This window comes from Roseateles flavus (genome assembly GCF_039872765.1).
GTDB classification, from domain to species: Bacteria; Pseudomonadota; Gammaproteobacteria; order Burkholderiales; family Burkholderiaceae_C; genus Roseateles_B; species Roseateles_B flavus.
Genome location: NZ_JBDPZC010000008.1, coordinates 1 through 112,593 on the forward strand (window position 1 = coordinate 1; position 112,593 = coordinate 112,593).

95 protein-coding genes (1 of these 95 only partly in view) are annotated in these 112,593 nt (G+C 69.6%); 57 read left to right on the forward strand and 38 right to left on the reverse strand.

Translation table 11 applies throughout. The features are described from left to right. A partial coding sequence (locus tag ABDJ40_RS16735; RefSeq protein WP_347611723.1) for an integrase core domain-containing protein occupies positions 1 to 135 on the forward strand: 135 nt, incomplete at its 5' end. 10 nt (positions 136 to 145) lie between these two features. Beyond that, on the forward strand, positions 146 to 1,879 hold the full coding sequence (locus ABDJ40_RS16740; RefSeq protein WP_347611515.1) for a PglL family O-oligosaccharyltransferase: 1,734 nt from the start codon (positions 146 to 148) through the stop codon (positions 1,877 to 1,879). 15 nt (positions 1,880 to 1,894) lie between these two features. Here the strand turns inward: ABDJ40_RS16740 and moaC are convergent, their stop codons facing one another. Beyond that, positions 1,895 to 2,377, reverse strand: coding sequence for a cyclic pyranopterin monophosphate synthase MoaC (moaC, locus tag ABDJ40_RS16745; RefSeq protein WP_347611516.1), 483 nt, complete (start codon positions 2,375 to 2,377; stop codon positions 1,895 to 1,897). A 115-nt stretch (positions 2,378 to 2,492) separates the two neighbouring features. Between moaC and ABDJ40_RS16750 the strand changes: the two genes are divergently transcribed. Next, positions 2,493 to 4,079 (forward strand): M48 family metalloprotease, encoded by a 1,587-nt coding sequence (locus tag ABDJ40_RS16750; protein ID WP_347611724.1) that lies wholly within the window; start codon positions 2,493 to 2,495, stop codon positions 4,077 to 4,079. Positions 4,080 to 4,098: 19 nt separating this feature from the next. Here the strand turns inward: ABDJ40_RS16750 and ABDJ40_RS16755 are convergent, their stop codons facing one another. Further along, positions 4,099 to 4,458, reverse strand: a complete 360-nt coding sequence (locus ABDJ40_RS16755) for a phage holin family protein (protein WP_269630834.1) — start codon at positions 4,456 to 4,458, stop codon at positions 4,099 to 4,101. A gap of 327 nt (positions 4,459 to 4,785) precedes the next feature. Here ABDJ40_RS16755 and ABDJ40_RS16760 point away from each other — a divergent pair, with 327 nt between their 5' ends. Further along, the gene (locus ABDJ40_RS16760) at positions 4,786 to 5,748 is read left to right on the forward strand and encodes a TerC family protein (protein WP_347611517.1); all 963 of its coding nucleotides are present in this window, start codon (positions 4,786 to 4,788) and stop codon (positions 5,746 to 5,748) included. Positions 5,749 to 5,822: 74 nt separating this feature from the next. Here ABDJ40_RS16760 and ABDJ40_RS16765 read toward each other — a convergent pair whose 3' ends face one another. Next, positions 5,823 to 6,476 (reverse strand): acyl-homoserine-lactone synthase, encoded by a 654-nt coding sequence (locus ABDJ40_RS16765; RefSeq protein ID WP_347611518.1) that lies wholly within the window; start codon positions 6,474 to 6,476, stop codon positions 5,823 to 5,825. A gap of 298 nt (positions 6,477 to 6,774) precedes the next feature. Between ABDJ40_RS16765 and ABDJ40_RS16770 the strand changes: the two genes are divergently transcribed. The 13 genes from ABDJ40_RS16770 to ABDJ40_RS16830 all read left to right on the forward strand — a co-directional run bounded on the left by ABDJ40_RS16770 (position 6,775) and on the right by ABDJ40_RS16830 (position 19,565). After that, complete coding sequence (locus ABDJ40_RS16770) at positions 6,775 to 7,176, forward strand: DUF4902 domain-containing protein (RefSeq protein WP_347611519.1); 402 nt, start codon at positions 6,775 to 6,777, stop codon at positions 7,174 to 7,176. 111 nt (positions 7,177 to 7,287) lie between these two features. Further along, positions 7,288 to 8,001, forward strand: a complete 714-nt coding sequence (locus ABDJ40_RS16775; protein ID WP_347611520.1) for an autoinducer binding domain-containing protein — start codon at positions 7,288 to 7,290, stop codon at positions 7,999 to 8,001. Between the two features lie 293 nt (positions 8,002 to 8,294). Continuing rightward, a complete protein-coding gene (locus ABDJ40_RS16780) occupies positions 8,295 to 9,065 on the forward strand; it encodes an energy transducer TonB (RefSeq protein ID WP_347611521.1) in 771 nt (256 codons plus the stop codon). Beyond that, a complete protein-coding gene (locus ABDJ40_RS16785) occupies positions 9,062 to 10,150 on the forward strand; it encodes an alpha-hydroxy acid oxidase (RefSeq protein WP_347611522.1) in 1,089 nt (362 codons plus the stop codon). The genes ABDJ40_RS16780 and ABDJ40_RS16785 overlap by 4 nt, the downstream gene beginning before the upstream one ends. Before the next feature lie 185 nt (positions 10,151 to 10,335). After that, the gene (locus ABDJ40_RS16790) at positions 10,336 to 12,666 is read left to right on the forward strand and encodes a TonB-dependent receptor domain-containing protein (RefSeq protein WP_347611523.1); all 2,331 of its coding nucleotides are present in this window, start codon (positions 10,336 to 10,338) and stop codon (positions 12,664 to 12,666) included. A gap of 38 nt (positions 12,667 to 12,704) precedes the next feature. After that, positions 12,705 to 13,382: a Fe2+-dependent dioxygenase gene (locus ABDJ40_RS16795; RefSeq protein ID WP_269630842.1), complete on the forward strand. Its 678-nt coding sequence runs from the start codon at positions 12,705 to 12,707 to the stop codon at positions 13,380 to 13,382. Then, positions 13,379 to 14,017: a PepSY-associated TM helix domain-containing protein gene (locus ABDJ40_RS16800; protein ID WP_347611524.1), complete on the forward strand. Its 639-nt coding sequence runs from the start codon at positions 13,379 to 13,381 to the stop codon at positions 14,015 to 14,017. Before ABDJ40_RS16795 ends, ABDJ40_RS16800 begins: the two co-directional genes overlap by 4 nt. Before the next feature lie 27 nt (positions 14,018 to 14,044). Beyond that, positions 14,045 to 14,575 (forward strand): DUF2271 domain-containing protein, encoded by a 531-nt coding sequence (locus ABDJ40_RS16805; protein WP_347611525.1) that lies wholly within the window; start codon positions 14,045 to 14,047, stop codon positions 14,573 to 14,575. Positions 14,576 to 14,586: 11 nt separating this feature from the next. Then, the gene (locus ABDJ40_RS16810) at positions 14,587 to 15,405 is read left to right on the forward strand and encodes a DUF4198 domain-containing protein (protein ID WP_347611526.1); all 819 of its coding nucleotides are present in this window, start codon (positions 14,587 to 14,589) and stop codon (positions 15,403 to 15,405) included. A 3-nt stretch (positions 15,406 to 15,408) separates the two neighbouring features. Next, the gene (locus ABDJ40_RS16815; RefSeq protein WP_347611527.1) at positions 15,409 to 16,437 is read left to right on the forward strand and encodes an FAD:protein FMN transferase; all 1,029 of its coding nucleotides are present in this window, start codon (positions 15,409 to 15,411) and stop codon (positions 16,435 to 16,437) included. Next, positions 16,434 to 17,837, forward strand: coding sequence for a sulfite reductase subunit alpha (locus ABDJ40_RS16820; RefSeq protein WP_347611528.1), 1,404 nt, complete (start codon positions 16,434 to 16,436; stop codon positions 17,835 to 17,837). Before ABDJ40_RS16815 ends, ABDJ40_RS16820 begins: the two co-directional genes overlap by 4 nt. 271 nt (positions 17,838 to 18,108) lie before the next feature. Next, positions 18,109 to 18,531: an SWIB/MDM2 domain-containing protein gene (locus ABDJ40_RS16825; RefSeq protein ID WP_269630848.1), complete on the forward strand. Its 423-nt coding sequence runs from the start codon at positions 18,109 to 18,111 to the stop codon at positions 18,529 to 18,531. A gap of 311 nt (positions 18,532 to 18,842) precedes the next feature. After that, positions 18,843 to 19,565, forward strand: coding sequence for an MHFG family PEP-CTERM protein (locus ABDJ40_RS16830; protein ID WP_347611529.1), 723 nt, complete (start codon positions 18,843 to 18,845; stop codon positions 19,563 to 19,565). Between the two features lie 62 nt (positions 19,566 to 19,627). On the opposite strand, the gene uvrA is transcribed toward ABDJ40_RS16830, so the two are convergent. Further along, positions 19,628 to 22,546: an excinuclease ABC subunit UvrA gene (gene uvrA, locus ABDJ40_RS16835; RefSeq protein WP_347611530.1), complete on the reverse strand. Its 2,919-nt coding sequence runs from the start codon at positions 22,544 to 22,546 to the stop codon at positions 19,628 to 19,630. Between the two features lie 181 nt (positions 22,547 to 22,727). Here uvrA and ABDJ40_RS16840 point away from each other — a divergent pair, with 181 nt between their 5' ends. The 3 genes from ABDJ40_RS16840 to ABDJ40_RS16850 all read left to right on the forward strand — a co-directional run bounded on the left by ABDJ40_RS16840 (position 22,728) and on the right by ABDJ40_RS16850 (position 26,902). Continuing rightward, positions 22,728 to 23,951 carry a hypothetical protein gene (locus ABDJ40_RS16840; protein ID WP_347611531.1) on the forward strand — a complete coding sequence of 408 codons (1,224 nt, stop codon included), beginning with the start codon at positions 22,728 to 22,730 and terminating at the stop codon, positions 23,949 to 23,951. 175 nt (positions 23,952 to 24,126) lie between these two features. Then, positions 24,127 to 26,106: a hypothetical protein gene (locus ABDJ40_RS16845; RefSeq protein WP_347611532.1), complete on the forward strand. Its 1,980-nt coding sequence runs from the start codon at positions 24,127 to 24,129 to the stop codon at positions 26,104 to 26,106. Positions 26,107 to 26,167: 61 nt separating this feature from the next. Further along, positions 26,168 to 26,902 carry a substrate-binding periplasmic protein gene (locus ABDJ40_RS16850; RefSeq protein WP_347611533.1) on the forward strand — a complete coding sequence of 245 codons (735 nt, stop codon included), beginning with the start codon at positions 26,168 to 26,170 and terminating at the stop codon, positions 26,900 to 26,902. Positions 26,903 to 26,947: 45 nt separating this feature from the next. Here the strand turns inward: ABDJ40_RS16850 and ABDJ40_RS16855 are convergent, their stop codons facing one another. Both ABDJ40_RS16855 and ABDJ40_RS16860 read right to left on the reverse strand, forming a co-directional pair. Beyond that, the gene (locus tag ABDJ40_RS16855; RefSeq protein WP_347611534.1) at positions 26,948 to 28,735 is read right to left on the reverse strand and encodes a TonB-dependent receptor domain-containing protein; all 1,788 of its coding nucleotides are present in this window, start codon (positions 28,733 to 28,735) and stop codon (positions 26,948 to 26,950) included. A gap of 143 nt (positions 28,736 to 28,878) precedes the next feature. Further along, positions 28,879 to 29,667: a TonB-dependent receptor plug domain-containing protein gene (locus ABDJ40_RS16860; protein WP_347611535.1), complete on the reverse strand. Its 789-nt coding sequence runs from the start codon at positions 29,665 to 29,667 to the stop codon at positions 28,879 to 28,881. 251 nt (positions 29,668 to 29,918) lie between these two features. Here ABDJ40_RS16860 and ABDJ40_RS16865 point away from each other — a divergent pair, with 251 nt between their 5' ends. Next, positions 29,919 to 31,382, forward strand: a complete 1,464-nt coding sequence (locus ABDJ40_RS16865) for a cyanophycinase (RefSeq protein ID WP_269630855.1) — start codon at positions 29,919 to 29,921, stop codon at positions 31,380 to 31,382. Positions 31,383 to 31,515: 133 nt separating this feature from the next. After that, on the forward strand, positions 31,516 to 33,591 hold the full coding sequence (locus ABDJ40_RS16870) for a S46 family peptidase (protein WP_347611536.1): 2,076 nt from the start codon (positions 31,516 to 31,518) through the stop codon (positions 33,589 to 33,591). Positions 33,592 to 33,667: 76 nt separating this feature from the next. Here the strand turns inward: ABDJ40_RS16870 and ABDJ40_RS16875 are convergent, their stop codons facing one another. The 3 genes from ABDJ40_RS16875 to ABDJ40_RS16885 form a co-directional block, all read right to left on the reverse strand. Next, on the reverse strand, positions 33,668 to 34,252 hold the full coding sequence (locus ABDJ40_RS16875; RefSeq protein WP_347611537.1) for a hypothetical protein: 585 nt from the start codon (positions 34,250 to 34,252) through the stop codon (positions 33,668 to 33,670). A 28-nt stretch (positions 34,253 to 34,280) separates the two neighbouring features. After that, positions 34,281 to 34,847, reverse strand: a complete 567-nt coding sequence (locus ABDJ40_RS16880) for a hypothetical protein (protein WP_347611538.1) — start codon at positions 34,845 to 34,847, stop codon at positions 34,281 to 34,283. Between the two features lie 104 nt (positions 34,848 to 34,951). Next, a complete protein-coding gene (locus ABDJ40_RS16885) occupies positions 34,952 to 36,664 on the reverse strand; it encodes a DUF885 domain-containing protein (RefSeq protein ID WP_347611539.1) in 1,713 nt (570 codons plus the stop codon). A gap of 177 nt (positions 36,665 to 36,841) precedes the next feature. Here ABDJ40_RS16885 and ABDJ40_RS16890 point away from each other — a divergent pair, with 177 nt between their 5' ends. Next, positions 36,842 to 37,072, forward strand: a complete 231-nt coding sequence (locus ABDJ40_RS16890; protein WP_269630860.1) for a hypothetical protein — start codon at positions 36,842 to 36,844, stop codon at positions 37,070 to 37,072. Between the two features lie 273 nt (positions 37,073 to 37,345). Continuing rightward, on the forward strand, positions 37,346 to 37,492 hold the full coding sequence (locus tag ABDJ40_RS16895; protein WP_269630861.1) for a hypothetical protein: 147 nt from the start codon (positions 37,346 to 37,348) through the stop codon (positions 37,490 to 37,492). Here ABDJ40_RS16895 and recQ read toward each other — a convergent pair. After that, positions 37,453 to 39,348, reverse strand: coding sequence for a DNA helicase RecQ (gene recQ / locus ABDJ40_RS16900; protein ID WP_347611540.1), 1,896 nt, complete (start codon positions 39,346 to 39,348; stop codon positions 37,453 to 37,455). The genes ABDJ40_RS16895 and recQ overlap by 40 nt on opposite strands. Positions 39,349 to 39,509: 161 nt before the next feature. Between recQ and ABDJ40_RS16905 the strand changes: the two genes are divergently transcribed. After that, complete coding sequence (locus ABDJ40_RS16905; RefSeq protein WP_347611541.1) at positions 39,510 to 40,025, forward strand: cupin domain-containing protein; 516 nt, start codon at positions 39,510 to 39,512, stop codon at positions 40,023 to 40,025. A 27-nt stretch (positions 40,026 to 40,052) separates the two neighbouring features. On the opposite strand, the gene ABDJ40_RS16910 is transcribed toward ABDJ40_RS16905, so the two are convergent. The 3 genes from ABDJ40_RS16910 to ABDJ40_RS16920 are packed head-to-tail and all read right to left on the reverse strand — an operon-like array spanning position 40,053 to position 42,678. Then, complete coding sequence (locus ABDJ40_RS16910) at positions 40,053 to 40,808, reverse strand: head GIN domain-containing protein (RefSeq protein ID WP_347611542.1); 756 nt, start codon at positions 40,806 to 40,808, stop codon at positions 40,053 to 40,055. Continuing rightward, complete coding sequence (locus ABDJ40_RS16915; RefSeq protein WP_183105551.1) at positions 40,805 to 41,572, reverse strand: LytR/AlgR family response regulator transcription factor; 768 nt, start codon at positions 41,570 to 41,572, stop codon at positions 40,805 to 40,807. The genes ABDJ40_RS16910 and ABDJ40_RS16915 overlap by 4 nt, the downstream gene beginning before the upstream one ends. Next, entirely contained in the window at positions 41,569 to 42,678 is a 1,110-nt protein-coding gene (locus ABDJ40_RS16920) for a sensor histidine kinase (protein WP_347611543.1), read from the reverse strand. The genes ABDJ40_RS16915 and ABDJ40_RS16920 overlap by 4 nt, the downstream gene beginning before the upstream one ends. A gap of 310 nt (positions 42,679 to 42,988) precedes the next feature. On the opposite strand from ABDJ40_RS16920, the gene ssb reads away from it, so the two are divergent. Next, positions 42,989 to 43,531 (forward strand): single-stranded DNA-binding protein, encoded by a 543-nt coding sequence (gene ssb / locus ABDJ40_RS16925; protein WP_347611544.1) that lies wholly within the window; start codon positions 42,989 to 42,991, stop codon positions 43,529 to 43,531. A gap of 137 nt (positions 43,532 to 43,668) precedes the next feature. On the opposite strand, the gene ABDJ40_RS16930 is transcribed toward ssb, so the two are convergent. After that, positions 43,669 to 43,929 (reverse strand): VF530 family protein, encoded by a 261-nt coding sequence (locus ABDJ40_RS16930; RefSeq protein ID WP_347611545.1) that lies wholly within the window; start codon positions 43,927 to 43,929, stop codon positions 43,669 to 43,671. Positions 43,930 to 44,361: 432 nt separating this feature from the next. Between ABDJ40_RS16930 and ABDJ40_RS16935 the strand changes: the two genes are divergently transcribed. Beyond that, the gene (locus ABDJ40_RS16935) at positions 44,362 to 44,820 is read left to right on the forward strand and encodes a TerB family tellurite resistance protein (protein ID WP_347611546.1); all 459 of its coding nucleotides are present in this window, start codon (positions 44,362 to 44,364) and stop codon (positions 44,818 to 44,820) included. Between the two features lie 15 nt (positions 44,821 to 44,835). On the opposite strand, the gene ABDJ40_RS16940 is transcribed toward ABDJ40_RS16935, so the two are convergent. Next, positions 44,836 to 45,729, reverse strand: a complete 894-nt coding sequence (locus ABDJ40_RS16940; protein WP_347611547.1) for a LysR family transcriptional regulator — start codon at positions 45,727 to 45,729, stop codon at positions 44,836 to 44,838. 109 nt (positions 45,730 to 45,838) lie between these two features. Between ABDJ40_RS16940 and ABDJ40_RS16945 the strand changes: the two genes are divergently transcribed. Further along, positions 45,839 to 46,282, forward strand: coding sequence for a hypothetical protein (locus ABDJ40_RS16945; protein ID WP_347611548.1), 444 nt, complete (start codon positions 45,839 to 45,841; stop codon positions 46,280 to 46,282). Between the two features lie 89 nt (positions 46,283 to 46,371). Then, positions 46,372 to 46,545: a hypothetical protein gene (locus tag ABDJ40_RS16950; RefSeq protein ID WP_269630872.1), complete on the forward strand. Its 174-nt coding sequence runs from the start codon at positions 46,372 to 46,374 to the stop codon at positions 46,543 to 46,545. A 17-nt stretch (positions 46,546 to 46,562) separates the two neighbouring features. Here ABDJ40_RS16950 and ABDJ40_RS16955 read toward each other — a convergent pair whose 3' ends face one another. The 7 genes from ABDJ40_RS16955 to ABDJ40_RS16985 all read right to left on the reverse strand — a co-directional run bounded on the left by ABDJ40_RS16955 (position 46,563) and on the right by ABDJ40_RS16985 (position 54,631). Further along, positions 46,563 to 47,927, reverse strand: a complete 1,365-nt coding sequence (locus ABDJ40_RS16955) for a cyanophycinase (RefSeq protein WP_347611549.1) — start codon at positions 47,925 to 47,927, stop codon at positions 46,563 to 46,565. Between the two features lie 175 nt (positions 47,928 to 48,102). Beyond that, the gene (locus ABDJ40_RS16960; protein ID WP_347611550.1) at positions 48,103 to 48,762 is read right to left on the reverse strand and encodes an arginine N-succinyltransferase; all 660 of its coding nucleotides are present in this window, start codon (positions 48,760 to 48,762) and stop codon (positions 48,103 to 48,105) included. Then, on the reverse strand, positions 48,762 to 49,808 hold the full coding sequence (locus ABDJ40_RS16965; RefSeq protein WP_347611551.1) for an arginine N-succinyltransferase: 1,047 nt from the start codon (positions 49,806 to 49,808) through the stop codon (positions 48,762 to 48,764). Before ABDJ40_RS16965 ends, ABDJ40_RS16960 begins: the two co-directional genes overlap by 1 nt. Further along, positions 49,805 to 50,788 carry a GlxA family transcriptional regulator gene (locus tag ABDJ40_RS16970; RefSeq protein ID WP_347611552.1) on the reverse strand — a complete coding sequence of 328 codons (984 nt, stop codon included), beginning with the start codon at positions 50,786 to 50,788 and terminating at the stop codon, positions 49,805 to 49,807. The genes ABDJ40_RS16965 and ABDJ40_RS16970 overlap by 4 nt, the downstream gene beginning before the upstream one ends. Positions 50,789 to 50,801: 13 nt before the next feature. Next, positions 50,802 to 52,190: a YfcC family protein gene (locus ABDJ40_RS16975; protein WP_347611553.1), complete on the reverse strand. Its 1,389-nt coding sequence runs from the start codon at positions 52,188 to 52,190 to the stop codon at positions 50,802 to 50,804. 8 nt (positions 52,191 to 52,198) lie between these two features. Beyond that, positions 52,199 to 53,317, reverse strand: coding sequence for a succinylglutamate desuccinylase/aspartoacylase family protein (locus ABDJ40_RS16980; protein ID WP_347611554.1), 1,119 nt, complete (start codon positions 53,315 to 53,317; stop codon positions 52,199 to 52,201). A gap of 57 nt (positions 53,318 to 53,374) precedes the next feature. Then, positions 53,375 to 54,631, reverse strand: coding sequence for a cyanophycinase (locus ABDJ40_RS16985; RefSeq protein WP_347611555.1), 1,257 nt, complete (start codon positions 54,629 to 54,631; stop codon positions 53,375 to 53,377). Between the two features lie 273 nt (positions 54,632 to 54,904). Here ABDJ40_RS16985 and ABDJ40_RS16990 point away from each other — a divergent pair, with 273 nt between their 5' ends. Beyond that, positions 54,905 to 57,601 (forward strand): TonB-dependent receptor, encoded by a 2,697-nt coding sequence (locus ABDJ40_RS16990; protein ID WP_347611556.1) that lies wholly within the window; start codon positions 54,905 to 54,907, stop codon positions 57,599 to 57,601. 82 nt (positions 57,602 to 57,683) lie between these two features. Here the strand turns inward: ABDJ40_RS16990 and ABDJ40_RS16995 are convergent, their stop codons facing one another. Beyond that, positions 57,684 to 59,756: a TonB family protein gene (locus ABDJ40_RS16995; protein WP_347611557.1), complete on the reverse strand. Its 2,073-nt coding sequence runs from the start codon at positions 59,754 to 59,756 to the stop codon at positions 57,684 to 57,686. Positions 59,757 to 59,996: 240 nt separating this feature from the next. On the opposite strand from ABDJ40_RS16995, the gene ABDJ40_RS17000 reads away from it, so the two are divergent. The 15 genes from ABDJ40_RS17000 to ABDJ40_RS17070 all read left to right on the forward strand — a co-directional run bounded on the left by ABDJ40_RS17000 (position 59,997) and on the right by ABDJ40_RS17070 (position 77,683). Further along, entirely contained in the window at positions 59,997 to 64,787 is a 4,791-nt protein-coding gene (locus ABDJ40_RS17000) for an RHS repeat domain-containing protein (protein ID WP_347611558.1), read from the forward strand. A 10-nt stretch (positions 64,788 to 64,797) separates the two neighbouring features. After that, complete coding sequence (locus ABDJ40_RS17005) at positions 64,798 to 65,487, forward strand: hypothetical protein (RefSeq protein WP_347611559.1); 690 nt, start codon at positions 64,798 to 64,800, stop codon at positions 65,485 to 65,487. 96 nt (positions 65,488 to 65,583) lie between these two features. Next, positions 65,584 to 67,032 carry an RHS repeat-associated core domain-containing protein gene (locus ABDJ40_RS17010; protein ID WP_347611560.1) on the forward strand — a complete coding sequence of 483 codons (1,449 nt, stop codon included), beginning with the start codon at positions 65,584 to 65,586 and terminating at the stop codon, positions 67,030 to 67,032. Between the two features lie 7 nt (positions 67,033 to 67,039). Beyond that, complete coding sequence (locus tag ABDJ40_RS17015; RefSeq protein ID WP_347611561.1) at positions 67,040 to 67,318, forward strand: colicin immunity domain-containing protein; 279 nt, start codon at positions 67,040 to 67,042, stop codon at positions 67,316 to 67,318. A gap of 626 nt (positions 67,319 to 67,944) precedes the next feature. Continuing rightward, positions 67,945 to 68,370, forward strand: coding sequence for a type II secretion system major pseudopilin GspG (gene gspG / locus ABDJ40_RS17020; protein WP_347611562.1), 426 nt, complete (start codon positions 67,945 to 67,947; stop codon positions 68,368 to 68,370). 30 nt (positions 68,371 to 68,400) lie between these two features. Then, on the forward strand, positions 68,401 to 69,597 hold the full coding sequence (locus ABDJ40_RS17025) for a type II secretion system F family protein (RefSeq protein WP_347611563.1): 1,197 nt from the start codon (positions 68,401 to 68,403) through the stop codon (positions 69,595 to 69,597). Beyond that, the gene (locus ABDJ40_RS17030) at positions 69,594 to 71,126 is read left to right on the forward strand and encodes a GspE/PulE family protein (RefSeq protein WP_347611564.1); all 1,533 of its coding nucleotides are present in this window, start codon (positions 69,594 to 69,596) and stop codon (positions 71,124 to 71,126) included. The genes ABDJ40_RS17025 and ABDJ40_RS17030 overlap by 4 nt, the downstream gene beginning before the upstream one ends. Next, the gene (locus tag ABDJ40_RS17035) at positions 71,107 to 72,489 is read left to right on the forward strand and encodes a hypothetical protein (RefSeq protein WP_347611565.1); all 1,383 of its coding nucleotides are present in this window, start codon (positions 71,107 to 71,109) and stop codon (positions 72,487 to 72,489) included. Before ABDJ40_RS17030 ends, ABDJ40_RS17035 begins: the two co-directional genes overlap by 20 nt. Then, positions 72,486 to 73,082, forward strand: coding sequence for a GspMb/PilO family protein (locus ABDJ40_RS17040; RefSeq protein WP_347611566.1), 597 nt, complete (start codon positions 72,486 to 72,488; stop codon positions 73,080 to 73,082). The genes ABDJ40_RS17035 and ABDJ40_RS17040 overlap by 4 nt, the downstream gene beginning before the upstream one ends. Next, positions 73,079 to 73,615, forward strand: a complete 537-nt coding sequence (locus ABDJ40_RS17045) for a hypothetical protein (protein ID WP_347611567.1) — start codon at positions 73,079 to 73,081, stop codon at positions 73,613 to 73,615. The genes ABDJ40_RS17040 and ABDJ40_RS17045 overlap by 4 nt, the downstream gene beginning before the upstream one ends. A gap of 5 nt (positions 73,616 to 73,620) precedes the next feature. Beyond that, positions 73,621 to 75,855 carry a secretin N-terminal domain-containing protein gene (locus ABDJ40_RS17050; RefSeq protein ID WP_347611568.1) on the forward strand — a complete coding sequence of 745 codons (2,235 nt, stop codon included), beginning with the start codon at positions 73,621 to 73,623 and terminating at the stop codon, positions 75,853 to 75,855. Between the two features lie 13 nt (positions 75,856 to 75,868). Beyond that, positions 75,869 to 76,366: a type II secretion system protein gene (locus ABDJ40_RS17055; protein ID WP_347611569.1), complete on the forward strand. Its 498-nt coding sequence runs from the start codon at positions 75,869 to 75,871 to the stop codon at positions 76,364 to 76,366. Positions 76,367 to 76,377: 11 nt separating this feature from the next. Then, on the forward strand, positions 76,378 to 76,755 hold the full coding sequence (locus tag ABDJ40_RS17060) for a type II secretion system protein (RefSeq protein WP_269630890.1): 378 nt from the start codon (positions 76,378 to 76,380) through the stop codon (positions 76,753 to 76,755). Between the two features lie 4 nt (positions 76,756 to 76,759). Further along, complete coding sequence (locus ABDJ40_RS17065; protein WP_347611570.1) at positions 76,760 to 77,242, forward strand: type II secretion system protein; 483 nt, start codon at positions 76,760 to 76,762, stop codon at positions 77,240 to 77,242. A gap of 66 nt (positions 77,243 to 77,308) precedes the next feature. Then, positions 77,309 to 77,683: a glutaredoxin family protein gene (locus ABDJ40_RS17070; RefSeq protein ID WP_347611571.1), complete on the forward strand. Its 375-nt coding sequence runs from the start codon at positions 77,309 to 77,311 to the stop codon at positions 77,681 to 77,683. A 122-nt stretch (positions 77,684 to 77,805) separates the two neighbouring features. Here ABDJ40_RS17070 and ABDJ40_RS17075 read toward each other — a convergent pair whose 3' ends face one another. From ABDJ40_RS17075 to ABDJ40_RS17085, 3 genes are read right to left on the reverse strand one after another with little or no spacing between them, the layout of a single operon-like run. Then, positions 77,806 to 79,245: a PA domain-containing protein gene (locus ABDJ40_RS17075; RefSeq protein WP_347611572.1), complete on the reverse strand. Its 1,440-nt coding sequence runs from the start codon at positions 79,243 to 79,245 to the stop codon at positions 77,806 to 77,808. A gap of 8 nt (positions 79,246 to 79,253) precedes the next feature. Then, entirely contained in the window at positions 79,254 to 79,703 is a 450-nt protein-coding gene (locus ABDJ40_RS17080; RefSeq protein ID WP_347611573.1) for a post-PEP-CTERM-1 domain-containing protein, read from the reverse strand. 24 nt (positions 79,704 to 79,727) lie between these two features. Further along, a complete protein-coding gene (locus tag ABDJ40_RS17085; RefSeq protein ID WP_347611574.1) occupies positions 79,728 to 80,405 on the reverse strand; it encodes a choice-of-anchor J family PEP-CTERM protein in 678 nt (225 codons plus the stop codon). A gap of 289 nt (positions 80,406 to 80,694) precedes the next feature. On the opposite strand from ABDJ40_RS17085, the gene ABDJ40_RS17090 reads away from it, so the two are divergent. Further along, on the forward strand, positions 80,695 to 81,753 hold the full coding sequence (locus ABDJ40_RS17090) for an acyltransferase family protein (protein ID WP_347611575.1): 1,059 nt from the start codon (positions 80,695 to 80,697) through the stop codon (positions 81,751 to 81,753). A 30-nt stretch (positions 81,754 to 81,783) separates the two neighbouring features. Further along, positions 81,784 to 82,305: a CAP domain-containing protein gene (locus tag ABDJ40_RS17095; protein ID WP_347611576.1), complete on the forward strand. Its 522-nt coding sequence runs from the start codon at positions 81,784 to 81,786 to the stop codon at positions 82,303 to 82,305. A 34-nt stretch (positions 82,306 to 82,339) separates the two neighbouring features. Here ABDJ40_RS17095 and ABDJ40_RS17100 read toward each other — a convergent pair whose 3' ends face one another. The 5 genes from ABDJ40_RS17100 to ABDJ40_RS17120 all read right to left on the reverse strand — a co-directional run bounded on the left by ABDJ40_RS17100 (position 82,340) and on the right by ABDJ40_RS17120 (position 89,156). Beyond that, complete coding sequence (locus ABDJ40_RS17100) at positions 82,340 to 82,984, reverse strand: response regulator (RefSeq protein WP_347611577.1); 645 nt, start codon at positions 82,982 to 82,984, stop codon at positions 82,340 to 82,342. A 31-nt stretch (positions 82,985 to 83,015) separates the two neighbouring features. Beyond that, positions 83,016 to 84,281: a sensor histidine kinase gene (locus ABDJ40_RS17105; protein ID WP_347611578.1), complete on the reverse strand. Its 1,266-nt coding sequence runs from the start codon at positions 84,279 to 84,281 to the stop codon at positions 83,016 to 83,018. Positions 84,282 to 84,353: 72 nt separating this feature from the next. Further along, a complete protein-coding gene (mnmA, locus tag ABDJ40_RS17110) occupies positions 84,354 to 85,496 on the reverse strand; it encodes a tRNA 2-thiouridine(34) synthase MnmA (protein ID WP_347611579.1) in 1,143 nt (380 codons plus the stop codon). A gap of 61 nt (positions 85,497 to 85,557) precedes the next feature. Next, positions 85,558 to 88,464: a bifunctional diguanylate cyclase/phosphodiesterase gene (locus ABDJ40_RS17115; RefSeq protein ID WP_347611580.1), complete on the reverse strand. Its 2,907-nt coding sequence runs from the start codon at positions 88,462 to 88,464 to the stop codon at positions 85,558 to 85,560. Positions 88,465 to 88,622: 158 nt separating this feature from the next. Continuing rightward, positions 88,623 to 89,156, reverse strand: coding sequence for an NUDIX hydrolase (locus ABDJ40_RS17120; RefSeq protein ID WP_347611581.1), 534 nt, complete (start codon positions 89,154 to 89,156; stop codon positions 88,623 to 88,625). Positions 89,157 to 89,429: 273 nt separating this feature from the next. Between ABDJ40_RS17120 and ABDJ40_RS17125 the strand changes: the two genes are divergently transcribed. From ABDJ40_RS17125 to ABDJ40_RS17140, 4 genes are read left to right on the forward strand one after another with little or no spacing between them, the layout of a single operon-like run. Continuing rightward, complete coding sequence (locus ABDJ40_RS17125; protein WP_347611582.1) at positions 89,430 to 90,545, forward strand: Re/Si-specific NAD(P)(+) transhydrogenase subunit alpha; 1,116 nt, start codon at positions 89,430 to 89,432, stop codon at positions 90,543 to 90,545. Positions 90,546 to 90,564: 19 nt separating this feature from the next. Beyond that, positions 90,565 to 90,879, forward strand: a complete 315-nt coding sequence (locus ABDJ40_RS17130; RefSeq protein WP_347611583.1) for an NAD(P) transhydrogenase subunit alpha part 2 — start codon at positions 90,565 to 90,567, stop codon at positions 90,877 to 90,879. After that, positions 90,876 to 92,300, forward strand: a complete 1,425-nt coding sequence (locus ABDJ40_RS17135) for an NAD(P)(+) transhydrogenase (Re/Si-specific) subunit beta (RefSeq protein ID WP_347611584.1) — start codon at positions 90,876 to 90,878, stop codon at positions 92,298 to 92,300. Before ABDJ40_RS17130 ends, ABDJ40_RS17135 begins: the two co-directional genes overlap by 4 nt. 18 nt (positions 92,301 to 92,318) lie before the next feature. Next, on the forward strand, positions 92,319 to 94,253 hold the full coding sequence (locus ABDJ40_RS17140; RefSeq protein ID WP_347611585.1) for a sensor histidine kinase: 1,935 nt from the start codon (positions 92,319 to 92,321) through the stop codon (positions 94,251 to 94,253). An 80-nt stretch (positions 94,254 to 94,333) separates the two neighbouring features. Here ABDJ40_RS17140 and ABDJ40_RS17145 read toward each other — a convergent pair whose 3' ends face one another. Together ABDJ40_RS17145 and ABDJ40_RS17150 are read right to left on the reverse strand one after the other, a co-directional pair. Further along, positions 94,334 to 95,344: an HD domain-containing phosphohydrolase gene (locus ABDJ40_RS17145; protein ID WP_347611586.1), complete on the reverse strand. Its 1,011-nt coding sequence runs from the start codon at positions 95,342 to 95,344 to the stop codon at positions 94,334 to 94,336. A 2-nt stretch (positions 95,345 to 95,346) separates the two neighbouring features. Beyond that, positions 95,347 to 99,357, reverse strand: coding sequence for a CHASE domain-containing protein (locus ABDJ40_RS17150; RefSeq protein ID WP_347611587.1), 4,011 nt, complete (start codon positions 99,355 to 99,357; stop codon positions 95,347 to 95,349). 345 nt (positions 99,358 to 99,702) lie between these two features. Here ABDJ40_RS17150 and ABDJ40_RS17155 point away from each other — a divergent pair, with 345 nt between their 5' ends. The 5 genes from ABDJ40_RS17155 (at position 99,703) to ABDJ40_RS17175 (ending at position 104,365) form a co-directional block, all read left to right on the forward strand. Beyond that, positions 99,703 to 101,376, forward strand: coding sequence for a long-chain-fatty-acid--CoA ligase (locus ABDJ40_RS17155; protein ID WP_347611588.1), 1,674 nt, complete (start codon positions 99,703 to 99,705; stop codon positions 101,374 to 101,376). Positions 101,377 to 101,437: 61 nt separating this feature from the next. After that, on the forward strand, positions 101,438 to 101,965 hold the full coding sequence (locus ABDJ40_RS17160; RefSeq protein WP_347611589.1) for a hypothetical protein: 528 nt from the start codon (positions 101,438 to 101,440) through the stop codon (positions 101,963 to 101,965). A gap of 71 nt (positions 101,966 to 102,036) precedes the next feature. Next, on the forward strand, positions 102,037 to 102,765 hold the full coding sequence (locus ABDJ40_RS17165) for a 16S rRNA (uracil(1498)-N(3))-methyltransferase (protein WP_347611590.1): 729 nt from the start codon (positions 102,037 to 102,039) through the stop codon (positions 102,763 to 102,765). A 43-nt stretch (positions 102,766 to 102,808) separates the two neighbouring features. Next, positions 102,809 to 103,099: a hypothetical protein gene (locus ABDJ40_RS17170; protein ID WP_347611591.1), complete on the forward strand. Its 291-nt coding sequence runs from the start codon at positions 102,809 to 102,811 to the stop codon at positions 103,097 to 103,099. A gap of 72 nt (positions 103,100 to 103,171) precedes the next feature. Beyond that, entirely contained in the window at positions 103,172 to 104,365 is a 1,194-nt protein-coding gene (locus tag ABDJ40_RS17175) for an MFS transporter (RefSeq protein ID WP_347611592.1), read from the forward strand. Here the strand turns inward: ABDJ40_RS17175 and ABDJ40_RS17180 are convergent. The 4 genes from ABDJ40_RS17180 to ABDJ40_RS17195 form a co-directional block, all read right to left on the reverse strand. Next, positions 104,325 to 105,584 carry a THUMP domain-containing class I SAM-dependent RNA methyltransferase gene (locus ABDJ40_RS17180; protein WP_347611593.1) on the reverse strand — a complete coding sequence of 420 codons (1,260 nt, stop codon included), beginning with the start codon at positions 105,582 to 105,584 and terminating at the stop codon, positions 104,325 to 104,327. The two genes, ABDJ40_RS17175 and ABDJ40_RS17180, sit on opposite strands and share 41 nt — an antisense overlap. A gap of 54 nt (positions 105,585 to 105,638) precedes the next feature. Then, positions 105,639 to 108,815 carry a bifunctional diguanylate cyclase/phosphodiesterase gene (locus tag ABDJ40_RS17185; protein ID WP_347611594.1) on the reverse strand — a complete coding sequence of 1,059 codons (3,177 nt, stop codon included), beginning with the start codon at positions 108,813 to 108,815 and terminating at the stop codon, positions 105,639 to 105,641. Between the two features lie 125 nt (positions 108,816 to 108,940). Then, positions 108,941 to 110,416, reverse strand: a complete 1,476-nt coding sequence (locus ABDJ40_RS17190; RefSeq protein ID WP_269630935.1) for a M20 family metallopeptidase — start codon at positions 110,414 to 110,416, stop codon at positions 108,941 to 108,943. Positions 110,417 to 110,742: 326 nt separating this feature from the next. Continuing rightward, entirely contained in the window at positions 110,743 to 111,450 is a 708-nt protein-coding gene (locus ABDJ40_RS17195) for a helix-turn-helix transcriptional regulator (RefSeq protein WP_347611595.1), read from the reverse strand. A gap of 163 nt (positions 111,451 to 111,613) precedes the next feature. On the opposite strand from ABDJ40_RS17195, the gene ABDJ40_RS17200 reads away from it, so the two are divergent. After that, positions 111,614 to 112,003, forward strand: coding sequence for a DUF4902 domain-containing protein (locus ABDJ40_RS17200; protein WP_347611596.1), 390 nt, complete (start codon positions 111,614 to 111,616; stop codon positions 112,001 to 112,003). Between the two features lie 12 nt (positions 112,004 to 112,015). Here the strand turns inward: ABDJ40_RS17200 and ABDJ40_RS17205 are convergent, their stop codons facing one another. Continuing rightward, positions 112,016 to 112,593: the 3' portion of an alpha/beta hydrolase gene (locus ABDJ40_RS17205; RefSeq protein WP_347611597.1), read on the reverse strand. It continues 277 nt past the right edge of the window; the window shows 578 of its 855 coding nt (coding positions 278–855); its start codon lies beyond the right edge, outside the window; the stop codon is at positions 112,016 to 112,018.

A 112,593-nucleotide genomic window follows, 5' to 3' on the forward strand; every position in this document is an offset into this window, starting at 1 on the left:
GCCCAGCGCACTGAGGCCTTGGCCCAGTGGCAGCATCACTACAACTGCCACCGTCCGCATAGCGGCATCGGCGGTCTGCCGCCCATCTCCAGGCTCAGTTCGTCAGGAAACAACCTCTTGACGATTCACAACTAGACTGCGCACCGTGAATCCCACCACCCTGATCCTTGCCGGCACCCTCCCCACGCTTCTCGCCTACAGTCTCTCGCCCTCCACGACGCTGCTGAACCAGCTGCTGGCCGTGGGACTGTGGGGCGGCGTGCTGCTTACCCAGCAGGTCCAGACACGCCAGGCCGGCTGGGCCCTCCTGCCGCGCAGTGCCCCGGGCCTGCTGGCGGTGGCGGCTGCCGTCCTTGTGGCCCTGCTGGGCGTTTCGCTGACCGCCCTGGCCCTGCTGCCGGCGCTGGCGCTGCTGATGGCCGGCCTGCTGGTGCTGGCGGGAGCCCGCGCAGGCGCCTCGGGGCAAGGCCTGACCCTGGGGCGAGCCTTCGCCCTCGGCCTGCTGCTGGCGGGGCTGGGCGGCGCGCTGGTGTCGCTGGTGCAGGTCTTCCTGCCGGACTGGACCGATGCCGCCTGGATCGCCCGCTCGGGCATTGCCGGACGCGCGGTGGGCAATATCCGCCAGCCCAATCACTTGGCCAGTCTGCTGCTGTGGGGCTGCATCGCGGCGGTGTGGCTCAGCGAGAGCTGGGGGCGTGAGCGCCCGGCCTTGCGCGCGCTGCTGCCGCTGATGCTGTGGCTGCTGCTCTTCTGCGTGGTGCTGAGCGCGTCGCGCACGGGCATGTGGTTCGGCGTGGCGCTGCTGGTGCTGTGGGGACTGCTGGACGACCAGCTGCGCCTGCAGGCCCGCCTGAGCCTGCTGATCACGCCGCTGCTGACCTACGCCTCCTGGCAGTTCATGCACTGGTGGTCCGCCGTCGGCGGCCATGCCTTCGGCGCCGAGGCGCGCCTGGCCGAGGGGGCGGGCTCGCCGTCCCGGGTGGCCATCCTCAAGAACAGCTGGGCGCTGCTGCAGCAGCATCCCTGGCGCGGCGTGGGCTGGGGCGATTTCAACTTCGCCTGGACCCTGACGCCCTTCCCCGACCGCCCGGTGGCCTTCTTCGACCATTGCCACAACCTCGTGATGCAGATCCTGGTGGAGATGGGCTGGCCCCTGGGCCTGCTGATGCTGGGGGGCCTGGCCTGGCTGCTGTGGCTGGGCCTGCGTGCCGCGTATCGTGCGCGGGGCGCCGTGGCGCTGCAGCGCCGCTGCGCGCTGATGGTCGTGCTGATGATCGGCCTGCACAGCATGCTGGAGTACCCGCTGTGGTACCTCTACTTCCTGCTGCCCACGGCCTTCGCGTTGGGTCTGGCACTGGCGGTGCCAGGTGAGCAAGACCTGACCCCGGACCAGCAAGACCTGACCCCGTCCGCCGTCGTGCTGCCTCGGCGCCTGCTGCAGGCCGCCGGCGCGCTGATGATCGCCGGGGCCGCCTTTGCGGGCTGGGACTATCTGCACATCGTCGACATCTACCGCTCCGGACCGCGCATGGCGCCGCTGGACGAGCGTATCGCGCGCGGCCAGCGCAGCCTGCTGTTCTCCGCGAGTGCCGACTACGCTGCCGCCACGGTGCCCGCGCCCTCCCGGGCTACGCTGGATGCGGCACGGCGCACCGGGCACAACCTGATCGATGTCCGCCTCATGATCGCCTGGGCCCAGTCCCTGCACGCGGTGGGAGAGACCGACAAGGCGCGCTACCTCGTGCAGCGCCTGCGCGAGTTCCACAGCACGGCGGCCGAAGAGTGGCTGGACGAATGCGAGAACTGGCCGGCCCATGCCCTGCGGCCCTTCCAGTGCGACCCACCGCAGCGGAGCTACCGCTACGAGGACTTCCGCTGAGCCGGGGCCGGGGGCTCAGTCCCCGGCCACCCAGTCCCCGCTCTTGCCGCCCTTCTTCTCCATCACGCGGATGCCGTCCATGACCATGCCGCGGTCGGCCGCCTTGCACATGTCGTAGATGGTCAGCAGGCCCAGCTGTACCGCGGTGAGGGCTTCCATCTCGACGCCAGTCTGGCCCAGGGTCTCGACCTGGGCCTCGCAGTGCACGGTGGACGCCGCCTCGTCGATGCGGAACTCCACCGCCACGCGGGTGATGGGCAGGGGATGACACAGCGGGATGAGGTCGCTGGTGCGCTTGGCGCCCTGGATCGCGGCGATGCGGGCCACGCCCAGGACATCACCCTTCTTGGCGTGGCCGCCCTGGATCAGCGCCAGCGTGGCGGGCAGCATGCGGATGCGGCCGGTCGCCCGCGCGATCCGGTGCGTGACCGCCTTGGCGGACACATCGACCATATGGGCCTGGCCCTGGGCGTCAAAATGGGTGAGCGGCGAATTCATGGTCAGCAACACAGGCTTAAGGATTGGCTGCCATGATAGCGAGCGACCCGGCCCGTCGGCCGGGGCCGCACAAAGCTTCCGACGGAGCCTGGGAGAGGGGATTTTGGTGAAGAGAATGCATGCCGAGGCGGCGAGCAAGCCGCTGGCGCAACGCCTGCTGGCGACCCTGTGCGCAGGCCTGATGCTGCTGCCAGCCGCCCCCCTGCAGGCGCAGGTGAACCTGCCGGCCCTGGGTGATTCGGTGTCGGATGACCTCAGCATCGGTGCCGAGAAGCGCCTGGGCGAGCAGATCATGCGCCAGATCCGCCCCGATCCCGACTACCTGGACGACCCCCTGCTCCTGGAATACGTGCAGGGCGTGTGGAGCCCGCTGGTCGAGGCCGCCCGGCGCCAGGGCAATATCGGTGACGACACCCACGAGCGCTTCGCCTGGGAGGCCTTCCTGGTCCGCGACCGCAGTGTCAATGCCTTCGCGCTGCCGGGCGGCTACGTGGGCGTCCACCTGGGCCTGATCGCCATCACCAGCTCGCGCGACGAGCTGGCTTCGGTGCTCGGGCACGAGCTCTCGCACATCACCCAGCGTCACATCGCGCGCCGCATCGTCGGCGACTCGCGCAGCAGCATGGCCGCGATGGCGGGCATGGTGCTGGGGCTCATCGCCGCGTCCAAGGCGGGCAGCGTGGACCTGGCCAATGCCGCCATCATGGGCAGCCAGGCTGCGGCGGCCCAGGCCTCGCTCAACTTCTCGCGCGACATGGAGCGCGAGGCCGACCGTGTGGGCTTCAACGTCATGGTGGGCGCGGGCTTCAAGGGCCTGGGCATGGTGAGCATGTTCGAGCGCATGGACCAGGCCTATCACCTGATGGATTCAGGCGCCTACCCCTATCTGCGATCGCACCCGCTGACCACCGAACGTATTGGCGACGCCCGGCTGCGCCTGGGCACGGAGGCGCCCCTGGCGCTGGAAACCTCGCCGGAGCATGCCCTGATGGCCGCCCGTTCGCGCGTGCTGATGGACGCACGCGCCGAGTCCTGGCGCCAGCTCCAGGGCATGGATGCCGGTGTTCGTCAGACCCTGGCCCATGGCCATGAGCAGCTGGCGGCCCGCTATGCCAGCGCGCTGGCCTCGATCAAGTTGCGTGACTTCAGCCGGGCCGAGGCCGCCCTGCAGCAGGCCGAGCAGCTGCAGCGCCAGACTGTGCCTGACGACGCCCGCGTCCGGCGCGACCTCGTCTTCCTGCGTGCCGAGCTGGCCCACGCCCGGGGCGATGCCGGTGCCGGCTATCTGGCGCTGTCGGCCCTGCCCGAGAAGAGCCGGGCCGTGCTGATGATGCGCGGCCAGCTGGCCCAGGTCGACAAGCAGCCGGAGCGGGTGCGGGCCGCCGCGGAGGCGCTCCAGACCCATGTGAGCCTGCAGCCCGCCGATGCCGGAGCCTGGGGCCTGCTGTCGCAGCTGTGGACACAGCTGGAGCAGCCCCTGCGCGCCGTGCGGGCCCTGGGCGAGTCACGTGCCGCCATGGGCGACCTCAATGGCGCCATCGATCGCCTGCGCTCGGGCCTGCGCCTGTCCCGCACCAGGGACGCCGACCAGTTCGAGGCCTCGGTGATCGACGCGCGCCTGCGCAGCCTGCTGTACGAACGCCGGCAGATGCTGCTGGAGATGTACCCGCGCGGTGCGCCACCAGGCGCCGAGCTGCCCTGAGCGCGGCGCGCGGGGCGTTTCAGTCCATGGGCGAGGGGAAGAGCCGCTCGACCACGGTGTCGATCAGCATGCCGCACAGGCTGTAGATCAGGGAGCCGATCAGGGCGGCGCCGAAGCCGGTGACGGCAAAGCCGTCCAGGACCCCGGCCGCTGCCCAGAACATCAGGGCATTGATCACGAAGAGGAAGAGTCCCAGGCTCACCACCGTGACCGGGAGGGTCAGCAGCACCAGGATGGGCCGCAGCAGCGTGTTGAGCAGGCCCAGGATCAGCGCAGCGATCATGGCCGACCCGAAGCTTTTCACTTCGACGCCGGGGTAGAGATGGGCGACCAGCAGCAGGGCGCCGGCCAGCAGCAGCCAACGGGTGAGCGTCTTCATGGCGGCGAGCATACCTGCGGACCGTGAATTTGGCGCAGGGTCTGGCGCGGAATGTCGCGCGGGACTTGCTCAGGATCATCCCCGGCCTGTACGAGGCCATGGGCGCTGGTGCACAATGCAGGCTTCCGAAAGGGGAGTAGCTCTCGGTCCTTGTTCCGAGGCGGCCGCCCGTCAGTACGGTGCTCGCAAGGGCGCCCGGGCCCCGCAGCCAGTCCGTGCCAGTCCACCGGTATGGTCCATGCCCCGCAAGACCTTTCGTGAGCCGTCGATGTCCGCGCGCCTGCCGGTGCCGGACGTCCTGTGTCTGACATCTTGCGGGAGTCTCCCATGAGCAGTGCGCCCCTGTGGCTGTGGTTCTTCTTCGTCGCGTCCGTGCTGGGCGCCTTGTTCGTCGACTTCGTCCTGCTGCGCAAGCAGGGGGCCCATGAGGTCAGCCTGCCGGAGGCCCTGCGCTGGTCCGGCATCTGGGTTGCCCTGAGCCTGGCCTTCAATGTCCTGCTGTGGTGGGCCGTGCGTGACAGCACCGGCGACACCGCCCTGGCCAATACCCGTGCGCTGGAGTTCCTGACCGGCTACCTGATCGAGAAGTCGCTGGCGGTCGACAACATCTTCGTCTTCCTGATGATCTTCACCTACTTCTCGGTGCCGCCGGCCTACCAGAAGCGGGTGCTGATGTGGGGCATCGTCGGTGCCATCGTGCTGCGCTCGGTGATGATCCTGGTGGGCAGCTGGCTGATCGCGCAGTTCCACTGGGTGCTCTATGTCTTCGGTGCCTTCCTGCTGCTCACCGGCATCAAGATGTGGTGGGCCGCCGGCCAGGAGCCGGATCTGGAATCCAACCCCGCGCTGAAGCTGCTGCGCCGCGTGCTGCCGGTGAGCCCGCAGTTCGAGGGCGAGCGCTTCTTCACCCGCCTGGACGGCAAGCTGATCGCGACGCCGCTGTTCCTGGTCGTGGCGCTGGTGGGCGTGACGGACGTGATCTTCGCCGTGGACTCCATCCCCGCCATCTTTGCGGTGACCACCGATCCCTTCATCGTGCTGAGCTCCAACATCTTCGCCATCCTGGGCCTGCGCGCCATGTACTTCCTGCTGGCGGCGATGGCGGCCAAGTTCCATCTGCTGAGCTATGGCCTGGCGGTGGTGCTGGCCTTCATCGGGACCAAGATGATGCTGATCGACGTGGTCAAGATCCCGGTGCTGGCCTCGCTGGCGGTGGTCGTGCTGATCCTGGCGGTGACCATGGTGCTGAGCGTTCGCACGGCGCCGCGCCTGCCGGCATCGCGACCCTGAGCACGGCCGGGCGCCCGCAAAAAAGGCCCTCGTCGAGGGCCTGAACAAGAGAGAGACGGTGCGGGCGTTCAGGCTCAGGCCGCCGCGAGCTGCAGCGTGCTGCACGCGAAGGGCAGGGGAGCCGGGTGCGGATGATCGACCTGGCTGGCCGGGGCCAACGCCTCGAAGGTCTTGTCACTGAACTCGATCATGGCCGCGACCAGCAGCTGGCCCTCGCTGCGCAGCGGGGCGCCCAGGCGCTGGATGTCCACGCCCCAGCGCATGGCCAGGCGTTCGATGGCGACGGTGGTGCAGAAGATCAGCCGCCGCGCGCCCGACTGGGCCGCCGTCCGGATCGCCTGGAGCAGCAGCTGCTTGCCCACCAGCAGGTCGGCGGCGCTGGCGCCTGGCAGGCCCTGCTGCACGATGTCCATCGCGGCATAGCGGGACAGCTCCCAGACCTGGGCATCCCGCGGGGGCTGGTGGCCGGACAGCAGCTGGGGGAAGAGCTCGCCCAGGAGGTAGCTGCCCTCGGTGGGCAGCAGGCGGGCGTAGCCGATGACACGGCCCTCCTCGCTGCGGGCCACGAGGTGGACGGCGTCGGCCTTGTCGAACTGGTCCTGGTCGCAGCCGGGCCTGCAGGGCAGGTCCCAGCCCAGCCGCCCGACGAAGACGTCATACCGATAGGCAGCCAGCTCCGTGCGCGTGGCGGCGCTGAGGGCCGAGTCGGCATAGCGATGGATTCTCATGCGGGCTCCTCCGGTCCTGGTGGACTTGTGTGTACGGACCGCATTTCAGGCGGAGGTCCAATTTACGGCAACTAACAGAACTGTTAGGGACAGGCCCCCCTGCCTGTCTGTACAGTTCCCACCAGAGCGGTGGAATGACCGTTCCGAGGAAATGCTTCTTGCGATGCATGGCTGCCACACCTAGAGCTGGCCAGCGCCGCATGACCGGGATCCTGTCGACACAAGAAAGGAAGCGGGCCACAGACCGATGGTTCGCAGGAGCGGACCATGTGGACCTGAATGAGCCCGTCCAAGAGCTATGAGCATTGACTTCTATCTGCGGCTTGATGCCGCCCAACTGGCGCGCTTGCGCTTCGAGCATCTCGAGTCGCACGTCGACGCCGATCTCTCCGACCTCGCCGCCCAGGCCCGCTGCGAGGGCGCCTGGCTGACCGAGGGCATCGAGGGCTACACCGAATGGGTGGACAGCGCGCATGCCGGCTATTCCATCGGCTGGGACTGGGTGGTGCAACCGCCCACCGGCCTGCTGGCCCTGAAGGCGCACTCCATCCGCACCAACATCATGCTGACGCAGCCGGATGGCAGCGACGCCGGCCGCTCCCGCACAGAGCGGCACCTGGCCGAGCTGCTGCAGACCTGGTCCTGGCCGGATATCGTCCTGAATACGCTGAAGCAGTCCAGCCAGCAGCTGTTGCGTTAGTCGCAGGGGGTGGCGCAGCAGGGGGGATTGCCCTAGTTGGCGCTGTTCGCACACTTTGGCACCCTGCCGGGTCGCCAAGGAGGCGTCCAGCAACCAGCCGACGAGGCCCCGATGAAATGTTGGCAGAGTGAACAGCTTCGCCTGATCAGCAGCGCGTCCAGCACCCAGGAAACCTTTGACACGGTGCTCGCCGAGGCCAACCGCATCGGCTTCAACTACTGCTCCTTCGGCATGAAGGGGCCGGTGCCGCTGGCGGCGCCGCGCGTGGTCTGGTGCAGCAACTACCCGGCCGACTGGCAGCGTCGCTATGAAGAAAAGGGCTATCTGCGGGTGGACCCCTCGGTGCAGCGCGCCATCGTCTCGGACGAGATCATGGTCTGGAACGACGCCTTGTACGCGCAGGCTCCCGAGTTGCGTGCCGATGCGGCGGCCCACGGCCTGCGCTATGGCGTGGGCGTGCCGCGCCGCGATGCGCGGGGCATGGTGAGCCTGCTGAGCTTCGTGCGCTCCGATGAAGACGTATCGCCCGAGGAGCTCGCCGGCAAGCGCGAGCGCATGCACTGGCTCTCCGTGCTGTGCCACGACGGCATGCTCAAGGTCTGGGGCGACCTGCTGCGCGACGACTCCGCCGTGGCCCTGTCCGACCGCGAGCGCGACGTGCTGCGTTGGGCCTGCGAGGGCAAGACCTCCACCGACATCGCCCAGATCATGCAAATCTCCGAGGCCACGGTGAATTTCCACACCCGCAACTCCTGCGCCAAGCTGGGCACCAGCAACCGGACGGCCGCCGCCGTGCGGGCGGCGCTGCTGGGCCTGCTCTGGTGAACGGGCGCCGCCAGGCCTCGCCCCGGGCGCACCGGGCCTGATCGGGCCTGATCGGGCCTGGCCCTGCCGCTGCCTGTCGGGCTCGAATGGCCGTGGCCGCCCCGGTCTCGGGGGCGCGCCGGGCCGCCGGTCGTCCCTTCTTTTGCAGAAGATGTCTGCCCAGTGTTTGCGTAAAAGCAAATGCGAATGGTTCGCATTGTGTATGATGGGCTCATCATCCTGATTCCAACGCGTGGCGGGATGTCCGGCGCCTGTTTCTGGGCCGGGCTGACAGGGCTGCGCGGCCTCGCGCCATGAGCCAAGCGATTGCCTCCTTCCCGCTGGACTTCAACTCGACCGCCTCGGCGCCACGTGCGCCCGAGTCGGCCCGCTCCCCGCGCGAGCCCGAGCCGCCCCTGGCGGCCCTGCCGCTGCTGGGACCCACCGAGTGGCAGCCCCGTCGCAGCAAGCGCCTGCTGCTGCCCGTGCTGGGCCTGCATGCGGTGATGGCCTGGGGCCTGGTGCAGATGGGCGTCGTGCCCATGCCCAGCCGTCCGGCGCCGGTGGAGGTCAAGCTGCTGACCGTGCCCCCGCCCAAGACGACGCCGCCACCCGCCGCCCGCCCGACGCTGGCGCCCCAGTTCCAGCAGCTGACCGTGCCGCCGGTGGAGGTGCCGGTGATCCAGGTGGCACCGTCGCCGGTGCTCGCCGTGGTGGCCGAGAACCCGCCGCCGCGCCCGGTGGTGGTGTCCACGCCGGCCCCGGCACCGGCCGGCCCGGGTCCGGTCCACTCCGGCCCGCGCGAGGTGTCTGCCAGCGCGGTGCAGTATCTGCAGGCGCCGCCTATTGCCGTGCCGGCGCTGTCCCGCCGCCTGGGTGAGAAGGGCACCGTGGTGCTGCGCGTGCTGGTGGACCGCGACGGCCTGCCGCGCCAGATCACCCTGCAGCAGTCCTCCGGCTTCGCCCGCCTGGACGAGCAGGCCCAGCAGGCCATGCGCGCCGCCCGCTTCAAGCCGCACACCGAGAATGGCGAGCCGGTCGAGATGCTGGTGCTGACCCCCATCCAGTACGAGCTTGGCCGGTGAGCTGGCGCTCACCTCTGCTCACATCCATCCCGCCGCACGTGGTGGCGGCCGCAGACTACATGGCGCTGGCCCGCGAGCGCCTGGACGATGCCGCCTGGGCCTATCTGGACGGCGCCGCGGCGGATGAGCGCACGGACGCCGCCAACCGCGCCGCCTTCGCCCGCCTGGACCTCCAGACCCGCGTCCTGCGCGACCTGCGGGGTGGACACACCCGCTGCCAGCTGCTGGGCATGGCCTTGCCCCACCCCCTGCTGCTGGCACCGGTGGCGCACCAGGGCCTCTTCCATCCCGATGCCGAGGCCGCGACCGCCCTGGCGGCGGGCGTGATGCAGACGCCCCTGATCGTCAGCACTCTGTCCACCCTGGGCATCGAGGCCATTGCCGCCCAGACGAGCGGGCCGCTGTGGTTCCAGCTCTATGCCCAGCCGCGCTGGGAGGACAGCCTGCGCCTGGTCCGGCGGGCCGAGGACGCCGGCTGCCGCGCCCTGGTGCTGACGGTGGATGCGCCCGTCGCAGGCGTGCGCAACCGGGAGCAGCGGGCGGGCTTTGCCTTGCCGCCCGCCCTGGCGCCGCGCGACCTCCAGGACTGTGCGCCCCTGCCGCCCGGTCAGCCCGGCACGGACCCCGTCTTTGATCGGCTCATGGCCGTTGCTCCACGCTGGGAGCATGTGGAGGCCCTGCGCCAGGCCAGCGCGTTGCCCCTGCTGATCAAGGGCCTGACCCATCCGGACGACGCTCGCCTGGCGCTGGAGGCCGGGGTCGACGGCGTGATCGTGTCCAACCACGGCGGTCGCACCCTGGACGGCCTGCCCGCCAGTCTGGACCTGCTGCCGGCCATCGTGCAGGCGGTGCAGGGCCGGGTGCCGGTCCTGATGGACGGCGGGATCCGCCGCGGCAGCGATGTGTTCAAGGCCTTGTCCCTGGGTGCGGAGGCCGTGCTGCTGGGCCGCTGCTGGGTCCATGCCCTGGCCGCCGCGGGGGCGCTGGGCGTGGCCCATGTGATCCGCCTGCTGCAGGAGGAACTGGCCCTGACCATGGCCTTGTGCGGCTGCCGGGACCTCTCGGAGGTGCGCGCCCGGGCCTGAATGCGAGTTCCCTGACATAAATCAATTGCAAATGCGAATGCTTCGCATCTAGAATACTGATCTGTCGCAGCAAGCCATCCGTTTCATCGGGCGGGGTGCCTCGCGCACCGGCCCGGCAGGGCGAGGGGGTGCGAGGCCCGGCCTTCGGTAGCCAGCCGCCCCCTGAACGTCGAAACGGAGCCCCCATGTCGCACATCAAGAGCCGCAAGCACGCGGCCCCCGCCCGCCTGAGCACCACCGCCCTGGCCCTGCTGGCCGGCAGCCTGCCGGGCCTGGCCCTCGCCGCCGAGAATGCCCCGGCCCCGCGCAAGGCTGAAGAACAGGTGCTGCCCACCCTGAAGGCCACCGCGGCGCCCGAATCCGGCTTCAAGGCCGACACCAGCGCCAACATCAAGCTGACCCAGCCCCTGCTGGACACGCCCAAGACCGTGCAGGTCATCAAGAAGGAGATGTTGCAGGAACAGGGCGCGGCCTCGCTGATGGACGCGCTGCGCAACACCCCCGGCATCACCATGCAGCTCGGCGAGAACGGCAATACCTCGGCGGGTGACACCTTCCAGATGCGTGGCTTCTCGACCCAGTCCGCCACCTTCGTCGATGGCATGCGTGACCTGGGCGCCGTCACCCGTGACACCTTCAATCTGGAGTCGGTGGAGGTGGTCAAGGGCCCGTCCGGTGCGGACATCGGCCGTGGCGCCAGCGCCGGCTACATCAACCTGATCAGCAAGCAGGCCCAGGCCGACCAGTTCAACGAGCTCAATGTGAGCCTGGGTACCGCCAGCCGCAAGCGCGCCACGCTGGACAGCAATGTGCAGCTGGGCACGAACACCGCGGCCCGCGTCAACGTGATGGTGCAGGACGGCGGCGTCGAGGGCCGCGACCAGGTCAAGAACAAGGGCTGGGGCGTCGCGCCCTCCATCGCCTTCGGCCTCAACACGCCCACCCGCGTCTTCCTCTATTCCCAGCACCTGCGCCAGGACAATGTGCCGGACGGCGGCATCCCCACCACCGGCATGCAGGGCTTCTACAACGCCGATGCCAGGATCCAGGCCGCCAGCAGGGTGCGCCGCGAGAACTTCTACGGCAGCCCCGCCGACCACGAGAAGGTGGACGCCGACATGTTCTCGGCCCGCCTCGAGATGGACCTGGGCGGCGGCACCCAGCTCAAGAGCCTGACCCGCTACGGCCGCACGCACATGGAGCGTGTGCTGACCGGCATCAACGGCCTCAGCATCAACGCCGGCACCCAGGCCCTCGAGGTGGCGCGCACCCGCCAGCGCGTGGACCAGCGCAACGAGATCCTGGGCAATCAGACCCATGTGGTGACCGGCTTCAAGCTCGGCGGCCTGCAGAACGACCTCAGCGCCGGCTTCGAGCTGCTGATGGAAACGCAGAACAACCGCGGCTTCACCAACGGCAGCACCAGCACCGTGGACGTCGTGCTGAACAAGGCCAAGGTGCCGGGCATCGCCCTGCCCAATGCCAATCTTTACGCCCCGAACATGGCCGACGTGCTGGGCACGCCCATTGCCACCGGCGCCGACACCGACGGCCGCAGCCTCACCCAGGCGCTCTACGCCTTCGACACCCTGCACATCAGCCAGCAGCTCAAGCTCAACGCCGGTCTGCGCGTGGAGCACTACAGCCTGCGCACCAACAGCAGCACCCTGGTGACCGGCGGCACGGGCGGCAACCTGGCCACCTACAAGCCCCTGGGCTACGACGTGGGCAGCTTCGCGCCGAGCCACCTCACGAGCAGCGACTGGCTCAAGAGCTGGAACCTGGGCCTGGTCTACAAGCCGGTGGCCGAGGGCACGGTCTACCTCTCGCTGGCCAACAGCCTGACCCCGCCGGGCGGCGACAACTTCGCGCTGTCGTCGAGCGCCACCAGTCAGGCCAATGCCGCGCTGGATCCGCAGAAGACCAGCAATGTGGAGCTGGGCGCCAAGTGGGAGCTGCTGGACCGCCGCCTCAACGTCAGCGCGGCCCTGTACCACACCCGTAACGAAGGCCAGGTCTCCTATGACGACCTGAAGAACCCCGTCCCCATGGGCAAGACCCGGGTGACGGGCCTGGAGCTCTCGGCCGTGGGCCAGATCACCAACTTCTGGCAGGTCTCGGCCGGCATCGCCCGCATGAAGACCAGGCAGTCCGACCAGTGGAGCAGCGACCGCACGACCGAGACCGTCGGCGTGCGCTGGTCGCCGGACTGGACGGCCACGGTGTGGACCTCCTACACCTTTGGCGACATCACCCTGGGCGGTGGCCTGCGCCATGTGTCCGAGCAGAAGCGCGCCATCACCACGGCGACGGCGGCCCAGAACATGCCCAGCATCCCGGCCTACACGGTGGCCGACCTGATGGCGTCCTATGCCTGGAGCAAGACCCTGAAGTTCCAGCTCAACGTGGGCAATGTCTTCGACAAGACCTACATCGCCTCGCTCAACAACAGCGGTGCGCGCATGAAGCTCGGCGCCGAGCGCAATGTGAGCCTGAGCGCCAACCTGCTGTTCTGAGCGCGGCACTGACACCCACCCTTTCCCCAGGAGCCCGCATGCTGCTGCACATTCCCGAAGTTCTCGGCAAGTCGGAGGTGCAGTCGCTGCGGCGCGCCCTGGATGAGGCTGGCTGGGTGTCAGGTCTTGCCACCGCCGGCCCGCAGGCCGCCCGCGCGAAGGACAACGAGCAGCTGAGCCCGGACTCCCCGGCCTTTCTGCCCCTGTCCGAGCGTGTGGCCGCGGCCCTGCAGCGCCATCCGCTGTTCCTCTCGGCCGTGCTGCCGCGCCACGTGCTGCCGCCCATGTTCAACCGCTACCAGGGTGGCGGCCAGTACGGCAACCACATCGACAACGCCCTGCAGACCGACCGCCGCAGCGGCCAGGTGGTGCGCACCGACGTGTCGACCACGGTCTTCCTCTCCGAGCCCGAGGAGTACGAGGGCGGCGAGCTGATCGTGGAAGACAGCTACGGCACGCACGAGGTCAAGCTGGCCGCGGGTGATGCCATCGTCTACCCCTCCACCTCCCTGCACCGCGTGGAGCCGGTGCGCTCGGGCGCGCGCATCGCCTCCTTCCTCTGGACGCAGAGCCTGGTGCGCGACGCCTGGCGCCGCGCCATGCTCTTCGAGCTGGACATGACCATCGTCAAGCTGCGCGGCCAGCTGGGTGACAACGCCGAGGTGACGGCGCTGACCGGCCACTATCACAAGCTGCTGCAGCAATGGGCGGAATGACCGACATCGCCAAGCCCGGAGCCAAACCCTCGAGGGCCGGCTGGATGCGCACGCTCTACCAGTGGCACTGGATCAGCTCGGCGCTGTCCCTGGTGGGCATGCTGCTGTTCGCGGTCACGGGCTTCACGCTCAACCATGCGTCGGACATCGAAAGCAGGCCACGCGTGGTCCAGCGCGAGCTGACTCTGCCCGTCGCGCTGCTGCCGGCCCTGGCATCTGGCGCGCTGCAGGGTGATGCCGCCGTGCCTGCGCCGGTGCGCGACTGGCTGGTGCGCGAGCTGGACGCCGAGCTGGCCCGCGACGGCAGCATCGAGTGGTCGCCCGAGGAGCTCTACATGGCCCTGCCGCGCCCGGGCGGCGACGCCTGGCTGCGCCTGGACCGGCAAAGCGGCGCGCTGGAGTACGAGAACAGCGACCGCGGCTGGCTGGCCTACTTCAACGACCTCCACAAGGGCCGGCATGCCGGCCGGGCCTGGAGCCTGTTCATCGACGTCTTCGCAGGCGCCTGCCTGCTGTTCTGCCTCACCGGCCTGCTGATCCTGCAGCAGCACGCGGGGCGGCGCCCGAGCACCTGGCCCCTGGTCGGCGCGGGCCTGGTCCTGCCGGTGCTGCTGGCCCTGCTGCTGGTGCACTGAATTCAAGGAATCTGGAAGGACACCCTCATGCAAACCTCTCTCCTCAGCGCCCGCTTCGCGGCCCTCGGCGCCCTGGGCCTGGCGGGCTCGCCGGTCTGGGCGGCCGAAGTCCAGCTCAAGCTCGACATCCCCCGCCTCAACGTGGCCGAGTATCACAAGCCTTACGTGGCCGTGTGGCTGGAGAAGCCCGGCGAAGCCGGCGCCGCGGCGCAGCTGGCCGTCTGGTACGACCTCAAGAAGCCCAACAACGGCGGCACGAAATGGCTGCGCGACATGCGCCAGTGGTGGCGCCAGGGCGGTCGGTCCCTGAGCCTGCCGGCGGACGGCGTCAGCGGCGCCACCCGCGCGCCCGGCGAGGCCGTGCTGCAGCTGGACAAGCACCCTGCCCTGGCCCAGCTGCCGGCCGGCAACTACGAGCTGGTGGTGGAAGCCGCCCGCGAGGCCGGCGGCCGCGAGGTGCTGCGCCTGCCCCTGAGCTGGCCCGTCAAGACGGCCCAGCAGGCCAAGGCCCAGGGCGAGCATGAGCTCGGCGCCGTGCAACTGAACACCAAACCGTGAGGAGGCTGACCATGTGGAGCAAGACCCGACCCCTGCTGACCGCCCTGGCCCTGTGCCTGGCCGGCAACGCCCAGGCCCACATGACCTGGCTGCTGGCCAACAGCTACCAGGTCAATGGCAAGGAGCCCGTGGTGTCCGTGGATGCCGCGGTGTCCGAAGACCTCTTCGTCTTCGAGCGCGCCCTGAAGCTGGAGCAGATCCTGATCACCGCGCCCGACGGCAGCAAGCAGGAGGCCCAGCAGCGCACGGCCGCCCGCCATCGCGAGAGCTTCGAGCTGCGCCTCACGCAGGATGGCACCTACCGCGTCAGCCATGTGCAGCTGGGCCTGATGGGCAGCTATGTGCTGGACGGCCAGACCAAGCGCTTCCGCGCCACGCCCGCCACCCTGGACCAGGAGCTGCCCGCCGGCGCGCAGCTGCAGGGCCTGACCCAGGTGCACAACCGCCAGCAGATCTTCGTCAGCAAGGAAGAGCCGGGCAAGCTGGCCTTCGTGCCCGAGGGCCAGGGCCTGGAGCTGCTGCCCCTGGATCCGGTCACCGAGCTCAGCCATGGTGACCGCAGCCGCTTCCGCCTGCTGCTGGACGGCCAGCCCCTGGCCGAGGCGTCGGTGCGCCTGCTGCGCGAGGGCAACCGCTACCGCTACAAGCTGGGCGAGCAGCTGATCAAGACGGATGCCAAGGGCGAGTTCACCATTGAATGGACCGAGGCCGGCCGCTACTGGCTGGGCGCCGCCCAGGGCGACAAGCCTGCGCAGGGCGTGACGGGCACGCGCGAGAAGCCGCTGCGCCGCGCCAGCCTCAGCGCCAGCTTCGAAGTGCTGCCGCGCTGAGCGATGTTCCCCTCCCCGGCCCCCATCCCGGCCCCGCGCCGCGCCCCGCCGCAGATCGCCATTCCCCGGCAGCTGCGGCCTGAGGTGCCGCCCTGGGGTCAGGTCTTGCACAGCCTGCAGGGGCAGACCATGGGCACCAGCTGGTCCCTGCTCTGCTATGGGCCGGCCGCCCTGCGCCTGGCGCCGGTGCAAGCGGCCGTGCAGGCGCGGCTGGACGCGCTGGTAGCCGAGCTGAGCCACTGGGAGCCCCGCTCTTTGCTGTGCCGCTTCAATGGCCTGCGTGTCGGCGAGGGCCTGGACCTGCCGCCCGACTTTGCTGCGGTCATCGCCGCCGCGCTGCACGTGGCGGAGGCCAGCGCCGGGGCGTTCGACCCCTGCATGGGCGCCCTGGTGCAGCGCTGGGGCTTCGGCCCGCCGGGCCAGCCGCCTGCGCAGGCCCGTGCGCCGCTGCAGGCCTGGCGCGAGCTGCGCTGGGACGCGCCACGCCGCCATCTGATGCAGCCCGGCGGGCTGATGCTGGACTTCTCGGCCATCGCCAAGGGGCATGCGGTGGACTGCATCTCGACCTTGCTGGTCGAGCTGGGCCTGCCGCACCACCTGGTCGAGATCGGCGGCGAGCTGCGCGGCCAGGGGCTCAAGCCGGAGGGCCAGCCCTGGTGGGTGGACGTGGAGCCGCCCGCCACGGATTGCGAGCTGCCCACGCTGCGCATCGCCCTGCACCAGCTGGCGGTGGCCAGCTCGGGCGACTACCGGCGCTTTCGCATCGACGGGCAAGGGCGGCGTCTGTCTCACACCCTGGACCCGCGCACCGGCCAGCCGGTGGCGCATGAGCTCGCCCTGGTGAGCGTGCTGCATGAGAGCGCCATGTGGGCCGACGCCTGGTCCACCGCGCTGATGGTGCTGGGCCCCGAGCAAGGCCTGACCCTGGCGGCGTCCCGCGGCCTGGCGGCACGCCTCGTGCTGCGCGAGGGCGGGGGCTGGCGCCAGCTGCTGTCGCCCGCGCTGCAGGCACTGCTGGAGGACGCGGCATGAGCCTGCTGCTGAGTGCCCCGCGCGTGAGCGCCGCGCTGCTGCTGCTGGCGGCCTACGGGGCCGGCTGTGCCTGGCTGTGGTGGCGGCACCGGCAGGCGTTGAGCGCCGAGGCCGGCCGGCTCGCCGCCGAGGGCGCGCAGGCCGGCGCCCTGCTGGTTCTGCATGCGAGCCAGACCGGCCAGGCCCAGGCCCTGGCCGAGGAGACCGCGCAACGCCTGCGCGCCGCGGGCCGGGCCGTGCGCCTGATGCCGCTGGGCAAGGTGGAGGCCGGCACGCTGGCGCAGGCCCGCCAGGCCCTGATCATCGCCAGCACCACGGGCGAGGGCGATGCGCCCGACAGCGCGCTGCCCTTCGTCAGCGGGTGCATGCAGGCCCAGGAGCCGCCCTCGCTGGCCGGGCTGCAGACGGCCGTGCTGGCCTTGGGTGATCGCCGCTACCAGGCCTTCTGCGCCTTCGGCCTGTCGCTGGCGCAATGGCTGCGCTCGCGCGGCGCCCAGCCCCTGTTCGAGATGCTGCAGGTGGACTGCGGCGATGCGCGGGTGATCGATCAATGGTGGCGCCAGCTCGCCGAGGTCCTGCAGGACCCGCTGCACGAAGCCCCGGCCGCGAAGGCCACGGCATCGACGACGCGCTGGGTCCTGCAGGAGCGCCGCTGCCTCAACCCTGGCAGCCAGGGTGCGCCGCTGCACCTGCTGCGCTTCGTGGCTGAGGCGGCACCGGGTCAGGCCCTGCCCCTCTGGCAGGCCGGCGATCTGGTCCAGGTCTTCCCGCCAGACGACGTGCAGCGGCCGCGCTCCTACAGCATCGCCTCGCTGCCCGCGGACGGCGCCCTGGAGCTGCTGGTGCGCGAGCGTCGCGATGAGCAGGGGGCGCTCGGTGCGGCCTCGGCCTGGCTGTGCCAGCGGCTCGAAGTGGGCCAGGCCCTGGACATGCGGCTGCAGGCCCATGAGGGTTTCCGGCAGTCGGGCAACGAGGAGCGGGCGCTGATCCTGATCGGCAACGGCACGGGCCTGGCCGGCCTGCGCGCGCACCTCAAGCGCCGTGCCGAGCAATGGCGTGCGGGCCGCACGGCCGCGCCGGTGTGGCTGCTGCACGGTGAACGGCAGGCGCGCCACGACACCCACTTCGACGAGGAGCTTCAGACCTGGCACCGCGAAGGGCTGCTCGCGCATGTCGACCGCGTCTACTCGCGCGACCTGCCGGGCCGCCACGTGCAGCAGCAGCTGCAGGACGAGTGGCAGCGACTGCGCGAATGGCTGGCTCGGGGCGCCGCCATCTATGTCTGCGGCAGCCTGCAGGGCATGGGGCAGGCCGTCGATCGCCTGCTGCGCGAGCAGCTTGGCGAGGCCGGCCTGCAGGCGCTCATTGCATCAGGACGTTACCGTCGCGATGTCTATTGAAGGCCTTGCGTCGCGATGGCGCGAGGCGCGAGAGCCCCGTGTTGATGGGCCTGCCCGCGGCATCGCGGCGCTCAACTGATGCAGCGCCGCGACAAAAGCAATCCGCTCGACATCAAATGAGGCCGTCTTAGGGGCAACCTCCCCCTGCAAAGCCTTCTCTTTGCCAGAGGCCCGCAGTACCATTGGCCGCGCAGGGTGCTAGAGAGACTTGAAGGAACGACCTTCGCCCGTGGCCCGGCACATCAACTAACTTTTGATGGAGAGAATCGAAATGGCAACTGCGAAGAAGGCCGCGCCCGCCAAGAAGGCGGCAGCTCCGGCCAAGAAGGCCGCTGCGCCGGCCAAGAAGGCCGCCCCTGCGAAGAAGGCCGCTCCTGCCAAGAAGGCAGCGCCGGCGAAGAAGGCTGCGGCTCCTGCAAAGAAGGCGGCAGCTCCTGCAAAGAAGCGCACGCCCAATGCTGCCTTCATGAAGGCCCTGACCCCCAGCAGCGCGCTGGCGGCCATCGTCGGTGCAGCGCCGCTGCCCCGCACCGATGTGACCAAGAAGGTCTGGGAGTACATCAAGAAGCACAAGCTGCAGGACGAAGTGCAGAAGCGCGTCATCAACGCCGATGCCAAGCTGAAGGAAATCTTCGGCAAGGCCAAGGCCGACATGTTCGAGATGACCAAGCTGATCAACAGCCACCTGAAGTGAGCTGTCGTGACGCGGGGCTGGCAGCAGCCCCGCTTCCGCATGAGAACCCGGCCCCGCCGGGTTTTTTTTCGCCTGGCGATGCCGGCCCTGCGAGTCCGGGCGCCAGCGCCGTTGTCCTCTGCCGCCCCAGAGGCCCCGTGCGAAAAGCGTGAATACCGCATGCGTCCAGGGCCCCGCGATCAGGGGGCGTCGCCCGGGGGCGGCGGGCGACGCCTCTACACTTGCCGCCACAGAGCCCGTCCCCTCGCTGGCGGGCTCAAGCATCCCGGGCCTTTTCGCGGCACCGGGAGCCTCGTCGAACGGGACTCACCATGCCATTGATCGCTACGCTTGCGCTGGCGGCTTCGGGCCTCGCCCTGCCTCACTGCTCCTGGGACCGCCCGGGGGTCAATCCTTTCATGGGCGATGTGGTGGAGGCTGTCGACGACTACAAGGACATCCCCGAGGCCACCCGGCTGAAGCTCAAGAAGCGCATGAGCGACCGGCAGTACGAGGACCTGGTCACCATCCGGCGCGACAGCATCACCGGCAAGAGCGAGTACGGTGCCGAGATCCGCGACATGCACTACGGCGCCAGCGGCAATGTCTGCCGCACCGTCACGCGCAAGAAGTGGTCTTCCGAGCATGCCGAGCGCGGCCTGGTCTATTGCGAGGACAACCACTGCGTGGTCGTGCCCACCGTGTGCCGCAACGTGAGCCGCATCAGGCGCCTGCCCGTCAAGCCGGTGGCGGCCCTGCCGGCCTTCGCGGAGAACATCATCGGCGCCAAGTCCGAGGTCGATGACGCACCGCTGTTGATCGATCCGCCGGCCGCCGGTGTGATCGACAACCTGCCCAGCGATCGCAACAGCTTCGCCCAGGTGGCCAACCTGCCCACCGACACCGGCAGCACCAACTTCACCCCGACGCCGGGCGGCGGTACGCCGCAGATTCCTGCCGGCGCGGTCACGCCCGTGCCCGAACCGCAGGTCTGGCTGATGTTCGTCGCCGGCCTGGTGGCCATGGGCTTCAAGGCGCGCCGCCGCCGCCACTGAGACGGCGCCGTCCCCTGACAAAGGGCCGCTTCGCAGCGGCCCTTCTGCCGAGTGCGTGGGCCTCAGCCGCGCGCCAGCAGCGGCGCCAGGTAGCGCCCGGTGTGGCTGTCTTCGCAGGCGGCCAGCGCCTCAGGCGTGCCGGCCAGCAGCAGGCGGCCGCCGCCGGAGCCGCCTTCGGGGCCCATGTCGATCAGCCAGTCGGCGGTCTTGATGACATCGAGGTTGTGCTCGATCACCACGATGGTGTTGCCCGCATCGCGCAGCGCATGCAGCACCTTCAGCAGCAGCTGGATGTCACCGAAGTGCAGGCCGGTGGTGGGCTCGTCCAGGATGTAGAGCGTGCGGCCGGTGTCGCGCTTGGAGAGCTCCAGCGCCAGCTTCACCCGCTGCGCCTCGCCGCCGGACAGTGTGGTCGCGCTCTGCCCCAGCTTCACGTAGCCCAGACCCACGTCCATCAGCGTATGCAGCTTGCGCGCGATGCTGGGCACGGCGCCGAAGTACTCGCAGGCGTCCTCGACCGTCATGTCCAGGACCTGGGTGATGTTCTTGCCCTTGTAGAGCACCTCCAGGGTCTCGCGGTTGTAGCGCTTGCCGTGGCAGACGTCGCAGGGCACGTAGACATCGGGCAGGAAGTGCATCTCCACCTTCAGCACGCCGTCGCCCTGGCAGGACTCACAGCGCCCGCCGGCCACGTTGAAGCTGAAGCGGCCCGGGCCGTAGCCGCGCTCGCGGGCCGTGGGCATCTCGGCGAAGAGCTCACGGATGGGCGTGAACAGCCCCGTGTAGGTGGCCGGGTTGGAGCGCGGCGTGCGGCCGATGGGGGACTGGTCGACATTGATGACCTTGTCGAAGGCCTCCAGGCCCTCGATCTCATCGTGCGGGGCCGGCTCCTGGTGGCTCTGGTAGAGCTTGCGGGCCACGGCGGCGTAGAGGGTGTCGTTCACCAGCGTGCTCTTGCCCGAGCCGGACACGCCGGTCACGCAGGTCAGCAGGCCCACGGGGAACTCCACCGTCACGCCCTTGAGGTTGTTGCCGCGTGCATTGACGATCTTCAGCGTGCGCGGGTCGGTGCTTTCGGCCAGGCTGTGGCGCTTCTTCGGGACCTCGATGCGTTCGGCGCCGCTCAGGTAGCGGCCGGTCAGCGAGTCGGGGTTCGCGGCCACCTCCTCGGGCGTGCCCTGCGCGATGATGCGGCCGCCGTGCACCCCGGCGCCGGGGCCGAGGTCCAGCACGTGGTCGGCGGCACGGATGGCGTCCTCGTCATGCTCGACCACCAGCACCGAGTTGCCCAGGTCGCGCAGGCGGCGCAGGGTGGCGATGAGGCGGTCGTTGTCGCGCTGGTGCAGGCCGATGGAGGGCTCGTCCAGCACGTACATGACGCCGGTGAGGCCGGAGCCGATCTGCGAGGCCAGGCGGATGCGCTGCGCCTCCCCGCCGGAGAGGGTGTCGGCGCTGCGGTCCAGGCTCAGGTAGTTGAGGCCCACGTCGTTGAGGAAGCGCAGGCGCGCGGCGATCTCGCGCACGACCTTGTCGCCGATCTCGGCCTTGGCGCCCTTGAGCTTGAGCCCCTCGAAATAGTCCAGGCATTCGCGCAGCGTGGCGTGCTCGACCTCGTAGATGGGCCTGCCCTTCACCGCGGCGTCGGCCGGCTGCAGCAGCACATGGCGCGCCTCGCGGCGCAGGCGCGAGCCTTCGCAGTCGGGGCAGGCCTTGGGGGCCATGTAGCGGGCGAGGTCCTCGCGCACGGCGCTGGAGTCGGTCTCGCGATAGCGGCGCTGCAGATTGGGCAGGATGCCCTCGAAGGGATGCGAGCGCTTGACGGAACGCTTCTTGCCGTTGGCCCCTTCGGCCTCGTAGGTGAAGGCGATGTCCTCGGTGCCCGAGCCGTGCAGCAGCACCTGGCGGGCCTGCTCCGGCAGCTCCTCGAAGGGCAGCTCCAGGTCGAAGTGGTAGTGGCGGGCCACCGACTCCAGCAGCGAGTAGGTGTAGCCATTGCGGCGGTCCCAGCCCTTGACCGCGCCGCTGGCCAGGCTCAGGGTGGGGAAGGCCACCACGCGCTCGGGGTCCATCACCGTCACCTGGCCCAGGCCCTCGCAGCTGGGGCAGGCGCCCACGGGCGAGTTGAAGGAGAAGAGCCGCGGCTCCAGCTCGGGCAGGGAGTAGCTGCAGATGGGGCAGGCGAACTTGCTGGAGAAGATTTGCTCGGTGCCCTGGTCCATGTCCAGCACCAGCGCGCGGCCCTCGGCCAGGCGCAGCGCGGCCTCGAAGCTCTCGGCCAGGCGCTGGCGCAGGGCCTCGGCGCTGTCGGCCTTGAGGCGCACGCGGTCGATGACCACGTCGATGTCGTGCTTCTCGGCCTTCTTGAGGGCCGGCAGGTCCGGCACCTCCACCGTCACGCCGTCGACGCGGAAGCGCACATAGCCCTGGGCCTGCAGGTCCTGGAAGAGCTCCAGGAACTCGCCCTTGCGGTCCCGCACGACGGGAGCCAGCAGCATCAGCTTGCTGCCCTCGGGCAGGGCCAGCACGGCGTCGACCATCTGGCCCACGCTCTGCGCCTCCAGGGGCAGGCCGTGGTCGGGGCAGAAGGGCGTGCCGGCGCGGGCATAGAGCAGGCGCAGGTAGTCGTGGATCTCGGTGACCGTGCCCACGGTGGAGCGCGGGTTGTGGCTGGTGGCCTTCTGCTCGATGGAGATGGCCGGCGAGAGGCCCTCGATCACGTCGACCTCGGGCTTGTCCATCAGCTGCAGGAACTGGCGGGCGTAGGCCGAGAGGCTTTCCACGTAGCGGCGCTGGCCTTCGGCGTAGAGCGTGTCGAAGGCGAGGCTGGACTTGCCCGAGCCGGACAGGCCGGTGATCACCACCAGCTGGTTGCGCGGCAGGTCGACGTCGATGTTCTTGAGGTTGTGGGTGCGCGCGCCGCGGACCCGGATCATGGGGCTCTCCAGCGAGGTCAGGGCACGGGGGGTGGGCTCAGTGGACATGCGCGTCGCGGCAAGGGGAAACCCGCCATGATAGGCCGAGTGCGCCGTCCTGGCGCTGCAGCAGCTGCCAGGTCTTGTCAGCAGCTTCAGACATCCGTGTTAATCCCCCGATTCGTGGCTCTCCAACTGTTGCAGCATCGCTGACAATTCGTTGCATTGCGCAGTTCGCCTGGAGACAAGCTTGAGTGAAGAAACCCGTCAGCGCAAATCGTGGCTGGATGGCTTCATGGCTTATCCGCTGCCGGCGGGATTGGACGAGGAGGTGGCACGCCGCAACATCGTGCTGCTGGACCAGAAGCTCTACCAGCTCTGGAGCCTCGGTGAGAACCTGATCTACGCCTGGACCCCCAGCGAGCACGGCCTGGAGGTGCTGCTGGCACCACATGCCCTGCTCACCGAGTTCACCGAGCGCGCGCCCGGCGGTGCCGAGCGCATGCGCCGTGCCACCATGCTGGAGACCCTGCTGGCCCAGCAGGAGCACCTGAGCGCCGAGGCCTTCCAGGCCACGGCCCGCGAGCTGGAGCTCAAGCCCCTGCACGTGGCCCTGCCCTTCTCGCCCAGCGACGGCCTGGGCCTGCGCCTGGTGGCCGCCATCGTCGAGCGCTACGGCATCCGCCTGGTCGAGGACCGCGCCGTGATCCTGCTGGATGCCGTGGGCTTCTCGCTGCTGACGCCGCTGGAGCAGGTGGTGCAGCTGAGCAGCCTGTCCTGCTCGGTGAACGCGGCCTACGCCAAGCTGCTGGACCGCGAGATCAACATCAACTTCGCTCGCACCACCACGGGCGACGGCTTCTACATCTGGAACCGCATGCGCGGCATGGCGGCCAATGTGGAGCTCTACCAGCTGCTGCAGTTCATCCTGGCCGACAACGCCCTGGCCCGCGAGCGCGCCACGCGCAAGGGCACGGTGCCGCGGCTGCGCGCCTGCTTCCACGTGGGTTCGCACTACGAGTTCTATCAGAGCGAGGGCCTGAACCCGACCTCGTTCAGCTACCTGGTGGGCCAGGTGACCATCGAGCTGGCCCGCATGATCGAGCGCGCCCTGCCGGGGCAGATCCTGGTCGGCAAGTTCTACACCGCGATGCGCGACGCCGACGACGAGATGCTGATGGTGGACAGCAAGGACTTCGTCGACTGCACCCGCGCGCCCCTGCAGGCCCTCAACGGCCTGGCCCTGGGCGGCTCGGAGATCGACGAGATCGCCTGCTACCTCACCGGCCAGCGCGACACGGCCTTCGGGGGCAGCTACGGCATCAACGAGTACGAGATCCAGGACAAGCACGGCCTGCTGCACCGGGTCTACAACGCCAAGATCAACATCCACCGCCGCCATGGCGAGCCCATCTATCTGGGCCTGCGCGAGGACGACCTGGCCGGTTTCCACGCCCGCATCGTCAATGGCTGAACTCCCGGTGCTTGTCCCCTGAATTTGCTTCACAATCGCGGCGGCCTCCAGTGACCCGGGCGAGGACTGCGCCACCCTCCGGCCCTGCCGCAGGGCGGTGACAGCGGGCAGGAGGCCAGCCACGAACGGCGGTCGCCCTGAGCGAGCCGCCCCTCTTTTGGAGCGAGGGAATCAAATGAATGAAGGAATGAAGCGCCTGGCCGCATCGCTGCGGCCAGGCCTTGTTGCAGGTGCTGCTGCGCTCATGCTGACGGCCTGCGGCGGCGGCGGCGGCGGCGGATCGGACGCCGCCCCGGCCCCCACGGCTTGTGCCACGGGCACGGTGACCCTGCAAGCGTCCAGCGGGCCGCAGGCGGGCCGCAATGTTGAGCTGCAGGCGCAGGCCTGCAACTTCACGCTGGGCGACCCGCAGTGGACGCAGACCCAGGGTACGACCCTGCCGCTGATGTCCGCCCGTTCGGCGGCGATCAGCGTGGAGCCCGCGGCGGGCGATTACGGCTTCAACCTGAGCTACCTGGATCCCCAGGGCCAGCGCAAGTCTCAGACCGTGCAGCTGTCGGTGCCGGCGTCCACGGAGCCCGCGCTGGTCGTGCGCGGCGATCCCTCGCTGTGGAGCGGCAATGGCGCGTCGCTGCGCGCCTGGCTGCCCACCCTGAGCGCCGCCGAGGCCGCAGGTGCCACCTACACCTGGACCCAGACCGATGGCCCGGCCGCCCTGAGCCTGCAGGGCCAGGACACGGCCCGCCTCCTGTTCAAGGGGCCGGAGGTGAGCAAGGACGTGGCGATGAGGTTCCGCGTCGACGTCAAGCTCGCCGCGGGTCAGACGCTGAGCCAGGCCTTCCAGGTCCTGCTGCAGCCCCAGCCGGGCCGCGCCTTGCAGCCGCTGTTCGATGCCAGCAACCCCAGCTCGCGCGTCTACCCCTGGCTGCGCAACGGTGCCCATGCCGAGGCCCTGGCCGCCTGCATCTACGGCCCCCAGCTCGACGGCGGCAACCTCTGCCCCATGAGCCGCCTGCCCATGCTGGGCACCGAGACCGGCGGCGCCACGCCCACTGTGGAGCAGGTCATGGCCCGCGTGCTGGTCAGCCATGACTGGATGGCCCAGGTCTTCGAGCGCTACCTGCGCGAGCAGGACGTCCATGGCGACTTCCGCAACCTGCTGAAGGCGACCACCGCCGTGGTGATCGGTGCCCGCGTGCGTCCGGCCTTCTACTGGAAGGCCACCGGCGCCATCTACCTGGACGCCAGCTACCTGTGGCTGACGCCGCAGCAGCGCGACACGGTCAGCGAGACCCCCGACCCGCGCGCCGACTTCGGCGGCGACCTGGGCTACACCATGCTGTGGCGCTACGTGAAGGACAAGGACTACGCCGGCGGCAGCTACCCCATTGCCGAGCGCAAGAGCCGCGAGCTGCCGGACCTGCATGCCCGCCTGGGCAGCCTGCTGTATCACGAGCTGACCCATGCGGGTGACTTCACTCCGCCGCGCCTGCACAGCGTGCTGAACCCGGCCCTGCGTGTCTATGACATCCAAGCGGGCGTGACCGCCTCGGATGACCTGGCCGCCAAGCTGCCGCTGCAGTCCGCCGAGATGGTGGCCCTGGGCAAGGTGCAGTTCTTCGGCAAGGCCTCGACGGCCGTGCAGCGCGCCTACACGCCGCAGGACATCACCGGCTTCTTCGCACCCGATCGCGCGACGGACGAGTACAACTACTCCCTGCCCGACAGCACCACCGTGGGCCGCGAGGACGCCGCCATGCTGGCCGAGGAGGCCATGATGCAGCTGCGCTTCGGCATCCTGCGCGACGTGGCCATCACCCCGCCCCTGACGGCGACCAGCACCAGCTCGAACATCATCGTCAGCTGGGGCCAGCGAGGCCGGGTGGGCGAGGCGAAGATCAAGCCGCGCGTGGCCCTGGTGATGTCCCAGGTCATGCCCTGGGTCGCCGCCAGCGAGCTGGACAAGCTGGCCGCGCCCCAGGCCCTGCCGGCCGGCAGGAGCTGGCTGGCCACGCTGGACCCCGCCGCCGCGGCGCACCCGTCCGAGGCCCAGCGCCGCCAGGCCGACGAGGCCCTGCAGGACATGGGCGGCCGCCGCCAGGAGCGTCGCCGCGCCGCGAACCTGCAGCGCGATTTCCGGCAATCTGCCCAGTGATGCGGGCCTGAGGGCCGGCGCCCGGCCGGCCCTCGGGGCATGAGTCGGGCATGATCCCGCCATGCCCCGAGCGAGCCTTTTTCACCTGAGCCTCTGCTGCGCCGCGCTCGCCCTGAGCCCGGCGGCGCGGGCTGCCGCGCCGCTGGTGATGCTGGTGGATCACAGCGAGGAGATGCCCAGCGCCCGCATCGAACGGGGACAGGTGCAGGAGGGCATCAGCCATGACCTCGCCCAATTGCTGGGCGAGCGCCTGGGCCGCGAGCCGCGCTTCCTGGTGTTGCCGCGCCGTCGCGTGGCACAGGCCCTGGCCTCGGGAGAGGCCGACCTGCTGTGCGACTACCTGCCGGCCTGGCTGCCGGGCCCCTTCGCCTGGAGCCGGCCTTTCCTGCCCGGCGCCTACTGGGTGGTCACGCGTCGCGAACGCGAGGCGCCGGCTTCGCTGGCGGCGCTGGCCGGCCAGCGCGTGGGGACGGTGCGGGGCTATGCCTACCCGGAGCTGCAGGCCCGGATGGGCGCCGCGAACTGGCGCGAGGATGCACCCAATGCCGATGCCAGCCTGCGCATGCTGGCCCTGGGGCGCGTGGACCATGCCGCCGTGTCCCAGCGCTTCCTGCAGTACCAGCAGCGCATCGGCAGCTTCACCGTGCCGCTGCATGCACCGCTGCCCGTGAGCAGCTACCAGACCCAGTGCGCGCTGTCACCGCGCAGCAGCGTCCGGCTGGCGGCCCTCAACCAGGCCCTGGGCGAGATCGTCAGCGACGGCAGCCTGGAGCGCATGCTCCAGCGCTACCGCTGAACGCCCGCCTCACTTGATTGAAACGGCTGGCTCACTTGAAACGGCTCACTTGAAACGGTACTGCAGGCTGGCATACACGAACCGGCCGCGCGGGTCGGTGTAGCTGGGGTCGTAGCCGGAGAGGAAGAACCAGGCCTGCTGCGAGAAGGGCGGCGCGGTGTTGAGCAGGTTCTTGATGCCGGCGCGCAGCGTCAGGTTCGGGGTGGCGTTCCATGCACCGGTCAGATCCCACAGCGAGTAGGCCTTCACCGTGCGGTCGGGCTTGCTCAGGATCGAGTGGTCGGTGTAGCTGGAGAGGTAGCTGTTGGACAGCGTGGCGCTCCAGTCGCCCAGCTCCCAGTCGGCGCTGACCGTGTGCCGCCAGCGCTGCACCACGCCGTCGTTGATGAAGTGGCCGAGGTTGCTGACGTAGGGGTCGCCGTTGCCGGTCTGCTGCTTGGAGTTCAGCGTTAGCGTGCCGTTGAGGCGCAGGCCGAAGGTGCCCACGGCGCTCTTGAGCCCGCTCAGCGAGGCGCTGAAGTCCAGGCCGGGAATCTTCTGGCCGCCGCGGTTCTCCTTGACCAGGTCGATGTGGTCGATGACGTTGTCCTCGTCACGATGGACCAGGCTGCCGTACTTGGCGAGGTCGGCAAGGATCACGTCCACGCCCAGGGTGCTGATCAGGTCGCGCTTCTTGATGTTCCAGTAGTCGACGCTCAGGTTCACGCCCTGGCGGGGCTCGAAGACGGCGCCGAAGCTGAATTGGCTGGACTTCTCGGGCTTCAGCTTCGGGTTGCTGAAGTTGCGCGTGACCCAGAGGTCTGCGCAGTCCGTGGCGGTGGCGTCGGGGTCGGCGGCCAGGCACACCGGATCCACCACCGTGGCGGAGCTGCCTTCGGTCACGGGGCGGTACAGGTCGGTCAGGCTGGGGGCACGGAAGCCCGAGCCCACCGAGGCACGCAGCAGCAGGGACTTGTCCGCCGTGTACTTCAGGCCCAGCTTGGGGCTCACGGCGCTGCCGGTGCGCTGGTAGTGCTCGTAGCGCACGGCGGCCTGCAGCTCCAACGCCTTCGTGACCGGCGCGCTCAGTTCGGCGTAGAGGCCCGCCACGCGGCGCGACTGGCCGAAGTCGGCATCCGGGCCCTGTGAGGTCTCACCCAGGATCAGGTCCTGCGCCAGGGCCTCCGACTGATGGTAGTTCTGCCGTTCGCGGCGCAGCTCGCCGCCGACGGCCAGGGCCAGGTCGCCGCCTTCCAGCTTGGCGAGGGCGCTGGAGGCCTTGAAGTCGAGGCTGCTCATCGTGCCGGTGGCGTTGCGGACTTCACCGCGAATCTGGGCCTTCTCGTAGAGCGCCAGGCCTTCGGCACCGGACGGCCCGAAGGGATTCAGCGTGCCGGCAGCAAATCCGTCCAGGATCATCTGCTCGTTCAGGTAGCCCTGGTAGTCGCGGTCGGATACCTTGTTGCGGCTGTGGTTGAGCGCGAACTCGTAGTCCCAGCCCTTCAGCGTGCCGTTCATGCCGGCCACGAGGCGCTGGCCGGTGGAGACCAGCTCGCTGGTGCGCAGGCCGGCCTCGATCAGGCGGGTGCGCACGGTGATGATGCGGTCTTCGTCGGCAGCGTCCAGCGTGGTCAGGCTGGTCTTGGACAGGGCGGCGACCTTGGAGACGTCCATGTCGGCGTTGACGCGATTGGGCGTGCCCGAGTACAGCGTGCGTGAGCGGCTCAGGGAGGCCTCGGCGAAGAACTGGTGGCCCTGGCCCAGGTCTGCCACCCCGCGCGTGAAGAGGTTGGTCTTGCTGGACTTCGGATAGAGCTCGATGTCCCGCATGTAGTCGTAGGTGCAGCCATCCACGCCGCCGATGCCGGCCGGCAGATACAGCGAGGCCGGCGCATTGCAGCCCGTGGCCGCCGCCGGGTTGATGGTCCGCGTGCTGATGACGGTCTTGCCGTTGGTGGAGAAGCCGTCGTCGATGAGGATGTCGCGCTGGCTGCGGCTCAGGACCAGTTTCCCGGGAAGCTCGCGCTGGAGAGCAGGTCCGGCAGGTTCTTGGGGATCTCGAGTTCATCGATGAACTTGCGCTGGCTGGCGTTGAGCGGAGAGGTCTTCTGCAGGTCCAGCACCGCGAAGACGTTGAAGCCGTCGCGCGTCAGGTCTCCGAAGCCGCCCGCGATGGAGGCCGTGCGCTTGCCGCCGCCGCCCTCGCTGCTGTTGCCGGCGCTGGCGTTGAGCTCGATGCCCTGGTAGTCCTTGCGGGTGATGAAGTTGATCACGCCGCCGATGGCGTCGCTGCCGTAGAGCGCCGAGGCGCCGTCCAGCAGGATCTCCACGCGCTGGATGGCGGCGGCCGGGATGTTGTTGAGGTCCACACCGGCGGCGTCACCCGGCGAGGCGAAGTTGGCCATGCGCCGGCCGTTGAGCAGCACCAGGGTCGAGGACACGCCGATGCCGCGCAGGTTGGCGCCGTTCATGCCCATCTGGTCACGGAAGCCGCCGTAGGCCACGCTGCCGCCATCGGTCAGGTTGTTGGTGCTGGCGCTCAGGCGCGCCACGATCTCGGCGGCGGTGGTGAGACCCTGCTTGACGATGTCCTGGCGGGTCAGCACCTGCACGGGCAGGGCGGTCTCGGACTCCTGGCGCTTGATGGCCGAGCCGGTGACCTCCACCTTCTGCAGCTGGGCGTCGACGGGCGGCTGCTGGGCCCAGGCCGGCGCGCTGGCCAGGCACAGCAGCACGGCCTGCGCGGTGGCGCGGGACGCAAATCGGGGCGTGCGGATCATGCTCATGGAACTCCCTGGTGACGAAGGGCGCCTTCGCGGGGCGCGAGGGTCAGGTCTTGCCTGTACGGCTGCTGACGGGCTGAGGCATGATGGCACCCCGATGACAGGCCCGTGAATCCTGTCCGGCGACATTTGTGCATCGCGCACAACGCCTGTCCCCCGTCTGAGGTAAAGGCTGTGCGACTTGCGAACGGATCGCCCGCGGCCGGCCCGCATACTGACACCCTGCTGTTCCGACGTCTCGACACGCCTCTGCCATGACCGTCCTGAAGAAGACCTTTCTGCCTGCCCTGCCGGCGCTCCTGGCCTTGATGATGCTGGCCTGTGCGCCGTCTGCGCAGGCCGCCGGCAACGACAAGAAATCCAGCGCCACGCCCACCAGCAGCACGCCGCCACCCGCCAGCGGCATCTGGACCATCATCCCGGGCCTGGGCCGCGCGAACCCGCCCAAGCCGCCCGCGCCGGCGCCCGCGGCCAGTGCCGCCCCGGCCGGGCCGGACCTGCCGATCAAGGGCTATGCCATTCCCATCGGCGGTGCGCTGAAGTCGGACAACGAGGAGGTCTGGGGCCGCATCGTGCAGCTGGCCGGCGGCAAGGGCGCGCGCTTCGTCGTCTTCGGCACGGCCTCGGAAGACCCCGAGGCCAGCGCCAAGCAGGCCGTGGAGCTGCTGCAGCGCCGCGGCGCCGTGGCCGAGGCCCTGCCGGTGGCGCCCAAGTTCAGCTGGGTGGACCTGAACAAGGTGGTGCGGGACCCCGCGCTGATCGCCAAGGTCAAGGCCTCCAAGGGCGTGTTCTTCACCGGCGGCTCTCAGGAGCGCATCGTCGACGTGCTGATGCCCGGCGGCAACGTGACGCCCATGCTGGAGGCCATCTGGGAGGTCTACCGCAAGGGCGGCGTCGTGGCCGGCACCTCGGCGGGCGCGGCCATCATGAGCTCGGTGATGTTCCGCGACGCGCCCAGCGTCATCAACATCATGAAAGGCAAGTGGACCGAGGGCAAGCAGGTCGACCGCGGCCTGGGCTTCGTGGGCCCCGAGCTCTTCGTGGACCAGCACTTCCTCAAGCGTGGCCGCTTCGGCCGCATGATCCCGCTGATGATGGCCAAGGGCTACAAGCTGGGCCTGGGCGTGGAGGAGAACAGCGCGGCCGTGATCCGCGGTGACGAGATCGAGATCATCGGTGGCCGCGGTGCCATGATCGTGGACCTCAGCGAGGTCAAGACCGATCCCACCCTGGGCGCCTTCAACGTCACCAATGCCCGCCTCACCTACCTGGACCACGGCGACCGCTTCAACACCCGCACCCGCATCACCACGCCCACCGCCGTCAAGCTGCGCGGCCAGAAGCTGGACCCCTACGCCCCCGACTACAAGCCCTACTACACCGAAGACCTCTTCCACCTCGACATGCTGGGCGACCAGACCATCGCCAATGCCATGGCCTACCTGATCGACAGCAACAAGTCCGAAGTGCGCGGCCTGGCCTTCGACGTGATCCCCAAGGCCGGCGATCCGCTGGCCGAGCTGGGCTTCCTCTTCCGCCTCTACAAGGGCAAGGGCAGCCTGGGCTGGAGCACCGACGAGCTGGGTCCCGAGGACTACACGGTGCTGGGCCTGTACCTGGACATCACGCCGGTGCACATGCCCCATCCGCTGTACGGCACCTGGAATGGTGCCAACCGCAACAACGTCCAGCCCGAGCAACCGCCCACCAGCCAGTGAGGCGCGGCGCCTGCGGGGCCGCTCGGGCCGTCCGGGCTTGAAGGCGCTCAAACCGTCGCTCGTCGCCTGAGCCTGGCGTGCCAGGGGGCTGGCGGCGCACACTCGGCAGCTTTGCTGCTGACCGAGACTGACCATGCGCAAGACCTGCCCCTCCTTCCTCAGCGCCTCGCTTGCCGCCGCCCTCGGGCTGGCCGGCCTGTTCAGCCTGGCCGGTCCGGCCCGGGCCGACGAAGGCATGTGGACCTTCGACAACGCCCCGCTGACGCTGATCCAGCAGCGCTATGGGATCACCCTGAGCCCCGCCTGGCTGGAGCATGTGCGCAAGTCCGCCGTGCGCTTCGGGGCCTCGGCCTCCTTCGTCTCCAAGGACGGTCTGCTGCTGACCAACCACCACGTGGCGCGGGGCTGCATCGCCCGCCTGTCCACGGCCGAGCGTGACCTGATCGCCAACGGCTTCGTGGCCGCCAGCCGCGAGCAGGAGCTGCAGTGCCCGGGCGCGGACGCCCGCGTGCTGATGTCCTGGGAGGACGTCACCGCCGTCGTCACCGGCGCCGCCAAGCCGGGCATGAGCGATGCCGAGGCCGCCGCCGCCCGCAAGGCCGCCATCGCCACCCTGGAGGGGGACTGCAAGGCCAGCACCGGCATGAAGTGCGATGTGGTCACGCTCTACAGCGGCGCGATCTACCACCTCTACCGCTACAAGGAATGGCAGGACGTGCGCCTGGTCGTGGCGCCCGAAGGCCATGCGTCCGACTTCGGCGGCGACCCGGACAACTTCAACTTCCCCCGCTTCGCCCTGGACTTCAGCCTGCTGCGCGTCTACGAGAACGGCAAGCCGGTGCAGCCCGAGCACTACCTCAAGCTGGCGAGCCAGGCGCCCAAGGAGGGCGATCCCGTCTTCGTGATCGGCCACCCGGGCAACACCGACCGCCTCAACACCGTGGCCCAGCTGCAGGCCAAGCGCGACGTGCTGCTGCCCCTGGCCCTGGACGGCGCCAAGGCCCAGCTGAAGATGCTGGCGGCCTACGGGGCCCAGTCGCCCGAGAGTGCCCGGCGCGCCCACGCCCTGGTGGCCGGCATCGAGAACACGCTGAAGGCCAATACCGGCCAGCTCAAGTCGCTGCAGGACGCCGCCAACTTCGAGCGCAAGCGCCAGGAGGAAGCGCAGTTCCGCGCCGGCTACGCCAAGCTGGGTCGCAAGGACGATCCCTGGGCGCAGGTCGAGTCCGCCACGCGCCGCCAGGTCGCGCTGGCCCGCGAGGCCGCCTATGCCAATGCGGGCTTCAACAGCCTGCTGGGCACGGCCTTGACCCTGGTCGAGATCACCAAGGAGCGCGCCCTGCCCGAGGGCGAGCGCATGCGCGGCTACTCGGCCAATGGCCTGGCCGCCGCCGAGCGCCGCGTGCGCGCCGACGTACCCACCTACAAGGACCTGGAGCAGGCCCGCTACACGCTGCAGCTGGAGCGTGCCCTGCAGGCCCTGGGCAAGGACCATGCTTTCGTGAAGGCGACCCTGGGCTCGCAGGCGCCGGCCGCGGCGGCTCAGGCTCTGATCCAGGGCAGCCGCCTGGACGAGCGCGCCGAGCGCGTGCGCCTGCTGGAAGGCGGCGCTGCGGCCATCGAAGCCTCGACCGACCCGGCCATCGTGCTGGCCCGCAGCCTGTACCCGCTGCAGCGCGAGCTCTCCCGCCGCATGGAGCGCGAGGTGGACGAGCCCCTCAAGCGCGCCGCCGAGCAGCTGGGCCGCGCCCGCTTCGAGCTGATGGGCAAGAGCGTGCCGCCGGACGCCACCGGCACCCTGCGCCTCAGCTACGGCCGCCTGGCCGGCTATGAGAGCGACGGCTACCGCCTGCCCTACAAGACGGTCTTCGGCGGTCTCTTCGCCCGCGCCGACGCCTTCGACAACGTGCCGCCCTTCAAGGTGGCGCCCAAGGTGGCCGCCGCCCGCGACAAGCTCGACATGAGCGTGCCCATGAACTTCGTCTCCACCAACGACATCATCGGCGGCAACTCCGGCTCGCCCATCGTCAACAAGGACGGCGAGCTGGTGGGCCTGATCTTCGACGGCAACCTCGACAGCCTGGGCGGCCGCTTCCTCTACGACGAGCGCCAGAACCGCGCCACCTCGGTGGACGTGCGCGCCATCCTGCAGGCCCTGGAGAAGGTCTACGGCGCGCCGCAGGTGGCGAAGGAGCTGCGGGGGCAGTAAGGCGCCGCCCGGCGTCCACCATGAAAAAGGCCCGCCAGATGGCGGGCCTTGTCATGCGGGGCCGCTGAAGCGGTGCTCAGCGCAGTTTGTCGGCTGCTGCGGCGATGGCCGCCTTGAGCTTCACCAGCATGTTCTCGGTGGCGCGCCGCGCCGCCAGGGAGAAGTCGCCCTTGAACTCGCTGAACTCCGCACGGCCTTCGCCCTGTGCCGAGATCTGGGTGACCGGCTTGCCCGTGCTGTCCTCGACGGCCAGCGTGAGCTGGACGGTGAAGACCGTGGGCGGCCAGGTGACCAGGCTGTCGGAGTACGAGGTCGTGGTGATCGTGGGCTTGATGATGAACTGCTGCTCGGCTGCCTTGGGGCTGCCCAGCGTCTCGATGCGGCTGACATCCGAGAAGGACTGGCCCAGCACCACGTACAGGCCGGTCTCCAGGTCGCGGTAGGGCAGGTAGCTCACCTTGTCGCCGCCACCGCCGGGGGTGGTGACTTCACGGGCGCGGTCTTCCGGGCTGATGTAGTAGCCGACCTTCTTCGGGATCTTCTCGACCTTGACCTGTTCCAGGGCGGCCGACACATTGGGCGTGAGGCTGATGGGATGGGCGCAGCCGGTGGCCATCACCACCAGGAACAGCGAGACGAGATACAGAGCAAGACGTTTCATGGATAGATGCAGGGTCTGGAGTGGCAGATCAGCGCAGGGCCTTGACGAATTCCGGGTCGGCCAGCAGGTCCTTCAGCAGTTGCTGGACCAGCAGCGGGTACTGGTTGCGGGCCTTGGGGATGGCAATGGCACCGGCAAAGGACGATTCCCATTGAGCCTGTGCGCGCTTCACGGCGCTGTAGCGCTCCTGGCCGTCACGCTTGAGCACGAAGCGGGCTTCGATCTCGCCGGAGTTGGTCGAGAAGCCGCCCGCGGCGATGTCGTTCTTCAGCAGGGCGCCGGTAATCTCGAAGGGCGACTTGGGGTCCAGCTTGCCGGCCAGGGACAGCTCGGCACGCAGCGCTTCTGCCAGGTAGGCTGCGTAGTTGCCGCCGACGGGCGACACCATGCTGTCGGCGCGCAGGCTGATGGAGGTGGCGCCGCTGCCGGTCATGGCCAGCTGGAATTCGCCCACGGACGTGGCGGCCAGCTTCTTCAGGCTCTCCGCATTCTCGACCGATGCGGTGTACACAGGGGCCGGCGTGGTGCAGGCCGTCAGCAGGGCCAGGCCCGCAGCTGCGGCCAGGGCGCCGACGCGCCGTTGGATGGTGATCATGAGATCCTCCTCTACAGTTTTTTGGGCTGCGAAGGATAACCGCCTTTGTCACCGGCGCCTGCCAGGGCTTGCGCGCCCTTGCGCCGCCTCCAGGCCGTCAGGCCTCAGCCCGGGCGGGCCACGGCGACAGAGCCGATCCACGCGTCGATCCGCCGCTCCAGCATGTCCAGCGGCACCGCCCCGCCTGCCAGCACGGCGTCGTGGAAGGCCCGCAGGTCGAAGCGATCGCCCAGGGTCTGCTCGGCGCGGCTGCGCAGGGCCAGCATGTGGAGCTGGCCGATCTTGTAGGACAGGGCCTGGGCGGGCCAGCCGATGTAGCGGTCGATCTCGTTGACGATGTCGACCTCGGTCTTGGCCGCATGGGCGCGGAAGTAGGCGATCGCCTCCTCGCGCGTCCAGCGCATCGCATGGATGCCGGTGTCCACCACCAGGCGCACGGCCCGCCACATGTCGTAGGTCAGCTGGCCAAAGTGCGAGAAGGGGTCGCGGTAGAGGCCCAGCTCGTAGCCCAGGCGCTCGGCATAGAGCGCCCAGCCCTCCAGGTAGCCGTTGTAGGCCGCGAATCGCCGGAACTTCGGGAGCGTGCCCTGCTCCTGGGCCAGCGCGATCTGCAGGTGGTGGCCGGGCACCGCCTCGTGCGTGGTCAGCACCTCCACCTCGTACAGCGGGCGCATCTCCGGGCGGTAGAGGTTGACGTAGTAGTAGCCGGCGCGGCGTCCGTCCTCCGAGGGCCCGGAGTAATAGGCCGCCGTGGTGTTGGGCGCGCTGGTGTCCGGGATGGGCCGCACGCCATAGGGGGTGCGCGGCAGCGTGCCGAAGAGCTTGGGCAGCTCGGGGTCGATGCGCTTGCAGGCCAGCACGTAGGCGGCGAAGAGGGAGTCGGCGTCCGGCGCGTAGAAGCGCGGGTCCGTGCGCAGCCACTCGAAGAAGTCCTGCAGGCTGCCCCCGAAGTCCAGCGACGCCATCACCGCCTGCATCTCGCCCTGGATGCGTGCCACCTCGGCCAGGCCGATCTGGTGGATGTCCTCGGCGCTCAGCGCGGTGCTGGTGTGGTGGGCGATGCGGTTGGCGTAGTAGGCCTCGCCCTGGGGGGTGTCCCAGATGCCGTGGCTCTCGCGGCAGGCGCTCAGGTAGAGATCGACGAAGAAGGCACGGAAGCGCCGGTAAGCCGGCACGATCTGCTCGCGGATCAGGGCCAGGGCCTCCTCGCGCAGGGCCGGGGTGTCGGGCCAGGCGTCCGGCAGTGCGCGAAAGGCGCTGAAGAAGGGGCTGGCGGCGGGCTCGTCCACCAGCTGGGCGTCCAGCGGGGTCAGCACGCGTTCCATCAGGAAGCGGGGCTGCGTGTGGCCGCGGCTCACGGCCTCGGTCAGCAGCGCCTGAAACTGCGCCAGGTAGGCCGGCAGGCCCCGCAGGCGCTGCAGCCACACCCGCAGGTCGGCGGGGCTGTCCAGGGGCATCAGCTCGGCCAGCTCGTTGAGGCTTTGCGGACCCTCGCGCGCCGTGATGGCATAGGCCTCGTGGAAGAAGTCCTGCAGCTGGATGCGGCCCTGCAGCTCTCGCTCGAAGAGCGCATGGGTCAGTGCCTCCTGCTCGGGCAGGCCCTCGCGCGGGATGGCCTGCAGGGCGGCCAGGGCGTCGCGGTCGGCCGCCTGGCGGGCGGCGCGGGCGGCGGGGCTGAGGTCGGGCCAGGCGGCGTTGTGGGCCGTCTCGCCCACATAGGTGGCCAGCAGCGGGTCGGCGGCCATGTCGCGGGCCCAGGTGGCGTCGAGCAGGGCTTGCAAGGCGTGGGCGGGGCTGGAGGTGGTGTCAGAGGTCATGGGGAGGTCCGGATGCAGGCCGCATCTTGCCAGCCGCCCAGGCCCCCTGCCGTTCGTTCATCGCGGCTGGATGCAGTTCAAGCGTGCCGGCTGCGTCTTCATCGCGCGGAGGTTTCGGGGTGGCCCCCTATTGACGAAACTTCAGTCACCGGATCAATCAACGCAAGGAGTTCCACCATGACCACCCGCTCTACCAGCTACATCGCTTTCGCCATCGGCATCGCCGCCACCGCCGCCCTGTTCACCGGGGTTCGCGTGCAGGTCGACCGTGCCGCCGAGTTCCGCAGCCAGATCGTCAAGCTCGAGCCCGTGGTCATCCAGGGCAAGCGCGCCGAGCAGGTCGCCCAGATCCAGCAACTGCCCCAGGTCGTGATCAACGGCCGCCGCGCTGACTCCAGCGTGTCATGAACGGCTCAGCCCTGCGCTGATTGCCATCCCTCGACAGCCCGGCTTCGGCCGGGCTTTTGCTTTTCTGGCCGGGACTTGCCGCGAGGTGTCAGGTCTTGTCAGGTCTGACCCGGTCTGCCGGACTCCGCCGGCCTGCTCTGCCTCCGTCCGGACGCCATTCATCCCCCCATCCCGCCATTCGCCGCAGCCCCTGCGACGGCGCCGGCCCAGCCCGGCATTCTTCAGTCCATGGATGCACGGCATCCGTCTACCGACCGAAGAAAGGAGCCCTTCATGTCCAGCAACACCGTCGTCCGCATCGTCCTGTGCGCCGTCATGGCTTACCAGGGCTACCTGTTCGGGGCCGACTGCGGCCGGGCGATCAAGGCCTGGGTGCAGGATCAGGAAACGTCCAGCACCCTGAGGATCTCGCGCCCGTAAGCCTCGAGCTTCTTGGCGCCCACGCCGCTGATCTGGCCGAGCTCGGTCAGGGTCTGCGGCAGCTGGCGGGCCATCTCGGCCAGGGTCACGTTCTGGAAGATCACGTAGGCGGGCAGGCCATGCTCGCGAGCCACCTCGGCGCGCCAGGCCTTGAGCTGCTCGAAGCGGGCCAGGGCGGCGGCGTCCAGGTCCACCGGGGCGCCCTTGCCGACCTGGCCGGCCCTCGCGCCGCTGCGGCTGACCTTGCCCCGCTTCGGGGCCTGGGTGGCCACCCGCAGGCGGATGCTCACCTCGCCGCGCAGCACGCTGCGCGCGCTCTCAGCCAGGGCCAGGGTGCTGTACTCGCCCTCGGCGAACACATGGCCCAGGGCGACGAGCTGGCGCAGCACGCCGCGCCACTGGGCCTCGCTCAGGTCAGCGCCGATGCCCCAGGTGCTCAGGTGCTGGTGGCCGTACTGGGCGACCTTGTCGCTCATCTTGCCGCGCAGGACGTCGATCAGGTGGCCGGCGCCGAAGCGCTGGCCGCCGTTCTGGTGGAAGCGGTAGATGCAGGACAGCAGCTTGCGCGCCGCCTCGGTGCCGTCCCAGGTGGCGGGCGGGTTGAGGCAGTTGTCGCAGTGGCCGCAGTGCTGCAGGGGGCGGCCGTCGGCGCCGCGGTAGGTCTCGTCGAAATAGGCCAGCAGGCGCACGCGGCGGCAGTCGGTGGCCTCGGCCAGAGCCAGCAGGGCGTCGAGTTTGCCGCGCTGGATCTTCTTGAATTCCTCGCCGGCCGGGCTTTCGTCGATCATGCGGCGCTGGTTCACCACATCGGCCAGGCCATAGGCCATCCAGGCCTCGGCGGGCAGACCGTCGCGGCCGGCGCGGCCGGTCTCCTGGTAGTAGGCCTCGATGTTCTTGGGCAGGTCCAGGTGGGCCACGAAGCGGACGTCGGGCTTGTCGATGCCCATGCCGAAGGCGATGGTGGCCACCATCACCAGGCCTTCCTCGCGCAGGAAGCGGTCCTGGTGGCGCATGCGCAGCTCGGCGTCCAGCCCGGCGTGGTAGGGCAGGGCGCGGATGCCCTCGCTCTCCAGCCAGGTGGCGGTCTCCTCGACCTTCTTGCGGCTCTGGCAGTAGACGATGCCGGCTTCGTCCTCGTGCTCGTCCTGGATGAAACGCAGCAGCTGCTCGCGCGGCTTCTCCTTCTCGACGATGGCGTAGCGGATGTTGGGCCGGTCGAAGCTGGAGACGAAGATCCGCGCGTCCTGCAGGGCCAGGCGCTCGATGATGTCGGCCCGGGTGACGTCGTCCGCGGTGGCGGTCAGCGCGATGCGCGGCACCTCGGGGAAGCGCTCGTGCAGGGTCGACAGCGCCAGGTACTCGCTGCGGAAGTCGTGGCCCCACTGGCTCACGCAATGCGCCTCGTCGATGGCGAAGAGGCTCAGCAGGCCCTTCTCGTGCAGATGGGTGAGCTGGGCCAGGAAGCGCGGCGTGGTGATGCGCTCGGGCGCGGCGTAGAGCAGGGTCAGGCGGCCGCTCATCAGCTCGCGCTCGACCTGCTGGGCCTCTTCGCTGCTGAGGCTGGAGTTGAGGAAGGCGGCGTGCACGCCGGCTTCTTCGAGGGCGCCGACCTGGTCGTGCATCAGCGCGATCAGCGGGCTCACCACGATGGCCACGCCCTGCCCCCGCCGGTGCCGGGCGATGGCCGGGACCTGGTAGCACAGGCTCTTGCCGCCGCCCGTGGGCATGAGCACCAGGGCGTCACCGCCCGCGCAGACATGCTCGACGATGGCGGCCTGCTCGCCACGGAAGGCGCTGTAGCCGAAGACCTCCTGCAGGAGGGTCAAGGGAAGGGAGGACGGGTCGGGAGCAGGCATGGCAAGCGCGCAATGGTACGCGCTTCGTCCTGGGGGCATTTCCGCAAGCCGGAGGAGCCGCCGAGATGCGCAGGAAATATGGGCCTTCCATGGCCTTGTCCTGGGCCTGGACGGACTGCCGGTCTGCGTAAGATGGGCCGGATGCCAGCCTGGAGCCTGCCATGAGCGAGACTGTCCCTGATGCTTCCAACGACCGCGCCGCCGAGCTGCGCCGCAAGCTGATCCGCAACCACCAGGAGGTGCCGCGCGAGCTGTTCCAGCGCTCACCGCTCTATGAAAGCCGCGTGGCCGGCGTGTCCGACGGCACCCTGGCGCGCAAGCTGGGCTGCGGCATCGACACCGTCCCGCCCGGCAAGCAGAGCTGCCCCTATCACTTCCACCACACGCAGGAGGAGATGTTCATCATCCTCGCCGGCGAGGGCACCCTGCGCGTGGCGGGCGAGCAGCTGCCGGTGAAGGCGGGCGACGTGATCTTCATCCCCTGCGGGCCGGACTACCCCCATCACCTGATCAACACCTCGCAGGCGGACCTGAGCTACCTCTCCATCAGCACGCAGGAGCGGCCGGAGGTCTGCGAGTACCCGGACTCCGACAAGATCGGCGTCTTCTCCAACAAGGGCCCCGCCTTCCTCCAGCGCCGCGACGCGGGCCTGGACTACTGGGACGGCGAGCCCTGATCCTCGCCCTCCAGGACAGCCCCGCGTTCAGCGCGGCGGCTTCTCCCCCAGCGCATTGACGCGCGCCAGGCCGCTGGTGCGGCGCTTCACCTCGGGCGCGCCCCAGTACTCGACCGTGCCGATGCCGGACACGCTCACGCGGAGCTCGTCCGTCACCCACAGATTGGCCTGACCGATGCCGCTGATGGCCACGGTGGCCTGGTCCGCGCGCAGCTGCTCGGCCAGCAGCTTGCCCTTGCCGGTGATCTGCAGGTTCAGGTCCTGCACCTGCCCCTTGAGCAGGCCCTCGCCCGAGCCGGAGATGCCGAAGCTCAGCTGCTCGGCCACCAGGTCATCGAAGCGCACCTGGCCGGCCCCGGAGATGTGGATGGCCAGGCGCTGCACGCGCACCGCATCGGCGGCGCGCAGGTCCGCGGCACCCGAGATGACCAGCTGGCGCAGCTGGCGCATGCTCACGTCCACCTGCAGGCGCTGGCTGTTCCAGAACTTCCAGCTGCCCGAGGGGCGGATCAGCAGCTTGTCGTGCTGGAGCTCGACGCTGATGTCCTTCTGCAGCTCGGCATCGCCCGCGATGAAGACCTGGTCCCGCGGCCCCTGAACCAGGCGCAGCTGGGCGGATCCGGCGATTTCCAGGCGGTCGAAGGGACCGGGGGCATAGACCCGGCCTTCGGGCTCCTGGGCCCGGGCCGCGAAGGGCAGCAAGGCCAGGGCCGAGGTCAGGGCCACGGCCAGGCCGCGGGCCAGCCGCGAGGGCAGGGAGGGGGAGGGAGTGGAGGCGTTCATATCGACTGCTCACGCAAACGCTTGGAGACCTCGCGGCTGGCCGTGAAGCGCGTGCCATCGCGCATCTGGACCACCAGCTGGGAGTTCTCGTCCGGACTCATGGACTCGACGAAGTCGAGGTTGACGATGCAGCTGCGCTGCAGCTTCAGGAAGCGCAGCGGGTCCAGGCGCTGCTCGAAGGCGGTGATGGGCAGGCGCACCAGGAACTGGCGCCCGCGGCTGGCCACGGCGGTGTACTTGGTGTCGGAGCGCAGGTACTCGATGGCCTCGACCTGCAGCGGGAAGATCTTGCCCTGGTCACGCACCAGGATGCGGGTCAGCGGCTCCAGTTCGGCGCCAGGCAGGGCCGCGGTCTCCAGCGCGCCCTGCCACTGCTGCAGGTGGCCTACGGTCTGCAGCGCGTGCTGCACGGCCTCGTCGAAGCGCTCCTGCGAGAAGGGCTTGAGCAGGTAGTCCACCGCATGCAGCTCGAAGGCGGCCAGGGCGTGCTCGTCGTAGGCGGTGGTGAAGATCACCGCGGGGCTCTGGCTCATGCCCGCCTCGCCCAGGGCGCGCAGGACCTGCAGGCCGGTCATGCCGGGCATCTGGATGTCCATGAAGACGAGGCCCGGCTGCAGGCGCTGGATGGCCTCCAGCGCCGCAGGTCCGTCGCTGCACTGGGCCACCAGCTCCAGCTGGGGCAGGGCCTGGACCCACTCTGCCAGGGCCTCGGCGGCCAGGGGCTCGTCCTCGGCGATCAGGGTGCGTATGCGGGGGGAGTTCATGCTTCTTGCGGAATCCAGAGGTCGACGCGAAAGCCCGCGCCGGGCTGGGTGTGGACGCGCAGGCGCGCGCGGCCGTCGTAGTCCAGGGCAAAGCGCCGCCGCAGGGCGCCCAGGCCGATGCCGCTGCGGCCGGGCCGCTCGGCCTCCAGCTGGGCGGGGTCGCAGCCTTCCCCATCGTCCTGCACACACAGGTTGAGGCCGCCGTTGAGGGCATCGCGCTGGGCGCTGATCTGGATGGTGCCGCCCTGCACCCGCGGCGCGATGCCGTGCACGATGCAGTTCTCCACCAGGGGCTGCAGGGTCAGGGGCGGCACTTCGTCCTGCAGCACGGCGTCGTCCAGGGTCCATGTCACCCGCAGCCGGGCGCCCAGGCGCAGGGCCTCCAGGGCGAGGTAGTCGCGCACGAAGTCCAGCTCCTGCTGCAGGCCGACCCGGTCGGTGGCACTGCGCTTGCTGTCCAGCACGTAGCGCAGCATGCCCGAGAAGCGCAGCAGGGCCTGCTCGGCCGCGCGGGCGTCCTTGCGGGTCAGGGCAATGAGGGAGTTGAGGGTGTTGAAGAGGAAGTGCGGGTTCAGCTTGCCGCTGATGACGGACAGCTCGGCGCGCGCCAGCGCGGACTCCGCCTGTGCCGCCGCAATGGCCAGCGAGCGGGCCCGCTGCGCGCTGAAGACCGCGCCGAAGCCGGTGGCCAGGGCCGCGTAGGCGATCAGGCCCCAGATGGCGCGCCAGAGGATGTACTGGGCCAGCATGGCGTCGGCATGCTCGGTGCCGAAGAGGGCCTGCGTGAGCTGGTAGTCCAGCACCAGCCAGACCCCGCTGAAGAGCAGGGCCGCGCCGGCATGCAGCAGGGCCAGCTGCCAGAAGGGGCGGCTGCGCCGGCTGATCCAGCCCATCCAGGGGTGGACCGCCGTGCCCAGCAGCATGGGTGCCCACAGCGTCATCGTCGACTGCAGCAGGGCTTCCCAGATCTTCCAGGGGCCGCTCTGGAACTCGGTGCCGGCCAGCACGAACAGGCCCCAGGTGAGCGTGCACACCCCGGCATAGCCCAGCCACAGCCGGCGCGAGGAGGGCCGGGCGGTCGTGGGGCTGAGACGGGGAGCAGACATGGCGCCATCCTAGCCAAGCCGCGCCGGCCGCCGGCCCCGGCTGGGACCAAGTGCCGGAAGCCGGGCATGGCGTGCGATTCCCGGAGCGTTGGGCCGGCCGCTCGGGCCTGGCCGTCCTGCCCGCCTGCTGCGGCTCGGGCCCCGCCAGGGCGCGATACTGGACCCGGCCGCCGCCCCGCGAGCGGCCCCCGGCCGGCGTGCACGCCGCTCGTTCCCGTCTTCGGGGGACGGTTCGGGGAAGCCCTGGCCGGGGGCCCGGCCGGGCCGCACGGCATAATCGGGGGTTTGAATTCCTGTCCGCGAGCGCTTCATGGCATCCGTCAACAAAGTCATCCTCATTGGCAACCTGGGCCGTGATCCCGAGGTTCGCTACACCCCCAGCGGCGCCGCGGTCTGCAACATCAGCCTGGCGACCACCCGCAACTGGAAGAGCCGCGAAGGCGGCGAGCGCCAGGAAGAAACCGAATGGCACCGCGTGGTCTTCTATGACCGCCTGGCCGAAATCGCTGGCGAGTACCTGAAGAAGGGCCGCCCCGTCTATGTGGAAGGCCGCCTGAAGACCCGCAAGTGGCAGGACAAGGAAGGCCGCGACCAGTACACCACCGAAATCATCGCAGAGCAGATGCAGCTGCTGGGCGGCCGTGACAGCGGCGGCGGCGGTGACGACTTCGGCGGTGGCGGCGGTGGCTATAGCCGTGAGCGCAGCGCGCCCCAGGGCGGCGGTGATGACTTCGGCGGCGGCGAGGCCCGCGCCCCGCGCGCCGCAGCCCCCCGCGCCCCGGCCCCGCGCCCGGCCCCCGCGCCGCGTCCGGCCACCGGCTTTGATGACATGGATGACGACATCCCCTTCTGACCGGGCCGCTTCCCGCCCCTGATCCGACAGCCCCGAGCGCCCAGGCCCTCGGGGCTTTTTACTGGCGGCCGCGCGAAGGGGGCGAGCCGAAGAACGCAGGCGGGCTGCCTGCCGGGGTGCTCAGGCGGCGGCCGGGCTCAGCCCCGCTCCTGCCTCGCCCGTTTCCTCAGCATGAACAGATAAAGGCTCTCGACCTTGGCGCGCGCCCAGGGCGTGCGGCGCAGGAACTTCAGGCTGGACTTGACGCTGGGCTCGAAGGCGAAGCAGCGCAGCGGGATGCGCTCATCCAGGCCGGCCCAGCCGTACTCCTCCTGCAGCGCAATGACGATGGCTTCCAGCGTCAGGCCGTGCAGGGGGTTGCGGGGCTGTTGCCGGGGCTCGGGCGGGGAGGTGCTCATGGCGCGATTGTCGCTGCGCTGGGCGGGCCCGGCTCCACGGCCAGGCGCAGCGGGTGAGCCACCCGCAAGGTCGGCGTGCCGGCCCGTTCACGGCCGGAGGCTACTTCGCTTTTTTCTACGCGAGTGCCTGATTTTGTCTGCTTTTACAGAAAAGTCGGTGCCTGCACAGTCAAGGCTCCTGTCCCCGGAGATCCTGCGAATGTCCCGATCCCATCCCGCCCCTGGCCCCCGCACGGCGCTGTCCGCCTTGAAAGGCTCGCTGGCTGCCTGGCTGGCCCCCATGCGGGCCTCGTTGACAGCCGTCTGGCCGGCGAGGCCGGCGCCGCAGCTGGTGCCCGTGCGCATCCGGCAGCGGCCCCGGGACCGGGAGCGGCCGTACCGGTGAAGGCGGGCCGGTGTCCTGACCCCTGACCCCTGACTGTGGAGGTTTCCATGCGCAACTATCCTTGCAACAGCCCTGAAGCCGCCGCGCGCCTCGTGGCGCTGGTGCTCATCGCCGATGGCCATGTCTCCCGCGTCGAGCTCGATGCGCTCGAGGCGATGCAGGTCGAGCAGACCCTGGGTCTCGCGCCCGGGGGTTTTGCCGAAGTGGTGCGACACACCTGCGAGGACCTGATGCTGGGCGCTTCCGGCCAGGCTTCGCTGGTGTGCCAGGTGGACGAGCAGACGCTGGACCTGCTGCTCGACGAGGTCACCGACCCCGCGCTGCAGCAATGCACCCTGCTGCTGGCTGCCGCGGTCGCCGTGGCCGATCGCCACATGGCGGACGCAGAAAGTGTGGTGCTGGAGGCGGCCCACCGCCGCTGGCACCAAACGCATGTGCAGTCCCTGTGCACCGGGCCGCTCATGCAGGGCCTGCCGCCGGCCCCGGTGACCCTGCCCGCGCCGTGATCGGCAGGCCCGCCTTCAGACGGCCGGGAGCAGGGAGGCTGCCTGGATCACCTGCCTGACCAGCGGGTGATGCTGGCCGCGCCTCGAATGCAGCGCGTAGATCTCCTCTTTCACCTGGTCACAGGACCCCAGGCGCCGAAGGCCCCGCGGCATGCCGAGGTCGCCGCTGCCGAGCTGGCTCACGGGAAACACGCCCAGGCCGCGGGCGGCAAAGACGGCCAGCAGCGCGCTGTCCTCGAATTCGCCGACGATGCGCGGGCGCAGTCCCTCGCTCTCCAGCCAGTGGTCCAGCTTGCCCCGCAGCGCCGAATGCGAGGTGGGCAGCAGCACGGGCAGTTCGTTGAGGCAGGCGGGGAAGCGGGCCTGCTCGGCCCTGCCGACGAGGTGGGTCGGCCCGTACCACTCGATCGGCGTCTCGACCAGGCGCACGCAGGCCAGGCGCAGATTGGGATTGCGCGGCGGCGCCTGGCCGGCCAGCACGAGGTCCAGGTGATGCAGGGCCAGCTCGCTCATGAGCTGCTCGAACTCGCCGTCATGGCAGACGAGGCGCAGGTGCGGCGCCTCGAGCACCGGCGCCAGCAGGGCATGCGCGGACAGCTTGGAGATGCCGTCGGACAGCCCCACGCCCAGGCGCTGCACTTTGCCGCTGGCGGCTTCGCGGACTTCATCCGCCAGGCCGTGGCCGAGATGGAAGATCTCTTCGGCCCGGGCAAAGGCGGCCTGACCGGCCTCGGTCAGCGCGACGCCGCGCCCGGCGGGCTTGAGCAGCTGGTGCCCGAGGGCGCGTTCCAGTTCGCGCACCTGGGCGCTGACGGTCTGCACGGCCATGTCCAGGCGGGCGGCCGCGCGCGCAAAGCCCCCTTCCTTGGCGACGACCCAGAAGTAGTGCAGATGGCGGTAGTTCAGCATGCGTCCTCCGCTGCGGAAAAACCGAATGCTAGTTGCGATTGAAGCTGGTTTATTCGGAGCCTCGTCATGGCCACACTCGCAGCACCTGCATTGACCTGGAGCACTTCTCATGGCCGCCATGGCGTACGCGCTGAGCTGGTTTCTCGTGGCCTGCCTCCTGGCCGCATGGTCCCTGGCCCTCTGGGCCCTGCATGGGCTGGCGGTCTGGGTGCTGGCGCAGCTGGGCGGGCCGAAAGGGCCGGAAGCACCCGAGGCCGGCGGGGCCGGTGGCCCTGCGCTACCGGCCTTGCCGGACTGGCTCGAGCCCTGGATGCCTGCGCAATGGGTGGAGGCCTTGCAGTCCGGCCTCGCCCTGCTCGCGCCGGCCGCCCAGCAGTTGCTGGAGGCCCTGCCCTTGATGACCGGCGGCGTCACCGCCGTGGCCTGGCTGGTCTGGGGCGCGGGGAGCGTGCTGCTGGTGGTGCTGGGGGCCGTGCTGCACGGGCTGATCGCCCTGTGCCGGCGGTCCCTGCCGGCACCGCGTCCGCCCCTGCCGGCCGTGCCTGCCCCGTGACGCACCGTGGAGCCTGCGAAAAGCTACGAAAGGCAGCGAAAGGCAGCGCGCGGACGCCCCCTTCTCCTGAACCCTGACGACTTCAAGCCATGGACACCCTCTCCTTCGACACCCCCACCCTGATCCTCGGTGTGCTGACCCTGGCCCTGCTGGGCGTCACGCTGCAGGCCTGGCGCATGGGCAACGAGCGGCGCGATGTGGCGCTGCTCGGGGTCTGCAGCGGCGCGCTGGGACTGGGCACGGCCCTGGCGGTGGTCCTCTAGGCCGTGCCCCACCGGCCTCAGTAGATGTCCACCTTGGCCTTGTCCACGGTGTAGCGCCCGCCGCCGTAGTAGCCGCGGGTGCTGGCATCGCGGGTGAAGCGCAGCTTGATCACCGGGCTGGCGCCGGGGTATTGCGGGCCGCTGCTGTAGACGGGCACCGGCGCGCTGCCGATGTTGGTGCTGGGCGACTGGTCGACCAGCCGGGTGAGGGACTTGGAGGTCTCCAGCGCGGCGAAGATGTCTGCCGAGTCGTAGTAGCTGCTGTAGTAGGGCGAGCCGATGGCGCTCTTGCTGCTGTTCACCGTCTTGCTGGAATAGGTGTAGCGGTCGCCCGGCGTCAGCAGGCTCACCCGCAGGCCGTTGACCTTGTAGTAGGTGCCGGCCTGCACGCTGGCATTGGCCGTGTCCACGATCAGCAGGCGGTTGGCGCCGTAGACGGTGGCCGTCTGCGCCGAGGTGTCGACCAGCACGCCGGTGTTCTCGTCCACGCCCAGGCCCTGCTGCACGCCCATGTGGCGCAGGGCCGCGGCCAGGCGGCCCAGGCGGCCGGAGCGGCTGTCGAAATGGGTGTCGCTGAGCAGGCCGGCGGGCAGGAAGCCCAGGCCCTTCATGGTGGAGCCGTTCTCCAGGTAGCGCAGGGCGGCGGTGCCGTCGCGCGTGTCGCCCAGGGTCTGCCAGTCGGTGACGGCCTTGTCCTGCAGGTCCGCGCCGAAGTAGAGGTAGCCATAGCTGACCCCGGCCGCATGCATGCGCACGTTCAGCGCATGGTTGCCGGCGGAGTCCCCGGCGATGACGATGTTGCCGCTGCCGTTGTTCCAGCGTGCGCGCAGCGCGGCGGCCAGGGCGTTGTCGGCGCCGCTGTCGGTGAGGAAGCTGCGGATGATCTTGGCCTGGTCGCCGCCGACAAACCATACGGCGTCCGCCTGCTGGATCAGCGCAATGTTCGCCTGGCCCTCGGGCGTGCTGCTGCTGGCATGGACGGCGTAGTTGTCCACATGCGCGGTGATGTGCTTCGGGGAGAAGCCGTGGGTCTGGAAGAGGTTGTAGTAGCCGCGCTTGAGGGCGCTGGTGGAGCTGGCCGGGATGTCGTTCTGGAAGGCGTCCAGCCCGGTGGCGTAGCTGTCCTTCGCGGCGGTGATGACGGCGATGCGCGGGCACACGGTCGTGGCCCAGTTCGTGCCGCAGTTGGCCGTGCTGTTGATGTTGGGCGTGAAGCCCGCGTCGCGGCCGGTGGCCTTGCGCAGGCCGTTGACGAAGAGGTCGGTGTTGGCGTCCTCATAGGCGCCGCCGGACAGGAACAGCTTGCCGGCCAGCGCCGGCCCGCTCAGGCCCAGCAAGGCGGCGCACAGCGCCGCGCCCAGGCGTCTTTGGCTTTTCTTCATGGCATTCCCAACGGTCCAGGGTGGCCCCGGTCGGGGCCTCTAACCCAGGCCCTGACCTTAGGGATGCAGGGGCCCGCCGTGAAGCCGTCGCCTTGCCTTCTTGCGACGCGGACTTGCGTCGTTGTGACGCCTGCGGGAATGTCCTGAGCGGGGCAACCCGCAGCGGCGCAGTGGCTCAACCGCGCGGCAGCGGGCAGCTCAGCACCGGGCCGCCGTCGTCGATGCGCACCTGCAGCGGCGGCAGGAAGCCCAGGCGCTGCAGCGTGGGCAGGAGCGCGGCATGGGCGGCATCGGTCTGCGCGCAGGCCTGCTGTGCGGCCTCGCCCAGGAAGGAGAGGTACAGCGTCTGCCGGGGCAGCAGCGCGGCCAGGTGGCTGCACCAGGCGCTGCCCCAGCGGGCCTGCGCGGCGGCCGCGTCATGCGGGTAGAAGCGTGCGCCCAGGGCCTCCCAGAAGGGCGAGCTGCCATCGGGCCTGCGCCAGCCGGGCAGCTCCAGGACCAGCCAGTCGCCGCAGGCCTCGCGGTGCCGGGCGATCCACTGGCGGGCGCCCTGCACCAGGGCCTCCAGCGCGAGGCTGCGCGCCGCGTCATCGAGGCACTCGTCGAACCACAGGCCGGTGAGCTCGGTGTCGCCCGTGTGGTCGTTGCTCAGCAGCAGGGTTTGCTGGACGCGGAACAGGCCCAGCTCCTGCGCCGCATGCACGACGCGGCCCAGGCGAAAGTGGTACAGGGGCAAGACCTGACCCCGGCGTGGCACCAGGGTCAGGCCGCCGCGGCCCTCGGGCAGGCTCAGGGCCACGCCTTCGTCCAGGGTTTGAACGATCAGCTCGGTCATCACGATTCCTCAGGCCACAGGGGCGTGCTCAGCAGGGTCTCGCCGGCGCGCGGCTGCAGGGCCGGCACCTCGTCGGCATGCAGGCTCTCGCCGATCTCGGCCAGCACCGCCGCGAAGTGCTCACGGCCCGGCCGGACCACCAGATGCCAGCGCCGCGGCCCGCTCCCGGCGCCCGGCCGCACGGTATGCAGGCGGTGGTGGCGGACGCTGCGCAGCGAGGCCAGCGGCGCCTCCACGGTGGGGCCGCCGTCGAAGATGTCGACATAGGTGTCGGCGTCGAAGCCCTCGTCCATCAGCACCGAGAAGGGCACCTCGCCCACCGGATGCAGCTGCCCCAGCGCCAGCTGCGCCGCGGCGGGCAGCAGCACCACGGGGATCGGTGAGGGCGGCATCAGGTCCGCGATCAGCGCCTTGCTGCGCCCGCCGATCACGGCCTCGGCCTGCGGATAGTCCATGCCGAAGAACTGGCGGCCGACGGCATCCCAGAAGGGGCTCTGGCCCAGGGCATCGGTGACACCGGGGTTCTCCGCCGCGATGCGGTCCGAGAAGCGCTGCGCATGGGCCTGGATGAAGAGCAGCCGCGCCCGCGACAGCAGCTGCGCAGCCGCCGTGGGCTCGTAGCCGGGCTCCAGGAAGAAGGAGGTCAGCAGCGTTGCGCCGGTGAGGTCATGGCACAGGTGCAGGGTGTGCATGCGCTGCGAGACGCCCAGCGTGGCGCTGGCATGCACGACGAACTCGTTGCGGTAGCTGTAGAAGCGGTCGAAGAAGCCCGCGCTCGCCGCGATGCCCGCGCAGCCCACCAGGCGGCCCGACGGGTGGTTCACTGCGCGGTCCTCCAGCACGAAGAGGTAGGTCTCCTCGCCGCTGGCGTCGTCGGGGCTGCTGAAGGCCTGCACCGAGGCCTCGATGCGGGCGCGCAGCTTCGCCTCGTCGTTGGGCAAGGAGCTGATGCCGTCGGCACTGGCGGCGGCCATGCGCAGCATGTCGGGCAGGTCAGTGAGGGCGACGGGGCGCAGCAGCAGGCCCTGAAGGTCCAGGCCATTCATGAAAGGTCTCCCTGGGGCGCGGGCGCCAGCCAGCCGGGACGGCGGCTGCGCTCCTCGCGCGGTGTGTGGCCGTGATGGGCCTTGTAGGCATTGGAGAAATGCGGGCCGGAGGCAAAGCCGCAGCTGAGCCCGACCTGCAGGATCGATTGGGTGCCCTGCTGGAGCAGGCGCTGGGCCCGGTCCAGGCGCAGCGCCAGGTAGTGGCGCGAGGGCAGGGAGTCCAGGTGCTGCTTGAACAGGCGCTCCAGCTGCCGGCGGGAAACGCCCACCAGCCGCGCCACCTCCTCGGTGGGCAGGGGCTCGGCGAGGTTGGCCTCCATCAGCGCCAGGGCCTCGGCCAGCTTGGGGTTGGCGACGTCGCGCGCTTCCAGATGCTCGCGCCGCTGCCGGTCCTCGGCGGGACGGCTGTGGCGCAGGTCCATGGCCAGCAGCCATTCCTGCTGCACGGGCTCGCCATGCAGCTGGTGGGCCCAGGCGCCGATCAGGTCCGTGGCCGCACTGGAGGTGGCACTGAAGCGGCGCCGCGCCAGCGTCAGGTCCCACAGGCCCTGCGACCAGGCCACCTGGGGATGCCGGGCCGCGAGGCGGTCCAGCCAGGCCCAGTCGGCGCAGGCCCGGTGGCCGTCCAGCAGGCCGGCCGCGGCGAGGGCGGCGGCGCCGCTGCCCAGGCCGCCCAGCAGCACGCCGTCCCGGTCCCAGGCCTGCAGCAGGGCCTGCAGGCGGACATCAGGCGCGCCGGGTTCTCCGGCCAGGACCACCACCGTGTGCCAGCGATCGGCCGAAGCGGGCACGCGACCGTGCACGGGCACGCCGCTGCTGGCCACGACCGGCCCTTCGTCCAGGGCCAGGACGCTCAGCGCATACAAGACCTGACCCTGCTGGGTGTTCAGCGCCGCCAGCCCGTCCGCCCAGGCGCCCAGGGCGCGCAGGGGGAAGCCCGGCAGCAGCAGGCATCCGATGGCGCGGGTGGTGGGGGGCATGGCCTGACTGTAATCAAGTCCAGCGCTGCAGCGCCGGCCAGCTCAGCAGCAGCAGGGCCATCAGCAGGTACAGGGCCTGCAGGGGCAGCATCCAGCGCATCCAGGTGCCCAGGGGCAGGCGCGCCAGGGCCAGCACGCCCACGGTGATGCCGGAGGTCGGGATGATGGGCGTGGTCAGTTCGCCCAGCTGGAAGGCCAGCACGGCGGTCTGGCGGGTCAGGCCCACCAGGTCGGCCAGCGGGGCCATGATGGGCATGGTCAGCGCCGCCTGTCCCGTGCCGGAGTGGATGAAGAAGTTGACCACCGACTGGATCAGGAACATCTTGTGCGCCGCGAACACCGGCTGCTCCGAGGCCACCAGCGGGGCCAGGGCGTTGAGCAGGGTGTCGATGATCTGGCCCTCGCGCAACAGGATCACCGTGCCCTTGGCCAGCGCGATCACCAGCGCCGTGCCGACGAGGTCCCGCGCGCCGTGCAGGAAGGCGGCCATGAACTCGTCGGCCGAGAGCCGCGCCACCAGGCCCACGCTCACGGCCATCACCAGGAACAGCGCGGCGATCTCCTCGATGTACCAGCCCAGGCGCACCACGCCGCCAATCATCACCAGCAGCGAGCCGGCGAACAGGGCCAGCACGGTCTTGTGGCGCTGCGTCATGCCGGCGAACTGCTCGAAGGCGGCCAGGTCCATCTCGGCGCGGCGGGCCTGGTCGGCTTCGTAGGTCGGGCTCAGCGTGGGGTCGCGCCGGATGCGCGCCGCCCACCACTGCAGGAAGGCGATGGTGAGGCCCGTCGCCAGCGCCCAGCACAGCGCGCGGTAGCCCAGGCCCGAGAACATGGGCACGCCCGCGATGCCCTGGGCCACGCCCACGTTGAAGGGATTGAGGAAGGCCGTGGCAAAGCCGATCTGCGAGCCCACGAAGGGGATGGCCACGCCGGTGAGCGTGTCCAGCTTCAGGGCCAGGGCCAGGGGGATGAAGATCAGCACGAAGGGGATCGCCTCCTCGGCCATGCCGAAGCTCGCGCCGCCCAGCGAGAACAGGGTGACGAAGACCGGGATCACCAGGGCCCGCACCAGGGCCGAGCGCTGGTGGGCCCGGGCGACGGACTTGATCAGCGCATCGATGGCCTCGGTCTTCTGCAGCACCGCGAAGGCACCGCCCACGACCAGCACGAAGCCGATGATCAGCGCCGCTTCCACGAAGCCCTTGATCGGCGCGGTGAGGAAGGCCGCGAAGCCCTGCGGCCGCGCCTCGACCAGGTGGAAGGTGCCGGGGATGATCAGCGTCTTGCCGTTGACCAGGGCCGTCTCGAAGCGGCCGCCGGGCACGATCCACGTCGCCAGCGCGATGAGGGCCAGCAGGCTGACGAGCAGCACATAGGTGTTGGGGAGTCGGAGCTTCATGGCGCGATTCACAGGGACAGCAGCTGGCCGCTGCGGTAGGCCTCTTGGCCGGCGATCTTGGCCAGGCGCATGCCGCGGCTGGCGTAGCGGCGGGCGGTGCGGGCGAAGCAGCGGCCGCTGGCGCGGGCGTGCAGGGGCGTGCGCTGGTCGGTGAGGGGGTCCACGATCTCGGCCACCAGCTCGCCCTTGAGTACCCAGTCCCCGGGCGCCTTGGCGAAGACCACGATGCCCGGGCAGGGCGCCGTCACCGGCTCGACGGCCTCCAGCGGCGTGGGCTCGCAGGCGGCGGGCGAGGGCGGCGGCTCGCCGGCGATGTGGCCCTGCTGCTGCAGATAGGCGATGAGGCCTTGCGCGTCCTGCTCGGCCAGGGCCTGGCTCACGTCGGTCTCGCCGCGCAGCTCCACGGTCACGCCCACACAGCCCAGCGGGTCGATGGGGTGGCGCCCCTCGAAGCGGGCGGCCAGCTCCCACCACAGGCGGGCCATCGTCTCGTCGAAGGGCTCCTCGCCCGCCAGCGGCGTGTGCAGCAGCGCCTGCGCGCCCAGGTAGGCGGCCAGCGGCCGCGCGGCCTCGACCTGCGCGCTGCCGACGTAGAGGTGCACCACCGCCTGGTTGTCGCAGTGCAGGTCCAGCACCAGGTCGGCGTCATGGGCCAGGTACTGCAGCTGGCGCTTGAGGGCCTCCGTTTCCGTCTGCGGCTGCCAGTGGCCCAGCTGCTGGCGCATCGCTTCGCGGATATGGCGGGTGTTCGCCTGCAGGTCCGCCCCCAGCAGGGGCGCGACGGCACGGGCGACGTCGTCCGCGAGGTGCCGGAACTGGCGGTTGAAGTTCAGCCCGGTGGCCAGATCGAAGCGGCCCAGGGCACTGCCCTGCAGGTCTTGCGACAGGCCGATCGGGTTGGCGAGGGGCACCAGCACGATGCGGCCCTCGATGGCGCCGCCGGCCTCCAGGGCCTGCAGGCGCTGGATCAGTGCCTGAGCCACCAGCAGCGGCGGCACCTCGTCCGCGTGGAGCGAGGCCTGCAGATAGGCCTTGCGCCCGGAGCGGCCTGCGCCGAAGTGCAGGCTGCGCAGCTGGCGCTGGGTGCCGGCGTGGGCGGCGGGCAGGAGGTGGTGTTGAGTCAGCATGGCGTGGTCAGGCGGCAGCCCGCGGCGCGGGATGCCAGCGCTGGAGATGGCAGGGGGTCAGGGGTGGGGCGCGGACGCTGGCATGGCCGTGGGCCGCAGCGGCGTGTAGAGCGGATGGGCGACCTGCACCGGGATCACATCGAGCCGGGCATCGAGCACGGTGTAGTCCTCGCCGCCCAGCGCGCCGCTGAACCAGCCCTGGAGGCCCGGTGCCTTGTAGAGCCGGAACTCGAAGCCCAGGCGTGAAGCGCGGCCTCGCGCGCCGGGCACGGGTTCGTAGGCCAGCCCGCGCACCTCATCCGCCGGGCTGTCCAGCAGCTGGGCCATGGCGCTGACGATGGCGCCGTCACCGAGGATGTCGCCGAAGAAGTGGCCGCGGGGCAGGTAGGGCTTGTAGTCGCTGGCGGCGGGGTCGATGCGGGGCTCGCGCAGCTTGTGGGGGGCAGGTGTTGCCTGATGGGTGGCGAGGTCGTAGCGGTCGCCGCTGTCCAGGTAGCTCAGGCGCGCGCCGCGCACATTGAAGGCGGGCAGCCGTGCGTCGCTGCGCGCCTCGCGCAGGTCCACCAGCAGCGCGCCGCGGGCGCCGATGACCTCGACCTGGCGGTCCTTGATCACCGCGGCAGAGTTCTCCTCCACGCCCAGTCCCAGCCGATAACCGAGACGTTGCATGGCCGGCAGAAGGCGCCCGATGCGACCGCGCTTGAGGAAGTGCTGGTCGATGAAGAGATCGGGGCCGACGAAGCCCAGGCCGCGGTCGTACTCACGGCCCTCGCGCCACTGGCCGCGCAGGATGCCCAGGTTGTCCTGCGCATCCCGGAACATCATGCGGCTCATGATGGCCGCACCTGCGCTGGTGCCGGCCACCACGCCGCCGCGGTCGACGACCTCGTGGATGGCGCGCAGCATGGGGCTTGGCTGGCCGGCGGGCTGCAGGGTGTCCACGATCAGCTCCTGCGCGCCGCCCGAGAAGAAGACGCCCTGGCTGCTGCGCACCTGCTCGATCAGCGCGGGGTCGTTGAGCCGCGCCTGCAGGTCCTCGCCCGGCAGGCGCGGGGCGACGGGGATGAAGCGGGCATCCGCGCCCTCGCGCTGCAGGGCCGTGATGATCTGCTGCGCGCTGCGCTCGGGGTTGGCCGCGGCGGTGGCGAAGACGGCGATGCGCGCGCCCGGGCCACCGGCCTCGCGGACCACGCGCTGCCAGACCGTGGGGTTGTCCTGCCGCAGTGCGCCGCCGATCACGATGGCGGTGCCGGCCTGGGCCAGGGTCGTGCACAGCAGGCTGCCGGTGCACAGGAGGAGTCGAAGGCGTTGCATGGCTTCATCTTGTCAGGACGACCGCCGCCGGGCCAGCGGGTTGCGCCCCGTTCAGGGCCTGCTTGCGCCTTCCACGCAAGTGCATGTCGCTTCATCGCAAGAGGCCGCGGCCCGCGTGGGGCGGGCCTGACGCCGGCTTGTCCGGAAGCGACAGGCATTTGCCTGCAAGCGACCGGCGCGCCAAAACCCCATAGGCAAGTCATGAGTGCCGTCCCTAGAGTGATTCCCAGCCCTCCTCCCTGGCTCATCCTCCTTCTCTCTCTTGAGGTTCTCATGACCCGTGCAAGCAAACCGTCCCTGACCCTGATGGCCCGCGCCGCCTGCCTCGCGCTGACCGCCCCTGTGCTGCTGGCGCAGGCCCAGGAAGCCGCGCCCAAGCTGGAGCGCGTGGAGATCACCGGCTCCAGCATCAAGCGACTGGAGGGCGAGCAGGCCCTGCCGGTGCAGACCATCAAGCGCGAGGAGATCGCCAAGGCCGGCGTGACCACCGCGGCCGAGCTGCTCAAGAACATCAGCGCCGCCGCCGCCAACCTGGGCGACGGCGCTTCCATCTCCGACAACACCGGCGGCCAGCGCGGCTTCAACGGCGCCAACCTGCGCGGCGTGGGCGTGTCCTCGACCCTGGTGCTGCTCAACGGCCGGCGCCTCGCCAACTTCGCCTCACCGGGCGACGCGGCCGGGGTGGACCTCAACAGCATCCCTGCCGGCGCCATTCAGCGCGTGGAGGTGCTGAAGGACGGCGCCTCCGCCATCTACGGCACCGACGCCATCGGCGGCGTGATCAACTTCATCACCCGCCAGGACTACAGCGGCATCGACCTGGCCGCCTACGCCTCCGGTACGCAGGAAGGCGGCGCCGGCAAGCGCACCTTCACGATCAGCGGCGGCAGCGGTGACCTGCAGCGCGACGGCTACAACGTCTTCGCCACGCTGGATGTGCAGGCCCTGGACGCCCTGCGCTCCACCCAGCGCGAGTTCATCCAGGAGCGACCACTGACGGAGACGGTGCCCTACTACCTCTCCAGCCGCCCCTACCCCGGCAACATCCGCCTGGCCAGCAATGCGGGCGCGCGCGCCGAGCAACTGGCCGCCATCAACGCCGCCGGCTACACCTTCAACGGCAAGCCCTACACGCAGCGCACCCTGAACCTCTTCGCGCCGGCCTGCAATCCGCCGGCCTCCGTGTACGCCCCGACCCAGATCGGCGCCGAGGCCTGCGGCTATGACTACATGGCCGACACCGAGATCTATCCCAAGTCCGACAAGCTCTCCTTCCTCACCCGCGGCGTGATGAAGCTCGGCGAGGGCCGCCAGCTCTTCGGCGAAGTGCTGATGGCGCGGGCGGACACCGAGTACGTGCTCTCTCCCAATCCCACCACGCTCAGCGGCATGACGTGGTCGGCCGTCAACGCCTTCCTGCCCAAGCCGGTCAGCAATGGCCGGACCTTCGAGATCCGCTTCCGCGCCAAGGAGCTGGGCAACCGGACCAACGAGGTGCGCAGCGACGCCAACCGCGTGGTCGTGGGCACCACCGGCACCGTCTTCGGCGACTGGGACTACACCGCCGCGCTGAGCCACGCGCAGAACAAGGTGGCGGACCGCTACGTCGACGGCTACTTCAAGTTCAACGAGCTGCTGGACGCCGTGCGCGCCGGCAAGATCAACCCCTTCGGGCCCTCGCCGGAATCCAGCCGCGGCCTGATCGAGTCCCTGCGCGTGGACGATGTGGCCCGCCGCAGCGAGGGCACGACCTCGGGCCTGGACCTCAAGCTCACCGGCAGCCTCGCGCAGCTGGAAGGCGGCGACCTGGGCCTGGCCGTGGGCGCCGAGCTGCGCCGCGAGACCCAGCGCTTCACGCCCTCGGCCCTGCTGATCAGCAACAACATCGGCGGCGACCGCGACAGCACCGGCACCAGCCCCGCGCCCGAGGCCACGAACTACGGCCGCAACATCACCTCCGCCTACGCCGAGCTGAGCGCCCCGCTGAGCAAGCAGCTGGAGCTGCAGGCCGCGCTGCGCGCCGACCACTACGAGAAGGTCGGCAGCTCGGTGAACCCCAAGCTGGGCCTGCGCTACCAGCCCAGCAAGGCCGTGGTGATCCGCGGCTCGGCCGGCACCGGCTTCCGCGCCCCGACCTTCAGCGAGCTCTACCGCCCGGCCACCTACGGCACCAGCCCGGCCTTCCTGTATGACGCCGTCTATGACGCCTTCGACCAGTACCCCACCGAGAAGGTGGCCAACCCCGACCTGAAGCCCGAGAAGAGCAAGCAGTTCTCCCTTGGCATCGCCTTCGAGCCCAGCAGCACCAGCCTGGTCAGCGTGGACTACTGGCAGATCCGCAAGACCGACGTGATCAGCGACCTCTCCGGCAAGATCATCCTGGAGAACGCCGAGCGCTACGCCTCCTACATCAAGCGCGACCCGGCCGATGACTACCCCACCCTGATCCTCAGGAAGGAGAACCAGGGCGGCCTCAAGACCTCCGGTATCGACCTCGAAGCCCGCTGGCGCTCCGCCGCGACCGACATGGGCCGCTTCGGCCTGAACTTCAGCGGCACCTACGTGATGCACTACCAGCGCCAGTTCGGCAGCGCCGAGCCCTACCTGGAGAACGCCGGCCGCTTCCTGCAGGACCAGGTCATCCAGCGCTGGCGCCACCGCCTCTCGGCGGACTGGGACTTCGGCCCGCTCTCCCTGACCCTGGCCAACAGCTACTTCTCCGCCTACACCGACGACAGCTACCTGCCCGGCACCGAGCCCCGCCAGGTCAAGGCCTACTCGCTGTGGGACCTCAGCGGTAGCTACCGATTCAATGAGCGCCTCAGCGTGCGCGCTGGCATCCAGAACCTGCTGAACACGGCGCCGCCCTTCTCCAACCAGTCCTACTACTTCCTCTCCACCTTCGACCCGACCTACACCGACCCCCGCGGTCGCAACTTCTTCGTCAGCCTGAACTTCAAGCTGCGTTGATCTGGCACTGACCGCGGTCCGCGGACCCTGACAGCCCCGGTGCCCTGCGTGGTGCCGGGGCTGTGTGCCTTGCGGGGCCTGCTCAGTACAGGCGGATGGCAGTGTCGAAGTGCCAGCTGCGCCGGATCTCGATCACGTCGTAGTCCTTGGCCAGGGCCGGGGGGAAGGGCGGGTAGACGGCCAGATCACGGACGGTGCGCTCGATGGCGGCGTCCAGCGCCGGCGAGCCGCTGGAGCGCACGAAGCTGACCGACTCCACCGAGCCGTCCGCCCGCACGGCCACGGTCACCAGCGCATCGAAATGGGGCTGGCGCAGCAGCTCGCGCAGGCGCTCGAAGCCCATCGCATCCAGCTGGATCTTGCGGGCCCAGGTCTCGCCGTAGGCCACCAGGTCCGGGTTGGGATCGCTGCGGCCCATCAGGCGGCCGCGGCGCTGGCTGCTGGCATAGGGCAGGTCTTTGGACTGCCGGGCGGAGGCGGCCGCGGCGTCGCGTTGGGCACGCTCCTCATCCAGCTGCCGGCCGATCTCGCGCAGGCGGGCCTCGCGGCGTTCGGCGGCTTCCTGCTGGGCGGCGCGGGTGGCGGCGGCCTGGGCTGATGCCTGTGCTGCTGCTTGCGCCGCCGCCTGTGCTGATGCCTGCCGGGCCGCTTCCTGCCGGGCGGCGGCCTGGCGCTCGCCTTCGAGCCGTTCGGCCGCCTCGCGCGCCGCGGCCCGCTGAGCGTCCTGGCGCGCGGCTTCAGCCCTGGCCGCCTCCTGGCGCGCGGCCTCCAGCCGTGCCGCTTCGGCCCGTACCGCTTCCAGCCGGGCGGCCTCCGCGCGCTGGGCTTCCGCGCGTGCCGCCTCCTCGCGAGCCGCCTCGGCACGCGCGGCCTCCAGCCGTGCCGCTTCCACCCGCGCGGCCTCGGCCCGCTTCGCCGCCTGCCGCAGGGCCTCCACCCGGGCGGCTTCCACCCGCGCGGCGTCGGCCCGCGCCGCCTCGGCCTGAGCGGCCGCAGCGCGTGCGGCGGCCTGGCGTTCGGCGTCCAGCCTGGCGGCTTCGCGGCGTGCGAGCTCCTGCCGGCCCGCCTCAGCCGCTTCGGCGGCCTTGGCGCGCAGGGCGTCCGCCCGGGCGGCGTCCAGGCGCTGCGCCTCGGCGCGTGCGGCCAGGCGGCTGGATTCCTGGCGGATGGCGTCCGCGGCGGTGCTGTCGGCCGTGTCCTTGGTCGTGTCCTTGGTGGGGGCGCTCACCGCCTGGCGCTCGGCCTCGCGCTGCGCGAGCGCATGCCGGGCCAGCGAGCGCTGGAGCAGTCGCTGCAGCTCCTGGGCGTCGGCATCAGCGGCCGCGAGCGGGGCTGGCGGGGCTGGTGGGGCCGGCGGCATGGCTGCGGGTGTGCTCGCCAGGGGCGTGGTGGGGCGCTCCGGCGCCTGCTGCGCCAAGGCCTGGCGGGCCAGCAGGACCTGGGTCTCGCGCCGCGACTCCGCCGGGGCCTGGAGCGGCGCTTCCTGCGGCGTGCGCTGAGGCTCCGGCGCCGAGGCGGCGGTGGCCTCGGGGACGACCCAGCTGTCCTGCTGCGAGGGGTCCAGGGACACCAGTCGGCGCTCGGCCGGGGCGGCCTCGGCTCGGCGGGCTTCCGAGGGCGCCGGGGCCTCGGTCGGCGTCTCGGAAGACGGGCGCGGCGGATGGCGGACGGGCACGGCGGCTGCAGCAGCTTCCGCAGGGTGAGCCGGGGCCGGTTCGAGAGTCGGCGCCCGGGCCGCGGGCGGTGTCTCTGCGGTGGGCGGCGGAGGCGAGGCCGGCTCGGGCGCTTCCCGGGTGGGCTGCGCCGGCAGGGCGGTGAGCGCTGCCGGGGAGCTCGCCGCCGTGGCGGTAGACGAGGCCGACGCCGCCTCCGCCGGCAGGCTCAGCCGCACCTGCAGCGGCGGCGGCTCCAAGCGCTGCTCGCTCCAGGGCAGGCCCAGTCCGGGCAGACCCAGGCCCTGGCCACCGAAGGTCAGGCTCAGCACGAAGGCATGCAGGGCGAGGGACAGCGCCAGCGAGAGCCCCGGCCGCCGCACCGCTCCGCGGTCCCGAGGCCCAGCGCCTGCATGGGCCGTCGCCGCCATGGCCGCCAGTTCCGCAGGCAGTTGCGTGCGGAAGGGGGCGGGCGTCGCGAAGCGGAGGCGGTGGGCTTTCAAGCGGGCGGCAGGCGGAGGGATCGAGGCAGATTCTCGCCGCATCTGCCTGGCAGCCAGCCTGGCGGTCCCGCGGGCCCGCCGAGGTCTGCGCAGCCCCGCCCCCCAAAAGTGGGTGAAACACCTGACAGGGTCACAGGCCCCGGCTCAGTCCGTACATTCCCGCCGATCCATCGAGCTGTTGAAAACAGCCGTTATTGACACCGGTTGCGGAGCCAGGCCCCGCGGCCTCGGGAGGGACTCATGACACTGATGCTGCGCAGGGCTGCCAGGCCCTGCTTGCTGTTGGCCGTTCTCTGGGCCTGCGCCGTCCAGGCGGACACGTACCATGACCAGCAGCACGAGCTGGTCCGGGCCTCGCGCTCCGTCAGCGCCCTGGGCCCCAATCTCTTCGGGGACAAGGTCAACCACTACACCGGCGCGCTGGAGTTCGTGCAGCAGGATGCCAGCCTGCCGGGCAATGATGCGCTGAGCGTGGGCGTGGGGCGCCGCCTGGTGCCCGGCTATGCCGCGCGCCAGCGCCTGGGCGCCTTCGGCAACTGGGACCTGGAGCTGCCGCGCATCCAGGGCACGTTCTCCAGCAAGTACGGCTGGTCCTTCGGCCTGGGCCAGGGCACGGACCGCTGCAGCAACTTCACCGGCCCCGGCACCGTCACCGGCACCAATGGCGACTCCTTCTGGGATCAGGAGGAGTACTGGAAGGGCCACCAGCTCTATGTGCCCGGCGCCGGCGCCGACGAGATCCTCAAGGTGGGCCCCACCACGCCCGCCGTGCCGGCCGACGGCCAGAGCTACAAGCTCGTCACCCGGCACCAATGGGCCCTGCGCTGCACGACGCTGGCCAGCAATGCCTTCACGAGCGCCAGCAACAACAACCAGGGCGAGGGCTTCATCGCCCGCAGCCCGGACGGCGTCACCTGGCGCTTCGACTGGCTGGTGCGGCGCAAGGCGGACGTCATGTACCGCGCCTCCCCGATTCCTCAGCTTGCGACGCCGCCTGGCAAGGTGGCGACGGCCGTGGTGACGCCCTCCCTGCTGCGCGACGAGGTCTGGCTGCTGCCCACCGAGGCGCGGGACCGCTTCGGCAACACGGTGAGCTACAGCTATGACACGGCCGCGCCCTGGCGCCTGAAGACCATCACCGGTTCGGACGGCCGCGTCATCACCCTCAGCTACGGCAGTGGCAGCGACCGCGTCACCAGCATCAGTGATGGCACCCGCAGCTGGACTTACAGCTACAGCAGCGCGGGCGAGCTGCTCAGCGTCACCCAGCCGGACGGCAGTCAGCTCGGCATCAGCGGGGCGGACACCATCAGCGTCACGCCGCACTACAGCAAGGACCCGGGCTGCGCGGGCCTGGGCGACGAGGCCGTGAGTCCCTTCACCGGGGTGATCAGCTTCACCCATCCCAGCGGCGCCACGGGCAGCTTCACGGTCAATCCGGTGAGCCATGCGCGCTCCTACGTGCCGCAGAACTGCTTCGGCGACTACGGCACCTTCGCGCGCTTCCCCCGCTACTTCGCCACCACCGCCCTCACCGCCAAGCAGATCAGCGGCCCGGGCCTGCCCGCGCTGAGCTGGACCTACAGCTACAGCAGCCCGGCCAACCAGGGCAGCTGGAGCGACTGCAGCGGCAGCTGCCCCGAGACCAAGACCGTCACCGTGGACGGCAGCGATGGCCGCCGCCTGGTGCATGTGTTCGGCACCCGGGTGGACCGCACCGAGGGTCAGCTCTTGCGCCTGGACGAAGGGCCCAGCAGCGGCGGCGTGCTGCGCAGCACGGCCAGCAGCCACCGCATCGGTCGGGAGATGGGCGTCAGCATCCTGCAGATGGGCGACAGCGCCAGCGCCGTGCGCACCGACCCGCTGCAGCAACGCACCCTCACCCAGCAGGGCACCAATTTCAGCTGGAGCGCGAGCGCCTTCGACAGCTTCGAGCGGGTCACGAGCCAGCAGCGCAGCGGCCCGGGCGGCAGCCTCAGCGAGACCCTCAGCTACGAGGACAACCTCGGCCAGTGGGTGCTGGGCCAGCTCAAGACCCTGCAGGCCGCCGGCCTGACGCCGCTGGAGAACCGCTATGACAGCCAGGCGCGATTGATCGAGGTCCTCAAGTACGGCGTCTCCCAGGGCACTTCCGGCTACAACACCGACGGCACCCTGGCCTGGCGCGCCGACGGCGCCGGCCGCCGCACCAGCTTCAGCAGCTACAGGCGCGGCCTGCCCCAGGGCATCAGCTACCCGGACGGCGCCAGCGAATCGGCCGTCGTCAACAACCTGGGCCTGATCACCAGCCTGACCGACGCGGCCAGCTACACCACCGGCTATGGCTACGACGCCGCGGGCCGCCTGGCCAGCATCACCCCGCCCAGCGGCTGGACGCCCACCACGCTCACCTTCGAGCGCGTCAGCAGCCCGGAGTACGGCCTCCCGGCCAACCACTGGCGCCAGACCATCAGCCAGGGCAATGCCCGCACCGTTGCCTACTACGACGGCTTCTGGCGCCCGCTGATGACCCGCGCCTTCGACACCACCCAGGAGGCCGGCAGCCGCAAGGTCGTGGTCAAGGGCTATGACGCGGCCGGCCAGCTGGCCTTCGAGAGCTACCCGCAGCGTGACGCATCGACGGTCGGCATCACCAGCCCCGGGCGGCGCATGACGTACGACGCCCTGGGCCGCCTGCTGCGCACCGAGGCCGACAGCGAGCTGGGCGTGCTCACCAGCACCCAGGCCTACCTCAGCGGCTTCCAGACCCAGTCCACCAACCCGCGCAACAAGACCAGCACCCAGAGCTTCTGGGCCCTGGACAAGCCCGAGGACGCCAGGTTGGCCACCGCCAGCCTGCCCGCAGGCGTGACGGTGAGCATCAGCCGCGACGCCTTCGGCAAGCCCACGTCCGTCAGCCGTGGCGGCGTGACGCGGCGCTATGTGTACGATGCCGGCCAGCGCCTGTGCAAGACGATCGAGCCCGAGGTCAACGCCACGATCCAGGACTACGACCTGGCCGGCAACCTCAGCTGGAAGGCCCCGGGGCAAAACCTGACCCTTGCGAGCTCCTGCGACACCTTCAGCGTGCCGGCTGCGGCCAAGATCAGCTACGGCTACGACCCCATGAACCGGCTCACCAGCACCGGCTACGGGGACGGCAGCCCGGGCATCAGCCGCGAGTACTGGCCCGACGGCAAGCTCAAGACGGTGACGAGCAACGGCAGCGTCTGGAGCTATGTCTACAACAGCCTGCGCCTGATCAGCACCGAGACGCTGAACTACGCCGGCCAGAACTGGACCTTCAGCTGGGGCTACAGCCCCAACGGCCACCTGGCCAGCCTGAGCTACCCCACCGGCGGACCCGCGGTCAGCTACGTGCCCAATGCCCTGGGCGAGCCCAGCCAGGTGGGCAGCTTCGCCACGGGGCTGAGCTTGCACCCCAATGGCGCCGTCAACAGCTTCCGCTTCGGCAACGGCATCTTGCACTCGCTGGGCCAGAACCTGCGCGGCCTGCCGTCCAGCAACGAGGACGCGGGCGTGCTCAAGGACGCCTATGCCTATGACGCCAACGGCAACGTCATCAGCATCAGCGACCAGCAGGAGAACGTCTTCAGCCGCAGCATGGGTTACGACGACCTGGACCGGCTCACCAGCGCCAGCGCCCCAGGCGTCTGGGGCAGCGCCAGCTACACCTACGACGCTGCAGATAACCTCAAGACCGCCAATGTGGGCAGCCGCAACGTCACCCTGAACTACACCGACGGCAGCAACCGGCTCAACAGCCTCACGGTCAACGGCAGCACCAGTGCCTACAGCTACGACCCCTACGGCAACATCCGCTCCAAGGGGGCGCAGACCTACACCTTCGATCTGGGCAACCGCCTGAGCGCTTCCAGCCTCGGGGGCGGCTATGTTTACGACGGCCTGGGCCGGCGCATCAAAGTGCAGAGCAGCGACGGCAGCACGCGCCTCTCGCTCTACAGCCAGGCGGGCCAGTTGCTGTGGAGCACCAGCAGCGGCGGCTCACGCCCGGCCAGCACCACGGCTTACGTCTACCTGGCCGGCAAGGCGATTGCCGAGGTGAACAGCGTGAGCGGCACGCAGTATGTGCACACCGATCTGCTGGGAAGCCCGGTGGCGCATACCGGGCCCACGGGGGCGCTCCTCAACCGCAGCCGCTACGAACCCTACGGCTATGTGGCGGCCGGCACCAAGCCCGGGCCCGCGACCAGCCTGATGGGGTTCACGGGGCATGTGCAGGATGCGGAGACGGAGTTCGTGTACATGCAGCAGCGGTATTACGATCCTGTCGCGGGGAGGTTTCTTTCGGTTGATCCTGTCGTCACGGATGCCAATACAGGCAAGTCTTTTGGTCGCTATCACTATGCTGCCAATAATCCGCTTGCCTACATCGACCCCGACGGTCGAAATCCTACTTTAGATAATTCTGAATGCAGGAGGATGGCCAATTGTGAAGTCGTGGCAGATTCGGGCACTTCTTCAGGATCGCCGGGTGCCAGCAAAGCAGAGAAGTCTATCGGCTATCAGGGGCTAACCATGGTAAATCCCATGGGAGATCCAGAGGGCGATAATCCAATGGCAGGTGATGCTGCATTAATGGTTGGCGGCGGCGCGCTGGCCATGGGAGCTGTAGCTGGGGCTCCCATGCTTGCTCAAGGCGCATTGGGCTTTGTTGAGCGCGAAGGCCTAAAGTACGCGACTAGACAGGCAGTGAAAGAGTTTACGAAAAATGAGTTGGCGATGTCCGAGTTCTTGTCAGTGAAGGAAATGGCTGCTGGTACTCGTCTCGCTGCTGCGAATTATGGGAAAGCGGTGGAACGGTTCGCGGCAAATTATGTGGCGAGGAGTCCGGTTCTGAGTCGGCTCTTAAATTATACGAGTCGGCCATTCACTAAATCGCCTGACTTTGCATCAAAATATGGGGATAGAATATATGATATAACTACCAAGGGTACCAGGTGGGCGGAGGACCATCTTCGACGGGGTTATGACGGTATGTTGACGTTGATTCAATATGTTCGGCCGTGATGAGGTTTGAATGAATTCCGTTATTTCGAAGACTATCCGTGGTGGTAAGCGATTTTTTGGGCACTACACGTTCAAGGACGTTGAGTGTGTTGGATGTTCATTTGTAGATGCAAATTTTGGCCATAACGGAAGTTGGAAGAGAAATGTTCGAGACTCCCTGAGTGATGCTTTGATTCAAGACGCTGAAATACATGGCTGCATGGTGGGGCCGGCAATAGTCAGGAGGGCTACATTTTCGAATATCCGCGGAGATTTGCTTATCTGCTGGGGAACCCTATTTGATCGTGTCAAAGTATTGGGAAGATTCGATGCTTTGATGATAAATGGATTTCCGGGGCCGGGGATGACGGAGGAGGATAAGAAGAAATATATCGAAAAAAAGGAAATATTCTATGGCGATGTTGATTGGGCCTTGGATATATCGCGGGCTGATTTTTCTGATTTTTGCATAAGATCTGAAGCCATTCCTATTTCCAAGATAAAACTCGATCCATTGAGTCAATTTGTAATTGATGTTTCGGGTGGCGTGGTTGGGGTGGATGGATTGCCGATATCTACTTATACAAAAGTTCTAATTTCTCAAATGTATAAGGAGCAGGTTTCGAGAAGCTTGTTGGTCGCGCCCAAGCTGGATCAGAATCTTTTCCCTGTGATCCTCCGAGATGCTGACATCTTAAAAGATGTTGGGTATATTAAATAAGTGGGACACCAGCGCTTGCCAGGGTCAGATACGAGACCTTGAATTTCAACGTCATCAGCAGCAGCTGACCAGCAGGAGAACGTCTTCAGCCGCAGCATGGGTTACGACGACCTGGACCGGCTCACCAGCGCCAGCGCCCCAGGCGTCTGGGGCAGCGCCAGCTACACCTACGACGCTGCAGATAACCTCAAGACCGCCAATGTGGGCAGCCGCAACGTCACCCTGAACTACACCGACGGCAGCAACCGGCTCAACAGCCTCACGGTCAACGGCAGCACCAGTGCCTACAGCTACGACCCCTACGGCAACATCCGCTCCAAGGGGGCGCAGACCTACACCTTCGATCTGGGCAACCGCCTGAGCGCTTCCAGCCTCGGGGGCGGCTATGTTTACGACGGCCTGGGCCGGCGCATCAAAGTGCAGAGCAGCGACGGCAGCACGCGCCTCTCGCTCTACAGCCAGGCGGGCCAGTTGCTGTGGAGCACCAGCAGCGGCGGCTCACGCCCGGCCAGCACCACGGCTTACGTCTACCTGGCCGGCAAGGCGATTGCCGAGGTGAACAGCGTGAGCGGCACGCAGTATGTGCACACCGATCTGCTGGGAAGCCCGGTGGCGCATACCGGGCCCACGGGGGCGCTCCTCAACCGCAGCCGCTACGAACCCTACGGCTATGTGGCGGCCGGCACCAAGCCCGGGCCCGCGACCAGCCTGATGGGGTTCACGGGGCATGTGCAGGATGCGGAGACGGAGCTCGTATACATGCAGCAGCGGTATTACGATCCGATTGCGGGGAGGTTTCTCAGCGTTGACCCAATAGTCACGGATGCCGAAACGGGCAAAGGGTTCGGTCTGTATACCTATGTTGAAAACAATCCCTATATCAAAGTTGATCCAGATGGCAGAGCACCGTTGCTCAGCAATGACGATTGCCGCAAGATGGCAAATTGTGAAGTGCTGGTGGATTCGGGGAGAGGCTTAGGTAGTGGGTCGAACAGTTGGCGATCGAAAGCCAAAGAGGATGGCAATTATGTCAGCTCCACGCTAGAGAAAATGTTCGACGACCTGATATCGGACGAGGCCATGATGTTGTTCCCTCCGCTCATCCTTGGCAAGATGGCGCTAGGAAATTTCAGATTTCTTGGCGACTATATGGCAAGGCCTTCAATGGGCTCGACGGCGGTTCTGGCAATTGGACTAGTAGCGAGAATTGGGCCGGCAGGAGGAATGGTCGTCAGCAGATCATCGCTTCAACATACTTTCAAACATGCCGCAGATTTTGGTGTTGTCGGAAATTGCAGCAATAAAACGCTATCGGAGCTATCGGAGCTATCGGAGCTATCGGAGCTATTGGCCGCAATTCAAGCGCATGTGAGCGCTTCGACTACGCGCACCATTCAAGGTACATATCGAGGTACGTCTGTGACGCATTTTGTTGATCCCAAGAGTGGGCTTAATGTCATGCAAGACTCGGCAGATAATATCTTGTCTGGATGGAGGCTGAGCCCCCAGCAGCTTGAAAATGTACTAACCAGAGGTTCATTGTGAGGGTGCCATGAGTGACGCCAAAACCGAATATGAAGCGCTGATCCATCAGTTTCTTTGCGGAAATTTGCCGGTGAATGAATTTCAAATTGAATACATGAGTAAATTTAAGGGGGAGAAAAGAATTCTGAGCGTGAACTTGTATGAATTGCTCGAGGAAATTTTTGGATGCGTTGATTCTTTTACAACGGATTTTGAGTTATTGTCTGAAAAGCCAAATTTCTATATGACTGAGTCGCAGTTGCGGGAGCGGCTGCAGACAACTGTGAGGCGCCTGAGGTTGATTTGAAAGCGGAATCCGGAATCAGAGGAATCAGGGCATTAATCAGCGGGAATCAGGGTCAGGCCTTAAATTTCAAACCCCTCCGCTGCTTGTGGGACGTGCCCCACTTACCCGCCCGCTACGCGTCGAGTTCCCCGTTGAATCCATCATGTGATCGCATGAGGAGTTTGAAATTCAAGGCCTGCCTCTCGGGTTTCATGACCCTCGGGTTTCGCTTGGGTTTCGGTCCGGCCAGCTGCTGTGCAGCACCAGCAGCAGCGGCTCACCTCCGGCCAGCAGCACGGCCTACGTCTGCCTGGGTGGTCAGGCGACTGCCGAGCTCAACAGCGTGAGCGGCACGCCGTACGCGGCGTCCGATGCCCTGGGCCGCCCCGTGGCGCACACAGGCTCATGCCGTGAGCGACCCTCGCATGAGGGATGGTTCCACCCGCGCTGCTGGAAAACGCCGTTGTGCGCTGCGGCATGATGCGGCACATTGCTGCCGTCAAACGTTTGGCGCCGTCGAGGCTGGAGTGTCAAACGCCTGTCGAATGCATCTGTCATAAAGCGGCCTGCCACGGTGCAGCCGCAGGGCCGGGGAGGCTCGCTCAGGAACTGAGCCAGGGCGGGGTCGAGATCACATGAGGGACTGTATGAATCGTTGCCGCCGCCCGCGCCCCGGGCGTGGGTTCACCTTGCTGGAGTTGCTGGTGGTGATGGTCATCATCGGCCTGCTGGCGGGCTATGTGGGGCCGCGCTTCTTCGGGCAGATCGGCAAGTCCGAGGTCAAGGTGGCGCGCGCGCAGCTGGACGCCCTGCAGAAGGCCCTGGACCAGTACCGCATCGACACCGGCCACTACCCCTCCGCCGAGCAGGGCCTGCAGGCCCTGCGTGAGAAGCCCATGGACGAAGCTCGCTGGGCCGGCCCCTACCTGGCCAAAGCCGTCCCCAAGGACCCGTGGGGCCAGGCCTACCAGTACAAGGCACCCGGCGATCACGGCGAGTACGACCTGCTCTCCTTCGGCCATGACGGCCGGCCCGGCGGCGAAGGCGAGGACGCCGACATCACCAGCTGGTGATCGCCGGCCCGTTCCTGCCCATTGCGTACCATGCCCGACTACATCGTCCGCTACCAGCCTGAGCAGGCCGGCCTGCAGCAGGCCCGCCTGCAGGCACCGGACCGCCAGGCCCTCGCCGGGCTGCTGGGCGTGAGCCCGCAGCGCATCCTGTCGGTGCAGGAGGTGGAGGAGGCCCCGGCCCCGACCTCGTCGGTTCGCGGCAAACGTTTCCCCCTGCAGCTCTTCAGTCAGGAGCTGGCGGTGCTGCTGGGTGCGGGCGTGTCCCTGGTCGAGGCCCTGGAGACCCTCAGCGAGAAGGAGGCGCAGCCCGCGGTGCGCGCCGCGCTGGAGAGCGTGGTGCACGCGCTGAAGGCCGGCCAGCCGCTCAGCGCGGCCCTGCGTGCCCAGCCCCAGGCCTTTGACGAGCTGATCTGCGCCCTGGTCGCTGCCAACGAGCGCAGCGGCCAGCTGGCGCCGGCCCTGGCCCAGCACGCGCGCTACCTGGCCTGGGTGCAGCAGCTGCGCGATCGCCTGGTGGCCGCCTGCGTCTACCCGGCCCTGCTGCTGGGCGTGGGCTCGGCGGTGATCCTCTTCCTGCTGCTCTTCGTGCTGCCTCGTTTTGCCGGCATCCTGGACGGCCTGGGCTCGGACCTGCCCTGGGGCTCCCTGGCCCTGCTGCGCTTCGGGCGCTTCGCGGGCGAGCACCCCCTGGCCGTGGCCCTGAGCCTGGGCGGCGCGCTGCTGTCGGCGGTCCTGGCCCTGCGCTCGGCGCCGGTGCGGGCGGCGCTGCAGGCCCGTCTGTGGACCCTGCCCGCCATCGGCCCGCGGCTGCGCGTGCTGGCCCTGGCCCGCTTCTATCGCAGCCTGGCCATGCTGCTGGCCGCGGGCGTGCCGGCCCTGCAGGCCCTGAAGATCGTGCAGCCCCTGATGGCCCTGCCCTGGCAGGACGCCGTCGCCCGCCTGGCAACGGCCGTGGGCGAGGGCCAGCGCTTCTCCGAAGCCCTGGAGGCGCAAGGCCTGGCCACGCCCGTGGCACGCCGCATGGTGCGCGTGGGCGAGCGCAGCGGCGAACTCGCCGCCATGCTGGAGCGCGCCGCTGCCTTCCACGACGAGGAAGCCGTGCGCCTCACCGACTTCCTCAGCCGCGCCCTCAACCCCGCCCTCATGCTGGTGATGGGCGTCCTCATCGGCGGCATCATCGTCCTGATGTACCTCCCCATCTTCCAACTGGTGGAGCAGGTGCAATGACGGCCGTCCACCTTCACGACTGCCTGCCCGCCGACCAAGGCCCCTGGCAGCTGGACTTCGAACGCTGGCCGCAGGCGCAGGCCCAGCGCTGGCGTGCGGTGCTGGCCCAGGGCGGAGCCGCGCAGCTGGTGCTGCTGGCCGATCGCGAGCCCGATGTGCTGCTGCTGCAGAGCGTCGAGGCCCGCCTGCAGGCCGCGGTGGACTGGCAGCGCTGCGAGCCCGCGGCCCTGGCGCATTGGCTGGGCAGCGGCGAGGCCGACTTCCGCGCACTCGCCGAGGTGGACGAGGGCCTCGCGCCGGGCGAGGCCGGCGCTGCGGCGGTGGAGGAGCTCTCGGCCCTGTCGCTGTCCGAGGCGGCCTCGCCGGCCGTGCGCCTGCTCAATGCCACGCTCTTCGATGCCCTGCAGGACGGCGCCAGCGATGTCCACATCGAGTGCACGGCCCGCGGCGCGCAGATCCGCTTTCGCATCGACGGCGTGATGGCGCCGGTGCGCCAGGTCGAGGGTGCGGCCCTGGCCGAGCAGCTGGTCTCGCGCCTCAAGGTGATGGCCGAGCTGGACATCGGCGAGCGCCGCGTGCCGCAGGACGGCCGCTTCAAGCTGCGCCACGCGGGCCGCGAGATCGACTTCCGCCTCTCCATCATGCCCAGCGTCTTCGGCGAGGACGCGGTGGTGCGCCTGCTGGACCGCGCCCGCATCGAGCAGGACCAGGGCGCCCTGAGCCTCGATGCCCTGGGCTTCGACGAGGCCGAGCGCGCCGCCTTGCGCCTGCAGGCCCGCCAGCCCCACGGCATGCTGCTGGTGACCGGGCCCACGGGCTCGGGCAAGACCACCACGCTCTACGCCACGCTGACCGAGATCCACACCGGCCAGGACAAGATCATCACCATCGAAGACCCCGTGGAGTACCAACTGCCCGGCGTGGTGCAGATCCCCGTGAACGAGAAGAAGGGTCTGACCTTCTCGCGCGGCCTGCGCTCCATCCTGCGTCACGACCCGGACCGCGTGATGGTGGGCGAGATCCGTGACGCCGAGACCGCCCAGATCGCCGTGCAGGCCGCGCTCACCGGCCACCTGGTCTTCTCCACCGTCCATGCCAACAACGCCTTTGACGTCATCGGCCGCTTCATGCACATGGGCCTGGACCTCTACAACGTGGTGTCCGCCCTCAACGCCGTGCTGGCGCAGCGCCTCATGCGGCTGAACTGCCGCCACTGTGCGGCGCCCGTCACGGTGGACCCTGCGCAGCTCGCGCGCCATGGCCTGCAGGCCGGCGCCCACCGCTTCATGAAGGGCGAGGGCTGCGGCCACTGCCGCGGCACCGGCTATCGCGGCCGCCGCGCCGTGGCCGAGCTGCTGCGGCTGGACGATGGCCTGCGCGACCTGATCGCCAGCCGCGCACCGATGTCGCAGATCAAGGAGGCCGCGCGCAGTCGCGGCATGAAGCCCCTGCGCCAGCAGGCCCTGGCGGCCGTGTGCCGCGGCGAGAGCACGTTCGAGGAGCTGGATCGTGTCACCCTCGATGAATGAGGCGCGCCGCGAGGCGGTGGCGAACGCGCTGGGCCGCTGGCCCTTGCGTGGCGCCGAGCCCCGGTCGCTGTGGCTGGATGCCCAGGGCCTGGCCGATGCGGACGGGCACCGGATCGCCGACGCCGAGCTGCCCGCATCCGGTCTGGACCTGCTGCTGTCCGAGCACCTGCTGACGCCCCTGGTGGCCGAGGCCGGGCTGGACCTGCCGGGCGCCGAAGACATCCGCCAGCATGCCGCGCACTTGCTGGGGCATTACCACGGACCTCAGGCGCAGGGCTGGCCGCTGGCACCCTGGAGCCAGGGCCACGGGGCGCTGCGGCGCTGTGGCGCCTGGGCCCTGTCCTGCGCCGGGTCCGGCGAGCGCTGGACGGCCTTGCAGGCGCACCTGCGCAGCGCACGGCCGGCCTCGCTGGCCTGCCTGGAGGCCTGCCGGCGCCAGGAGCCCGGCTGGGCGCGGGCGCCGTATGCCGCGCTGGCCTGGGTGGAATCGGGTCTGCTGTGCTGGCTGGAGTTGCAGGCCGGCGTGCTGCAGTCGGTGCGTCACCTGCGCCTGGCCGAACCGACGCCGGAGGCGCTGTGCCGGCGTCTGCAGCCGCTGCTGGCCCGTCTGCCGGCGGGCAGCGAGACCCTGCTGGCGGGCTGCGGGCTGTCGGCGCCGCTGGGCCCGCCACCGACGGGCGTGCGTGTCCTGGGCAGCCCGGAGGCCCTGGCGGCCGCAAGACCTGACCCCTTGCTGTGGGCATGGCCTGCCCCCGCGCCCCGCGAGGCCTCAGGTGACTTCCGGCCTCCCGTGCAGCCCCTCGCCCGCTGGCGCTGGCCCCTGCTGGGCGTGGCCGTGCTGTGCCTGGGCCTGGCGGCGCAGGAGGCCTGGCAGGCCCACGCGCAGCGGCAGTTTGCCCAGGACAGCGTCAGCCGCCTGCAGGCGCGGCAGGCCTCCCCCGCACCGCGGGTCGACCGGGGAGCCAAGGCGGGCACGGCTGAGCCCAAGGCCCTGCTGGAGGCCCGCCAGTCCCTGCACCTGCCGTGGCCCGTCCTGCTCGCCCAGGTCGAGGCCGCGGCGCTGGACGAGCAGCAACGCCCGCGCGTGGCCTGGCTGGGTCTGGACCTGCAGGCGGCTCGCGCCGAAGTCCGCCTCGAAGGTCAGGCCGAGGACCGCAGCCAGATCCTGGCGGTGGCCGATGCCCTGGCCCGCCTGCCAGGCTGGACCGAGGTGCTGCCCGCCGCCATCCAGGCGGAGGAGGGCGGCCGGCCCGGCCTGCGCTTCAGCCTCCAGGCACGGCTGGCGCCGGCGCTGGCGGCCGAGGCGGGAATGCCGGTGGGCGCGGCGGCATCGGCCGCCTCCATGCCGGGAGGCCTGCCATGACGCGCCGGATCCTGCCATGGCAAGACCTGACCCCCGCGGGCCTGCGCCGCCGGACCCACCCGCTGCGCCAGGCCCTGGGTGCGCTCGGCTGGCCTGGCGCCCTGGCCGGGCTGTGCCTGCTCGGCGCTGCCGTGCTCGCCCTGCATCTGACCCCGCGCTGGCAGTCCGAGGCCGAGGAGCTGGCCGTGCAGCAGGCCGCCCTGCGCCGCGGCCTGCGGGCCTCGGCGGTCCTGCCCGCAGCGGGCGCGCAGACGCCTGCCGCCCTTCTCGCCGCCTTGCCGCCCTCGGCTGAGCGCCAGCAGCGTCTGGCGGACCTGCTGGAGATCGGCCTGCGCCTGGGTCTGGTGCAGCAGCGCAGCGAACAGCGGCTCGGCGTGGATGCCGACACCGGCCTCGAGCGCCTGCGCATCAGCATGCCCGTGCAGGGCAGCTACGCCCAGCTGCGCCACTACCTGGGCGCGGCCCTGGCCCATGACCCGGCCCTGAGCCTGGACAGCCTGCATCTGCGCCGCGCGCAACGTGAATCGCAGGATCTGCAGGCCGAGCTGGTCTGGACCCTGCACAGCCGTCGCGAGAGAGGAGCCCGGCCATGAGCCCCGCATCCCGCGCCGGCAGCGTGCTGTCCCGTCGCCACTGGATCCTGGCCCTCGCCCTGGGCGCGACGGTGGCCGCTTGCATGTGGGCCGCCCAGCTGCCGGACGCCGACTCTGCCGAGCTGGCGGAGGCCCGCCCTGCACGCAGGCCGCTGCCCGCGGCGGCGCCTGCCACCGCGCAGCCAGTGCACTGGACCCCGGCGCCTCGCCAGCCCTGGCCTGAGGCCGAGCCCGCCGCGCTGGCCGCCTGGCAGCCGGCCTTGCCGCCGCCGGTCCAGCCGCCGCAGCCGCACCAGGTCCAGCCCGCCCCACCGCCCCCGCAGGCACCGCCCTTCCCCTACCAGCTGATCGGGCGTCTCGTGCAGGCCGGCCGGGTGCAGGCCCTGCTGGGTTCCGAGCAGCGCAGCCTGGCGGTGCAGGCGGGCGACACCATCGACGGTCAATGGCGCGTCCAGGCCATTGGCGATGATTCCCTGGAGCTGCTGTGGCTGCCCGGCCCGCTGCCTCAGACGCTCCGACTCAAACCTCTGTGAGTGCCATGTCCCCTGCTCGGTGCCGCGCGGCCGTCCGCGCCCTTCCCGGTGTCCTGTCCCTCTCCCTGCTGCTGAGCCTGGCCGGACTGCAGGGCTGCGCCAACCCTGCCCTGCGCGAGGCCGACGAGCTGCTGCGCGCCAACCAGCTGGGCCAGGCCGATGCCGTGCTCAGCGGCGCGCTGAAGGCCGCCCCGCAAGACCCGGCCCTGCGCAGCGCGCAGCTGCGGGTGCGGGAGCAGCGGGTGTCACGCTGGCTGGTGCAGATCGAGGGCCTTCGCGCCGCCCAGCGCTGGGACGAGGCCCAGGCCCTGCTCGAGCAGCTCCTGCAGCTGGAGCCGCAGAACCCGCGGGCCCAGGCCCTGGCCGTGGAGCTGCCGCGTGGCCGCCGCCATGAGCAGCGTCTGCAGGAAGCACGCCTGCAGTTCAAGGCGGGCCGCCCGGGCATGGCTGATGCACTGCTGCGCGAGATCCTGGCCGAGAACCCCCTGCATGCCGGCGCCCGCCAGCTGCAGAACCAGATCGCACAGGCCAGGCCGCTGGAGTCCGGCGCCCAGGAGCTGGGCCCGGCCTTCCAGGTGCCGGTGACGCTGGAGTTCCGCGACGCGCCACTGCGCCAGATCTTCGAGGCCCTGAGCCGCAGCAGCCAGGTCAACTTCGTCTTCGACCGCGATGTGCGCACCGACGCCCGCGCCAGCCTCTTCCTGCGCAATGTCACCCTGGACGAAGCCATGCGCGTGCTGCTGTCCACCCAGCAGCTGGACCGCAAGCTGCTCAACGAGCACTCGGTGCTGATCTACCCCAACAGCCAGGCCAAGCAGCGCGAGCACCAGGAGCTGATCACCCGCACCCTCTACCTCAGCAATGCCGATGTGAAGCAGGTGCAGAACCTGGTGCGCACCATCGCCAAGGTGCGCGATCTCCACATCGACGAGCGCCTCAACCTCCTGGTGGTGCGCGATACGCCGGAGGTGGTCCGCCTCGTGGAGAAGCTGATCGCCTCGGTGGACCTGCCCGAGCCCGAGGTCATGCTGGACGTGGAGGTGATGGAGGTCGGCTCCGACCAGGTCGAGGCCCTGGGCCTGCAGTGGCCGGATCAGCTGCAGTACGGTCTCGTGGGCGCCGACGGCAAGATGGGCGGCACCGTGCTGCTGGGCCAGCGCAGCGAGTTCCGCGGGGCCATCGCCAACCCGGCCCTGGTGGCCACGCTGCGGGGCACGGCGGGGCAGGTCCGGCTGCTGGCCAATCCCAAGATCCGGGTGCGCAATCGCGAGAAGGCCAAGGTCCAGATCGGCCAGAAGCTGCCGGTCTTCACCACGACGACCAACTTCACCGGCACGACCTCGGTGGCGGCCTCGGTCAGCTACCTCGACGTGGGCCTGAAGCTGGACGTGGAGCCCACCATCCAGCTCGATGGGGACGTCATCATCCGCATGGGCCTGGAGGTCAGCAATGTGATCAAGGAGATGGTGGGGCCGGGCGGCACCACGGCCTACGCCACGGGCACCCGCAATGCCGCCACCACGCTGCGCCTCAACGACGGCGAGACCCAGGTGCTGGCCGGGCTGATCAACGACGAGGACCGCAGCGCCGCGCAGGGCGTGCCGGGGCTCTCGCGCCTGCCGCTGCTGGGCCGGCTCTTCGGCGTCACCACGGACACGCGCAACAAGACCGAGGTGGTGCTGCTGATCACGCCGCGCATCATGCGCAATGTGCCCCTGCCCGATGTGCGGCTCACCCAGCTGCCCGCGGGCACGGACGCCTCGCCGGGCGCCTTCAGCAGCCTGCTGCGGCCGGCGGCGCCCGCTGCAGTGCCCGCGCCCATCCTTTCCGTGCCGGGTGCGCCCGCGGCGCCCGCTGACACCACCGTCGCGCCCGGATCCCTGCCACCCGCGGGCGAGCCCGTGCTGCTGCAGCTGGAGGTCACGCCCGAGGTGGTGCCGGATGGCACGGTGTCGGTGGTCCTGCGCCAGGCCAGCGCAATGAATGTGCGGGGCACCCTGCGCTTTGATCCGACCCTGCTGCAGCCGGTGTCGGCCCAGGCCGGCGCAGCGCCGGGCCAGCTGCCCTTCGAGCTGGCGCCGGGATCGGCCCAGGCCCTGCTGCTGCGCGCGCTGCCGGCGGCGCAGGGGCAGATCGTGTCCCTGCAGCTGGAGGGCCTCGCGGCCAGCAATGCGCAGGGGCAGGTCTTGCCTGTGCAGGTCGAGGGCGGCACGCAGGTGCGTGTCGAGGCGGCGCGCTGAGGCCATGGCAGCGATGGGCCTGCGTCGATCCGGTCCGGCCAGGCGGCGCCTGCGCGGCTTCACGTTGATCGAGATGCTGGTGGTGCTGGCCCTGGTCGGCCTGCTGGCCGCGGCGGCGCGGCCGGTGCTGGAGTTCAGCGTGCGGCGTAGCCAGGAGTTCGCCCTGCGCGAGGCCCTGCGCCAGATCCGCACCGCCCTGGATGCCTACAAGCGCGCGGCCGATGAAGGCCGCATCGCCCGCCAGGTGGATGACAGCGGCTATCCGCCCGATCTGCAGGCCCTGGTGCGCGGCGTGCCGGACATCAAGTCGCCCAATGGCCGCAAGCTCTACTTCCTGCGCCGCCTGCCGCGTGATCCCTTTGCGCCGGGCGATGTCGCCGCGGAAGACGGCTGGGCCCTGCGCGCCGCCGACAGCGGCCCGCAGGAGCGTCGCGCCGGCCGCGACGTGTTCGACGTCCACTCCCGCTCCGAGCGCCGCGCGCTGGACGGCAGCCTCTACAAGGACTGGTGATGGGGCCCGTGATGCGCCGCCGCGGATTCACCCTGATCGAGCTGCTGGTGGTGATGAGCATCGTCGCCCTGCTGGCCTCCATCGTCGCTCCGCGCTACTTCAACAGCCTGCAGCGCGGCCGCGAGGTGGCCCTGCGCCAGACCCTGGCCACGGTGCGCGACGCCATCGACCAGTTCGCGGCGGACAAGGGCCGCTACCCCGACTCGCTGGACGAGCTGGTGAGCGCCCGCTACCTGCGCCAGTGGCCGGAGGATCCGGTCAGCGGTCAGCGCGAGGGCTGGCAGTTCCAGGCTCCGCCGGCCGATGCGGGCGTCAGCGGCGCCCTTTACGACCTGCACAGCGGCGCGCCGGGCGCGGCGATGGACGGCACGGCCTATGCGGACTGGTGAGCCCTTGGGTGAGCGCGGGGGTGGGCGGTCGCAGCGGGGCTTCGGCTACCTGGGCCTGCTCTTCTTCATCGCCCTCACGGCCGCGGCGCTGGGGGCGCTGGGCCAGCGCTGGAGCACCGCGGCCCAGCGCGAGCGCGAGCGCGAGCTGGTGTTCCGCGGCCAGGCCATCGTGCGCGCCATCGAGAGCTATGCCGCCGCCACACCGCAGCGGCCGGCCTATCCGCAGCGCCTGGAGGAACTCGTCGAGGACCGCCGCAGCCTGCGGCCCCGCCATCACCTGCGCCAGCTCTACGCCGATCCCTTCACCGGCGAGGCGGACTGGGAGCTGATTCCCGCACCGGGCCCCGCGCCCGGCATCCTGGGCGTGCGCAGCCGCTCGTCGCGGCCGCTGCTGATGAACCGGGGGCCGGACGGGCAGCCGGTGGAGCGGGCCAGCGGCCTGCAGTTCATGGCGCAGCCCTTGCCGGGGCCCCTGCCGACGCCCTGATTCGCCTGCGAGCGGCGGCTGCGCACCTATGATCGCGGCCGCGTCAAGAAGAACAGGGAGAAGGACATGAGTGGGAAGGGAACGTTGGCCGTGGGCCTGGCCTTGGTGGCCGGCGTGGTGCTGTGGTCGGGGCGATTCGGCATCGATGCAAGCTGGCCCCTCAGCAACCGCCAGAAGGCGCGGCTGGCCTCGGTGCAGGAGGGCGAGGTGCTCATGTACTGCAGCGAGAGTTGCCCGGCCTGCGATGACGCCCGGGCATGGCTGGACCGCCACCGGGTGAACTACAGCGCCTGCAATGTCGAGGACGATGAGCTCTGCGCCACGCAGGCGCAGGCGCTGGGCGTGGAGTCCACGCCCACCTTCGTGCTGCGGCAGGGTCCGCAGCCTCGCCAGCTGGTCGGATGGGATCCCTCGGACTTCATGGCGGCACTGGGCGACTGAGCCGCACTCCCGCAGCGCTGGCGGCGACCCGGGACCCGAGGCCAGGCATGAAAAAGGCGCGAGTCCCGCAGGATCTCGCGCCTTGAAGGCTGCCGGCACCGGGAGGTGCCGGAGCGCGTGGCTTACCAGCCGATATCGCGCAGCAGATGGAAGGTCAGGTCCTTCGGCGACTGCAGGATGGTCGTCAGGTCGGCGTTGATGAAGGGCTCCATCAGCTGGTTCGGGAAGGCGCTGGTGTCGTAATGGGACACCGAGGAACCCGAGGCGAAGGGATTGGGCGTGTACAGGTAGGGGCGACCCATCAGGTCGGCACCAGCGTACTGGCTCATGTCCAGACCCAGCGTGATGTACAGGCCGGAGCGCGTACGGGTGCGGGCCTTCATCGCGTCCTTCAGGGCCAGACCGTCGACCTTGCTGATGCGGGCGGAGGGGATGGTGATGGTGTTGTCGGCACCACCCAGGCCCGGAGGCGGGTTGTCGTTGGCGTTGTCCACCACCAGCACGGCCTTGGCACCGGCCAGCTGGGCGTTCTTGACCTTCACGGTGAAGGAGCAGACGCCGCGGTCCACCAGGGCGATCTTGCCGGCCACGGCCAGCTTGTTGGCCGCGCTCAGCGGATCGCAGGCCAGGCCGGTGACGCCGTCGGCCTGGTCGACCACGGGCATCACCTCGGCGCTCAGGCCGGTGGCGGTGATCTGCGGGCCGAAGGCGGCGGTGCCGATGGCCAGGGCGCGCGTCAGGCTGGACGGGGCGGTGATCTTGGCCGAGGGCGTGCCCAGGGCCAGGACTTCCGGCACCTTGGCGCCGACTTCAGCACCGGTCCACACCAGACGGCGGCCGTTGGTGGCGGAGGTGACGCGCTCGCTGGCGGTCATCTGCGTCCACTTCTTGCCGGTCACGTTGTCCAGCAGGAAGTGATCCCAGGCGGAGGGATAGCCAGCCAGCAGGGCGCCGGTGTTGCCGCGGGTGAAGGTGGCGAAGCCCAGGCCGTGGCCCAGCTCGTGCAGCAGCGTGGCGACGAAGTTGATCTGGCCGCCGGTATTGCCGTCCAGGCCCAGGTAGAAGCCGGAGCCAGCCAGGCAGTCGGGCTTGCCCAGGTTGATGTTGAACTGGGTCTTGATGTCGACATTGCCGTAGCCGCTGCCGTCATCGGGCTGGCCTTCGGACTGGTTGACGCCCGAGATCTTGTTGGCCAGGGCCTGGGGATACCAGGTGTTGGCCTTGGGAGCGCCCGCGAAATCGCGCCAGATGTTCCAGGCGCTGGCGCTGCCCAGCACGGCCGAGGAGGCCGAGCAGGTCAGGGGTTCCCAGCCAGCGCTGACGGTGATGACCACGTCGCTGGTGAGCTGCTTTTCCCAGATGTCGGCCACGTAGCGGTAGACGTTCCAGCGCTGTTCGCCCAGGGTGGTGCCGGGGTTGCCGCCCACGGGGGCGACGGGGGTGGGGTCATTGAAGCCCACGCCGACGGCATCACGGTTCTGGATCTGGATGGTGGCTGCCTGTGCGGCACCGAAGGCCAGCAGCAGGGAGGCCGCCAGCGGCTTGATGAAGTGCTTGCTCATGACGGGGTTCACTCCTTGTTGGCGGACTTGGCCACGGGGCCCTTGACGATGGCCTCGGCCTGCTCCTGGCCCTGCACGCAGGTGCTGGACAGGCTGCCGTCGGCATTGCGGGTCACGACGGAGTAGCTGACGTTCTCGGGGCCGGGGCGGAAGCCGAAGGCGCCGCGCGAGTTCATGCGCTCGGCCTGCACGGGTGCCACGGACAGGGCACGCAGGCGCGAGGACTTGGCGGCCTGGGCCTTGGCCTGCAGCGCGGCCGCCTCGTCGGCGGTGGGGGCGCGCAGCTCGCCGGTGACGGCGTCGCGCACGGCGATCATGCCGTCGGCGCCTTCAGTGACGCTGGTGCTGGCGACGGCCTTGGCCTCGGCCTTGGCATGCTCTTCACAGGTGGTGCAGGCCAGGGCGGTGCCGCTGAGCAGCAGGCCGCTGGCCAGAGCGATCAGGGATTGGCTCTTCATGATGTGTTCTCCTCTTGTGGGGGCTCAGGCCTTGCGACGGCGCTGGGCCACGGCGGCACCGACCAGACCCAGGGCGATCAGGGCGTAGCTGGCGGGCTCGGGGACGCTGCTGACACTCAGGCTGTCCAGCGCGATGTCATTGGCGCTGGCGCCGTCGCCCTTGTAGACGAAGGCCAGGCGGCCGGTGCCGGCGCCCAGGCCGCCGACGTTCAGGACGTAATGGGTCCAGCCGTCGGGTGCGCCATTGGGTTCGGCGTCAGGGTTGATCTGCAGCAGCAGCTTGTCGAAGCTGCTCAGGTTGCTGTCGCTGCCGTTCGTGCTCAGGCGCACGTCCAGCTGGTCGATCCAGCCGGACACAGCCTCTTCGGTGCGGGCATAGAAGCTCAGCTGCAGGTTGGTGGACAGGCTGAAGGTCTTGGTGATCAGCCAGTTCTCGATCTTGCCCGGCAAGGCCAGGGAACCGTTGATGCTGCTGGTGAAGTTGGCCGTGGCGTAGCTGTTGTCGGCGCCGGCCTGGGCGGTGTAGATGCCGCCGGAGCCCTGCAGCCACTTGTTCTGCGGATTCAGGCTGTTGTTGGTGAACACCCAACCCTGGGCCGCCAGGCCGCCGACATTGTCAAAACCCTCGGACAGCAGTGTGCCTGCCTGGGCGCTGGCCATGGCGGCCGACAGGGCCAGGACCGAAAGAACTTGCTTGCGCATGGGAAACCCTCCAAATACGGAATCGAGATGGGCTGGGTGGGGGCGGCGCTGAGAACTGCTCGGCCGGGGCCTGTCCAGACCGTGCGAATTCTCACGAGCCATCCTACGAAGTGGGGATGCTGTAAGCCCTAGTGACACCCAGTTGCGGGGTAGTAAAAGTCCGTAAAGGAAAAACAGGATGGCGCGTGCCTGTTGTTCGCACTTCACATGATGCGGGCCAGGCGCCGCGCCAGTGTCGCTACAGTGCAGCCAGCCTCATCGCCCTGGTCTCGTGCCCCCAGCCTTCCTGATGTCTCCGGCCTTCTCGATCTACCTGGACGTGCTGCGCCTGGCCGCAGCCTTGCTGGTCTTCGTCCATCACGCGTCGTATGCGCGTTATCACGGCACTGCGCTGCAGGGCCTGGCTGGCTATGGGCATGAGGCAGTGGTGGTGTTCTTCGTGCTGTCAGGCTATGTGATCGCCTACAGCCGCGACCACAAGGACCTCGACTGGCGCCACTACGCCGTGCAGCGCCTGAGCCGGCTCTGGTCGGTGGCCCTGCCGGCGATCGTCCTGACGACGGTGCTGGATGCGGGAGGGCGCTCGCTGCTGCCGGCACTGTACGAGCCGGTGCCGGGCGGCTGGGGCCGGGTGCTGGCTTCGGTGTGCTTCGTCAACGAGTTCTGGATCGAGGGCTGGGCAGCGGGGAGCAACGTGCCTCTGTGGTCTCTGTCCTACGAGGCGGGCTACTACCTGCTGTTCGGCGTGCTCAGCTTCGCGGGCCCGCGCTGGCGCTGGCCGCTGGCCCTGCTGTGCGGGCTGCTCGTCGGGCCCCGTGTGCTGCTCCTGCTGCCGGCCTGGTGGATGGGGGTGTGGATTCACCGCAGCCCTCGCGTGCATGCGATGGAGGCGTCCCGTGGGGCCCTGGTCGCGGCGGGAGGCCTGGCCTGGGCCCTGGTGCTGGTGCTGGGCAAGGTGGGCAACCGCTTCATCACCTGGCGCCTCCTGGAACTGCTGCCGCAGCCGGCGGTGCAGCTGCTGGGCGCGTCGGATGCCTTCATCTCCGACAACCTCATCGCGCTGGGCGTGGCGGCCCACGTGGCCGGGATGTCTGCCTGGCTGCGCGGGCGACACCTGCCGGCCTGGCAGGGGCATTGGGTGCCCCTGCTGTCACGGGCGACATTCCCGATCTACCTCTTCCACTACCCGCTGCTGCAGTTCTTCTCGGCGCTGGCGGCGGTCTGGCCCCCGCTGGCCCTGGGGGGCGTGACGGTCCTGAGCCTGGCCCTCTCGGCGGCCTTTACCGGCCCCTGCGAGCAGCTGCGCCAGGTCCTGCGGCGCGGGCTTGCCCGGCTCCTGCGGGCCTGAGGCCGGCCCCTGGCCCTAAGATGTCGCGCCATGAGACGGACGATTTCCCTGCGCTTGCTCGGGGCCTGCCTGGCTGCGGGCCTGGCCGGTGCTGCCGCGGCGCAGGAGGCGCCGGCGCCGGGCTGTGAGCCCGAGGCGCAGCAGGCCCTGGCCCTGGCCAATGCCTTGCGCCAGGAGGCGCGCCGCTGCGGCGCCCGGGCCTTCGAGGCTGCCCGCCCCTTGCGCTGGAATGCGGCCCTGCAGCAGTCCGCCCAGCGTTTCGCGGCCGAGCTGGCGGCGCGCGGTGAACTGAGTCATCAGGGCCTGAGCAGCCCCACGCTGCGGGAGCGCGTGCGTGACACCGGCTATACGCTGAGAGCCGTCGGCGAGAACCTGGCCGCGGGTCCCCTGGGGCTGGACGAAGCCTTCAGTCTCTGGGCCTCCAGCGAGGAGCACTGCGCCAACCTCATGCGCGCGGACTTCGAGGAGCTGGGCCTCGCCTGCGTCGCGGCCTCGGGGCGCTACGAACGGTTCTGGGTGCTGCACCTGGCAGCACCGGCCCGGCGCTTCTGATCGGCAGGGGCACGCGGCCCCGTCCTGGTGAGGCTCAGATCCAGCCGAGGTCGATCGCCCGCAGCACGGCCTGGGTGCGGTCGCGCACGCCCATCTTGGAGAACACGGCCGAGCAGTGGTTCTTGATCACGCCCTCGCTGTTGCCCAGCAGGGCGGCGATCTCGGTGTTGCTGCGGCCGCTGGCCACCAGGCGCAGCACCTGCAGCTCCTTGGGTGAGAGCGGGTCCGGCTGCGGCGTGGCGCTGAAGGCACGCTCGACACTGGGACGCTCCATGCGCTCGGTGAGCGAGGGGCGCAGGGCCGTGCCGCCGGCGGCCACGTCCTTGAGCGCCTGGACCAGGGTGTCCGGGCTGATGGCCTTCAACAGAAAGCCCTTGGCGCCGGCGCGCACGGCCTCGTCGAAGGCCTCGGCGTCGTCGAAGGTGGTCAGCAGGACCACGGGGATCTTCCAGGCGCGGGCGGCCAGGGCGCGGATCAGGCCCGTGCCGTCCAGACGCGGCATGCGCATGTCGGAAAGGATGACGTCGGGCTGGTCATCGGCCAGCTTTTCCAGGGCCTCGGCGCCGTCGGCGGCCTCGCCGATCAGCAGCACCTCCTCATGCAGGGCCAGCAGGCCCTTGAGGCCCTCGCGCACCAGCTGCTGGTCTTCCACCAGCAGGACCTTGATCTTTTCGCTCATGGACATCTCCTCTTCCGTCGTGATTCCCGGGCTAGCTCTTGCGTGGCACCCGCCATTCGATCATGAATCCGGGGCCGTTTCTCAGGATCTTGAAACGCCCGCCCAGCTCGGCCATGCGCTCCTGCATGCCCTTGAGGCCGTTGCCCTCGCGCAGCTTCGGCGCGCCGGGGCCGTCGTCCTCCACGGTGACGCAGACCTCGGTCCCCTCGCCCTCGCCCACGCGGCTCAGGCGGATGCCGATGTGCTGGGCCCGGCCGTGGCGCACGCTGTTGGTGACGGCCTCCTGCACGCAGCGCAGCAGGGCATGGGCGGTGCGCGGGCTCAGGTCCTGGGCGATCTCGTCCAGCTCCAGGCTGATGTCGGTGCTGGCGATGCCCTGGGCGAGCGCCTGCAGGGCCTCGCGCAGGTCGATGCGGTTGCTGGCCCGCTCGGCCGAGACGGCGGCGCGGACGTCGGCCAGCAGGTGGGCAGCGCCTTCGCGGGCGCGGGCCACGGCCTGCGAGGCGCCGTCGGGGTCGTTGCGCTTGAGCAGAGCTTCGGAGAGCTGCAGCTGCAGGTTCAGCGCGGTCAGGTGGTGGCCCATGACGTCGTGCAGCTCGCGGGCCATCATCATGCGTTCGGCATAGCGCAGCTGCTCGGCCTGCAGGGCCTCGCCCGAGGTCTTCTCGGCGAGCATGACCTGCAGCCAGCGGCGCTTGTCCACCTCGTTGGCCAGCAGGCGGCCGATGCCGAAGGCCATGGCATAAAGGCCCACGAAGGCGCCCAGCTGGGCCATCAGCAGGGCCCACATCGAGGCATTGGGCTGTTGCTGCTCCTGCCATTCGGTCTCTGAGGGCAGCAGGGCGTACAGCAGCAGGCGGATCACGACCTGGCTCACCGCGAAGACGAAGGCCGCGCGCAGGCGCAGCCGCACCGAGGCCAGCACCGTCACCAGGAAGGGCAGGGCCGGCGTGATGCACCAGGCCAGCACGTCCAGCGCGATGATGCGCTGCAGCGCGCGGGGGCGCGGCCGGTCCAGGCTGCTCTCCTGCGCCGCCTGCCAGAAGAGGTAGATGAAGGCGCAGAACAGCAGGAAGCAGGCGACCACCAGCACCGGGTCCTGCGGATTGCCCAGGCCGCGGCGGTAGAGCTGGGCCAGCAGGCCGTCGTAGGGTTCGGAGTTGCCGCCGCGCAGGGCCGTCACCAGGCTGCCGAACTCCATCAGGAAGTAGGCCAGGGTGGCGATGCGCAGCACCACCGAGGGGCGTGCGATGCGGGCGAGGAAGCGGTCGAAGTTCAAGGTGAGGGCGTGAGGCATCGCCAGCGTGCCACAGCGCCTGGCTTTGATCACGTGCCGGGCGTCATGGCCCGGGCAATCACCGATCTGGGATCAGGGGATGGCTTCGGCGATCACGCCGCCGCCCAGGCAGACCTCGCCATCGTAGAGCACCGCGCTCTGGCCCGGCGTCACCGCCCATTGCGGCTGCGGGAAGTCCAGGCGGAAGCGGCCGGCGGCCGGGTGCTCGGGCGTGAAGGCGCAGGGCGCATCGGCCTGGCGGTAGCGGGTCTTGGCGCCGAAGCCGCCGAAGGCCGGCGCGGGGCCGCACCAGGAGATGTCGTCCGCGACGAGGCTGCGGTACTGCAGCAGCGGGTGGTCATGGCCCTGCACCACGACGAGGGTGTTGCTGTCCAGGTCCTTGCGGGCCACGAACCAGGGCGCGTGCTCGCCGCCGCCGCGCGGCGCGCCCTTCTCCTTGACGCCGCCGATGCCCAGACCCTGGCGCTGCCCCAGCGTGTAGAAGGACAGGCCCACGTGCTCGCCCAGCTTGCGGCCGCGCTCGTCCTTGATGGGGCCGGGCTGGTGCGAGAGATAGCGGTTGAGGAACTCGCGGAAGGGCCGCTCGCCGATGAAGCAGATGCCGGTGGAGTCCTTCTTCTTGGCATTGGGCAGGCCGATCTCCTCGGCGATGCGGCGCACCTCGGTCTTGGGCAGCTCGCCCACCGGGAACAGAGTCTTGGCCAGCTGGTGCTGCTGCAGGCGGTGCAGGAAGTAGCTCTGGTCCTTGAGCGGATCCAGTCCCTTCAGCAATTGCACATGCTGGCCGAGCTGACGCACCCGCGCGTAATGCCCAGTGGCGATCTTCTCGGCGCCGCGCGCCATGGCGTGGTCCAGGAAGGCCTTGAACTTGATCTCGGCATTGCACAGCACGTCGGGGTTGGGCGTGCGGCCGGCCTGGTACTCGCGCAGGAAGGCGGCGAAGACGCGGTCCTTGTAGTCCGCCGCGAAGTTGACGTGCTCGATCTCGATGCCGATGACGTCGGCCACCGAGGCGGCGTCCAGGAAGTCCTGGCGCGAGGAGCAGTACTCGCTGTCGTCGTCGTCTTCCCAGTTCTTCATGAAGATGCCGATTACCTCGTGGCCGGCTTTCTTCAGCAGGTAGGCGGAGACGGCGGAATCGACGCCACCGGACAGGCCGATGACGATGCGCTGGCGGGCAGACGAAGAGGACAGCGGGGGCAGGGACGAACTCATGCCCCGATTGTCCCAAATGCCGGCGCGGCTGGCCGGGGCCGGGGCATTGCAGCGGCTGCGCTCAGCTCGGGATGGCGGCCAGCGACTGCGGCAGGCGCTCGAAGCTGGCCTGGTCCACCGGGCGGCCGAAGAGGAAGCCCTGGAAGCGGCGGCAGCCCATCTTCAGCAGGGCGTCGCGCTGCTCGGGGGTCTCCACGCCCTCGGCGATCACCTGCAGGCCGAAGGTCTGACCCAGGGCCACGATGGTGCGGGCGATCACGGCGCCGTTGGGATCGCCCAGCATGTCATTGACGAAGCTGCGGTCGATCTTGAGCTCCTCCAGCGGCAGGCGGCGCAGGTAGTTCAGCGAGGAGTAGCCGGTGCCGAAGTCGTCCAGCGAGAAACCCACGCCGGCGGCGCGAAGCTGGCTCATCTTGGCGATGGTGTCCTCGACGTTCTCGGCCAGCAGCGACTCCGTCAGCTCCAGCTTCAGCCGGCGCGGGTCGGCGCCGTGGCGGCGCAGGGTGTCCAGCACGTCGTCCACGAAATGGGCGTCGCGCAGCTGCAATGCGCTCACGTTGACGGACAGGTCCAGGCCGCTGCAGTGCGGATGCCGGGCCCAGGCGGCGAGCGTCCGGCAGGCGGTGTCCAGTACCCACTGGCCCAGCTCCAGCACGAAGCCGCACTGCTCGGCCTCGGGAATGAAGGCGCCCGGCGGCACCAGGCCGCGCTGCGGATGCTGCCAGCGCAGCAGGGCCTCGGCGCCCAGCACCCGGCCCTGCGCGTCGACCTGGGGCTGGAAGTGCAGCAGCAGCTGGCGCCGGCTGATGGACTGGCGCAGGTCCGCCTCCAGCGCCGCGCGCCCGGCCAGCACGGCCTGCAGCTCGGCGTCGAAGAAGCGGAAGGTGTTCTTGCCCTGGGCCTTGGCCTGGTACATGGCCGTGTCGGCATGGGCCATCAGCTCGCCGGCGCTCAGCAGGTTGTCGCCGAACAGGGTGATGCCGATGCTCGGGCTGCTGTGCTGTTCACGCTCCAGCAGCTGGAAGGGCTGCTCGAAGCTCAGCAGGATCTTGCGCGCCACCATCTCCGCATGGGCCGCGGCCTCCTCGCGGGTCTGGCCCAGGCTCTCGAGCATGATCACGAACTCGTCGCCGCCCAGGCGGGCCACGGTATCGCCCTCGCGTACCGACCCACTGAGCCGGCGCGCCACCTGCACCAGCACGCGGTCGCCGAAGTCATGGCCCCAGGTGTCGTTGAGCAGCTTGAATTCGTCCAGGTCGATGAAGAGCAGGGCGCCGAGCTGGCTGCGCCGTGCGGCGCTGAGCACCGCGCGGTCCAGGCGGTCCAGCAGCAGGCGGCGGTTGGGCAGGTCGGTCAGCTGGTCGAAGAAGGCCAGGCGCTGGATCTCGGCCTCGGCGGCGCGGCGCTGGGTGATGTCGCGCACCATGCCGATGTAGATGCGCTCGCCCTCGCGCTCGATCTCGTTGACGGCCAGGCTCATGGGGAAGACCTCGCCGCTCTTGCGCCGGCCCTCGACCTCCCTGCCGCGGCCGATGACCTGGCGCACACCGGTGCGGGCGTAATGGGCCAGGTAGCCGTCGTGTTCATCGGCATAGGGCGGTGGCATCAGCATCTTGACGTTGCGCCCCAGCACCTCGCTGGCCTCGTAACCGAAGATCTTGCTGGCGGAACGGTTGAAGGTCTTCACGTTCCCCTGGCGGTCGATGGTGATGATGCCGTCGATCACGTTGTCCAGGATGGCCTGGGTCTGCTGGGCGGCATCCAGCAGGGCCTCGCGGGCGCTCACCTCCTGGGTGATGTTGCGCGAGAGCACGATCAGGCGGGGATTTTCGCCGGCCTCCTGCTGGCAACGCGTGGCATGCAGCGCGAAGTGGTGCCGGCCCACGGGCAGGTCCAGCACGATGCGCCGGCCACTGGAGCTGCCGTGCTCCAGCGCCTCGCCGAGCGTCAGCATCACGGTGGCCGCGGCCTCCGGCGGCAGGACCTCGGTGACGAGACGGCCGATGAAGTACTCGGGGGCCGCAGCCAGCAGATCGCTGGGCGGCGAGTGATAGCTGAGGTAGCGGCCGTCGGCATCGACCTCGAAGACCAGGTCGGGCACGGTCGTCAGCGTGGCCTGCAGCTGCTCCTTGACCTGCTCCAGCTCCGTGTACGGGCGCTGCACGGCCTCCATGAACACCGCCCGGTGCAGGAAGAGGTAGCCGATCACCTTGTACACATGGCCGGCGAGGTTGAGCACATCGGTCACGCTGGCGTAGAGCGTGAAGAAGAGCTCGCTCATGGCCATGCACAGCACGGCGCCCAGAAGAGCCGAGGCGTTGAAGGGCGTGGGCTCGCGCATGCGCCTCAGCAGCAGCAGGGCCGTCAGCACCAGCAGGCCCACCAGCAGGTACTCGGACGCGATCTTCAGCGGGGTCAGGCCTTGCCCGGCCACGAAGGTGCGGGGCAGGATGGTCGGATGCAGCAGCACGGCCCAGTGGACCAGTGCCACCAGCGCCGCGACACCCAGCAGCAGGGCATGGCGACTGCGGCGCTCCAGGGCGGACTGCCAGGGCGCGGCGACCATCCACAGCAGGGCCAGGCTGGCCAGAAAGCGGGCGGCGAGCCAGAAGTCGATGGCCTTCTCCGGACCCGAGGGCGTCACGTAGTCCGGCATGCCTGCGTAGGACAGCAGGTGCGAGAAATCCAGCAGGCCGACGCCGGCGAAGGCACAGGCCAGCACGCACACATTGCCCGGCACCTGCGCCAGGCGGCTGCCCCAGGCCAGGCTGAAGATCAGGCCGGCGACGACGATGGAGAGCGTTTCCAGCAGCGCATGCAGCGGTGCATGGGAGGCCAGACCCCGCAGCGCGGGAGGCACCGGCAGCACCCAGCAGACGACCAGCACGGCCAGCAGCAGCCCGATGCGCGGCAGGAGCTGGCGCAGATCGGCCCGGTGGCTGCGGTCGAGTCGGTCGAGGACTTGCAAGGCGGCGAGGCCCGGCGAACGAGGTGGCAGGGCCGGGATGATGGGTCGCGGTCATGCTAGCACCGGCCCTGCGCGGCGCTGGTGCATTGCTGCGCGCGGCGCGCCTTGTGTCGTATTCGCGCCTTGACGCATGTCAAGACCTGATTCGACGGGCCTGTTCAGGGCGTGGCGGACCCGGCTGCCGCGTAGCGATCGGGCCGCCAGAGGCTGTCGGCACAGTGGATCAGGTCCAGGGGATGGCGCTGGCCGCGCAGGTGGTCCTGCACGCATTGCCAGACCAGGGCCGATCGCGTGCGCCCTTCGCGCTCGGCCTGCGCGACCTCCCTGGGGCTCAGCCACAGCCAGCGCAGGATGCCTTCGTCCAGGGCCAGGCCGGGCAGCGGCTCGCCCACCACGCCGCTGAAGGCCATGCGCAGGTAGGTGACGTCCTCGCCGGTGGCAGGGCGCTGGAAGCGGGCCATGTAGAGGCCCAGCAGGGACTGCGGCGTGAAGCTGTGGGCCGTCTCCTCGCGCACCTCGCGCACGACGGCCTCCAGCGGCGACTCGCCCTGCTCCAGGTGGCCCGCGGGCTGGTTGATGCGCAGACCCTCGGGCGTCTGCTCCTCCACCATCAGGTAGCGCCCCTGTCGCTCGATCAGGGCGGCGACGGTGACGCTGGGCTTGAAACGCTGGGGCGGTGCGGATGTGCTCATCCCCGCATTGTGGTGCGGAAGCCTCAGCAAGCCGGGCTTGGCGTCTCGCGAAAGGGAGGCCTCTCCAGAAGTCGGCCGGCCCCGGCTTCCCGGGGCCTGGGTGGCGTGAGAGCCGTGCGGCCGGGGCCGTCCTGGGGCAAACCCGCGTTCGCGGCCGGGTTGGCGCGTCACGAAGCCCATGTAAGCTCGCCGCAAGTCTTGCAATTCCCGTTCCCGATCCGCAGGCCGTGCCGCCCTGGGCCGCCGGCCTCGCGTTCCCACAGGAGAAGTCCGATGCTGATTGCAGTGCCGCAGGAAACCGCGGCGGGGGAGTCCCGTGTCGCGGCCACGCCGGAGACCGTGAAGAAGCTGGTGGCCCAGGGCCATCGTGTGCAGGTGGAGCAGGGCGCCGGCCTGCGGGCCAGCGTGACGGACGAGGCCTATGCCGCGGCCGGCGCGGAGCTGGTCTCGCGCGAACAGGCCTATGCGGCCGAGATGCTGCTCAAGGTGCGCGCCCCGGGGCCGGAGGAACTGGCGCTGGCCCGGCCGGGCACCGTGCTGGTGGGCATGCTGAACCCCTTCGACCGCGAAGGCCTGCAGCGCCTGGCGGACGCGAAGCTCACCGCCTTCGCGCTGGAGGCTGCGCCGCGCACCACGCGGGCCCAGAGCATGGACGTGCTCTCCAGCCAGGCCAATGTGGCGGGCTACAAGGCGGTGATGATCGCGGCCGAGCGCTACCAGCGCTTCTTCCCCATGCTCATGACGGCGGCCGGCACGGTCAAGGCCGCGCGCGTGGTGGTGCTGGGCGTGGGCGTGGCGGGGCTGCAGGCCATCGCCACGGCCAAGCGCCTGGGCGCGGTGATCGAGGCCTCGGACGTGCGGCCTTCGGTCAAGGAGCAGGTGGAGTCCCTGGGCGCCAAGTTCATCGACGTGCCCTACGAGACCGCCGAGGAGAAGGAGGCGGCCGAAGGCGTGGGCGGCTATGCACGCCCCATGCCGCCCAGCTGGCTGGAGCGCCAGAAGCTGGAGGTGGCCAAGCGCGTGGCGCAGGCGGACGTGGTCATCACCACGGCCCTGATCCCCGGCCGTGCCGCGCCCGTGCTGGTGACCGAGGACATGGTCAAGTCCATGAAGGCGGGTTCGGTGATCGTGGACCTCGCGGCGCCGGCCGGCGGCAACTGCCCGCTGACCGAGCCTGGCCAGACCGTCGTCAAGCACGGCGTCACGCTGGTGGGCGAGACCAACCTGCCCTCGCTGGTGGCGGCCGATGCCTCGGCCCTCTACGCTCGCAACGTGCTGGACTTCCTCAAGCTGGTCTGCACCAAGGAGGCCGGGTTCCAGATCCCGGCGGATGACGACATCGTCACGGCCTGCCTCGTCGCGCAGGACGGCCAGGTCAAACGCAACTGATCCGGAAGGAGCCGAGGCCATGGAAGCCATCGACCACACCATCATCAACCTCATCATCTTCGTGCTGGCCATCTATGTGGGCTACCACGTGGTCTGGACCGTCACGCCGGCCCTGCACACGCCGCTGATGGCCGTCACCAACGCCATCTCGGCCATCGTCATCGTCGGGGCCATGCTGGCCGCGGCGCTGACCACCACCGACATGGGCAAGGTGCTGGGCACCCTGGCCGTGGCGCTGGCCGCGGTCAATGTCTTCGGCGGCTTCCTGGTGACGAGGCGGATGCTGGAGATGTTCAAGAAAAAATCGCCCGCCAAGAAGGAGGGCCAGGCATGAGCATGAACCTCGTCACGCTGCTGTACCTGCTGGCCAGCGTCTGCTTCATCCAGGCCTTGAAGGGCCTCTCCCACCCGACCACCTCCATCCGCGGCAACGTCTTCGGCATGGTGGGCATGGCCATCGCGGCCGGCACCACCGCCGCGCTGATCGTCAAGCTCGCCAACGGCAACGCCTTCGGGCTCAGCTATGTGCTGGTGGGCCTGCTGATCGGCGGCGGCACGGGCGCCTTCATGGCGCAGCGGGTCGAGATGACCAAGATGCCCGAGCTCGTGGCCTTCATGCACAGCATGATCGGCCTGGCCGCGGTGTGCATCGCGGCAGCGGCCGTGCTGGAGCCGGCGGCCTTCAGCATCGCCGACGCCGCGGGGCGCATCCCGGGCGGCAACCGCATCGAGCTGGGCCTGGGGGCCTTCATCGGCGCCATCACCTTCAGCGGCTCGGTGATCGCCTTCGGCAAGCTCAGCGGCAAGTACAAATTCCGGCTCTTCCAGGGGGCGCCGGTGACCTTCCCCGGCCAGCACTGGCTCAACCTGGCGCTGGGCCTGGCCTCGGTCTTCTTCATCTTCGGCTTCTGGCATTCGCAGAGCTGGATGGACTTCGGCCTGGTGCTCGCCCTGGGCTTCGTGCTGGGCGTGCTGCTGATCATCCCCATCGGCGGGGCCGACATGCCGGTGGTCGTGTCCATGCTCAACAGCTACTCGGGCTGGGCGGCGGCGGGCATCGGCTTCTCGCTCAACAACAGCATGCTGATCATCGCCGGCTCACTGGTGGGCAGCTCGGGGGCCATCCTGAGCTACATCATGTGCAAGGCCATGAACCGCTCCTTCTTCAACGTGATCCTGGGCGGCTTCGGCGGCGATGCCTCGGCGGCGGCGGCCGGCGGCGCGGTGCAGCGCGCGGTCAAGAGCGGCAGCGCGGACGACGCCGCCTTCATCATGGGCAATGCCGAGAGCGTGATCATCGTGCCCGGCTACGGCCTGGCCGTCGCCCGCGCCCAGCATGCGGTGAAGGAGCTGGCGGCCAAGCTCACGGAGAAGGGCGTCAGCGTCAAGTACGCCATCCACCCGGTGGCCGGACGCATGCCCGGCCACATGAACGTGCTGCTGGCCGAGGCCGAGGTGCCCTATGACCAGGTCTTCGAGATGGAGGACATCAACGCCGAGTTCGGCCAGGCCGATGTCGCCATCATCCTGGGCGCCAATGACGTGGTGAACCCCGCCGCCCACCAGAAGGGCAGCCCCATCTACGGCATGCCCATCCTGGAGGCCTACAAGGCCAAGACCGTGATCGTCAACAAGCGCTCCATGGCCGCCGGCTACGCGGGGCTGGACAATGAGCTCTTCTACATGGACAAGACGCTCATGGTGTTCGGCGATGCGAAGAAGGTCGTCGAGGACATGGTGAAGGCGATCGAATAGCGACGATGGAATCGAGTCATGGCTGAGCCCGCGGCCCCGCCGCGGGTGATGACGCGGATGAGCCGCCTGCGCGCGCTGCTGCTGGGCGTGCTGCTGCCCCTGCTGGCCCTGGCGGGCCTGCATTGGCTGTCACTGCGGCTGGGGCCGCTGAACATGCCCCAGGTCATGCGCCTGGTGGACGGCCAGTGGATGGAGGACAAGCTCGGCCCGCCACCCCTGCTGGCCGGCCAGCATGTGCCCGAGAAGGCCGAGGCCATGCAGCTGCCCGACGTGCGCACCGAGGGCAGCGAGTCGGGTTGGTACCTGCTGGACTTCAAGCTGGCCGAGAGCGTGCACGAGCCCTGGCTGGTGGCCTTCACGCACAACCCCGACCTCAACCTCTACCTGGACGGCAAGCTGCTGGCGCGCTCGCAGCAGGGCCTGGAGCTGGAGCCCATGTACCGCGGGCTGCGCCTGGGCAGCAGCGGCGTGCTGATCAACGTGCCCCCCGCCATGCTGGAGGCGGGCGAGCATCGCCTGGCCCTGCACCTGGGCGCCACCGGGGAGCAGATGGGCACGCTGTCCGTCGTGCAGATGGGTCCGGCCACGCAGATGCGCCAGCTGCAGAAGGCGCGCGACTTCTGGCAGAGCGCGCGGCTGCTGACGGCGCTGAGCGCGGCGCTGCTGGGGCTCTTCCTGCTGCTGGTCTGGCTGGCGCTGCGCCAGGAATGGGTCTACGGCCTGACCGGCGTCTACGCCCTCAGCGCGGCCCTGCTGCTGCTGCCCTATCTCAGCGTGGCACCCGTGCCCCTGCCCTGGTGGCGCATGATCCTGGACGCCGCCGACATCCTGGCTCGCGGCCTGATGCTGCTGCTGGTGGTGCAGTGGTTTGCGCCGGGCGACTCCTGGGGGCGGCGCCTGGCCCTGGCCTTCATGGTCATCGCCCTGCCCATCGACCTCTGGGCGGCCTATCACGGCTCCGTCTGGGATGCCTTCGAGAACCTCTGGCCCTGGTGGGCCCTGGGCAGCCGGGGCGTGGTGATGGTCGGCGCCTGGGGCGTGGTGCTGCGTGCGGCGCTGCGCAGCGGACAGATCGCGCACAGCCTGGCTGCGGCCAGCCTGGGCCTGGCCTTCTTCTGCTGGGCCTACGTCGGCTATTTCGCGCTGATCGACGAGGGCAGCTTCCCCCTGGTCGACATCAATGTGGCCGGCTATGCAGCCGTGGTGGGCATGGCGGGCTATGTGCTGCAGCGCCGCTTTGTGGCTTCGCTGCGCGCCCAGGCGCGCTCGCGCCAAGCGCTGGAGGAGGCCCTGGCCGAACGCAGTCGCGAGCTCGAGGCCCGCTACCAGGACCTGCAGCGCAGCGAGCAGCTGCGCGTGGCGGCCCAGGAGCGCGAGCGCCTGCTGCAGGAGATGCACGACGGCCTGGGCTCGCAGCTGCTGATGGCCAAGCTGGGTGCGCGCCAGGGCATGGACACCGACACCCTCGTGGCCCTGCTGGACGACTGCATTGCCGAGATGCGCCTGACCATCGACGCGATGACGGTGGACGACGGCGACCTGGGCCTGCTGCTGGCCAACGTCCGCCACCGCCTGCAGGACCGGCTGCGCTCGGCCGGCCTGCAGCTGGAATGGCAGCTGCAGGACACGCCCCACCTGCCGCGCCTGATGGGCGCTCAGGGGCGGGACCTTGTGCGCATCGTGCAGGAGGCGCTGAGCAATGTGCTGCACCATGCGCAGGCCGGCCGGGTGCGCTTTGCCACGCGCGTGGTGGACGACGGGGCCGCGGTGCTGCTGAGCATCAGCGACGACGGCCTGGGCCTGCGCGGCAGCCGCCGCGAGGGTCAGGGGCTCAAGGGCATGCGCAAGCGCGCCGAACGCATCGGGGCCCAGATCAGCTGGCGCGAAGTGGACCCGGGCAGCGAGCGACCGGGCTGCGAGCTGCAGCTGCGCATCCCCGTGGTCCCACGCTAGGGTCTGTCTTGAAGGCAGCCCGTTCGCACGGGCCTGCGATGTGTGAGCAGGCCCGGGGCAGCCACGGGGTCAGGTCTTGCTCAGGCCACCATCGGGGGCGAGGGCGGGGTGAGCTGGTGCTGCCAGCGGCGCTGGATGTCGGCCAGCTTGGGCGCCAGCGTCAGGAAGAGCCCGGCAAGGCGCGGGTCGAAGTGCCGGCCCTGCTGCTCGGCGATCCAGTCCAGGGCCTGCTCCGGCGCCCAGGCTTCCTTGTAGGCACGCTTCATGGTCAGGGCATCGTAGACATCGGCGATGGCCACGATGCGGGCCGACTCCGGGATGGCCGTGCCCGCGATGCCGTGCGGGTAGCCGCTGCCGTCCCAGCGCTCGTGGTGGTGCAGGGCGATCTCCGCGGCCATCTGGAAGACCGGCGCCGCGCTCTTGGACAGGATCTCATGCCCGATCAGCGGATGGCGGCGCATCAGCACCCATTCGTCCTCGTCCAGCGGGCCGGGCTTGCCCAGGACGTGGTCGGGCACGCCGATCTTGCCGGTGTCGTGCAGCGGGGCGGCCAGCTCGATCAGGCGGCAGCTCTCCACGCTCCAGCCCGCCGCGCGCGCCAGCTCGGCAGAGTAGGCCGCCATGCGCCAGACATGGGCGCCGGTGTCGTTGTCATTGAAGTGGCCGGCCTCGCTGAGCATGTAGATGGCGTCGCGGTGGCTGCGCTCCAGACGGCTGTGCCGCACCAGGGACAGGTGCGTCTGCACACGCGCCCGCACGACCAGGGGCGAGATGGGCTTGACGATGAAGTCCACGCCGCCGGCTTCGAAGCCGCGGGCCTCGTCGCCCACATCCGAGAGGCTGGTGACGAAGATCACCGGCAGGTACTCGGTCGCCGGGTTGGCCTTGATGGCGCGGCAGACCTCGTAGCCGTCCATGCCGGGCATGCGGATGTCCAGCAGCACCAGGGCCGGCTTGTGCTTGGCGATGGCCTCCAGTGCGCTGCCACCGTCGCGCGCATAGATCAGCTTGTGGACTGCGCCCAGGGCGAGGCGCATGGCGTCCAGATTGATGGGTTCGTCGTCGACGACCAGGATGGGTCCTTGGGGCATGTTCAGCTCTCCCTTTCCAGAACGGGGCCGCGGCTGGCGGCATCGAAGATGAGACGGGCGCCACGGAAGTCGTAGCTCGCAAGGCAGCGGTCCAGCGCGGCCAGCAGTTCGGGATCCAGCTTGCCCTGGCATTGCGACAGGGCCTGGGCGAAGCTGTCGTAGTCGTCGCTGTCCAGGGCCTCGCGCAGGTGGCTGGGGTCAGGACTTGCCACCGGCTGGGGCCCGGGCGTTGCACGTGGCCCGACGGTGGTGGGCGCGGCATCGGGCATCAGCTCGTCGATCTGCTGGAAGGCCTGGCCGATGGCCTGCTGCAAGGCCTGCAGCGCCCCGGCAGCTTCATCCTGCAGGTCCGGATCCGTGCTGGTGGTCTCCAGGCGGGCCGCCGTGGCGGCGAGCTGCTCCAGTCCCAGCAGGGCGGCAGCGCCGCGCAGCTTGTGGGCGTAGGCGGCGCGGGCCTCGCTGTCGTCGGGCAGCTCGTCGGCACTGTGGCTGTAGGCGGCCGAGAAGCGCAGCAGGGCGGCCTGCCAGGCCGGCTCGTCGCCGAAGGACTGCAGGCCGCGCGTCCGGTTCAGCAGCAGCGGGGCCGCCCCCTGGGGCGCGGCGCCGGGCGCGGGGATCGGGGCGGCCGGGGCCTGCAGGACCTCGAGGATGGCGAGGACCAGCTCATCGGCCGTGTAGGGCTTGGCCACGAAGCCGTTGACGCCGGCGGCCAGCGCCCGCTCGCGCTGCTCCCGGAAGGCGCCGGCGCTCAGCGCCAGCACGGGCAGGCTCACATGGCGCGGATTGCGGCGCAGGGCGCGCGTGGCGGCATAGCCGTCGAGCACGGGCATCTGCATGTCCATGAGCACCACGTCCACCTCTTCGCGGCCCTCCAGGCGCTGCAGCGCTGCGCGGCCATCCTCGGCCTCCATGACGGTGGCCCCCTCGCGCTGCAGCATGCGGGCGGCGACCTCGCGGTTGATGTCGCTGTCGTCGACCACCAGCACGTGCCAGCCCTGCAGACGAGGCTGGCCGGGCTCGCTGCCCGGGTGGTGCTCGACCTGCCCGCGATGCCCCTGGGCGGCCAGCACGGCGTCGTAGAGGCTGGAGGCAGTGACGGGCTTGGTCAGCACGGCGTCGACCAGGGACTCGGTGTCCTGGCCGCGCAGCTCGTTGCGGTCGTAGGCGGTGACCATCACGATGATGGGCCACTGCCCCGCCTCCCGGTGCTGCTCCCGGATGCGGCGCGCGGTCTCCAGCCCGTCGAGGCCGGGCATGCGCCAGTCCAGCACCAGCACGTCGTAGGGCCCGTCGCCGGCCTGCGCCAGGCTGGCCAGGGCCGCCTCGCCGGAGTCGACGGTCTGCGCGCGCCAGCCCAGGCCCTGGGCGGTCTGGCGCAGCACCTGGCGTGCGAGGTCGTGGTCGTCGGCGATGAGCACGGACAGCCCGCCGCCGCTGCGGCGTACGGGGAGGTCGGTGCTGGCGGCCGGCAGGCTCAGCTCGAAGCTGAACTCGCTGCCCCGGCCAGGCTCGCTGTCCACGGTCAGCACGCCGCCCATCAGGGCGACCAGGCGTGAGCTGATGGCCAGGCCCAGGCCGGTGCCGCCGTAGCTGCGCGTGGTGGAGTTGTCGGCCTGGTTGAAGGCCTCGAAGATCACGGTCTGCTTGTCCCGCGGGATGCCGATGCCGGTGTCGCGCACGCTGAAGCGCAGGCGCCGCGGGACGCCCTCGGCCTCGCCATCGTCCAGCCGCTGCACGCTGAGCATGACCTCGCCGCTGGGCGTGAACTTGAGCGCGTTGCTGAGCAGGTTGGTCAGGACCTGGCCCAGGCGCAGCGCATCGCCCACCAGGTACTCCGCGCCGGCCGGCGCATGGCCGATCAGCAGCTCCACCGGCTTGGTGCCCAGTACCGGGGCCATGATGGAGGCGAGGTTGTCCAGCACGTCGGCCAGGCGGAAGGGCGCCTGCTCCAGCTCCAGACGCTCGGCCTCGATCTTGCTGAAGTCCAGCACGTCGTTGACGATGGCGAGCAGGCCCTGGCCGGCGCCGTGGATCTTGCCCGCCATCTCGCCGGCCTCGCCGGTCAGCTGCTGCTGCTGCAGCAGGTAGGCCAGGCCCAGGATGGCGTTGAGCGGCGTGCGGATCTCGTGGCTCATGTTGGACAGGAAGGCCGACTTGGCGAGGTTGGCCTGCTCGGCCGCCACCACGGCGTCCTGCAGCTGCGCCGTGCGCTTGAGCACGAGGCTTTCCAGGTCGGTGTTGAGCTCCTGCACGCGCAGCTTGGCCTCGATCTCGGCGCTGATGTCCAGGTTGGTCCCCACCACCTGCACGGGCTGACCCAGGCGGTTGCGTTCCAGGATGGCTGCGGCCTTGATCCAGCGCACGCCGCCCCGGTCCAGCGTCACGCGGAAGACCGGCGCATAGCTGCCCTCGCCGCGGACCAGGCGCTGCAGCTGGCGCTCGGCTTCGGCGATGTCGTCCGGGTGCACATGGGTGCGCCAGTAGTCGTAGAACAGGCCGTGCTGGCGCTGCTCGGGCGGCAGGCCGTAGAGCTCGCACATGCGCTCGTCCCAGAAGAGCTGGTTGTCGCCCAGCTGCCAGATCCAGATGCCGATGCCCGCGGCGTCCACGGCCAGCTTGAAGCGGGCGTCGTGCCGCTTCTCGTCGGTGACGTCACGCGCGGTCTTGGCTGCGCCGATGACGTGGCCATTGGTGTCCCGCACGGGCGACACGGTGACCGCCACGTCGATCAGCCGCCCGTCGCGGCGCCGGCGCACGGTATCGAAGCGCGGCACGACCTCGCCCCGCGCGATGGTCTCCAGGATGCGCCGCTCTTCGGGCTCCTGCTCCTCGGGGATGACCAGCGCCGTCATGGGCTGGCCCAGGGCCTGCTGCGCGGTGTAGCCGAAGATGCGCTCGGCCGCCGGATTCCAGCTGGTCACGCGGCCCTGCAGGTCCTTGCCGATGATGGCGTCGCTGGAGCCCTCGACGATGGCCGCCAGCCGCTCCATGCCGGCCTGCGCCAGGCGCCGGCGCATCAGGGCCAGCAGCGCCACGTGCAGCAGCAGGGCCATCAGGGCGGCGCCCAGCAGCACCAGGAAGGCGGCCCGGCCCGGGGTCAGGGCGTCGGTCTCGGGCATGAACTCGGGCGTGATCGCCGCCTCGATCTGCCAGGGGCGGCCGTAGACCGCTAGGTTGCGTTGCAGCTGCGGGCCGTCAAGCACGGCCTGTTCGAAGCGGGGCGAGACGAACAGCGGCGGCGATCCCGGCTCCTGGCTGGCATCGCGGATGCGCAGCAGCAGGCCCCTGGGCACGGCGCCCAGCTGCTGCAGCACCTCGTCCATGGCCAGCGGGCTGAAGGACAGCGCGTAGGCGGCCGCCCGTCGCTCGCTGACCGTCTCCAGCGGGCGTCCCGGGCCGTAGATGGGCAGGATGAAGAGCATGCCCTGGCTGGACTTGCCCTTGGCCTGCACCAGGGTGATGGGGCGGGAGAGGATGGCCTGGCCGCTGTCGATGGCCAGCTGGGCGGCATCCCGGCGGTGAGGCTCGGAGGCGATGTCCAGGCCCACGGCCTCGGCGTTGCCGGCCACGGGCTCCAGGTACTGGATGACCAGCCGGTCGCCCGCGTGGGGCGCCATCTGGCGGATGGCGAAGTCGGCCCAGCCATCGCTGCGGGCGGCGCTCAGGAAGGCTTCCTCACCCTCCCGCGGCACCCGGCGGATCATGCCGAAGCCCCGTGCGCCCGGAAACTCGCGGTCAAGGTCCCGCGAGTCCATATAGCTCCGGAAACGTTCCCTGCTGATGAGCTCCGGCCCCGCCGCGATCACGGCGCCACGGGCCCCGCGCAGGCCGAATTCGTAGGTGCGCATGCGCTCCAGCAGCGAGTCCAGCACGGTTTCGGTGGTGCTGGCCAGGCGCTGCTCCCGCTGCGCGCGCTGCTGGTCGGCCAGGCGGCGGTCCACCCAGGTCGCCAGCACGATGCCCAGCGCCATCACGAGCAAGGGGCCGGCCAGGCCGGCATGCCAAGGCTTCATCGCTCAGTCCTGCATCAGCGGATGCGCAGATCGACGCCCTGTCGGTGCCGGCCTGCCACCATGGAACCAAGTTGCTCGGATTGGCCGCTGTCTCTCCCTGTGACCTCTGGCGCGCCTGCTGCTAGGGCCTGCGCTGCCCGGGTCCGGGCCATCCGAGACCGCAGGGTAGCGTGGCCGGCGGACCTTGTCTCGCCAGTGTTGTGACATTTTTTGCAGCTGATACCAGCATCAATGACAGGTCATGACTGTGCGATCTGGGGGTTTCTCTCTAGTTTCGCTATCGAATCCCCTGATCGCACGCCCTGCCGCCTCGGGGAGAATCGGCGCGACGATATGGAGACAACAATGGAGAAACCCTGGCTGAAGAGCTATCCGGCAGGCGTTCCGGCTGAGATCCATGCGGAGCAGTACGCTTCCCTGGTCGAGCTGATGGACGCTGCGTTCAAGAAGTACCCGGACCGGCCAGCCTACAAGCTGATGGGGCGGACCCTCAGCTTCGCCCAGATCGACGAGGCCTCGCGCGCCCTGGCGGCCTATCTGCAGGGGCTGGGCCTCGAGAAGGGCGACCGCGTCGCCCTCATGATGCCCAACATCCCGCAATACCCGGTGGCCGTGGCCGCCGTGCTGCGCGCCGGCTTCGTGGTGGTCAACGTCAACCCGCTGTACACCCCGCGCGAGCTGGAGCACCAGCTCAAGGATGCCGGCGCCCGCGCCATCATCATCATCGAGAACTTCGCCGCCACCCTGCAGCAGGTCATCAACAACGTGCCGACCAAGCACGTAGTGCTGGCCTCCATGGGCGACATGCTGGGCTTCCCCAAGGGCCTGATCGTCAACTACGTGGTGCGCAACGTGAAGAAGCTGGTGCCGGCCTTCGAGCTGCCCCAGGCCGTGCGCTTCAACGACGCCCTGTCCCGCGGCCGGAGCCAGTCCTACAAGACGCCCAAGGTGGCGTCCAGCGACATCGCCGTGCTGCAGTACACCGGCGGCACCACCGGCGTCAGCAAGGGGGCCGTGCTGCTGCACCGCAACCTCGTGGCCAATGTGATGCAGTGCGAGGCCTGGTACCTGCCGGCCCTGGCGAAGGTGCCGCAGGGCGAGCAGGTGGTGTCGGTCTGTGCGCTGCCGCTGTACCACATCTTCGGCTTCACCACGAACATGATGCTGTCCATGCACACGGGCGGCTGCAATGTGCTGATTCCCAATCCGCGCGACCTGCCGGGCGTCTTCAAGGAGCTGGCCCAGCACCGCTTCCACAGCATGCCTGCGGTCAACACGCTGTTCATGGCCATGGCCAACCACAAGGACTTCAACACGGTGGACTGGAGCCACCTGGTGATCTCCGTGGGCGGCGGCATGGCCGTGCAGCAGGCCACGGCCAAGCTGTGGCTGGAGAAGACCGGCTGCCCCATCTGCGAGGGCTACGGCCTCTCCGAGACCTCGCCCGTGGCCAGCTGCAACCCGACGGATTCCAAGTCCTACACCGGCACCATCGGCCTGCCCGTGCCCGGTACCGAGATGAAGCTGCTGGACGACGACGGCCACGAGGTGCCGGCTGGTGGCACCGGCGAGATCGCCATCAAGGGCCCGCAGGTGATGGCCGGCTACTGGCAGCGCCCGGACGAGACGGCCAAGGTCATGACGGCCGACGGCTTCTTCCGCACCGGTGACGTCGGCCAGATGGACGAGCGCGGCTACTTCAAGATCGTGGACCGCAAGAAGGACATGATCCTGGTCAGCGGCTTCAATGTCTACCCGAACGAGGTCGAGGACGTCATCACCCAGATGCCGGGCGTGCTCGAGTGCGCCGCCGTGGGCGTGCCGGACGACAAGGCCGGCGAGGCGGTCAAGGTGGTGGTCGTGCGCAAGGATCCGAACGTCACCGAGGCCGATGTCCGCGCCTTCTGCGAGGCCAACCTGACGGGCTACAAGCGCCCCAAGATCGTCGAGTTCCGGACCGACCTGCCCAAGACCCCGGTCGGCAAAATCCTGCGTCGCGAACTGCGGGACAAAAAGTAGCACTTTCCCGACGGTAGGTCTTCTGGGTAACGCGTAAGCTCCCGCCCAGGAGACTTTTGCCGTGTTGGACCAGAGCTATCAGAAAACCGACGCCGGCCGCGCTGAAATGAAGGTGCGCCAGCTCGTCAACGCCCGCGCCACCCGCAACCTGCTGCTGGTGATCGACGCCAGCAAGTCCGCCCGCCAGTGGCTGGGCCTGGTGCAGGGCAGCACCGAGGCCGATGTCCAGCAGCTGCTGGACCTGGGCCTCATCCGGGCCGCGGGGGCGGCGCCTGCTGCCGCGCCATCTGCCTCGGCACCTGCACCTGCACCGGTACCGGTACCGTCACCCGCGGCCCCGGTCGCTGCGCCGGCCGTGGCCGCCGTGGGCGAGCCCCAGCTGGACTACGAGCAGCTCTACGCCTACCTGACCCGCCATGCCAAGCAGTACCTGGGCCTGATGAAGGGCTACAAGGTGGTGCTGGAGGTCGAGCGCTGCAGCGGCCTGCCCGAGCTGCAGGACTACGCCCGCCGCTTCGTCGAGATGGTGCGCGAGGCCCAGGGCGATGATCTGGCCGAGCAGGTCAAGCGCGCCATGGGCATGCACTGAGCACCGGCTTGAGGGCGCCGGCTTCTTTGGCACACTGGCGGGTTCCGGCGACCTTTCCCTGAACCCTGTCCATGCCTCCACGCTTCTTCGTCGACACCCCCCTGGCCGGCCCGGCCGAGCTGAGCCTGCCCGCCACCGCCGCCCGCCACGTGCAGGTGCTGCGCCTGCAGCCTGGCAGCCCCCTGACCCTGTTCGACGGCTCGGGCGACGAATGGCAGGCCGAAGTCACCGCCATGGGCCGCAGCGAGGTGCGCGTGCAGCTGCAGGCCCGCCAGCCGGTCAACCGCGAGCTGGCCACCGCCCTGACCCTTTGCGTGGTGATGCCTGCCAATGACCGCATGGACGGCATCGTCGAGAAGGCCACCGAGCTGGGCGCCGTGGCCATCCAGCCCCTGATGAGCGAGCGCTCGGTGCTGCGCCTGCAGGGCGAGCGCGCGCAAAAGAAGCAGGCGCACTGGCAGGGCGTGGCCATCGCCGCCGCCGAGCAGTGCGGCCGGGCCCGCGTCACCCAGATCCATCCGGTGCAGACCCTCTCGGCCTGGCTGGCGGGCCTGGACGCCGCGGCGCCTGCCCGGCGCTGGCTGCTGAGCCCTACCGCTGCACGCCCGCTGCACGAGCGCGCTGCTGGCGAGCCTCAGCCCACCCTCGTCCTCAGCGGTCCCGAGGGCGGCCTCAGCCCCGCCGAGGAGCAGGCCGCCCGCGAGCGCGGCTTCGAGGCCCTGCAGCTGGGCCCGCGCATCCTGCGTGCGGACACCGCCCCCTTGGCCGTGCTGGGCTGGGTGGCTTTGCAGCAGGGCTGAGTTCCAGGCCCTGCCGCATCAAGGGTCAAGGCACGAGAACGCCATGCTGGATGTCTACCTCGGCTCGCGCCACGGCGGGCTGCGCCTGCAGTTGTGCGAGCGGGATTTCGCCGGACGCTGGGACCTTGTCGAGTACCTGCAGCAGCAAGGCGTTCCCTTCGACTTCTATCGCGACTTCCAGATCGATGCCGACCGCGCGGGCGCGCTGGCCCGACACCTGGCGGGCCTCCTGGTCTCGCCGCTGAACAAGGAGCAGTCGGGGCTGCTGGCGCTGTATGCGCTCCTGCTGGAGGCGGCACTGGGGCGGCAGACGCTCTGCTTCATCGGCGACTAGAGTAGCGAGGCCGGCGCAGGCAGCAGATCAGGTCTGGTGTTAGCCTCGCGGCCTCGCCCCTCGAAAGCCGCCATGAACCCCGCGCTGATGCTGCTGACCCTGTGCCAGGGTCTGTTCCTGACGAACAACGTCACTTTCATCGCCATCAACGGACTGGTGGGCCTGGCCCTGGCGCCGGTGCCCTGGATGGCCACACTGCCGGTGTGCAGCTATGTGGCGGGCGGGGCCCTGTTCGCGCCTCTGGTGGCGCGGCACCAGCGCGCCTGGGGGCGGCGGCGCGGCTTCCAGGTGGCGGCGCTGGTGGCGGTGATGAGCTGCTCGCTGGCGGCCTTTGCGGTCAGTGAGCGCAGCTTCTGGCTGGTGGTGCTGGCCACGCTGCTGGCGGGCTACTACAACGCCAGTGCGGGCCTCTACCGCTTCGTGTCGACCGAGCTGGTGAAGCCCGCGCGCCGCGAAACCGCCATCTCGTGGGTGCTGGCCGGCGGCCTGCTGGGCGCGGTGGCCGGGCCGGCGCTGGCCAAGTTCAGCCGGGACCTGCTCGTGCAGCCCTTTGCCGGTGCCTACCTGGCCCTGGTGGGCGTGGCGCTGCTGAGCCTGCTGGTGGTCTCGCTGATTCCCTTCCCGCCCCTGGCCGAGTCGCAGCCCGGCGCGGCCACGGGCCGCTCCTGGCAGCAGCTGATGCGGGAGGAGCCCTTCTTCCTCGTGGCCATCGCGGCCTGCTCTCTGGGCTATGGGGTGATGAACCTGCTGATGGCCGCCACGCCCATCGCGATGAAGCAGTGCAGCCTGCCCTTCGACAACGCCACCTTCGTGCTGCAGTGGCACGTGCTGGGCATGTTTGCGCCCAGCTTCTTCACCGGCCACCTGATCCAGCGCGTGGGCGTGCTGCCGGTGATGGCGACGGGGCTGCTGCTGAACCTGGTCTGCGTGGGCTTTGCCCTGAGCGGGCAAGACCTGACCCATTTCCTGGGCGCCCTGCTGGCCCTGGGCGTGGGCTGGAACTTCCTCTTCGTGGGCGGCACCACGCTCTTCACCCGGGCCTACCGTCCCGAGGAGAAGACCCGGGCGCAGGCCACCATGGAGGTCTGCATCAACAGCACCATGACGCTCACCGCCTTCAGCTCCGGCGCCCTGGTGACGGCCGGGGGCTGGCAGCGCATGGCCCTGGGTTCCTTGCTGCCGCTGGCCCTCATCGGCCTGGCGCTGGCGGTGGGCGCCCACCGCCTCATTCAGCAGCGCGCGGCTTCTCCCGTGCCGAACCCTTGATCAGGTCGAAGCGGAACAGCCGGCACTCGATGGGGCCGTTCCACATGGGCACGCGACGGTTTTCCTTGAGCCGCATCTTGGTGGGCAGCTTCATGTCCGGGCACAGCAGCCAGGCGGTCCAGCCGGCGGGGTTCTCGGTGTAGCTGCGCTTCCAGTGGGCGGCCAGGCGGGGGAAGAAGTCATCGTCCGCATCACGCTGCTCCGATCCGCTCGCTTCCCGGACCGCGGCGGCCTTGCCCCGCACCTCGATCCGCTCGCCGTAGGGCGGGTTCATCATGATGGTGCCGGGCATGCCCTCGGGCAGCTTGGGTGCGGCGCGCTCCAGGGCGTCGCCGCCATTGAACTGGATGTATTGGGCCACGCCGGCGCGTTCGGCATTGCGGCGGGCGAAGTCGACCATGCGGAAGGCGACGTCGCTGGCGAAGATGGGCACGGCCGGCGGGTGCACCCGGGCCTGCGCCGCCTGCTTCATCTCGGCCCAGCGGGCGCGCAGGGGCTGGAAGGGCAGCTGGCGCTCGAAGGCGAAGCGGCGCTGGATGCCCGGCGCGATGCCGCAGGCGATCTGCGCGGCCTCGACGGGGATGGTGCCCGAGCCGCAGCAGGGGTCGTGCAGGGCGCCGCCGGTCTCCGGCGTGCCGCGCCAGCCGGCCGCGGCCAGCATGGCGGCGGCGAGGGTCTCCTTCAGCGGGGCGTCGCCCTTGTCCACGCGCCAGCCGCGCTTGAAGAGGGGCTCGCCGGAGGTGTCGACGTACAGCGCGGCGCGCTCCTCGCCGAGGTGCAGGACCACGGGCAGGTCGGGCGCGCGGGTGTCCACGCTGGGGCGCTCGCCGGTGGCGTCGCGCAGGGCGTCGCAGATGGCGTCCTTGATGCGCAGGGTGGCGAAGTTCAGGCTGCGCAGGGGCGAGCGCTGGGCGGTGGTGTCGACACGGATGGTGTGCTGCGGGCCGATCCAGCGGTCCCAGTCCACGCGCCGGGCGAGCACGTAGAGGTCGTCCTCGTGCCGGTAGCCGCCCTCGATCAGCTCCACCAGCACGCGCTGGGCGAGTCGGCTCTCGAGGTTGATCTGCATGACGTCCTCCGCCGTGCCCTGCACCGAGCAGCCGCCGCGCATTGCGTGGATGCGGCCGCGCGGCAGGATGCGTTGCAGCTCCTCCTCCAGCAGAGGCTCCACCCCACCGGGGCAGGAGACGAAGAGGTACAGCGTTTCAGGGCGGGACATGGCGGAACTTCGGCGTGCAAAGCGCCTATTGTCCCAGGTCCCCCGGCCCCCGCGTCATCCGCCGGCGCGCGGCGTGCCTGCCGGCCAGCCCTGCACCAGGGCCTGGAAGTCCTGCAGGGCCAGCGGGCGAGCGTACAGATAGCCCTGGAAGGCATGGCAGCCCTGCTGCTGCAGCGCCTGGCGCTGGGCATCGGTCTCCACGCCCTCGGCGATCACGTCCAGCCCCAGGCTCTCGCCCAACTGGATCACCGCCCGGGCGATGGCCATGGCATTGGGCTCGGTGACGAGGTCGCGCACAAAGCTCTGGTCGATCTTGAGCTGGTCCAGGGGCAGGCGCTTGAGATAGGCCAGCGAGGAGTAGCCGGTGCCGAAGTCGTCCAGCGAGAAATGCAGGCCCAGGCTTCGCAGGGCCACCATCAGGGCGATGACCTGCTCGACGTTCTCGACCAGGGCGCTCTCGGTGATCTCCAGCTTGAGCTTGTCGGTGGGCGCGCCGCTGCGGGCCAGCAGCTGCTGCATGAAGCCGAGGAAGCCCTTCTGGCGGAACTGGTGCGCACTGACGTTGACGGCCAGCGTGAGCCCCGCCATATGCGGCTCGCGCGCCCACAGCCCCAGCTGCGCGCAGGCCTGCTGCAGCACCCATTCGCCCAACTGGGCGATCAGGCCGGTGTGCTCGGCCAGGGGGATGAAGCGGGCCGGCGAGACCCAGCCCAGCACCGGATGGTTCCATCGCAGCAGGGCCTCGGCCCCGACGATGCGGCCCCGATCGTCTACCTGCGCCTGGTAGAAGAGCTCCAGCTGCTGGCAGTCGATGGCCTGGCGCAGGTCGGCCTCCAGGGCTGTCAGCTCGGCCATGGCGGCCTGCGTGGCCGGGTCGAAGAAGCACAGGCGGTTGCGGCCCGCGGCCTTGGCCTGGTACATGGCGTGGTCGGCATGCTTGAGGAGGTCCTCGCTGCTGCCGGTGTCCCCGCCCCAGATCACGATGCCGATGCTGGGCGTGCTGTGGTGCTGGTGGCCGTCCAGCTGGTGGGGCTGGCCCAGCACGCGCAGCAGCTTCTCGGCCGCCGCTTCGGCATGCAGGCCCGCCACCTCGGCGTTCTGGCCGAGGTCGTGCAGCACGACCACGAACTCGTCCCCGCCCCAGCGCGCGATGGTGTCCTCGCTGCGCAGGGCGGCCTGCAGGCGGCGCGCCACGCCGACCAGCACGCGGTCGCCCATGCCATGGCCCAGGGTGTCATTGAGGGCCTTGAAGTTGTCCAGGTCGATGAACAGCACCGCGCCATGGCGGTGATTGCGCCGGTTGATGGCCAGGGCCTGGTTGAGGCGGTCCAGCAGCAGGCGCCGGTTGGGCAGGCCGGTCAGGGAATCGTAGAAGGCCAGCTGTTCGATCTCCGCCTCGGCCTTCTTGCGTTCGGTGATGTCGCGGGTGAGGCCGATGAACAGCGGCTCGCCGTCCTGCAGGATCTCCGAGACCGCCAGGCTCATGGGGAAGATGCTGCCGTCCTTGCGCCGTCCGTTGACATCACGGCCGATGCCGATCACATGCGGCACCTGCGTGTCCAGGTAGCGGCGCACATGCCCGGCATGGTGCGGGCGTTCGGCCTCCGGCATCAGCAGCTCCACCCGCTGGCCCACCAGTTCCTCGGCGCTGTAGCCGAACATGCGGCAGGCGGCCGGGTTGATGGCGTCGATGCGGCCCTTGGCGTCCATGGTGATCATGCCGTCGACCATGTTGTCCAGGATCGCCTGGGTGTGCTGCGCATGGGCCTGCAGCTGCGCCTCTGCCCGCTTGGCCGCGCTGATGTCCATGTGCGTGCCGACCATGCGGGTGGGGCGGCGCTCGGCATCGCGCGCCATGATGCGGCCGTTGGCGTGGATCCAGACCCAGTGGCCGTCACGGTGGCGCAGGCGGTAGTCCTGGGTGTACTGGGACAGCGCGCCGGACAGGTAGCGCTGCAGCTGCTCCTGCACGACGGGTCTGTCGTCCGGATGCAGTCGATCCTCCCAGGCCCGCACATGGTCCTCGATCTCGTGCGGGGAATAGCCCAGCATCGCGCACCAGCGCCTGTCGAAGCGGGTCTCGCCGCTGACGAGGTTCCAGTCCCACAGGCCGAGAGCCGCGCCCTCCAGCGCCAGGGCGGTACGGGCGGCGCTGTCGCGCTCGCTGCGCCGCTGCTGGCGCCGTTGCAGCTCCACCAGGCGCCGGCGCCGCTGGTAGAAGAACAGGCCCAGGGTGGACAGCAGGCCCAGGGCGGCGCCGGCCAGCACGGCGCTGTACAGCTGGCGCCGCCAGAAGCCCTCCACGCTGCGCATGGAGCGGCCGACGGCCACATACAGGCGCTGATCCAGCCAGAGACCCTCCGGGGACACGGTGCGCGCGGCCACCAGGCGCAGGTCATGGCTCAGCCGCGACTGCTGCAGGTGCAGGCTGGCCGGCAGGCCGCCGCGCAGGTGGTGCTCCAGCACAGAGCCGGGCTGGTCCAGCACATTGCGGGAGATCCAGTCCTCCACATGGGGCTGGACCGCAAACATGGCGCCACTCTCATGGGCGATGGCGGCCCAGGTGTCCTCCGAGGGCTGGACCGTGGCCAGCACCAGCGAGAAGTAGTCCGGGTCCAGGCTGGCCACGATGACGCCCTGGTAGTGGCCCTCGGCGTCATGCAGGGTGCGGGCCAGCGCCACGCTGCGGTCGTCCAGCAGGGTCTGGAACGGCGGGGTGACATGCAGCAGCCCCTCCTGCGGATGCCGCCGGCTCTGGCGGACATAGGGGCGGTCCGAGACGTCGCGGCCCAGCAGCTCGGGCATGGACGAGACCTGCACACGGCCGCCGGCATCGACGACCAGCAGCAGCCGCACACCGGGCATGGCGCGGGTGAGGGTCTGGAGCATCGATTCGCCGTCGGCCTGCTTGTGTGCCGGGCGCCAGCGCGGGTACTCGGCGTCCACCGTCTGCAGGGCGGCCTGGATGGCGATCAGCTGCTGAGAGACGATGCCGTCCAGGGTCTGGACCAGGCTCTGCAGCTTCTCGCCTTCATGGGCGCGGGCGACCTGGCGTTCATTGAGCAGCCACAGGCCCTGCAGCAGCCAGGTGCACAGCAGGCCCAGGCACAGCCACAGCCAGGCATGCCAGGGCCTGAAGCGTGTGCTGCCCGACCCTTCAGCCGACAGGGCCGCGTCCGCGGGCGCCAGCCGGTCGGCCGAGATCGCAGCGGAGGAAGGGGGGGACTGCATGACCATGGCGCAAAGACTCGCCACCATAGCGAGCGCCAGGTGGCCGAGGCTTGATGTTGGTCAATTTCCACCTCCACCGCCGCTTCGTCAACGGTGGAGGCGTGATGTGCTGCCCGCGCAGCGGCTCAGGGGTGGGCGGCCATCACCTGGGCCACGGCGGCCGTCAGGCGCTTGCCATAGGGCACGTGCAGGAACTCGTTGGGGCCGTGCGCATTGCTCTTGGGGCCGAGCACGCCGCAGACCATCATCTGGGCCTTGGGGAAGCCCTTCTGCAGCATGCCCATCAGCGGGATGGTGCCGCCCTGGCCGATGTAGCCGACCTCGGTGTCGAAGTGGCGCAGGCTGGCCTCCGCCACGGCCTTGGACAGCCAGGGCTGCAGGTCCGGCGTGTTCCAGCCCGTGGCACCGTAGGCGCCGGCGCGCCCGTCCGGCACGAAGCTGACCCGGGCGTTGTAGGGCGCGTTGTCTTCCAGCAGGGCCTTGAGCTTCAGTGCGGCCTCGTTGCCGTCGATCAGCGGCGGCAGGCGCAGCGAGAGCTTGAAGGCGGTGAAGGGGCGCAGCACATTGCCGGCATTGCTGATGGGCGGCATGCCGTCCACGCCGGTCACCGACAGCGTCGGGCGCCAGGTGCGGTTGAGCAGTACCTCCAGCGGCTCCGTGGTGACGGGCAGCACCGGGCCGCCGTCCGCGCCGCAGGCCCAGGGCATGCGCTTGTAGACCTCGGCGCCGAGGATGTCGGCCGTGGTCTGGGCCTGCGCGATGCGGTCGGCGGGGATGTCGCAATGGAAGTCGGCCGGCAGCAGGTGGCCGGTCTTGGCGTCTTCCAGGCGGTCCAGCAGCTGGCGCATGATGCGGAAGCTGCTGGGCGCCACGCCGGAGTTGTCACCGCTGTGGATGCCCTCGGTGAGCACCTCCACCTTCAGCGTGCCGGTCACGTTGCCGCGCAGGCTGGTGGTGAGCCAGAGGCGGTCGTAGTCGCCGGCGCCGCTGTCCAGGCAGACCACCAGGCTGACGTTGCCCAGGCGTTCCTTGAGCAGGTCGATGTAGGCGGGGAGGTCGTAGGAGCCGGACTCCTCGCAGGTCTCGATCAGGCCCACGCAGCGCGGGCGCGGGATGCCCTGTCGGTCCAGGGCCATGATGGCGGTCAGCGAGGCGTAGATGGCATAGCCATCATCGGCGCCGCCGCGGCCGTAGAGCTTGCCGTCCTCATACTTGGGCGTCCAGGGGCCGAGGTCGGAGCGCCAGCCGCTGAACTCGGGCTGCTTGTCCAGGTGGCCGTACAGCAGCACGGTGTCCTCGCAGCCCGCCTTGGTGGCCGGCACCTCGAAAAAGATCACCGGCGTGCGGTCGGGAATGCGGATGACCTCCAGCTTGAGCCCCGCCACCTTCTTGCTCTCCACCCAGCTCGCGGCATTGCGCAGCACGGCCTCGATATGGCCGTGGGCCGCCCAGTCCGCATCGAACATGGGGCTCTTGGCCGGAATGGCGATGTAGTCGGTCAGGGCAGGAACGATTTCCTCGTCCCAGACCTGGGCGGCAAACTGCCCCAGGCTGCTGGCTTCGTCGGCCTGCAGGGGCAGGTGGGGGTCACGTGCGTTCATGGCGGTCTCCTGGCGGCGGGTGGCCGCGAAAGTCGAATTTTAGGAGGAGGGCCGCAGACCTGACTTCGGGCATGGGCGCAGAACAGCCCACCTCGCTAGTGATCCCGCGTCGACGAGGCCTGAGGGGATCATGATGCCGAGGCCTACCAACCAGGCTGCGGGCCGGGCTGGGCAGGCGTCGGCGGCGGGCACTCGCTGGTATCGCCGCCAGAGACCTCGTCTATTTGCGCGTCGGTCAACTCAATCGGCTGGGGCGCCGATGGCACCGCCTTCGAATCAGGGCCGAGATGATCGTGCTGAGTTTGCAATGGCCGCTCCTGCGAAAGTCAACAAATGATGCCCAGCCTCAGTGCTTTGAGCGCAGCTTGATACTCGTTTTCGCATTGAAGTTCATGAGCAAGCTCCTTCAGCCGCATTTTCAGCGAGTCCTCGCTGATGCAAAGCAATGTGGCAATTTCTTCGGCTGACTTGCCGTCAAGTGTCCAACTCAGGACGCCAACGTCCTGGACTGAAAGGGGAGCTAAAGCCAAGTCGTCGGGTGGCAGGAACAAGCGGAATGCCGTATCGAGCGCGTGGGCCGCGAAGAGCTGCAACCGAGGAAGCGCATACGCGACATGTCTGGTGTCTGATTCGAGATCACGGTCTGTGTGCACGCACAGCGCGAAGTGACGGCCACCCCTCATATGCGAGCTGACGCTGAGCCCGGATCGCAGACCGTATGCCGAAACCAAATCGTAAATCTCCATGACGCCTTGCGAGCGGTAGTTCTGTGCTCCCCAGGCGATGGGTATGCTGCTTGTCTTGCAGTGCTGCATGACGGGGTCGCGCTTCCAGTAGCTTGGGTCGATGGCATTCCAGTCCGGGTTGCCGATGTTGTCCACGCAGATGAACTCAGTGGTCCCGTCGTCATGATCCACAACCGTCAAGGCATCAACGGTCCTAAATCCCAAGTTCTGCGCAAAACGTGCGATCTCCGCCCGGAATTCGCTTTCACTTTGTGCAGCCAAAACGCCTAGATGGTCGGTGTGCAACATGAATGCAGCCCTGGTCAATTCGCAGGGATTGTGCGTCGGCGAATGCCCCAGGAGATCTGTCACGTTTGGCAGTAGTCACGCGCAGCAACGCCAGGGAGACTCGCGGCCAGACTGGGATTGACGCAGCTCCATGCAGCCTCTCTTGCACGTATCGCCGACCTTGATGAACTGGACCTCCAAGTCCTGGCCGGCGGTCCTGTGGTCGGTCGGGAGCAAGTCGGTACTGAAGTTCGCGCACGTCAGGACCACGCGGCTGACGAGCGTGGAGCAGCGCTCGGGCTGCGCAGCCTACGGCCACACCCTCTGGGCCTGCGTCAACAGCGCGGATGCCATCGGCCTGGGCTGGGACTGGGCGCTGCTGGACTATCCGCCGAACTGCCTGCTCGTGGCTGACGCCATGTCGGTTGCCAGCAACCTGAGGTTTGTCGACGAGGCCATGGAGCGCTACCTCAGCGCGCATCGCTCGGCGGCCCATCTGAACCGGCTGGTGGCCGCGCTGAACTGGCATGCCGAGGTGGCTCGGCAGGCAGGGCTTGCGCTGGATGCCTCGTGAGAGGTGCGGCGCCTAGCGCTGCTCCAGCCAGACCCGCAACCTCTCGAAGACCTGCTGCTGCTCCGGCTCGTTGAAGATCTCGTGGAAGAGCTTCTCGAAGCACTGGCTCTGCACCACGGCCTTGGGGGCGCTGGCGGCGAAGCGGCTGGAGCCGGAGGGGGAGACGCAGCGGTCGGCACCGGCCCACATCAGCAGGGTGGGCAGGGTCCAGTCGGCAGCGCGGGCCAGCACGGCCTCGCCGCCGCGGGAGATCATGGCGGCCAGGGTGGGCGTGATGCGGTTGTGCACCAGCGGGTCCTGCTGATAGGCGCTGACCACGTCCTGGCTGCGCGAGATCCACGCCGGCTTGAGGCCGTTGCCCACGGCCAGGTGCGGCACCAGGGGCAGGGTGGCGGCTAGCAGGCCGCGCTGGAAGGCGCTCGTGTCCACGGCCAGGGCCGGGGAGCTGAGGACCAGGCCGTCCAGGGGGCGGAACCAGGGCGGGGGCGAGCCGGCGCCGGGCAGGCCCCCGGCCGCGAAGCGCGCGGCGATCAGGCCGCCCATGCTGTGGCCCAGCATGATCAGCGGGCCGGCGCCCAGGGTGGCATCGG

Bases quoted from the DNA above. Each gene is read 5' to 3' on its own strand.
- moaC (WP_347611516.1), bottom strand. From the start codon at position 2,377: ATGAATTCGCCGCTCACCCATTTTGACGCCCAGGGCCAGGCCCATATG.
- ABDJ40_RS16750 (WP_347611724.1), top strand. From the start codon at position 2,493: ATGCATGCCGAGGCGGCGAGCAAGCCGCTGGCGCAACGCCTGCTGGCG.
- ABDJ40_RS16755 (WP_269630834.1), bottom strand. From the start codon at position 4,458: ATGAAGACGCTCACCCGTTGGCTGCTGCTGGCCGGCGCCCTGCTGCTG.
- ABDJ40_RS16760 (WP_347611517.1), top strand. From the start codon at position 4,786: ATGAGCAGTGCGCCCCTGTGGCTGTGGTTCTTCTTCGTCGCGTCCGTG.
- ABDJ40_RS16765 (WP_347611518.1), bottom strand. From the start codon at position 6,476: ATGAGAATCCATCGCTATGCCGACTCGGCCCTCAGCGCCGCCACGCGC.
- ABDJ40_RS16770 (WP_347611519.1), top strand. From the start codon at position 6,775: ATGAGCATTGACTTCTATCTGCGGCTTGATGCCGCCCAACTGGCGCGC.
- ABDJ40_RS16775 (WP_347611520.1), top strand. From the start codon at position 7,288: ATGAAATGTTGGCAGAGTGAACAGCTTCGCCTGATCAGCAGCGCGTCC.
- ABDJ40_RS16780 (WP_347611521.1), top strand. From the start codon at position 8,295: ATGAGCCAAGCGATTGCCTCCTTCCCGCTGGACTTCAACTCGACCGCC.
- ABDJ40_RS16790 (WP_347611523.1), top strand. From the start codon at position 10,336: ATGTCGCACATCAAGAGCCGCAAGCACGCGGCCCCCGCCCGCCTGAGC.
- ABDJ40_RS16795 (WP_269630842.1), top strand. From the start codon at position 12,705: ATGCTGCTGCACATTCCCGAAGTTCTCGGCAAGTCGGAGGTGCAGTCG.
- ABDJ40_RS16800 (WP_347611524.1), top strand. From the start codon at position 13,379: ATGACCGACATCGCCAAGCCCGGAGCCAAACCCTCGAGGGCCGGCTGG.
- ABDJ40_RS16805 (WP_347611525.1), top strand. From the start codon at position 14,045: ATGCAAACCTCTCTCCTCAGCGCCCGCTTCGCGGCCCTCGGCGCCCTG.
- ABDJ40_RS16810 (WP_347611526.1), top strand. From the start codon at position 14,587: ATGTGGAGCAAGACCCGACCCCTGCTGACCGCCCTGGCCCTGTGCCTG.
- ABDJ40_RS16815 (WP_347611527.1), top strand. From the start codon at position 15,409: ATGTTCCCCTCCCCGGCCCCCATCCCGGCCCCGCGCCGCGCCCCGCCG.
- ABDJ40_RS16820 (WP_347611528.1), top strand. From the start codon at position 16,434: ATGAGCCTGCTGCTGAGTGCCCCGCGCGTGAGCGCCGCGCTGCTGCTG.
- ABDJ40_RS16825 (WP_269630848.1), top strand. From the start codon at position 18,109: ATGGCAACTGCGAAGAAGGCCGCGCCCGCCAAGAAGGCGGCAGCTCCG.
- ABDJ40_RS16830 (WP_347611529.1), top strand. From the start codon at position 18,843: ATGCCATTGATCGCTACGCTTGCGCTGGCGGCTTCGGGCCTCGCCCTG.
- uvrA (WP_347611530.1), bottom strand. From the start codon at position 22,546: ATGTCCACTGAGCCCACCCCCCGTGCCCTGACCTCGCTGGAGAGCCCC.
- ABDJ40_RS16845 (WP_347611532.1), top strand. From the start codon at position 24,127: ATGAATGAAGGAATGAAGCGCCTGGCCGCATCGCTGCGGCCAGGCCTT.
- ABDJ40_RS16850 (WP_347611533.1), top strand. From the start codon at position 26,168: ATGCCCCGAGCGAGCCTTTTTCACCTGAGCCTCTGCTGCGCCGCGCTC.
- ABDJ40_RS16860 (WP_347611535.1), bottom strand. From the start codon at position 29,667: ATGAGCATGATCCGCACGCCCCGATTTGCGTCCCGCGCCACCGCGCAG.
- ABDJ40_RS16865 (WP_269630855.1), top strand. From the start codon at position 29,919: ATGACCGTCCTGAAGAAGACCTTTCTGCCTGCCCTGCCGGCGCTCCTG.
- ABDJ40_RS16870 (WP_347611536.1), top strand. From the start codon at position 31,516: ATGCGCAAGACCTGCCCCTCCTTCCTCAGCGCCTCGCTTGCCGCCGCC.
- ABDJ40_RS16875 (WP_347611537.1), bottom strand. From the start codon at position 34,252: ATGAAACGTCTTGCTCTGTATCTCGTCTCGCTGTTCCTGGTGGTGATG.
- ABDJ40_RS16880 (WP_347611538.1), bottom strand. From the start codon at position 34,847: ATGATCACCATCCAACGGCGCGTCGGCGCCCTGGCCGCAGCTGCGGGC.
- ABDJ40_RS16885 (WP_347611539.1), bottom strand. From the start codon at position 36,664: ATGACCTCTGACACCACCTCCAGCCCCGCCCACGCCTTGCAAGCCCTG.
- ABDJ40_RS16890 (WP_269630860.1), top strand. From the start codon at position 36,842: ATGACCACCCGCTCTACCAGCTACATCGCTTTCGCCATCGGCATCGCC.
- ABDJ40_RS16895 (WP_269630861.1), top strand. From the start codon at position 37,346: ATGTCCAGCAACACCGTCGTCCGCATCGTCCTGTGCGCCGTCATGGCT.
- recQ (WP_347611540.1), bottom strand. From the start codon at position 39,348: ATGCCTGCTCCCGACCCGTCCTCCCTTCCCTTGACCCTCCTGCAGGAG.
- ABDJ40_RS16905 (WP_347611541.1), top strand. From the start codon at position 39,510: ATGAGCGAGACTGTCCCTGATGCTTCCAACGACCGCGCCGCCGAGCTG.
- ABDJ40_RS16910 (WP_347611542.1), bottom strand. From the start codon at position 40,808: ATGAACGCCTCCACTCCCTCCCCCTCCCTGCCCTCGCGGCTGGCCCGC.
- ABDJ40_RS16915 (WP_183105551.1), bottom strand. From the start codon at position 41,572: ATGAACTCCCCCCGCATACGCACCCTGATCGCCGAGGACGAGCCCCTG.
- ABDJ40_RS16920 (WP_347611543.1), bottom strand. From the start codon at position 42,678: ATGTCTGCTCCCCGTCTCAGCCCCACGACCGCCCGGCCCTCCTCGCGC.
- ssb (WP_347611544.1), top strand. From the start codon at position 42,989: ATGGCATCCGTCAACAAAGTCATCCTCATTGGCAACCTGGGCCGTGAT.
- ABDJ40_RS16930 (WP_347611545.1), bottom strand. From the start codon at position 43,929: ATGAGCACCTCCCCGCCCGAGCCCCGGCAACAGCCCCGCAACCCCCTG.
- ABDJ40_RS16935 (WP_347611546.1), top strand. From the start codon at position 44,362: ATGCGCAACTATCCTTGCAACAGCCCTGAAGCCGCCGCGCGCCTCGTG.
- ABDJ40_RS16940 (WP_347611547.1), bottom strand. From the start codon at position 45,729: ATGCTGAACTACCGCCATCTGCACTACTTCTGGGTCGTCGCCAAGGAA.
- ABDJ40_RS16945 (WP_347611548.1), top strand. From the start codon at position 45,839: ATGGCCGCCATGGCGTACGCGCTGAGCTGGTTTCTCGTGGCCTGCCTC.
- ABDJ40_RS16950 (WP_269630872.1), top strand. From the start codon at position 46,372: ATGGACACCCTCTCCTTCGACACCCCCACCCTGATCCTCGGTGTGCTG.
- ABDJ40_RS16955 (WP_347611549.1), bottom strand. From the start codon at position 47,927: ATGAAGAAAAGCCAAAGACGCCTGGGCGCGGCGCTGTGCGCCGCCTTG.
- ABDJ40_RS16960 (WP_347611550.1), bottom strand. From the start codon at position 48,762: ATGACCGAGCTGATCGTTCAAACCCTGGACGAAGGCGTGGCCCTGAGC.
- ABDJ40_RS16965 (WP_347611551.1), bottom strand. From the start codon at position 49,808: ATGAATGGCCTGGACCTTCAGGGCCTGCTGCTGCGCCCCGTCGCCCTC.
- ABDJ40_RS16970 (WP_347611552.1), bottom strand. From the start codon at position 50,788: ATGCCCCCCACCACCCGCGCCATCGGATGCCTGCTGCTGCCGGGCTTC.
- ABDJ40_RS16975 (WP_347611553.1), bottom strand. From the start codon at position 52,190: ATGAAGCTCCGACTCCCCAACACCTATGTGCTGCTCGTCAGCCTGCTG.
- ABDJ40_RS16980 (WP_347611554.1), bottom strand. From the start codon at position 53,317: ATGCTGACTCAACACCACCTCCTGCCCGCCGCCCACGCCGGCACCCAG.
- ABDJ40_RS16985 (WP_347611555.1), bottom strand. From the start codon at position 54,631: ATGCAACGCCTTCGACTCCTCCTGTGCACCGGCAGCCTGCTGTGCACG.
- ABDJ40_RS16990 (WP_347611556.1), top strand. From the start codon at position 54,905: ATGACCCGTGCAAGCAAACCGTCCCTGACCCTGATGGCCCGCGCCGCC.
- ABDJ40_RS17000 (WP_347611558.1), top strand. From the start codon at position 59,997: ATGACACTGATGCTGCGCAGGGCTGCCAGGCCCTGCTTGCTGTTGGCC.
- ABDJ40_RS17005 (WP_347611559.1), top strand. From the start codon at position 64,798: ATGAATTCCGTTATTTCGAAGACTATCCGTGGTGGTAAGCGATTTTTT.
- ABDJ40_RS17010 (WP_347611560.1), top strand. From the start codon at position 65,584: ATGGGTTACGACGACCTGGACCGGCTCACCAGCGCCAGCGCCCCAGGC.
- ABDJ40_RS17015 (WP_347611561.1), top strand. From the start codon at position 67,040: ATGAGTGACGCCAAAACCGAATATGAAGCGCTGATCCATCAGTTTCTT.
- gspG (WP_347611562.1), top strand. From the start codon at position 67,945: ATGAATCGTTGCCGCCGCCCGCGCCCCGGGCGTGGGTTCACCTTGCTG.
- ABDJ40_RS17025 (WP_347611563.1), top strand. From the start codon at position 68,401: ATGCCCGACTACATCGTCCGCTACCAGCCTGAGCAGGCCGGCCTGCAG.
- ABDJ40_RS17030 (WP_347611564.1), top strand. From the start codon at position 69,594: ATGACGGCCGTCCACCTTCACGACTGCCTGCCCGCCGACCAAGGCCCC.
- ABDJ40_RS17040 (WP_347611566.1), top strand. From the start codon at position 72,486: ATGACGCGCCGGATCCTGCCATGGCAAGACCTGACCCCCGCGGGCCTG.
- ABDJ40_RS17045 (WP_347611567.1), top strand. From the start codon at position 73,079: ATGAGCCCCGCATCCCGCGCCGGCAGCGTGCTGTCCCGTCGCCACTGG.
- ABDJ40_RS17050 (WP_347611568.1), top strand. From the start codon at position 73,621: ATGTCCCCTGCTCGGTGCCGCGCGGCCGTCCGCGCCCTTCCCGGTGTC.
- ABDJ40_RS17055 (WP_347611569.1), top strand. From the start codon at position 75,869: ATGGGCCTGCGTCGATCCGGTCCGGCCAGGCGGCGCCTGCGCGGCTTC.
- ABDJ40_RS17060 (WP_269630890.1), top strand. From the start codon at position 76,378: ATGCGCCGCCGCGGATTCACCCTGATCGAGCTGCTGGTGGTGATGAGC.
- ABDJ40_RS17070 (WP_347611571.1), top strand. From the start codon at position 77,309: ATGAGTGGGAAGGGAACGTTGGCCGTGGGCCTGGCCTTGGTGGCCGGC.
- ABDJ40_RS17075 (WP_347611572.1), bottom strand. From the start codon at position 79,245: ATGAGCAAGCACTTCATCAAGCCGCTGGCGGCCTCCCTGCTGCTGGCC.
- ABDJ40_RS17080 (WP_347611573.1), bottom strand. From the start codon at position 79,703: ATGAAGAGCCAATCCCTGATCGCTCTGGCCAGCGGCCTGCTGCTCAGC.
- ABDJ40_RS17085 (WP_347611574.1), bottom strand. From the start codon at position 80,405: ATGCGCAAGCAAGTTCTTTCGGTCCTGGCCCTGTCGGCCGCCATGGCC.
- ABDJ40_RS17090 (WP_347611575.1), top strand. From the start codon at position 80,695: ATGTCTCCGGCCTTCTCGATCTACCTGGACGTGCTGCGCCTGGCCGCA.
- ABDJ40_RS17095 (WP_347611576.1), top strand. From the start codon at position 81,784: ATGAGACGGACGATTTCCCTGCGCTTGCTCGGGGCCTGCCTGGCTGCG.
- ABDJ40_RS17100 (WP_347611577.1), bottom strand. From the start codon at position 82,984: ATGAGCGAAAAGATCAAGGTCCTGCTGGTGGAAGACCAGCAGCTGGTG.
- ABDJ40_RS17105 (WP_347611578.1), bottom strand. From the start codon at position 84,281: ATGCCTCACGCCCTCACCTTGAACTTCGACCGCTTCCTCGCCCGCATC.
- mnmA (WP_347611579.1), bottom strand. From the start codon at position 85,496: ATGAGTTCGTCCCTGCCCCCGCTGTCCTCTTCGTCTGCCCGCCAGCGC.
- ABDJ40_RS17120 (WP_347611581.1), bottom strand. From the start codon at position 89,156: ATGAGCACATCCGCACCGCCCCAGCGTTTCAAGCCCAGCGTCACCGTC.
- ABDJ40_RS17125 (WP_347611582.1), top strand. From the start codon at position 89,430: ATGCTGATTGCAGTGCCGCAGGAAACCGCGGCGGGGGAGTCCCGTGTC.
- ABDJ40_RS17130 (WP_347611583.1), top strand. From the start codon at position 90,565: ATGGAAGCCATCGACCACACCATCATCAACCTCATCATCTTCGTGCTG.
- ABDJ40_RS17135 (WP_347611584.1), top strand. From the start codon at position 90,876: ATGAGCATGAACCTCGTCACGCTGCTGTACCTGCTGGCCAGCGTCTGC.
- ABDJ40_RS17140 (WP_347611585.1), top strand. From the start codon at position 92,319: ATGGCTGAGCCCGCGGCCCCGCCGCGGGTGATGACGCGGATGAGCCGC.
- ABDJ40_RS17145 (WP_347611586.1), bottom strand. From the start codon at position 95,344: ATGCCCCAAGGACCCATCCTGGTCGTCGACGACGAACCCATCAATCTG.
- ABDJ40_RS17150 (WP_347611587.1), bottom strand. From the start codon at position 99,357: ATGAAGCCTTGGCATGCCGGCCTGGCCGGCCCCTTGCTCGTGATGGCG.
- ABDJ40_RS17155 (WP_347611588.1), top strand. From the start codon at position 99,703: ATGGAGAAACCCTGGCTGAAGAGCTATCCGGCAGGCGTTCCGGCTGAG.
- ABDJ40_RS17165 (WP_347611590.1), top strand. From the start codon at position 102,037: ATGCCTCCACGCTTCTTCGTCGACACCCCCCTGGCCGGCCCGGCCGAG.
- ABDJ40_RS17170 (WP_347611591.1), top strand. From the start codon at position 102,809: ATGCTGGATGTCTACCTCGGCTCGCGCCACGGCGGGCTGCGCCTGCAG.
- ABDJ40_RS17175 (WP_347611592.1), top strand. From the start codon at position 103,172: ATGAACCCCGCGCTGATGCTGCTGACCCTGTGCCAGGGTCTGTTCCTG.
- ABDJ40_RS17180 (WP_347611593.1), bottom strand. From the start codon at position 105,584: ATGTCCCGCCCTGAAACGCTGTACCTCTTCGTCTCCTGCCCCGGTGGG.
- ABDJ40_RS17185 (WP_347611594.1), bottom strand. From the start codon at position 108,815: ATGCAGTCCCCCCCTTCCTCCGCTGCGATCTCGGCCGACCGGCTGGCG.
- ABDJ40_RS17190 (WP_269630935.1), bottom strand. From the start codon at position 110,416: ATGAACGCACGTGACCCCCACCTGCCCCTGCAGGCCGACGAAGCCAGC.
- ABDJ40_RS17195 (WP_347611595.1), bottom strand. From the start codon at position 111,450: ATGTTGCACACCGACCATCTAGGCGTTTTGGCTGCACAAAGTGAAAGC.
- ABDJ40_RS17200 (WP_347611596.1), top strand. From the start codon at position 111,614: ATGAACTGGACCTCCAAGTCCTGGCCGGCGGTCCTGTGGTCGGTCGGG.